This window comes from Bacillus methanolicus PB1, from assembly GCF_000262755.1.
Lineage (GTDB): Bacteria > Bacillota > Bacilli > Bacillales > Cytobacillaceae > Bacillus_Z > Bacillus_Z methanolicus.
Genome location: NZ_AFEU01000003.1, coordinates 1206612 through 1321954, shown reverse-complemented (window position 1 = coordinate 1321954; position 115343 = coordinate 1206612). Strand labels below are relative to the sequence as shown.

The window sequence follows — 115343 nt, the reverse complement described above, 5'->3', positions numbered from 1 at the left end:
TCCATGAAGGAAAGTCGCTTGAAATGTACCTAGTAAAAACACCACTGCTCATCGATTTAATTGAATCCTATGAGGAAACGGGATATACATGCATGAAAGATGTCGTATCGGACATACATCATTCTTATAAGATTTGCAGCTATGAATATAAAGGTTTTGCCGTAATGATTGATTCAATAGAAAAGTATTATTCAGCCAGTATGAGCATTCTCGAACCTTCAATTTGGAAACAGCTATTTCACAAAGGACGTCCAATTTATACTAAAGTGAAAGATGAACCCCCGACAAGGTATTTTAAGGGAACAATCGTAAAGAACTCTATGATCGCAAACGGTTGCTTAATAGAGGGCAATATAGAAAACAGTATTATTTTCAGAGGCGTTAAAATTGGAAAAAACTCAGTCATAAAAAATAGTATTATAATGCAAAAATGCCAGATTGGCGATAATTGTGTGTTAGATTCGGTTATCTTAGACAAAGATGTCAAGGTGGAAGACGGAACTGTTAAGGCGGCTAATGCTTCATCACCATATATAATTCGCAAAGGTACTGTACAAGGGGTGTTGATGAACTCGTGAAAGTCTTGTTTATTGTTTCCGAATGTGTTCCTTTTGTAAAATCGGGAGGGCTTGCCGATGTTGCGGGATCTTTGCCGAAGGAATTGAAAAAGCTAGGAACCGATGTCCGCGTCATTTTGCCGAAGTATGGAACAATATCAGAAAAGTGGAAAAATTATTTGCGGAAAATTGCTGAATTCAGGGTGCAGGTTGGCTGGAGGAACCAGTACTGCGGGATTGAACAACTTATTTTAGATGGCGCTACATTTTATTTTGTCGATAACGAATATTATTTTAACAGGGAGCGTTTATATGGCTTTTTCGATGATGGCGAACGATTTGCGTATCTTAACAGGGCTGTGCTCGAGAGTTTGGCCCATATAGATTTCAATCCTGATATATTGCATTGCCACGACTGGCATACGGGAATGATTCCGTTTCTGCTTAGGGCCGAATATTGTCATCGAAAAAAATACTCGCAAATGAAGACGGTGTTTACAATTCATAATTTACAGTTCCAGGGTATTTTTCCGAAAGAAATTCTTGGAGATTTGCTTAATTTAAACGAAAAATACTTTAACAGTGATCAACTCGAGTTTTACGGAAACGTCAATTTCATGAAAGGTGCACTTGTTGCTTCTGATAAAATTACTACGGTAAGTCCGACGTATATGCAGGAAATTCAGACTCCGTACTTTGGTGAAAGGTTAGACGGCCTATTAAGAAAGCGCAAAGAAGATTTGCAAGGAATTTTGAATGGAATTGATGAGCGGTATTATAATCCTGAAAAGGATCCTTTCATTTTTGCCCGATATCATAAAAATGATATAAGCAGGAAATCGGAAAATAAGAAACATATTCAAGATTTATTTGGGTTAAGAAAGGATGTGAATACGCCTATTATCGCGATGATAACAAGGCTGACTAAGCAAAAAGGATTAGATCTCGTTAAATGTGTTTTTCATGAATTAATGGCGGAAAATCTTCAGATGATCGTCCTTGGAACGGGTGAGGATGAGTTTGAAAACTTTTTCCGAGAAATGGCTTATCATTACCCGGAAAAATTCAAAGTGCACATCGGTTTTAATGAAGAACTTGCTCACCAAATATATGCAGGCTCCGATTTGTTTTTAATGCCATCGAAATTTGAACCGTGCGGTCTGGGACAGCTGATCGCCATGAAATATGGATCGATTCCAATTGTACGAGAAACCGGAGGATTAAATGATACGGTCATGTCCTATCGGGATGATAACGGTGAAGGGAATGGTTTTTCTTTTTCCAATTTTAATGCACACGATATGCTGTATACGATCAAGAGGGCGCTACAGTTTTATCAAGATGAAAACATTTGGAAGAAGCTTGTCCAGAGAGCTATGGGGTTAGATTACAGCTGGGCGCAATCCGCTTTTAAATATAACAGCCTCTATGCTGAACTGATCTCAAGGAGTGAAAGCCATGTTTACTAATAAGGAAGAATTTAAAAAAGTTTTTTTACAGAGGCTTGAGATGATGTTTGGCAAAAGCTTTCAGGATAGTACGAGACGGGAGCACTTTCAGACACTCGGCAACATGATTCGTGAATATATCAGCTCAGATTGGATAAAAACAAATGAAAAATACCGTTCTTCCGGTAAGAAGCAAGTTTATTACTTATCAATAGAGTTTTTATTAGGGCGATTGCTACGGAATAATTTAATAAACCTTGGAATTGAGAATATCGTTTATGAAGGTTTAAAAGAGCTTGGAATTGATTTGGCTGAAGTGGAAGAGGCCGAGGCAGATGCCGGCCTTGGAAACGGCGGGCTGGGCAGACTAGCAGCTTGCTTTCTCGATTCGCTTGCGACTTTAAATCTTCCCGGACATGGATTTGGAATTCGTTATAAACATGGCCTATTTGAGCAAAAAATCGTTGATGGATATCAGGTGGAACTCCCCGAGCATTGGCTTCGGCATGGGAATGTTTGGGAAGTGCGGAGAGCCGATTTAGCAATTGAAGTTCCGTTTTGGGGCAAAGTTGAGACTGTTTCAGAAGATGGATATTTACATTACCGCCATATCAATGCAGAAAAAGTTACGGCTGTACCGTACGATTTGCCGATAGTCGGCTATAAGACGAAGACTGTTAATACTTTAAGATTGTGGAGTGCGCAGCCTTCGCCGTATCCGGTAAATAAAGATGTTTTAAAATATAAACGGGAGACAGAGTCTATTTCTGAGTTTTTGTATCCTGATGATACTCATGATGAAGGAAAAATTCTTCGCTTAAAACAGCAATATTTTCTAGTTTCTGCCAGTATTCAATCAATCATTCGTTCCTACCTTTCCGAGCATAATAGTTTGCTGGATTTCCATAACCATGTCAGCATTCATATTAACGATACCCACCCGGTCCTTGCCATTCCTGAATTGATGAGAATTTTGCTTGATGAGGAAAAAATGGGCTGGGACGAAGCATGGAACATAACGAAAAATACAATTTCATATACGAACCATACAACTTTATCAGAAGCGCTTGAAAAGTGGCCGATTCGTATTTTTCAGCCATTGCTTCCGCGCATTTTTATGATTGTTAATGAGATAAATGAACGTTTTTGCAAGGAACTTTGGAACCGCTATCCTGGTGACTGGGAAAGAATAGAAAAGATGGCTGTTGTAGCTCATGGTGAAGTAAGAATGGCCCATTTAGCACTTGCCGGCTGTTACAGTGTAAATGGTGTCGCCAGACTTCATACGGATATTCTTAAAAAAAGAGAAATGAACCTTTTTTATGAGGTCTATCCCGATAAATTTAGTAACAAAACAAACGGAATCTCCCACAGAAGGTGGTTGTTAAAGTCAAATCCTGGCCTGTCAAAACTCATTACGGAAACGATCGGTACATCGTGGATCGAATCACCGAACCAATTGGAAAGACTAATAGAGTACCGCAATGATCGGGCGTTTTTGAAAAAGCTTTCTGAGATAAAAAAAGAGAACAAAAACAATTTGGCAGCAAAAATAAAGGAGAAGACAGGTGTTATTGTCGATCCAAGTTCGATTTTTGATGTCCATGTAAAAAGACTGCATGCTTACAAGCGCCAGCTTTTGAACATTCTTCATATTATGCATTTATACAACCGGATAAAAGAAGATTCAAGTTTCAGTATGTTCCCGAGGACGTTCATTTTTGGTGCAAAAGCGTCACCGGGGTATTATTATGCCAAAAAGATTATAAAGCTTATTAATTCAGCTGCCGATAAAATTAACACCGATCCTGATGTAAAGGATCAGTTAAAAGTCATTTTCCTTGAGAATTATCGTGTATCGCTTGCAGAAGAGATCTTTCCTGCCGCTGATATTAGCGAGCAAATTTCTACGGCAAGCAAAGAAGCTTCGGGAACGGGCAACATGAAGTTTATGATGAACGGAGCGATTACAGTTGGAACTTTAGATGGCGCAAACGTTGAGATTATGGAAAAAGTGGGAGAGGAAAACATTTTTATCTTTGGATTGACGGCCGATGAAGTTCTTCATTATTACCAGCATGGAGGCTACAATTCTAGAGACTACTATCACCACGATTATCGAATCCATCAAGTGCTTGATTCCTTAGTGAACGGATTTTTCCCGGATGCCGAAGGGGAATTTGAAGTAATATATGATTCATTGATCATGGAAAATGACCAGTATTTTGTACTTCGGGACTTTGCCTCGTATGTAGATATTCAAAAGAAGGCAGGCAAGGCCTTTGAAGATCAAGATAAATGGCTGGAGATGAGTTTGATAAACATCGCGAATTCAGGTTATTTTTCAAGTGATCGAACGATTTTGCAATATGCAAATGATATTTGGAAAATCAAAGCCATAAGGCCAATGATAAATCGGTAAAAAAATTAAGAGAGAATAAATTACGGGGCTGACTCAAAGGCAAATGGTCAGACCCCTCCAATACTATATATAGACAATCACTAATAAAACCATTCTATATTGTTAATGTTGGAGGGAGTCAGACTATTATGAGTCAGCCCCATAATGTTTCACTTTAAAGAATATAGCCTAAGAATAAGCCGATGGATAATAAAAGCCCGAAGATTGTATTTGTTTGTGCAGTCGCCTTCATGGCCGGCATCATCTGGACTGGAGCTGTTTTTCCAATAAACCCTTTTGTCGCCTTTATCGCTTTAGGTGCACTTAAAATGACAATAATTGTCCATATTGAAGCTTTCCCGGTAAAAATTAGTCCCAAAACCCATCCGTAGGAAAAAATGAACATTCCTGCGAGCAGGTAAATGGCTTTTTTCCGTCCAAGTAAAATAGCAAGTGTTTTACGGCCGAATTCTTTATCGCCATCCAAATCTCTTATATTATTAGCAAGCAATATAGCCCCGACGAGAATAGTAATCGGGATGGCTATAAGAACGCTTGTAACTGTAATTGTTCCGGTTTGTATATAAAAGGATATTAAAATAATCAATAACCCCATAAAAAATCCTGCTGCAATTTCTCCAAACGGTGTATAAGCGATTGGAAATGGGCCACCTGTATATAAATAGCCGGCAGCCATACAACTAAGGCCGACCACAGCAAGCCACCAGCTGCTGTTCATGCATATATAGACACCTATAAGCAATGAGATTCCATAAAGCCCTAAAGCAATGGCCATTACGGTGCCCGGATGGATTCCATGACGGACTATGGCTCCTCCAATTCCAACGGATTGCTCGTTATCCAGGCCCCTCTTAAAATCGTAATACTCATTAAACATATTTGTTGCTGTCTGGATCAAAAGGCTTGCCAAAAGCATTGCAAAAAACAAGCCAAAGTGGATGTCGGTTATTTGAAAAGCCAGCGCCGTTCCAAGTAAAACAGGAACAAAACCAGCGGTTAATGTATGCGGGCGCGTTAAGTGCCACCAAATTCTCCAGTTATGTTTTTCAATTGTTGGTGAAGAACTTGACTGCATTTGTGATTGCATAGTTCTGTCTCTCCCTTAGTATAGAAATTGATACAAATTGTTTCATTTTAGCGGAAAAAGACGTCAGTGTCAAAAAATGTGAATAAATTGTTACAATTTTAAGTGTAGGGTAACAAATAATAGGTGTCAATGACTTTTTTACGCTAATTCGGGCTTCACCTCCCAATAGGAAATAGTTTTGTTCTTCAAGTATGGCTGCTCTCATAGAAGTTTCTCCAACGTGGAGGACATTTTTATAGAATAGGGGAGAAATATAAAATAATAAGGAAAAAACTAGGTTTAAAATACCGCTTTTATTGACATGTGATTGTCTTGAGGTGTATCTTAGAAGAAGTTTAGAACGAAAGGATAACAGTCATTTAAGGCTGTTATTGGGGGGATTTTTTTGGTTACAATTCAAGATTCCGAACTAAAAGAAATGATAGAAAATGCAATTTCAAGAACCAGAGAATTAGGACGTCCCGTTTTGGTAAGCGAAGTCCAAAAAATCAGTAATATCAAACCCCTATCTTTATTCGCTGCTGGAAGAGATAAATTTTTAGGCGAACGTTTCTTTTGGAAAGATCCTGCTGGCCAAATGATCTTGGTTGGCTTTGGTATATGTAAACAAATTCAATCGGATGAGGCTTATGGCCGTTTTTTTCATGTTGAAACAGAGTGGAAGCGCTTTATTGATCATTCTGTCATACACAATGAGTACAATCAATCTGGCATAGGCCCAATAATGTTTGGGGGATTTTCGTTCGATCCTTTGAAGGAAAAAACGGAACTTTGGTCTAAATTTTCTCATTCACTTTTTCATATTCCAGTTTATATGGTGAGCATCATTAATGGACAAGCATTCTTTACTACTAATATTGTATGCACGCAACATGATCATCCATCAATAATAGAAAAAATTACTAAGGAACGAGATGAGATTTTAGCATCTATTCATATAGATTACGATTTTAGTCTGCCTGAAATACAAAATGAAAAAGAAAGCAATCCTGATGAATGGAAAGAAACTGTTGCGAAAGTGGTTGAGGATTTGAAAGGCGGGAAATTAAAAAAAGTTGTGCTCGCCAGGGACTTGAGGATTACATTCAATGAGGAAGTCAAAGTGGAAACCGTCTTGTCAAGGCTCTTAACTGAACAAAAGGAAAGCTTTGTTTATGCCTTTGAATCAAATGGCGACTGTTTTATAAGTGCATCTCCAGAAAGGCTCGTAAAGAAAAAAGGTAAAGATGTGTATTCAGCATGTGTTGCCGGTTCAATTGGAAGGGGAAAAACAGTCGAAGAAGATGAATTGCTTGGAAATGCGCTTTTAAACGATCAAAAAAATTTAATTGAGCATCAGTATGTAGTAGAAATGATTCGGGAAGCAATGAAGGAAATTTGTGATGAAGTTTTTTTGCCTGAAAAACCCAAATTGTTAAAAATAAGGGATATTCAACATCTTTACACACCAGTTGTCGGTAAAAATAATAATAACCAATCTCTTTTGCGGTTTGTCGAAAAGCTGCATCCAACACCTGCTTTGGGCGGCTTCCCGAAAGTAGAAGCAATGGCCAAAATAAGGGTAGCAGAGAATTTGGACAGGGGTTTTTACGCTGCTCCTCTTGGCTGGGTTGATTATAAGGACAACGGTGATTTTGCTGTCTCAATCCGCTCAGGTCTAATCCAAGGAAAGGAAGCTTCGCTCTTTGCCGGCTGCGGAGTAGTAGCAGATTCTGATGCAGAAAGCGAATACAGAGAAACAGCCATAAAGTTTCGGCCGATGCTTTCGGCTCTTGGGGGAAGAATATAGTGGAGCATCAAGAAAATTTAACTGCCTATGTTGCTGCTTTTGTTGCTGAGTTAGTAAACACAGGTGTTCGAGATGTTGTAATAAGTCCCGGTTCAAGGTCTACTCCTATAGCCATGGTGATGGCGGAGCACCCGGATCTTCGCGTCCATATTCATATAGATGAGCGGTCAGCTGCTTTTTTTGCACTTGGAATTGCAAAGTCGCTGCGAAAACCGGTCGCTGTATTATGTACATCCGGAACGGCTGCAGCAAATTATTATCCTGCCATTATTGAAGCATATTATTCAAGGGTCCCACTCATCGTTTTGACTGCCGATCGGCCGCATGAGCTTCGGGATGCAGGGGCTCCGCAAGCAATCGACCAAATTCATTTATTTGGAAAGCATGTGAAATGGTTTGTGGAAATGGCTCCGCCGGAAAAAACGGATGAAATGATCCGGTATGCCCGTTCAGTTTGTGCACGTGCTGCCGCAATTGCTTTACGCTCGCCATCTGGCCCGGTGCACTTAAATTTTCCATTTCGAGAGCCGCTTGTTCCCAATATAGGAAAGGAAGATTTATTTGATCTTAACGTACGGCCAGATGGCTACGTTTCTGTTGAAACGGGTAAGCTTGCTCTTTCGGAAGAAAAATATGAGGAATTGGCAGGAATACTCTCTCGATCTGATAAAGGCATCATTGTATGCGGTCCATTGGATGATGAGTTTTTTGCTGAAAATATAACGAAACTAGCAAGCGCATTAAATTTTCCGATTCTAGCTGATCCGCTGTCACAGTTAAGAAGCGGTAAACATTCTAAAGATTTTATTATTGACGCCTATGACACATTTTTACGAAATTCTGACTGTAAAAAAGCGCTAAAACCGGATATCATCATCAGGTTTGGAGCAATGCCAGTTTCTAAGGCGTTATCTAATTTTATAAAAGAAAATATAGATATTCCGCAGTTTGTGATTGATGGCGGTGCAGGCTGGAGAGACCCGGCAGCAGCAGCGTATATGATCCATTGCAATGAAACTGAATTCTGCAAATCGATTGCAAAGTATGTTGAGAAAAAGAATCAACATCCATTCTTAGATAAATGGCTTGAAATAAATGATCTGACTAAGACAAAGCTTTCAAAAATTAACGAAACAGAGGAATTAAGCGAAGGAAAGCTCATTTATCAGCTGTCGGATTTAATTCCTGACGGAGCCACGCTGTTTGTTGGAAACAGTATGCCTATAAGGGATTTGGATACATTTTTCCATGTTACCGATAAATCCATCCGAATCATGGCAAACAGAGGAGCAAATGGAATTGACGGAATTATTTCAACTGCGATTGGAGCTGCTTCCGTTTTGCAGCCGCTGTACTTAATAGTCGGAGATCTTACTTTTTTTCATGATTTAAATGGCCTGCTTGCTGTGAAACTATATAACATTAATATTAAAATATTGCTGGTAAATAATAATGGCGGGGGGATTTTTTCTTTTCTCCCTCAAGCAAGTGAGCCAAAAAACTTTGAATTATTATTTGGAACGCCGATTGATTTAAACTTTGAACATGCAGTTCGCATGTATAACGGAAAATTCGACAAAATCACTTCCTGGGATCAATTTAAGTCCTCTTTCTTGAAAAATATGGATAATTGTGGTTTATCCGTAATGGAAATTTCGACAGCTAGAGACAGAAACGTATTAGAGCATCGTGAATTGTGGAATTATGTTTCCCGGGAAATAAGCAATAAATTAAATGGTGTTTCATGATGAAATATGTCTTAAATGGTGTTCATTACCATGTCGACACATTCGGAGATGGGTTTCCGCTGATTTTGCTTCATGGATTCACTGGGGATTCTTCTACATGGAATCCGTTCTGTAAAAGCTGGAGCAGCCACTCCCGACTAATCATGATCGACATTATCGGTCACGGAAAGACGGAAAGCCCTGAAGAATCGAATCGTTATCATATTTTGTCTGCGGCTGATGACCTTCTTTCTTTAATTGAACAGTTAGGGATTGAAAAGGCAGATATTTTAGGATATTCGATGGGAGGAAGACTAGCTTTAACGTTTGCTGTACGGTATCCGCATCGGGTCCGAAAATTAATATTGGAAAGTTCATCCCCGGGTCTGATTCTTGAAGAAGAGAGACAAGAACGAAGAATTCAAGATGAGAAATTGTCTTCTTTTATTCTTGAAAAGGGGATAGAACCATTTATTTCCTACTGGGAGAATATCCCCCTTTTCCGATCACAGCAGACACTTCCAAAATCCGTTCGTGATCGTTTAAGAGAGCAAAGATTGAAAAATTCCAAAATTGGGCTGGCTAACAGCTTAATCGGTATGGGTACCGGATCCCAGCCTTCATGGTGGGATGAGCTTGAATATTTGCCGCACGAAACGTTATTGGTTACAGGTTCTTTTGATCAAAAGTTTTGTGGAATCGCCAAAAAGATGAAAATAAAAATCAAAAATTGTCGATGGATCAATATTAATGGATGTGGGCATGCAATACATGTGGAAGAACCTAAAAAATTTGATACAATAGTTAGTGAGTTTTTAACCCATTCAATCGGACAAAATTGAGCGGGTTCGACAAGTGGTAATATTATTATTAGATTGGTTTATCAAACTATCAGTGGAAATGCAGATAATACGATCATAATACAAGTATACTGCTGAAGAGTCGGCTTATCTAATACTAAAAAATGAGGAGGTTTTAAAATGGCAGTTGAATGGATCCCTGGCCGTCAGTATGAAGATATTATTTACGAAACATATAACGGCATAGCGAAGATTACAATTAACCGTCCTGAAGTACATAATGCTTTCCGTCCTAAAACAGTTGTGGAATTAATCGATGCGTTTGCTTATGCTCGCGATGATCAAAACATTGGAGTGATTATCTTAACCGGTGCTGGGGATAAGGCGTTTTGTTCCGGAGGGGACCAAAAGGTTCGCGGACATGGCGGCTATGTAGGAGAAGACGAAATTCCGCGCTTAAATGTTCTTGATCTGCAGCGCTTAATCCGTGTTATTCCAAAGCCTGTCATTGCAATGGTTAAAGGGTATGCAATCGGCGGCGGCCATGTGCTGCATGTTGTATGTGATTTAACGATTGCAGCGGATAATGCTATTTTTGGACAAACAGGACCGAAAGTCGGGAGCTTTGATGCAGGTTATGGCTCTGGATACCTTGCAAGAATTGTCGGACACAAAAAAGCTCGTGAAATTTGGTATTTATGCCGTCAATACAATGCACAGGAAGCACTCGAAATGGGGCTTGTCAATGCTGTCGTTCCACTTGAAAAAGTTGAAGAGGAAACCATTAAATGGTGCGAAGAAATTCTTGAAAAAAGCCCGACTGCGATTCGCTTCTTGAAAGCAGCATTTAATGCAGACACAGATGGTCTTGCGGGCCTTCAGCAATTTGCAGGGGATGCAACGCTTTTATACTATACAACAGATGAAGCGAAAGAAGGAAGAGATGCATTTAAGGAAAAACGCAAACCCGACTTCGGCAAGTTCCCTCGCTTTCCTTGATGTCATAAAACGAAGTGAGTTTGATATAGTTTTTTTCATCACAGCTTGATGGCCTTCCATCAGGCTGTTTTATTTTCGAATGAGGTGAGTATCAGTATGGTGGAACAAACAATACCAAATTGGCTGAAAAAACGCACGGACCTTACCCCCGATCGAATCGCCATTCACTTCCGCGATTCTTCCATCACGTTTCGGGAATTGTTTTATCTTGCTGTTAAAACAGCCGGCCAGCTTTCAGAAGTTGGTTTGAAAAAAGGACAGTTTGCCGGTGTGCTGCTTAGAAACCATCAGGATACCGTTTTTATTTTGCTTGCGCTGCAGATGCTTGGAATCAAAGCGGTAATCCTTAATAACCGATTAACGCCTGAGGAAATTATATGGCAGCTTAATGATTCACATTCATCCTTTTTAATAACAGAAGAGGCTTTTGACGGACATATAAATGAAATTACTGGAAAAATAAATGATCTTCCAATTATAACTAAGCAAAATCTTTTTCAAAAAAAAGGTTCATCCCCTGAGATTCTTGATGAATATCATATGAATGATGTTTGCACGGTCATGTATACTTCTGGTACAACCGGCCATCCGAAAGGAGTATTGCAAACATACGGCAACCATTGGTGGAGTGCAATAGGTTCTGCCCTGAATTTAGGATTATTTGAGACAGATACGTGGCTGTGTGCAGTGCCTTTGTTTCACATCAGCGGCTATTCAATCCTTGTCCGAAGCATGATTTACGGAATGACAATCGTCCTTCATGAATCATTTGATGAGCACGAAACAATAAAAGACATTCAAAAGTATAATGTTACGATAATGTCTGTCGTTAGCGTTATGCTAAAGCGGATGATCAATTCGCTCAGGGATAAAACATTTCCGGAAACCTTTCGCTGCATGTTATTAGGAGGAGGTCCTGCTCCGCTTTCGCTTCTTGAAAAATGTATTGAAAAAGGAATTCCAGTTTTTCAAACATACGGTATGACGGAAACAGCGTCACAAATAGTGACCCTCGCTCCTGAATACGCCTTGTCGAAACTTGGTTCCGCCGGAAAAGCATTATTCCCGTCCGAGGTGAAAATTGTGAATTCAACAGGGGAAAAAGCAGCACCTTTTGAAGAAGGAGAAATCTATGTTAAAGGCCCTAATGTAACAATCGGGTATTTAAATCAGGATCAGGGAACAAAGGATTCGATGCAAAATGGATGGCTTGCAACAGGAGATATTGGCTATATGGATGAAGAAGGGTTCCTATACGTCCTTGACCGCCGCCAAGACTTGATTATTTCTGGGGGGGAAAACATTTATCCTGCAGAAATTGAAGGAGTGCTGTTGTCTCATCCTGATATCATCGATGCAGGAGTAACCGGACTTCCTGATGAAAAATGGGGACAAATTCCAGCTGCCGTGATTGTAAGGAGCAGAAGATCGAAGCTTTCAGAAGAAGAGGTCATTAGTTTCTGTACAGAAAAGCTAGCGAAATACAAGGTTCCGAAGAAAATCATATTTGTTTCAGAACTTCCGCGAAATGCGGCTAAAAAGCTCTTAAGAAGAAAATTGCCTAACCTGTTTTAATTTGGAGCAAGAGGGTGTCGAGATGTATCAGATTAATGGCCTAACCTAAAAAGGTCTTGTAGGCTTATAAACCGGATTAAGGGCTGATAAATCAAAAAATTAACAAAATACGTCTGGATTCAGGCAAAAAAATACGAGAAAAAGGGTCTGACTATTTGCTCATGAGTCAGACCTGTTCATTATTCAATATTAGTGATGTGCAGGTTCAAATGTTTTGCAATCTGTCTCTTTACTGTCATCTGCCGTTTTTCCTTTATGGCTGACAACGTAAATTTGATCTGCATTGCATCGGTTACCTTGGGCCCAGTATGTGCAGTTGTTCACTTCGCAAAGTACATCTTTTGCCATCTTGTATCACCTCTTTAATGTTGATACAAGATTAGGCTTTTACTTAATCAGAAAGTTAATACATGACAGAAAAAGGAACCTTGAATGTTAAAGTTAAATATTTAAGCTCCCTTTTTCTATTAACGGAGGCTTTAAAAAAATTTTTCATTTAAAGCTTTTTTTAATGTTTCAATATTTTTTTTCATTAATGTAAAATATGTTTCGTTATTTTTAATATCTTCATCAGTCAATGTCGCTAAATTGTGAAGTGTCAGCGCATCCCCGCCGATTTCTCTCTGAACGATTCCACTTAGCTTTGAACTAAAGTTTTGCTCAACCAACACATATTTAAGATTATGTTCTTTGGCAACAGCTATAATCTTTTCCAATTCTTTTTGTGACGGCTCATTTGTAGTCGATAAACCAGAGATGCTAATTTGTTCGAGACCATATCGTTTTTCCCAATAACCATAGGCTGCATGGGAGACGATTATTTCATGGCGTTTCGCTGAGTGAATCGTTTTTTCGAATTGATGATGAAGATCATCCAATTCCTTTGCAAGTTCTTGATAATTTTCTTCAAATGTACTTTTTTGTTCAGGAAGTTTTTCAGACAGAGCATTTTTGATTTCTTCAGCTAATTGCTTAGCATACAACGGATCAAGCCAGACATGAGGGTCGATATCGCCATGGTGATGGCCATCATCGTGTCCTCCCTCATGTGAATGCCCTTCCTCATGCGAATGTTCGTCTTCATGGGAATGCTCTTCCTCCGTGGCACGCTCTTCACCGGCATGAGTATCTTCTTCTCCTTCAGCTGCTTTGGGCTCATCAAAAGTAATGTGCTCACCAGCCGCAACTAACGAAACATCTTCATTCTTTAAAATATCTTTCGCTTTATTAACAAAACCTTCAAGACCTAAGCCAATATAAATAAACAGATCGGCATCTGCTAATTTCATCATATCTTTTTGAGAAGGCTCGAATGTATGTTCATCGGCTCCTGCAGGATAAATCGAATCTGCGGATACGAAATCTCCGCCGATTCTTTCTGTAAAATAAGCAAGCGGATAAATAGTCGTATAAATCATTAATTTGCTATCATTTTTTTTTGCTGAATCAGCTTCATTTCCGCATGCAGATAAAAATAAACTGATTGGTAATAATAAAGAAATAAGTAAAATAAGCTTTTTCATGATGCTGCTCCTTTCTTGGCATAAACCGTATTTATTACGATTTGACTAAGAAAAAATATATTTGTACTTTTATAGATAATCCGTAATTGTTACGGTTTAGTACAAAAAGAATCATACAAAAGAAATAATGAAATTGCAAGGGAAAAAAATTGTCTACTTCATTTGTTTTTTGTATTCTTATAAGATGTAAACATATTATTTTCGGGGAAAGGAAGAATCACTTGAAACTGCTCGATGAAATTTTACAATACAATGAACAATTTGTAGCTGAGGAAAAATATAAAGAATTTGAAACAACGAAATTTCCGAATAAAAAATTGGTAATCTTAACATGTATGGATACAAGATTAATTGAGCTGCTTCCGAAAGCACTTAATGTAGGAAATGGTGATGTGAAGATAGTTAAAAATGCAGGTGCATTGGTTACGCATCCGTTTGGGAGCATTATGAGGAGCTTGCTTGTTGCAGTCTATCAATTGAAGGCAGAGGAAGTGCTTGTAATCGGCCATTATGATTGCGGAATGAGCGGAATGAGAGCGGATGATGTGATAAAAAATATGTATGAAAGAGGCATTAAAAAAGAAACAATTGATACATTAAACTATTCTGGAATAAAAGTAAATGAATGGCTGCAGGGTTTTGAAAATGTTCATGAAAGTGTATTACACAGCGTAAATGTGATAAAAAACCACCCGCTTTTGCCAAAAGATCTTCCCGTTCATGGATTGGTTATTGACCCGAAAACCGGGAAGCTCGACTTGATTGTAAATGGCTATGCAGATTAATGCTTCGGCTTTTTATCCGGAACAGGATCGAATCCTCCGGGATGGAACGGATGGCATTTGAGAATACGTCTGATGGTAAGCCAAACTCCTTTTAAAGGCCCAAAACGCCTGATTGCTTCGAGCCCATAATGGGAGCATGTAGGATAAAAACGGCAGGTCGGCGGTTTTAAAGGTGAAATCACAATTTGATAAAAGCGGATGATTCCAATCATCAGTTTGCTGATCATTGTTACAGCCTCCTTTTGCTAAAAGTAAAATATCATAATTTGTCCTTTTCGTCTAAATTTGTGAATTTCATTGTAAGTAGATGAAAAAAGTCGGAATTTACGTTATGATAGTATTAGATGAAAAAAAGGAGTGATATCAAATGCCTTCTGTAGAAAGCTTTGAATTAGATCATAATGCAGTAAAAGCCCCTTATGTAAGACATTGCGGTGTTCATAAAGTGGGAAGTGACGGTGTTGTCAATAAATTTGATATTCGTTTTTGCCAGCCAAATAAACAGGCAATGAAGCCTGATGCAATCCATACGCTGGAGCATTTGCTTGCATTTACGATCCGCAAACACGCGGAGAAATATGATCATTTTGATATTATCGATATTTCTCCTATGGGCTGCCAAACTGGATATTATCTCGTTGTGAGCGGGGAACCGACTGTAGACGAAATCATTGATCTTCTCAAAGATACAATGAAGGAAGCAGTTGAAGTAACAGAAGTGCCTGCTGCAAATGAAAGACAATGCGGTCAGGCCAAACTGCATGATCTTGAAGGAGCAAAACGATTAATGCGCTTCTGGCTCGAACAAAGCAAAGAAGACTTAAAGCAAGTATTTGCTTAAGTATTAAGAAATGACCTTTTTTAAATAATAATCATTTATGTTTGTTATGGAAACAAATTACTCAAAAAAAATAATCTTATTTAAAAGAGGCTGGCCCATAAGCAAAGGGTCAGCCCCCTCCAATATATATTGTCTTTGCCGGAGGGAGTCAGACCCTTTTTTCATTGTTAAACAAAAAAGCTTGAGTAAGTTTTTTGTATAAACTACATATTTTATATTAAAAAACCTTTTTCCGGTCCCTTTCTTCTTTTAATATTTCCACCGCTTCACGGAAACGCTGTGAATGGACGATTTCCCGTTCTCTTAAAAATCGCAAACTGTCATTTAAATCGGGATCATCAGACATATCGATAAGCCACTGATAAGTTGCTCTTGCTTTTTCTTCGGCTGCAATATCTTCGTAGAGATCAGCGATCGGGTCTCCTTTCGCTTGTAAATATGTAGCCGTAAAAGGGACACCTGCCGCGTTATGATAAAATAATGCTGAATCATTGTTGGCATAATGCTCGCCTAACCCCGCATCTCTTAATTGTTCCGGTGTTGCGTCTTTTGTTAGTTTATAAACCATCGTCGCAATCATTTCAAGATGTGCAAATTCTTCCGTCCCGATATCCGTCAGCAATCCTATTACTTTATCCGGGATCGTGTAGCGCTGGTTTAAATAACGGAGTGCCGCAGCTAATTCTCCGTCCGCTCCTCCATATTGCTCGATCAAATATTTGGCGAGCGTTGGATTGCAAGTACTGACTTTAACCGGGTATTGAAGCTTTTTTTCATAAATCCACATGGTTTCTCTCCTCCTTATCTATATTTGCCATGGCCAAGGGGTCGTTCCCCAACTCCATTTTGCATCCGAAAAACTGTTTCCGTATTGTTGAAGAGGACCAAACTTCGTTTCAAAAGCTTGCTTAAGTTGTTGGCTGTATTGCGCATACTGATTAAACTGCTGGATCGCTTGATAATCATCCGGATGTGTATCTAAATAAAGAGTTAATTCGACAAGAACAAAATCAATCGCCTGTATTTCTTCTAAACGTTGATAGTATTCCTGAGGCAGCTGATTCAATCTGTGTCCCTCCCTTTTGCTTCATACGGGTTTTCATAATAATCCCAAAATACAGGCCATAATGTTCCCTTTTTTAATGCCTCATGCGGTGAGAATTGTTGCAAATTCGGAGGCTGGAATCCCAAATAGAGGTTTGGAGGAGTGGAATAATATTTTACTCCAATTGGTCTGCACGGATCATATGGGCTATGATAGGGACGGTATGCCTTTAAACGTGTAAATGTTTTATTCCTTTGATCAGCCAATCGACACACCCCTTCTTTTAAAAAGATTTATTACAATTTTATTCATCGTTTGTTTGTCCTAATGACAACGAAAAAGAAGCGATGCCAAACTAATTGTGGACAAACAATACTGATGAATCAAAACGATCAAGGAATTTTCACCCAATTATTGATAAATCTAAAATTTTGTTCAAGAGTTGGTTGATTTAAAAATGTAATTAGATTACTATCAAATTAGATATAGGCTTAATCAGGAGGGTATATATTGCATTGTGATTAATGCAATAAAAATACTTCATAAAGAAAAAAAGTATGTAAGGTTATTTTTAGCGGGAATCGTAAATGGTATTGGAGACCGTTTTAGTCAAGTTGCTCTTTTGGCCTTGCTGCTAGAATTAACAGATTCGGGGTTTGCTGTTGGAATTGCATTAGCCATTCGAGTTGTTCCTTTTTTAATATTCGGCCCCTTTGGAGGATTTTTGGCTGACCGATTATCATGGTGATTACTGACTTATCAAGAATTGTTTTTGCTATCTCTTTTGTATTTGTAAATAACGTGTCTGCCATTTGGATTATTTATGTAAGCACATTTATATTAGCTACAGGGGAAGCGATTTATGCTCCTGCAAGAAAGTCAATTAACATGAGTCAATAATGTCAGTCCTGCATAACGTTAAAGTGTTAATCCGTTAATGCATTGAGGGACTGGCCCGCTGTGCTTTAAAGCGTTAAAGCTGGTAATTATCATGGGGCTGTCTCATGAGGGTCTGACCCTTAGGCCTTTGATACAGCCCCCGTTTTCACCGTTAGGTTTTTTTCTAATAGATGAGACGCGTATTCGAAGATCCCTACGAAAGGTTTTATGAGAGGGGTGTTCAGAAATGACGTCTCTTTCGATATGTAATCAAATTAATGTATATTACGCGGATAATAAGAATTTGTGCGGTTCTGCCCGAAATCTTCTTGTGCAAACTTTCCCTTTAAACTCTCGATTAAGTAAAGACCCATTATATCATACAGTTCTTGTTTATCCATTTCATGAATGATGTTTAGCAAATCTTCGTAGCTTGTCTCCTCGAGAAAGGCAAATGCCAGCATATCAATATCTTCTTCATCTCCGGTCAATTTATTGCGATACAGCTCATAAAGCTCGTCTACAAGTTTCAATTTCCCACCTCGCATTATTAATACGTAAACAATCCATCACTATACTTATTCAATACCCTTTTATGAAAAATATATTCCTTGTTCAAATCGATGATTTGAAAATTAGGAAGGATGAATAATTAAGACTTAAATGTGGGAAACGAATAGGAAAGAGGGAAAAGGGGCTGTGAAAATGGAACAAAAGAAAAAAACGTACTATATAGATCTCGGAAGCGGTGAAATTTCACAAAGTTCTACAGCATCTACTTGGAGTTATAAAATTCAGGCGAATGATGAGGAAATTACCTTATTAAGGGAATATTTTGATCAAAATTATTCAACTGAATGGCAAAACTTTTTTCGGGCTCATGTTCCTTATGTTCAATACCATTATGATAGGGAAAATGATGCGTATGATGAAACTATAAAAAAAATATATGCCTTGATCTATAAGCTTGGGGACGATGAGGCAAAACAGCATATTGAAAATATGGGAATTTTGCAGGAATAAATTGTAGGGGCTGACTTATAAGAGTGTGGATTCCTCCGGCAAGGACTATTTATTGAATGGTTTTAATAGTGTGCGTCACAATTTGAATTGGAGGGGTCTGACCCTTTACTATTGAATCAGCCCCTTTGATTGCCACGACCTTCGTTCTGCTACTAATTTTCTGATGAAGAAAGACGCTCTAATAGTGAGCAATTGATTTTTCTTATATAATATTAAGAAACGATGTTAACGAATGAGGTAGATTATGGAAGAGTTTCGTGACTTTAAAGGGCATGTTATCCAATTTAGCTATGAGCCCAATTATTTTACATTAACAAGTAAACATGTCTTTGTCATATGCGAATATAAAAATAAATGGCTTTTAACGAATCATAAGGTACGTGGTTTTGAGTTTCCCGGCGGAAAGGCTGAACAAGGCGAAACTCTCGAACAGGCTGCATGGAGAGAAGTTTATGAGGAGACGGGCGGAGTATTAAAAAGACTTCAATTTGTCGGAGAATATTATGTGTTAGATCCCGGTCAGCCATTTGTAAAAACGGTATTTTATGGCGAGGTGGAAAAGCTTGCAGAAAAGGATGACTACCTCGAAACAAACGGCCCAGTCCTATTTGATGGAAATCTTTTAGAAAGCCGGTTTGAAAAGAAATTCAGCTTTATAATGAAAGATGATGTTGTAAAAAAAAGTTTAGATAAAATCAGCGAAATAAGAAACTGTTTGGCAAAAAATAAAAACGACATGCACATGAATGCCTGCCGTTATCCTTCTTTATGAACTATTTTTGATCAATTTCTTTTCCAATAGTTCAACCAGCTGATACATAATGGTTGCAAACACCGCAATCACAAGCAGGGAAAGTAGTACAAGCGTAAAATTAAAAACTTGGAATCCATAAATAATCAAATAGCCGAGGCCTTGTTTCGAAACAAGAAACTCACCGACGATCACACCTACCCAGGACAATCCGACATTTACTTTTAACGTTGAAATAATGACAGGAAAGGAAGCAGGCAAAATCGCTTCTTTGAAAATTTGGAAACGGGATGCCCCAAAGGTTTGCAGCACTTTTAAATAGTTAGGGTCTACTTCTTTAAAGGATGTGTAGACAACAATTGTCGTGATGATGACGGAAATAATAGCTCCCATTGCGATGATGGAAGTTAATCCGGGACCAAGTGCAACAATTAGTATTGGTCCTAAAGCAACCTTCGGCATTGCGTTTAACACAACTAAATAAGGATCCAATACTTTTGAAACTATCGGAGACCACCATAAAAATGCCGCAAGCATTGTTCCAAGCAGTGTTCCTAAAATGAAACCAAAGACAGTTTCTGAAAGTGTAAACCCTATATGGGCAAAAAGAGAACCATCATTTACTTTTTTGATAAACAGTCCCCAAACCTTTGATGGAGAGCTAAAAATGAGCGGATCGATCCATTGCTGACGGCTGGAAACTTCCCACGCTGTGAAGAACAAAATAAAAATAGCCGCTTGATAAAATAAAACCCAGCGTTTTTCCTTTCTTAAAGATTGAATATACATTTCGTGAAGGAGTTTAATATTTTTCTGCCGGTCCAATTGATTCCAACTCCTCCCAAATTTCTTGAAATATCTGTAAAAAAACTTCGTGATTACGGGCGGCAAACGGTGATAGTTTCTTGAGTTCATCTGGAATGATAAAGGTTTTATGGAGACTCCCAGGTCGTGCTGTAAAAAGAAATACCCGATCACTCATAGCAATCGCTTCACCTATATCGTGCGTAACAAGGATCGCTGTTTTGCCAAACGTTTTTAATGTATTGGACACTAAATTTTCCAGTCTTAGTTTTGTTTGATAATCGAGAGCTGAAAATGGTTCGTCAAGCATCAAGAGCATCGGTTCGGTTGCCAATGTGCGGACAAGGGCGACCCTTTGCCTCATGCCTCCTGACAGCTGTTTTGGATATTGTTTTTCCACACCTTTTAATCCCATTTGCTCAAGTAATGTGAATGCGTAGTTTTTCGCAGATTCATTTAAGTTTTTTGAAAGCTTTAAGCCAATTAAAATATTTTCTTCAATTGTTTTCCAGGGGAATAAGTAGTCTTGCTGAAGCATGTATCCAATTGAACGGTCAGCTTTTTTTACAGGCTTTCCTTTTATTGTCACTGATCCTTCAGTAGGATTTATTAAACCGGCGATAATTGATAGCAATGTCGTTTTGCCGCAGCCGCTCGGACCGAGGAAGGATACAAATTCTCCTTCCTTTACTTCGAGCGAAACATCGGAGAGGGCCGTAGCAGCCGATGTTTTTGTGAAATATGTGTGATGAATTTTTTTTATTGTTAAAAAATCCATTTGCCGGCCTCCTCATTATCGTTAATCTCTTTTTACTTAACTTTGTTGGCTACTTCTGTATTTACTAGGATTTTGTGTTCAATCCGTTTTGGAAGCTCGCCTGCTTCCTCCATAATGTTCTGGAGATTATTCCATTCTTCTTCATCCAAAATAGGATCAGTTGCATAAGAACCTTGGCTTTTATATCGGTCAACAACTGTCTCAATAATTGAAAGGTCTGTATCTTCGAAATGTGGCTTGATCACTTCCGCAATTTCTTTCGCACTGTGAGATTCCACCCAAACTTGAGCTTTGTAGATTGCGCGTGTGAATTTTTCGATTACCTCTTTATTTTTTTTCATATAGCTTTGTTTTGCCATGAAAGTGGTATATGGAACATGGCCGGATTCCGTTCCAAATGAGGCAACGATGTAACCTTTTCCTTCTTTTTCAAAAACGCTTGCAGTTGGTTCGAAAAGTTGGACAAAATCTCCTGTTCCTGATGCAAATGCCGGAGCGATGTTTGCAAAGTCAACATTTTGAATTAAGTTCAAATCTGTTTTCGGGTCAATACCGTGCTTCTTTAACACAAATTCACCGACCATTTGCGGCATTCCGCCTTTGCGCTGGCCTAAAAAGGTACTTCCTTTCAATTGTTCCCATGAGAAATTTTCGATTTTATTGCGGGAAACGAGAAATGTTCCGTCAGTTTGTGTAAGCTGGGCAAAATTGATAACCGGATCGTTAGAGCCTTGAGCGTAAACATAAATCGAAGTTTCTGAGCCGACAAGGGCGATGTCAGCTCCGCCGGATAATAACGCAGTCATCGTTTTATCTCCGCCTGCCGTTGTTGTCAGATCGACCTTAAGACCTTCGTCTTCAAAAAAGCCTTTTTCAAGAGCAACATATTGCGGAGCATAAAAGATAGAATGAGTAACTTCCGCTACTTTCACATTGAGAACTTCTTCCTTATTACATGCTGCTAAAGGTATAATGAAGATGGCAATCAGCAAGAAGGAAAAACAAATTTTAATCCAATTTTTCATTCATGCAACCTCCCTTTGACGGATAAATTTTAGCTTTTTTTGATCTAACATATCGTATGAAGCAGCGAAAAATGTGTGAATGCCTATAGCCTATAAAATGAAACTTCCATTCGTTGGGGTTTACTGTTTTTTAATCGCGGAGAAAGTGAAATTAATGCAAGGATGAAAATTAAATCTGAAAAATGATAAGATAACGATAAGGATAATACAAAGGAGAGAGATTGATGGGAATGCCGTTGGAACTCAATACGGTCATTGTTACAAAGGGAAAAGAAATCCGGATAAAAGATAATTATTTTACACTGGAGAAAGAAGGATACCGGCTTTATCCTATGGATATTCCAGTTGATGTAAGAAAAACAGTTGATAGTGGTTCAAGCGGTATTGCAGTCATTAAAAAAGTAGAATGGCATGAAAACAGGACGGTTCTGACTTACCAGTTAATTTCGTTAAATACTATAAATTGAGCAAAGCACCTAACTAATGCACCTACGCAAAAAAGAGGCTGACTCATAAGGGTCTGACCTCATGTGCATTTATCAATATATAGCACATTTATCCAACATTTTGTCCTATATATTGTGTTATGGGGCCTGACCCTTAGGCTTTCGAGACAGCCTCTTTCAATTTACGCGATAGGACCGCCTTTTTCTTCAATTTCAGCAGGTACATTTTTAAACTTTTTGAAGTTCTCGCGGAATTTTTCAACAAGTTCTTTTGCTTTTGCATCATACGCTTCCGGGCTTTTCCATGTTTTGTTTGGCTGAAGGACTTCATCAGGAACGCCTGGAACATGTAAAGGAATTTCCAGTCCAAAGAATTTATCTTTAACGGTTTCCGCGTTGTCCAGTTCTCCTTCCAGGGCAGCTTGAACCATCGCGCGCGTATAAGCGAGCTTCATACGCGCGCCAGTGCCGTATTCGCCTCCGGTCCAGCCTGTATTGACTAAAAATACGTTTGCATTATGCTCATCGATTTTTTCTCCAAGCATTTCTGCATAGCGAGTTGCCGGAAGAGGGAGGAACGGAGATCCAAAGCAAGTTGAGAACGTTGCTTGCGGAGAAGTAATTCCTCTCTCCGTTCCGGCAAGCTTGGATGTATAGCCGCTTAAGAAGTGGTACATTGCCTGTTCCTTTGTTAGTTTTGCTATCGGCGGGAGTACTCCGAAAGCATCAGCTGTTAAGAAAATAATTGTGTTCGGATGGCCGGCAATGCTTGGATCAACGATATTGTCAATCGCTTGAATCGGATATGCTGCACGTGTATTTTCTGTTAACGTGCTGTCATCATAGTCGGGAACCCTTGTTTCTAAATTAATCACAACATTTTCTAAAACTGAACCGAAACGGATGGCATCAAAAATTTGCGGTTCTTTTTCCCGGGAAAGATTGATGCATTTCGCATAGCATCCACCCTCAATATTAAATACGCCATTTGGTGACCAGCCATGCTCATCATCACCGATAAGCCGGCGGTTTGGATCAGCTGACAATGTTGTTTTTCCAGTGCCTGAAAGGCCAAAGAATAAAGCAACATCTCCTTCACTGCCGACATTTGCAGAACAATGCATGGATAGAATCCCGTTTTCAGGCAGCATATAGTTCATTACAGAAAAAATTGATTTTTTCATTTCTCCCGCATATTCTGTTCCGCCAATTAATACGGTACGGCGCTCAAAAGAAATAATAATAAAGGTTTCAGATCTAGTACCATCAACCGCAGGATCTGCTTTGAAGTTTGGCGCGGAGATCACGGTGAATTCCGCTTGATGCTCCAACAATTCTTCTTCTGTAGGGCGGATAAATAATTGATGGGCAAACAGGTTGTGCCATGCATATTCATTTATTACTTGAATCGGCATGCGGTACTTTTTGTCAGCTCCCGCAAATCCTTTGAATACAAATATTTCTTCTTTTTCCTTTAAGTAGTTTATTACTTTATTATATAGTTTATTAAATGCTTCTTCGGATATTGGCTGGTTTACGGAGCCCCAATCGATTTTATCTTTCGCAGAAGCTTCTTCCACGATATATTTATCCTTAGGCGAACGCCCGGTGTATTTCCCTGTTGTTGCACGAACTGCTCCGGTTGATGTCAAAGCCCCTTCTTTACGGTATAACACTTTTTCCACTAATTGAGGGACGGACAATTGAATTTGAACATTATTTCCTTTTAACAAGTCAGTCAACTCGTTCGGAATCGTAACAGAATTCATCTGATGATTACCTTCCTTTTTCAATTGTATTTTTGTAAGTGGTTACATATCAATTAGTATAACACTTTTGAATAATTAGTCTATACTATATATAAAAGTTTCAATAATATTTTACAAAATGTACTTTTGAACCGTTTTTAAAATAGTATGTTAAAATAGACATAAATTATGATTTATCTGCTCAAGTCTTATATTCAGCAAAAAAATGGGAATGATCATTTTGAAAACCATTGCGTTATACGATAAAACATGCTTGTTATGCCAAGAAACGAAAAGATTATTCAATAAACTCGATTGGCTTGGCAAAGTTGAATGGATTCCCCTTCAAGAGTATGAGAAAAAACAAAGCCGCTTTGCGTTTCGAAAAGAAGATTTAAGGAAAGAAATTCATATTATTACTCCGTCCAATAAAATCTATAAAGGATTTTATGCAGTAAGGCGCTTGCTTGTTAATTTTCCTGCAACATTTCTCTTTGGGATTTTGATCCATGTTCCCTTCGCAGACAGGATCGGGAATCCTATTTACAAATGGTTGGCAAAAAACAGGCATAAATTTCTGCGGAAAAATTGTGACAGAGGAAGTTGCTCCATATAGAAAAACATAGGTCCAGCGCATAATTTGGGCAAAAAAACAATTGACATCGTTTAACACAATACGATATGATTTAACCTTGAACGGATACTCTCTTATCCCGAGATGGTGGAGGGACAGGCCCGATGAAACCCAGCAACCTGCTCCAAGATGAATTTACAAACGTCGAGAGCAAAGGTGCTAACCTGAGGCAAGGATAAAGTCCTTGAACGATAAGAGTGAAAGGCGCGAACCTGACGTTTTCAACCTTTCCTCATGTGCGGGAAGGTTTTTTATTTTGTTTATATCAAGGGCATGCAGTCTTTCGTTTTGACAAAAACAATCGATGGCTATGAATGCCGAAAAAATTCAGTCCGGCATTATAAATCTGCCATATTTATTTCATACTAATGGGAATGAGTACCGTATCAATTGAGGTTAGGAAGTGTGATTTGTGAGTTGTCCAGCTCGAGCGTCCAGGCCATCGGATCATAAGCCGCCCTGCTGCTAGGGCTGAAAAGCTGCCTCTTTGAAGGCCGTCTTATGCCTGTCCGGCTTGAGAGGAGAACTCCGTTTCTTTTGCAACCTCGCTCTATATTATGAAATAAGGAGGAAGTCAATTGTCAAAAAAACGTCGTTTGTTTACTTCTGAATCAGTAACTGAAGGACATCCCGATAAAATTTGCGACCAAATTTCGGATGCTATTTTAGATGCTATTCTAGCAAAGGATCCGAATGCTCGTGTTGCCGCTGAAACATCTGTCACTACTGGTTTGGTGTTGGTTACCGGAGAAATCACAACTTCTACGTATGTAGACATCCCCAAAATTGTTCGTGAAACAGTTGCAAATATCGGCTACACCCGTGCGAAATACGGTTTTGATGCTGAAACATGTGCGGTATTAACTTCTATTGATGAGCAGTCCCCTGATATTGCTATGGGTGTTGACAAGGCTCTGGAAGCTCGTGAAGGCCAAATGACAGATGAAGAAATCGAAGCGATCGGAGCAGGAGACCAGGGATTAATGTTCGGCTTTGCCTGCAACGAAACAAAAGAGCTTATGCCTTTGCCGATTTCTCTTGCCCATAAGCTTGCCCGCCGTTTAACAGAAGTGCGGAAAGAAGAGATTCTTCCTTACCTTCGTCCGGATGGTAAAACACAGGTAACTGTTGAGTATGATGAAAACGATAAGCCTGTACGCATCGATACAATCGTTATTTCAACTCAGCACCATCCTGAAGTTACACTTGAGCAAATTCAGCGTAATATTAAAGAATATGTCATTGACCCGGTTGTTCCAAAAGAATTAATTGATGAAAATACAAAATACTTCATCAACCCGACAGGCCGATTCGTTATCGGCGGTCCTCAAGGGGATGCCGGCCTAACAGGACGCAAAATTATCGTTGATACTTATGGCGGTTATGCGCGCCACGGCGGCGGTGCTTTCTCTGGCAAGGACCCTACAAAAGTTGACCGTTCAGCTGCTTATGCAGCACGCTATGTTGCGAAAAATATCGTAGCTGCAGGACTTGCAGAAAAAGTTGAGGTTCAGCTTGCATATGCGATCGGAGTTGCCAAGCCAGTATCAATTTCAATTGATACATTTGGTACAGGAAAAGTCAGTGAAGATGTTCTTGTTGACCTTGTCAACAAAAACTTTGACCTGCGTCCTGCAGGGATTATTAAGATGCTTGACCTTCGCCGTCCGATTTACAAACAGACTGCAGCATACGGCCATTTTGGACGCAATGATCTTGATCTTCCTTGGGAGCGTACTGATAAAGCAGAAGCTTTAAAGCGACAGGCACAAATTTAACATTCGACGAGGCTGTCTCAAAAGCCCAAGGGTCAGACCCCATAACACAATATATAGGACATAATAATGGATAAATGTGCTATATATTGATAAATGCGCATGGGGTCAGACCCTTATGAGACAGCCTCGTTTTATTTCTCCGTCTAATTTTTGAGAGAGCTGTCTACGGCGTTTACTTCGATGTAAATACGTGTAAACTTCAATTAATCCCTGATTTTTCCCGGCGATTTTTTTGTGTTCTAAGTGCATTTTTGGTGTGAATAGTGGTAGTATTAGAGAGTATGTTTTTCGTTGAATGACGAATGATTATAGGTAATAGTTTTTAATATTTTTTTCAAAAAAACGGAGAAGGTGACGTACATAATGTGTGGTTTTATTGGTTGTGTACATGAGAAAGCACAAGAATATCGCAACGAACAAAAACTATTGTTTAAGAATATGAATAACATTATTACCCATCGCGGCCCGGATGATGACGGCTATTTCTTTGATGACCATATTCAATTTGGTTTTCGTCGGTTGAGCATTATTGATCTGGAATCCGGCCACCAGCCTTTAAGTTATGAAAATGAACGCTATTGGATCATTTTTAACGGAGAAGTTTATAACTATGTTGAACTTCGCGAGGAGCTGGTTAAAGAAGGGCTTGCCTTTGCTACGGAATCTGATACAGAGGTAATTATTGCCCTTTACAGCCATTTGAAAGAAAAGGCGGTTGAAAAGCTTCGCGGCATGTTCGCGTTTGTGATCTGGGATAAACAGGAGAAAACCCTGTACGGTGCACGAGATCCTTTTGGAATTAAGCCTTTCTTCTATTTTGAAGATGGTGACAAAACGTTCTTTGCATCTGAAAAGAAAAGTATTCTATTAGCAATTGAGAACGATGTCCTAAACTACGAGTCATTGCAGCATTATTTAACGTATCAATTTGTGCCGGAACCTAATACGTTGTCTGAAGGAATAAAAAAACTTGAGCCTGGCCATTATTTTATCAAAAAAGTAGGCTCGCCAATGGAAATTAAGCGCTATTGGAAGGCTTCTTTCAATCCTGTTCATAAATCAGAAGATGAATTTATTAAAGAAATTAAAGATGTCTTATTTGATTCAGTAAAAATTCACATGCGAAGCGATGTGCCTGTCGGTTCATTCCTTTCAGGAGGAATCGATTCTTCTCTTATTGCTTCAATTGCAAAAGAGTTTCATCCTGCAATAAAGACCTTCTCAGTAGGGTTTGAACGCAACGGCTTCAGTGAAATTGATGTAGCGAAAGAGACGGCTGAAAAGCTTGGCGTTGAAAACATCAGCTATGTTATTTCGCCTGAAGAATATATGAACGAACTTCCGAAAATTATGTGGCATATGGATGATCCGCTTGCAGACCCTGCGTGCGTACCTTTATACTTTGTTGCTCGTGAAGCAAGAAAGCATGTTACGGTTGTTTTATCCGGTGAAGGAGCAGATGAATTATTCGGCGGCTATAACATTTACCGTGAACCGCAATCACTTGAAATGTTTGATAAAATCCCTAAAACCGGAAAATCGGTCTTAAAAGTCATTGCCAAAATGATGCCGGAGGGTATGAAAGGAAAGAGCTTCATTGAACGCGGCCTCACTCCGATGGAAGAGCGTTATATAGGCAACGCCAAAATGTTTACAGAAGAGGAAAAACGTGATCTTCTCAACGTTTATAAAGAAGGTCTAAACTATACAGATGTAACAAAGCTGTTGTATGAAGAAAGTGCCGGCTACGATCCTGTTGACCGTATGCAATACATCGACATCCATACATGGCTGCGCGGCGATATTTTGTTAAAAGCTGATAAAATGACAATGGCCCACTCATTAGAACTTCGTGTTCCGTTTTTGGATAAGGCTGTGTTCGAAATTGCTTCAAAAATTCCAACCAGCTTGAAAACGGCAAATGGAACAACGAAATATATTTTGCGCAAAGCTGCCGAAGGAATCGTGCCTGACCATGTACTGAACCGCAAAAAACTCGGGTTTCCGGTGCCGATCCGTTACTGGCTGAAGAACGAAATGAACGATTGGGCGAAAAAGATGATCCGAGAAAGCCACACCGATCATTTAATCAACAAAAACTATTTATTAAAGCTTTTTGACGACCATTGCCAAGATAAAGCCGATCACAGCCGGAAAATTTGGACGGTTCTCATGTTTATGATTTGGCATGCTGTTTATGTTGAAAAAAAGTACCCTTTCCAGAAAGAGTACGAAATGAAAAAGCATTTGCAAACGGCTGAAAATTAATTGGGAAGATAGGTGATCGCCTGCCTTCCCATTTGCACCCAGGAATCTTTAAATTCCTTTATGGGTGCTTTTTTATTTTTCTCGCCTGTAAGAGGGTCGTTAAAGTAAATAAAATGACGGTCGTACCCTGTGATAAGCACTGAATGCTCTTTAAAAGTTACTTTCACTTTTCCTGTCGGGGTATGCCATGTTTGGAACTGGCTGTCGGGAAGCTTTTTATATTGGCTGTTTATGATGACCCATACGGGCCTGCCATCAGAAAGGTGAATTTTCAGCTCCTGGAAGTCAGATCCGGTAAGATCGGTGATTCGGCCGGGCAGGTAGTGATCAGCTAGTTCTTTAATTGGCTTATGATAGACGCCAAGCCCGGGTTCTTTGTAATTGTCGATGCTTCCGACAAAACCGTCATTCGGATTGCCGAAAATTATTTTCCCGTTCGATGTGCTGAATGGGGTCGTGTCCTTCTTAATTTTTTTTGCAAGGGTTACTTTGTCTATATCGATTCCGGCATCTTGCAAAAGCATTGCCAAGCTTGTAACTTCACATCCCCTCGGCAGTTCGGGCATTTGGGATATAACCGGTGCATCGAGAAGAACCTTATCTTTGATTTTAATAATCGAAACATCGAAGTTTTTGTCGAGGTAAGTGTTTGTTTTCGGAACCGGTGCTTGAATCCAGCTCTTTATGGACTCAATTGCTTTGGCGGCATGTCCGGAATTTGTATTTTCAAGAACAAAAGCTCCGGCAATAACGGCCAACACAAATAAAAACATAACTGAAGATTTTACCATGCTTGTCCCTTTTAAAAACGTGATAACAAATGGGAGAAAAACTATCAAAAGGAGCACGATTACAATATATAAGCCATTCATGAAATATCACCCTAATTAACACTATCTACTCTCTATATCGGCCCCATTTTAGGATACGTTAAGTAAGTAAAAAGATACAGCTGGAATAAGTTTGTTGAAATATAGGCAAGCTATAAAAATATTGATGTTTTTAGTTCGGATTTTAATCTTTTTGTAAAGATTTATAATATTGGGCTTTCTCTGCGTATTCTCTGGAGATTCTTTTCATATCTTCAATGTCTTCGTCAGTTAATTCCCGGATGACTTTAGCAGGTCTTCCGAATGCAAGTGTATTTGGAGGGATTTTTTTTCCTTGGGGAACAAGGCTCCCGGCGCCAATAAATGCCCCTTCTCCAATTTCAGCTTGATCTAATATTATGGAACCCATGCCGATCAGCGCTTTTTTTCGGATGATGCAGCTGTGCAGAACAACCTGGTGGCCTACAGTTACTTCATCCTCGATGATAAGCGGATTGTTCGGGCTTTGATGGAGTACGGAATTGTCTTGTATGTTTACTCTGTTTCCGATAATAGTAGGGGCAACATCGCCTCTTATAACTGTATTAAACCATACGCTTGATTCCTCACCGATTTCAACATCGCCTGTTATGGTTACATAATCGGCGATATAGGCTGAATCTGCAATTTTAGGATACTTATAATTATAAGGGTAGATCATATGCAGCAACTCCTTTAAAACATTTTTTTATCTTGATTGTACTGAATGAGTGTATATGATTGTCAAAGCTTTTTTGCTTATAGTTAAATATAATTGTGGTATAGTTCTTTTATATTTCATTCATTAGATTGTCGCAGGAGGAACAATTATGTGGAAATGGGAAGCTGATGGGGATGCAAAAGCGGTTATTGTTATGGTCCATGGAGCAATGGAACACCATCGCCGATACGGCTGGCTCATTGAAATGTGGCGTTCATCCGGATTGCATGTAATTATGGGGGATTTACCCGGCCAGGGAATGACATCAAGATCAAGAAGGGGACATATTGAATCCTTTGATGAATATATTTTTGAAGTAAAAGATTGGGTGCAGGCTGCATATCGTTATGACTTGCCTGTATTTTTGCTCGGGCACAGCATGGGAGGGTTAATTTCAATCAGGTTGCTGCAAGAAGAAAGGTTGAACCTTGCCGGTGTGATATTATCTTCTCCGTGCCTAGGACTTGTGAAATACCCGTCAAAGCTTCTAAATATTATTTCGCATGGATTGAACCTTGTGATTCCGTCATTTCGAATTGAATCGGGAATTACCGTTGATATTGCGACACGGAACCCGGATGTCCGCGAGGCGGATCTTAATGATTCATTATACGTTACAAAGGTTTCTGTAAGATGGTATAGTGAACTAGTAAAAGCCATTAAGATTGCTTTTGAAAAAATGGAGGAAACACAAGATTTGCCTATGCTTGTCATGCAAGGCGGAGAAGATAAAATTGTCAACAAGGTGAATGTAAGAGACTGGTTTAATCAAGTGCCGCTTTCTGAAAAGCATTTCAAGGAATGGCCAAATTGCTACCATGAAATTTTTAATGAACCTGAACGTGATGATGTTTTTGAATATGCAAAGGATTTTGTGAACAGACAGTTAAAATCTCTTGGTTATCTGGTCTAAGGGTGGTGTGAATGTGTTCATCCCAAGCGAACCGATCAGTTTAATGGCAAAAGTGTACAGAAAAATTCTTCCGGAAGTTCACCGTGAATTGGACTATTGGAAAAAACGGGCGAAAGAAATCCCGGATCCTGAATTAAGAAAACAAGCTCTCTCGAGTTTAGAACATAAAACATTCCACTGTGAGGGAGGTGCTATTCTTGCCCTCGCAGCTAATGAACGGTATAAAGAAGCAATCCGGTTTATTGTTGCTTATCAAACAATCAGTGATTATTTGGATAATTTGTGCGATCGAAGCACATCTCTTGATCCATATGATTTTGCTGCGCTGCACGAGTCAATGGCAGATGCTTTAAGCTTAAATGCAGTCCAAAAAAACTATTATCGTTTTCGGGAAGAGCAAGATGACGGAAATTATTTGGCCGACCTGGCAGAAACATGCCGATCGGTTTTAATTGAAGTAACTAACTATCATGTAATCAGCCAGCATTTACTTGAATTATGTAGGTATTATTGTGAACTCCAAATTCATAAGCATGTGAATGCGGAGGAACGTATCCCAAGGCTCAGAAGCTGGTTTAATAACAATAAAGAAAAGATTCCGCATATGGAGTGGTACGAATTTTCAGCATGCTCCGGCTCTACTTTAGGAATATTTTGTTTAGTTTCCTATGCAATGAGAGACGACTTTCAGTTTGAGGATGCTGAAAATATTAAAAATGGATATTTTCCATACATACAAGGCTTGCATATTCTTTTGGATTATTTGATTGACCAAGAAGAAGACCGTGCAGGAGGAGATCTTAACTTCTGTTTTTATTACGAAAACCAGGAAAAAATGTTCAACAGACTGAAGCATTTTATCGAAGAAGCTGACAGGCATACGGAAAAACTCCCTAATAAACGTTTCCATCAGTTAATAAACCGCGGCCTCCTTGGTGTATACTTATCCGATGAAAAAGTTCGAAAACAAAAATGTATCAGGAGGCTTGCAAGAGAGCTTATCAAAAAAGGAGGAACAATAAGCTTGTTCTTTTACTTAAATGGGAGGGTATACCGTGCAATGCAAAAGTGGATCCCTCTTAGTCTTATGAAATAATTTGGCAGCCGGTGTTTCCGGCTGTTTTTATTTATGAATCAGTGATTTGCAAAATTACCTACTTTTTTTGCAAGAATATCGATCTTTTTTCCAAAATTAACAGTTAAATTTACAAAAATATCGGCCCTTTTTCCAAAATTAACAGCCTTATTTACAAAATCATGCTTTATTACGAAATATTTGTCAGCATTAGAAGGCAAAAAGCATAAAAACAGGCACCTTCATTTATGAAAGTGCCTGTTTTCTATCTTTTTTCAATAGCGATAATAAATGGCGGATTGTTTTTTTGATTAATAAACCTGTATTGCAGCACATGCACTGCGTTTTGATCAAGCTTTTCAACATAGCGAAGCAGATAATCCCGTTCGACTGCTCCTTCCGGGTGTCCATGGTAAATCACCAGCACAATGATCCCCTCCGGAGCCATTATTTCCAGCAATTGTTCAATTGCAGTGATTGTAGTCTTCGGTCTTGTTATAATCGATTTATCTCCGCCCGGCAGGTAGCCAAGGTTAAAGATCGCACCTGTTATGTTTCCGTAGTGAACCGGAGGAATGGATTCCAGGATGTGCTCATGACCTTTATGAAAAAAAGTGACCCGGTCAATAAGATTGTGCTCTGCTAGTCGCTGTTTACTGGCAGCCAATGCTTCCTCTTGTATATCAAAACCGTAAACCCTTCCGTTCTGACCGACAAGGTTTGCCAAAAATAATGTATCGTGCCCGTTTCCTAATGTGGCATCCACCGCAATATCTCCGGGGCTCACTGCTTTTTGCAGCAAAGTTCTTGCGAAGGGCAAAATTCTTTCAAGTTTCATGCTTTAAGCCCCGCTAAACTCTTTTTGTAATATTTGCCCTGCCAGCTGTTCCGGCGTTTCAGCTCATTATCAATCGCATTTAAAACTTCCCATTTGTTAACGCTCCACATCGGTCCAATCATTAAATCAATCGGTCCGTCCCCCGTAATTCGATGGATAATCATTTCCTGCGGTAAAATCTCCAACTGGTCACATACTAAGTTTACATAGTCGTCAAAAGAGAGAAATTCAAGCATTCCTTTTTCGTATTGTTTTACCATCGGAGTCCCTTTAAGCAGATGAAGCAAATGAATTTTGATTCCTTGAACATCCAGCTTGGCTACCTCGCGCGCTGTTTTCATCATCATTTCAGGAGTTTCAAGCGGAAGCCCGTTAATGATATGGGAACAAACACGGATTCCATGCTTTCGAAGTTTATTGACTCCATCCACATAACATTGATAGTCATGGGCCCGGTTAATTAAAAGAGCAGTGCGTTCATGGACCGTTTGCAGACCGAGTTCCACCCATAAATAAGTCCGTTTGTTAAGCTCAGCCAAGTATTCGACGACATCATCCGGCAAGCAGTCAGGTCTTGTTGCAATCGAAAGTCCGACAACTCCTTCTTGCTTTAATACTGTTTCATATTTTTCTTTTAATACTTCCACAGGTGCATGTGTATTTGTAAATGATTGGAAATAAGCGATATATTTGCCGTCCTTCCATTTTCGATGCATTTTTTCCTTAATTTTTAAGAACTGGGTTTCCAAGTCTTCTGCACGGTTACCCGCAAAATCACCGGATCCGGCAGCACTGCAGAATGTGCATCCGCCATGAGCTACAGTCCCGTCGCGATTAGGGCAATCAAATCCTCCATCTAACGCCACTTTAAAAACTTTATGGCCAAAGACTTGGCGCAAATGGTAATTCCATGTATGGTAACGTTTATCGTTATTTGCATATGGAAAAGGGCTATTCTGACTCAAATCAGACACCTCTCGCTTTCTTTAGTTGACATAAAAAGAATTTTAACATGAAGAAATTAATTATCCAAATGAAATTCTTGCAAGTGAATTGGCAGTAATTCTCGAAGTTGTTCAGTTTTAATAAGGGGAGAGTGGAACAAAATAAAAGATGAAGCATGTGCTTCAATATCATGATGGAATCATTTAGAGGGGGACTAATCATGGCTACGCGTGAATCCATGGAGAACTTTCTTCAGCAATGTGAGGATACAATCCGATTAGCCCAAAAACATTACGAAAATGGCCGGAAGCAGCAGCATTTTGACAAAGATGGATATACAGCTGCGCTGCAGCAGTTGGAAACAACTTATAATGACCTGGCACACCTTGCCCATAGCGCAAATGCCCAGCAGCGTGAACAGCTTCATCGGAAGAGGTTGCAGATTCAGCAATTGCAAAACGATATGATCCTGTTGAGAGAGGAGCAGTCGCTGAATGAAAAAACGTTCTAAACGAAATAATCCCGAACAGAAAACGAGAAATGGCTTTAACAATCAGGACATGGAACTTGGAAAAGATTTTGATCCGATAAAACAATCGAAGAAAAATTATGAAAAACGAGGCGGGCAACCCGTCAAATCAAAATTTCACCCTGAACCGGAACAGTCTTCCTAAAACGGCCCGCCTTTATGGCGGGCTTCAGTTGTGAAAGAAGTTTTTTTAAATACTAATATTAACAAGTTCCTATTTTCCCTTATTGTTTATAGTAAAAACGGCTGCTCATCCAAAATCCGCGAATAAAGATGACCGGGGTCCTTGAACCTGAATCTTTATAATACAGTTCAACATCATTTTCTAATTGTATAAATGGCATATGGCACTCCCTCCTTTTTCGTTTTCCTTAATGGTATAATATCCATTACAGGCTCTTTAATGATGGGCCCGCTTGCATCCTGAAGGGAAATTTATTACAATATCAATATCAATATAATTAATATTGAGAAAGACAGTGAAAAGGAGTAGTAGTGGTGGACTCGCCCGTTTAAGAGAGTTGGCGGCAGGTGCAAGCCAGCCGGGCACATCATGAACTCGCCTTTGAGTTGCAAGTGTGAAATGTTCAAGTAATGCTTGCCGTTTTCCGCGTTAAGGATAAATGAAGTGAGTGTGGTTGCACACTAATTTGGGTGGTACCGCGGGAGAACTTAACATAATCCTCTCGTCCCTTTTTGGGATGAGAGGTTTTTTATATTTAAAGGTCTTGTTAATGAGTATTGTTGATAAACAGCATTTTGCACCCCTTAAATAAAGCTTATTTAAAAGATCTCACTATAACGAAGTGATAGAACAATTTCAGTAAACAGGAGGAAAAACAATGAGCTTTAATCATCAGCAAATTGAAAAGAAATGGCAGAAATATTGGGAAGAAAATAAAACATTTAAAACAAATGAAGAAAAAGGCAAAAGGAAATTTTATGCCCTCGATATGTTTCCATATCCTTCAGGTGCAGGGCTTCACGTTGGCCATCCGGAAGGATATACCGCTACTGATATTTTGTCGCGCATGAAGCGGATGCAGGGTTATAATGTCCTTCACCCGATGGGGTGGGATGCATTCGGATTGCCTGCTGAGCAGTATGCCCTTGATACGGGAAACGATCCGGCAGAATTTACAAAACACAATATTGAAAATTTCCGGCGCCAAATTAAATCGCTAGGATTTTCTTATGATTGGGATCGAGAAATAAATACGACAGATCCTGATTATTATAAATGGACACAATGGATTTTCTTAAAGCTTTATGAAAAAGGACTTGCTTATATTGATGAAGTGCCTGTTAACTGGTGCCCTGCCCTTGGAACTGTTTTGGCAAATGAAGAAGTAATTGATGGGAAAAGCGAGCGCGGCGGCCATCCGGTCGAACGCCGTCCAATGAAACAGTGGATGCTGAAAATTACTGCCTATGCTGACCGCTTGCTGGAAGATTTAGAAGAATTGGATTGGCCGGAAAGCATTAAAGAAATGCAGCGCAATTGGATCGGCCGCTCTGAAGGTGCGGAAATTACGTTCAAAATCGAAGGCCATGACGGTACATTTACCGTATTTACAACCCGCCCTGATACTCTTTTTGGAGCAACCTATGCTGTACTTGCTCCCGAGCACTCATTAGTAAAACAAATTACAACTGATTCACAACGTGATGCAGTTGAAAAATACATTGATCAAATCAAAAGCAAAAGCGATCTTGAGCGGACAGATTTAGCAAAAGAAAAAACAGGCGTATTTACAGGCGCTTATGCGATAAATCCGGCTAACGGCGAGAAAATGCCGATCTGGATCGCCGATTATGTACTCGCCACCTATGGAACAGGTGCAATTATGGCAGTGCCGGCCCACGATGAGAGAGACTATGAATTTGCGAAAAAATTTGGTCTCCCTATTAAAGAAGTAGTTGCAGGCGGAAATATTGAGAAGGAAGCCTATACGGGAGACGGAGAGCATATAAACTCAGGATTTCTTAACGGGCTGACTAAGGAAGAAGCAATCAAGAAAATGATTAGCTGGCTTGAGGAAAAAGGAATCGGCATGAAGAAGGTAACATACCGCCTTCGTGATTGGCTGTTCAGCCGCCAGCGTTATTGGGGCGAGCCAATCCCTATCATTCATTGGGAAGACGATACAATGACGGCGGTTCCGGAAGAAGAGCTGCCTCTGACTCTTCCAAAAACAACAGAAATTAAACCGTCAGGCACAGGTGAGTCTCCTCTGGCTAATATCGAAGAATGGGTAAATGTTGTCGATCCAGTCACTGGAAAGAAAGGACGCCGCGAAACAAATACGATGCCGCAATGGGCGGGAAGCTGCTGGTACTATTTGCGCTATATTGATCCAAAAAACGAAAATGCGTTAGCAGATCCTGAAAAGCTGAAAGAATGGCTTCCGGTTGACATTTATATCGGCGGTGCAGAACACGCCGTCCTTCATCTGCTATATGCACGCTTCTGGCATAAATTCTTATATGATATTGGAGTTGTTCCAACAAAAGAGCCATTCCAAAAGCTGTATAACCAAGGGATGATTCTTGGTGAAAATAATGAAAAAATGAGCAAATCAAGAGGCAATGTTGTTAATCCGGATGATATTGTAAAAAGCCATGGGGCTGATACACTCCGTTTATATGAAATGTTCATGGGTCCGCTTGACGCTTCCAAAGCCTGGTCTACGAATGGGCTGGATGGTTCCCGCCGCTTCCTTGACCGTGTATGGCGCTTGTTTGTAGATGAAGACGGATCGCTCAATCCAAAAATTCAAGAAACCGACAATGCACAAGTCCTTGAAAAAGTTTACCATCAAACAGTTAAAAAAGTGACGGAAGACTTTGAAGGATTGCGCTTTAATACTGCGATTTCTCAATTAATGGTATTTATTAACGAAGCATACAAAGCTGACATTCTTCCGAAAGCTTTTATGGAAGGTTTTGTGAAATTGCTTTCTCCGATATGTCCACATATTGCTGAAGAGCTTTGGGAAAAGATTGGCCACAGCGGTACGATTGCTTATGAAGCTTGGCCGGCATATGATGAAGCAAAGCTTGTGGATGATGAAATCGAAATCGTTGTCCAAGTAAACGGAAAAGTAAAGGCAAAACTTTTCGTGCCTGCTGATGCAACGAAAGAAATATTAGAGCAAATTGCGATGGAAGATGATAAAATTAAAGAACAAATTGACGGAAAAACCGTTCGCAAAGTAATTGCCGTGCCAGGAAAACTCGTTAATATTGTCGCAAATTAAGATGTTCTTCCCCCGGTTTAACGGGGGAATTTATTCTATTTGGTGAATAAAATATTGGCAGTTTGCTTTTTTATTTATTTTGAAATTGGTATTATTGTTCATGAGTTTATGCCATATCACAGGTTTTCGTTTAGTCGAAAAAGTCCTTTTGAAAGGGTGATAAAAATCGAAAGAATAGAAACCATTACTCCGGAGGAACTGAAAAAGAAACTTGAAGCCGGAGAAAAATTAGAGATGGTCGATGTAAGGGAAGATTATGAAGTAGCTCAAGGGATAATTCCAGGTGCAAAGCATATTCGAATGGGCGATATTCCGGAAAGCCTGGACTATTTTGATAAAGAGAAAGAGTACATCATTATTTGCCGTGCCGCCCATCGCAGCGAAATTGTTTGCTATTATTTAAAAGATCAAGGGTTTAAGGTGCGGAATATGGTAGGCGGCATGATTGAATGGACAGGCGAACTGGAATATTAGTAAATTCTTTGAAAAGCGCAAGTGTTATATAATAAAAAATTTTTTTCTTATTTATCAAGACATAAATCGTAAAAAGTCGCAAAAATAAAGGGTGATACTATTAGTCATGTATAATATGTATCACCCTTTTTCTATTTGTTCTACAAACGCTCCCTTTATCGAAATAAGAACGACTATTTATTCTCTACTGATGACTATACTGCTGCCCATACAGCGCAGTATGATCCGCCACAGCGCCCAATCGATAGAGGAAGGCATCATTTCTAAAGCTTACCGGAAAGCGTCTCGTTATTGGGGCATCTTTGGGATTACAGCTACTTTATTACCTGTCGTAATTTTGTATCTTATGATTACAAAAGGTTTTTAATTTAAAGGGGAGAATACAAATGGCTGTTATTATTGTAAATTTCAAATATTAAGATTTTTAAAAACACATTTAGTATAAAATTCAAAATATTTGGATACAATCAACATTAATAAGGTTTAGAAAGGGAGAGTCCCCGTTGATTCAAGTGAAACTGTTTGATGAGGAGCACGAAGCGGATCTTGAAATTGAAATGAACAGCTTTCTGGAACAATTGGATGAGCATAAAATTGTAGATATTAAGTACAATATTGCCGCCATTAAAGAAGATGAAGAAGAGCAAATTTACTGTTTTACTGCAATGGTGATTTATCGGGCATGAGCCGGGAATACGAGGATCAATCCATCTAATGGTAATCTTGGAAAAAATCCAATTTATTTTGGAAAAATAACTGATAATCTTGCAAAAAAAGAATATAATTTTGCAATAAAACTATTTTATCTTGGAAAATCTGTAAACATTTTTGGGAAACATGCAAAAAAAGTTCTGTCAACGTTTTGACTCAAGTACTGGTAAGAACCGGCCAAATTTTTACGGCCGATTCTCGTTTAATGAATAAATGGCAGCATTCAGGCCGGCAAGCCTGCCGGTAACAAGTGCTGCTGTAATATTGTATCCGCCGGTGTATCCGTGAATATCAAGGATTTCCCCGCAAAAATAAAGTCCGGGCATCTTTTTTGAGGCCATCGTTTGCGGTTCGATCTCTTTAACGGAGACTCCGCCGCCGGTAACGAACGCTTTTTCAATCGAGAGAGTCCCGTTTACTTTAAATTGGAACTGTTTGCAGCTTCGGGCAAAACTTCGAAGTTTTTCGCGGGAGACAGCTGAACATTGTATAGATGGATCAATACTATTTTCTTCTAATAAAAATAAAAGGTATCTTTCCGGAAGGAGCCCTTTTAGTGTGTTCTTAACCGCTTTTTTCGGTTCCGCTTTAATAAGTTTAGCAATTTCTTGAAAAAGCTCTTCTTCCTTCTTATCTGGAATGGAGTCAAGGCTCATTGTTACTTCCGGCAGATTCCATTTGTCCATCGCTTTTACGACAAATTGGCTGCAGCGGAGAACTGCCGGGCCGCTGATTCCAAAATGCGTAAAGATCATATCCATTCGATGGGTGATCAGCGGTTTGCCTTTCGGATTTAAAACGCTTAATGAAATATCCCGCAATGAAAGACCTTGAAGCGTTTTATTTTGAATAAAAGGCTCAAATGATGTGACAGGTACTTCAGTGGGAAATAATTTTGTAATGGTATGCCCTGCTTTTTTAGCCCAGGCATAACCGTCTCCGGTTGATCCTGTTTGAGGCACTGACTTGCCTCCGACTGCAATGACAATCGAATACGCTTTTATTTTTTCTCCTGTTTTCAATTCCACAAATGATGTTTTTCCGTCGTCAAAGTGGATGTCTTTTACCGGTGAATTTGTTCTAATTTCAACTTTCAATTCGGCCAGTTTTTTCAGTAAAGCATCAATTACCGATTTTGCTTTATTACTGACCGGGAACATTCTGCCGTGGTCTTCTTCCTTTAACTTTACCCCGAGTCCTTCGAAAAAAGAAATGATATCTTCATTGCTGAAAATTGAAAATGCACTGTATAAAAAGCGCCCGTTTCCGGGTATATGCTTGATAATTTCTTCTACAGGAAGACGGTTTGTTACATTACAGCGCCCGCCGCCGGAAATTGCCAGCTTTCTGCCCAGCTTTTCCCCTTTATCAATCAAAAGCACCTTGGCACCCTGCTCACCTGCTGCAATCGCTGCCATTAACCCGGATGGGCCCCCGCCGATGACGATTACGTCAAAACTCATCGTTTCACCAACTTTTCTCTATTCGCTTTCAAACACGTTCATATTATAAAACATTTCCAAACAGGATGAAAACGAAACAGTTTTTGCCGGGAGGAAGATGGCAGGTAGTATATGGGGAAAAAGAAAGGTAAACTATTGATATGGCTATGTGAAGGAAATATGAAAATTCATGATAAGTTCAGCTTTCATTTAAGTTTATGATAAAATACATTGTCGGAGTTATTTTTTTTAGGAAGGGATTATATGTCATCAAAGCTTTTAAGAGGTACCTTCATATTGACACTGGGAACAATTATTTCGAAAGTTCTTGGCCTTTTTTATGTTATTCCGTTTTATGCGATTGTAAAAGACTATGGGACTGCGCTTTATCAATTTTCTTATGTACCATATACGATTTTTATCAGCGTTGCAACAGCTGGTGTTCCGCTTGCTGTTTCCAAATTTATATCAAAATATAATGCTCTTGGCGAGTATGCTGTAGGCAGAAAGCTTTTTAAATCCGGACTCATTGTCATGTTGGCGAGCGGAATAATATCATTTTTAATACTTTACTTTTCTGCACCTGTTCTTTCTGAAATCAGCATGTTAAATGAAAAAGGAAGTTCATCAAGTACTGATAAAATAAAAGTAGAAGATGTTACGACCGTAATAAGAGCCGTAAGTTTTGCATTAATCGTTGTTCCATTTATGAGTTTGATCCGCGGATTTTTCCAGGGACATCAATCGATGGGCCCGTCAGCTGTTTCACAGGTTGTTGAACAGATTGTCCGAATTGTTTTCCTATTGGCCGGAGCATACATTGTCCTAAATGTTTTCGATGGAAGCTTGGTAACTGCTGTCAGTGTGGCAACATTTGCCGCTTTTATCGGCGCAATCGGCAGCATGGTTGTTTTAGTTTGGTACTGGTTTAAACGAAAACCTCATTTGGACAAGCTGCTTGAGCAGGATAAGGGTACGATGGATATTTCTTTAAGAGAAATGTATAAAGAAATATTAACGTATGCCGCTCCGTTTGTTCTTGTCGGAATAGCCAATCCTTTGTTCCAGTTTATTGATCAGCTGACATTCACAAGGGCAATGCTGTCACTTGGAATTGATAAAAATCAAGCAGTGTCAGCATTTTCTGTTCTTAATTTCCAAACACACAAGCTTGTGATTATCCCTGTTTCGCTAGCAACTGCTTTTTCATTAACGTTGGTTCCAAGTGTTACAAAAGCATTTGTGGAAAAAGACTTGAGCAACCTGAATCATCAGCTTAATCAAACATTTCAAGTGCTTCTCTTTTTGACATTGCCCGCCGCTATCGGCCTTTCACTCCTGGCTGAGCCGGTTTACACTATTTTTTACGGTCATGCGGATATTGGAACAGAGGTGTTAAAATCGTATTCTCCGGTTGCGATATTATTTGCTCTTTATTCTGTTACCGCAGCGATTTTGCAAGGAATTAATGAGCAGCGCTTCACGGTGTTAAGTTTGCTTGTTGGTTTATTGATTAAATTAAGTTTAAATATTCCGCTTATAAAATTAATGGAGACACAGGGAGCTGTATTAGCAACGGCACTTGGCTATACCGGGGCCATTATCATTAATTTGTTTGTCATTAAATATTTTGCTCGTTATCCGTTTCGTTTTGTGGCCAGACGGAGTTTGCTTATTGCTATTTTTACCGCCATAATGTATATTGCTACAAAATTTGTCTATCGTTTCTCAGTATTGTTTTTGTCTCCGGAAACAAGATTTCAGTCTTTTATCATCGTTATGGTTTGTGCAGTATTTGGGGCAGGAATCGTCTTTTATTTAGGCCATCGATCGAAACTCATTTATTTATTATTTGGCAGCAGAATTGATAAGCTAAAGAGAAAACTTCGTCTGCCAATCTAAAAAGAAGAAGGGCCCCGCTTTAAGGCGAGATCACCTTCTTATGTTTTAGTAATTATAGTATTCTTCTTCCCTGATTCCGAGTCGGCGTTCGATCCGGTCAATGCGGCGGTTTAGCCGGTCTACTTGCTGGTCAAGCCTGTCAACCCTGCGGTCTAACCTGTCCAGGCGACGGTAGATATCCTGCCATCCTTGAAATCCCGGTTGGGGAAACCCAGTTCCTTGCTGCCGATAATAATAATCCATATAAGCACACACTCCTTATTATTTTCTTTGAAACTATGGTATCAGTCTATGGATTATACAATGAAAGGCAACGGACAGACGCCCAGATAAAATGAAACTTTATCCTCCGATGTAAGTTTTGTTATTACCGCTATAGAGGCGGGAGACTTATGGGTGATTTATTTTTCTGCGAGGTGGAGAATGAGAATCGATAAAATGTTGGCAAATTTAGGATTTGGCAGCAGAAAGGAAGTAAAAAAGATATTAAAGGAAGGGGCTGTCAGAGTAAACGGCCAAATTGTAAAAGATGCCAAACAGCATGTTGACCCTGAAAATGATGTCGTGACATTAAATGGTGAGACCGTTGAATATAAAGAGTTCATCTACTTAATGATGAACAAGCCGCCGGGTGTTGTGTCGGCAACAGAAGATCATCAAGATGAAACGGTTATTGACTTGTTGGGAATGGAAGATCTTGTCTTCGAGCCTTTTCCGGTCGGAAGGCTTGATAAGGATACGGAAGGGCTTTTATTAATAACGAATGATGGACAGCTTGCACATCGACTGTTATCGCCGAAAAAGCATGTTCCTAAAACATATTTTGCCGTAATCGACGGGGAGGTAACAGAACGGGATAGAGAGGCATTTAAAAACGGCGTCGCACTTGATGACGGGTATAAAACGAAACCCGGGGAATTAAAAATCTTAAAGTCCGGTTTAACTTCAGATATTGAATTAACGATTACGGAAGGAAAGTTTCATCAAGTTAAAAGAATGTTTCAGGCGGTTGGAAAAAGAGTCATTTATTTAAAGAGAATATCCATGGGCCCTTTAAAGCTGGATGAGACTCTTGAATTAGGGGAATACCGTGAGCTGACAGATGAGGAGCTGCAACAAATAAGGGAATATCAATCTTAATGGACGACATTGACTTTTAAGAGTTTATGATTCTTTGATTTGGTTAATAGGCTTTTGATCAGTTATGGGCCGTCAATTTGCCATAATCGTCCGAAAGTATCCTCTTTGAAGAAAATTTTTGATAAAACAAATAAGGAACTGGCCCACATGGTAAAAAAACGAATCTTTTGGGCAGTTCCTTCATATTTTCTATCATTATTTACATTTTACGAAGTCATTTTTACCTTCTTTTGCGTTGTTGTCCACTTGCCGCGGCTTGGACTTTTCACCAAGTCATTATAAACCAAGACATTCAAATCTCTTTGGATGGTACGAGGAGTTATACCAAATTCTTCTACAAGATCTTGAGTCGTTACAGTTCCATTGTTCTTAATATACAAGTAGACGGATTTGATACGGTTTAACATTCGGTTAGTTGAAGGTTTCAAAAAACCACTCCCTATCCTTTTTTCAAACCTTTGGCATATTCCTGCAACCGACTTTCCCATGAAGAAACATGTCTTCAAGCTATGTAGTTTGTTTTCTTTTCCTCAGACAACCCCTTTTCTTTACCATGTAGGGTAAATCTAATAAGACCATTCCTTTATTTTTATTGTAACCATATTTTCAGATAATTTCTACCGATAAGTACAAATTTACGAAATATTAATATCTTTTTTTCTATAGATCGAATCATGGGTTCCCCCTTTTTTGGGTGCATGCTATAACGTATGGGAGGCGACCGGCCATTATGATTATTGCTTCTGAAAAAAGTTTCCAGTTTTCGAAAATATTGAAATTGTATATCATTTACAGGTGATTTTATTTTCTATAATATTTTGAATGGATTGCTGTTGAAATAATGAATCAGTTGCGTAATAATCTTGTTTATCCAAAGGAAAATGTTTATTTTCCATAAAATGAAAAAAGTATGGGCTGCTTATGACGGACGTCGGCTATATGTTCTTTAAAATATCAAATGACGAAAGTGGCTTTCTCTGTTTCCTATAAAAAAATGATGACCAACGTTCCCCCATATTATAATCAGGACCTGCAAACTAGGGGCTGTCTCATAAGGGTCTGACCCTTAGGCTTTTTATACGGTGTCTTATCTAGAAGACTCATCTATCGCGGTGGCTGATATGCCATGGAGGTTTGAGACAGCCCCTTCTTTTTAAAAAGCATTTAAGCGGGAATATATTTATAATAATGAAATAATGGATTCACATTGCAATATATGGAACGCAGTAAGGAGGAAATAGTGTGGAAGCAATCAATTGGATGAAAGAAGTTGACAAAAGAAAAGACGAACTGATTCATGATACACAAAAGTTATTAAAAATTAAAAGTGTCTTAGATGAAGAAAATAGTACTCCGGATGCTCCGCTCGGTCAGGGGGTAAAGGAAGCATTATCCTTTATGCTCGATCTCGGAGAAAAAGACGGATTCAAGGCAAAAAATGTAGAAAATGTCGCAGGACACTTGGAATTCGGTGAAGGGGAAGAATTGGTAGGCATTCTTTGCCATGTTGATGTTGTACCTGAAGGGGATGGATGGACGAGCGACCCATTCGGCGCCGAAATCCGGGACGGGAAAATTTTTTCCCGCGGGGCGATTGATGATAAAGGTCCGACAATGGCCGCTTACTATGCGATGAAAATTGTAAAAGAACTCGGTTTTCCTTTAAAAAAGCGGGTCCGGATGATTATCGGAACAGATGAAGAGAGCAACTGGCGATGCGTGGATACATATTTTAAATATGAAGAAATGCCGTCAATGGGGTTTGCTCCTGATGCAGATTTCCCGATCATTTATGCGGAAAAAGGTATTTCTGATTTTGATATTGTCCAATCTTCCGAGGCAGATGCAAATCATGGTGATGATGTGAAAATTGAAGTAGCTCAATTTTCTTCGGGTAGAAGGTACAACATGGTTCCTGATTTCGCGAAAGCTGGGCTCTTCGTTCATGACCGGCAAACAGAAATAATCCAGCGGTTTAAAGAATTTCGTAAACAGCGTGAACTCGAAGGAAAGTGTTATGTGGATAGCGGAGAATTAATCATTGAATTGCAAGGTTTATCAGCCCATGGCATGGAACCGGACAATGGAGTGAATGCAGGATTTCTTCTGGCAGAATTTTTGTCCCAATGGAAAATCGATCGGAAAGCGCAGCACTTTTTTACTTTTGTTACAAAGTATTTTTCGAAAGAATCTCGCGGGCGAGAACTCGGCATTGCATATTCTGATGAGATTACAGGGGATTTAACGATTAATGTTGGAAAAATCAGCTATTTCAAGGAACGGGGAGGACAGCTTGGAATCAACTTGCGGTATCCGGTTACTGCTGATATGGAAGAAAAAAAGGATCAACTGGAACAGCTTCTTAAAAAAGAGGGCTTTAAAATTGATAATTTCTCTGATTCAAAGCCGCACCATGTTGATGAAACAGATTTTCTTGTCCAAACATTAAAGAAGGTATATGAGGAACAAACAGGTGAGAAGGCAGAGCTGCTTTCCATCGGGGGCGGAACGTACGCTCGTTCTTTAAAGTCAGGAGTTGCTTTTGGTCCGCTGTTTCCGGGAAGACCTGATGTTGCCCATCAAAAAGATGAGTACATTATTATTGATGATTTGTTAAAGGCAACCGCTATTTATGCACAGGCGATTTACGAATTAGCAGCTAAGTGAACTTTACCCTTGAAATGCGATGATATACCTATCAGAGAAGAATGAACCGTACTTCCATAAAATTGCTTTTTGTACGGCCAGACCCCTCTAATGCAACATAAAAAATTTTCTATATGTTGTCATTGAAGAAGGGGGTCTGACCCGATTTTACTTTTCTCAATCGAATTCGAATAAGTCACTGGATAAATATCGTTCGCCTGTGTCGCTAATGATGCACACAACGACATCTTCCGGTGAAAGCTGTTTTGCGGTTTCAATTGCGGCGAAACAGGCTGCACCTGATGAAGGGCCGACAAGAATTCCTTCTTCTTTCGCAAGGCGCCGTGTTATTTCATACGCCTCTTCATCTTTAATTAAATGAATTTTATCATACACATTTTGATTGAGAATGCCAGGAATAAATCCCGGGCTTGTGCCGACGAGCTTATGCTTGCCGGGCTTTCCGCCTGAAAGCACCGGAGAGCCTGCAGGTTCTACTACATGAACAGTTAGATCCGGGTAATACTCGCGAAGGACTTCCCCTGTTCCTGTAATAGTTCCGCCTGTTCCGGCAGCTGCAACAAAAGCTTTTAGCGGCTTCCCGATTTGTTTCATAGCTTCAATGATTTCAAGTGCTGTTGATTGTCGGTGGGCTTCCGGATTTGCTTCGTTTTCAAACTGCATAGGAATGTAACTGCCGGGAATTTCAGCAGCAAGCTCTTTTGCCTTTTTTATGGCTCCCGGCATTTTTTCATCCCCGGGAGTCAAAACGACTTCTGCGCCATACGCTTTCAAAATGTTTATCCTTTCTTGCGTCATCGTATCCGGCATTACGATAATCGCACGGTACCCCCTTGCGGCTGCATTCATGGCTAGTCCAATGCCGGTATTGCCGCTTGTTGGTTCAATGATCACTGAGCCCGGTTTCAATTTTCCTTCTTTTTCAGCTGTTGCAATCATATGATAAGCTGCCCGGTCTTTAACGCTCTTACTCGGATTGTAAAACTCAAGTTTTAAATAGACAGTTGCTCCATCTTTCGGGCAAAGCCGATTAAGTTTTACAAGCGGTGTTTTTCCAATTAGATTTGCAATATTTTCAACAACTTTCATTTTTTACCTTTCCTATTCTATTCAATATATGAGAATATAATTGTATTTTATTTTTTGAAAATGATATTCTTCATTTAATCTTATAAAAACAATGTAACTTATTCAATAAGTAGGATTGATCTCTTTCGTCTCTCATTTCTGCCAATTTGAAAAAAGATTTGCTAAAATAGGTAAAAAACGTGTTTTTGAAAGGGCGAATTCAACGAATGGAGAAAAACCCACACTATTTTTTAGCGGTTCGTTTGTCAAAAGAATCAAAAAAATTGTTGCATGAAAAAGCAGAGCAATTGAAGAGCGAGCTTAAGTTTGCGAGGTGGGTTCACCATGAAGACTATCATCTTACACTTGTATTTTTGGGCAATGCATCTGTCAGCCAATTAAATAAAACAAAAGAGCTGGTTCAAAAATACATTGATGGGACCCGTGCTTTTTCTTTGATTATTCAGCACTTTGGAACTTTTGGGAGAAAGGATTCACCGAGAATTCTCTGGGCAGGAGTTAATAAAGAAGAACGCCTTCATAAATTGAGGAATCTTGTATTTACCGCATGCGAAAAAGCAGGTTTTCAACTTGATACAAGGCCGTTTTCTCCCCATATTACGTTAGCCAGAAAATGGACCGGTTCTTCTCCTTTTTCTCCAGCCTTTTTATCAATAAATAATAGCATTGAAGAAAAGCCGATTACATTTGTAGCGAAAGATGTGGTCTTATACCGGACCCATTTCGAGAAAACTCCAAAATATGAACCAGTTGCCACATTTCCGCTTCTAATTGAATAAATTGGTATAAAAACTTCAAACATAAAAGAATTTAAAGGAAGGCAATGTCGATGGGACAGTTGATCAAACTTCAAGATTACGTTTCCAGATATGAACAAGATATCTTTTTATATCCTTCCCGATTTGTTCGTCTAAAAAGGCAGCAGTGGGAGCGATTGAAAAACATTTGGGAGAATGGTGATGTAAATAACCAAAACAGCCAAAAGGATTTGTCCTTTTTGTTGGAAGATGAAAAACAGCCGATTATAGATAAAATGAAATGGATTTTTCGTTTAAGAAAAAAAGAAAACGAGGAAAATGATGTAATTGTCTCAGATGAGGAAAATGAACAAGATGAGGATTTTGGACTTCAATTTACAGCTTCGCTTCCGATTCTCCCAAAATCCTTAGAAGAATTAAAGCAGCAATTCCTTGATCAGCTTTTCCGTTTTCAGATGAAGTGGGCCACCTCAACGCTGATTGAAAAATCAATGGTTGATCATAAATATTATTTTGATGAAAAGCTAAAATTTTTCCTTCAGCGCTTTCCGGACACATTTCTCGTTTTATACAAACCGATCTTTCGGTTAAAAGAGGCACCGGTTGAACTGGAAATTATCATGTTGACCCCTATTGACGTGTGGTGTATATCGTTTCTGGAAGAAGAAAATCACGCTGTATTTATTGGGTCAAAGAATCGGTTTTGGTCAAAGCGCTACGAAAATACAGAGAAAAAAATCTTAAACCCTCTTCTTGCTTTGAACCGGACGGAGAAAATCATTCAAAAGCTTTTCAGCTTGTATGAAATCGATCTTCCTGTTCGTAAAGCAGTTCTTTCAAGAAATGGATATATTGATTACCAAGAAGCACCTTATGACGTACGCCTTGTGGAAAAAAGGAATCTTGATGATTGGTTTACATCATTGAGAAGATTGCGTTCTCCTTTGAAGCATAAGCAATTAAAAGCAGCAAAAATACTTCTTGAGTATTGCCAGACGACGTCCATGCGAAGAATGGAATGGAAAATTTTTGATGAAGAAAAAAATATCGAATAGACGTCTGTAAAGACGGGCTTTTTGGAAAAGATATGTATTATCTTCTTGTCTATTCTGAAGGAGAAATCGCTGGCACTCTTCTTTACAAGTTGAAGTTCATAGGCGTTCTCTCAATCTAAATGAAAGAATATAAGATAGCGGAAGCAGAGGAAGGAAAGGAGATGACTCATTTTTGATTGCGATTGACAGGCAATTTTTTGCTTATCTTGATGACATACAAGTCATAACGATTTTACTCCCCAATTCCTATCACGGCGGCTCTTCTTCCTGTTTTCATTTAACGAATGAAGAAATAAACTGTGAACTTACCATAACCGAAACTGTGAAGCTGGATGAATCGATAAAATATATTTGCCATTCTGAAATACAACCGGAATTTGGAAAACAATATTGGATTTCAGATGAACACGGGGGAAAAACAGACCTTCAAATTGGTGCGGTCATTCGAACTGAGGCCTTTGATGAGCGTTTTTATTATGATGGAAACGACCTTGGGAACAACTATTCCAGAGAAAAAACAGTTTTTAAACTTTGGGCGCCGACAGCAGTGAAGGTGAGATTGAAGCTTCATGAGCCGGGAGGAAACGAATTGGAACCGATTCCAATGCAAAGAGGGGAATCCGGTGTTTGGTTTGCTGAAGTTCATCGGGATTTGGAATGTTACCAATATTCATACCTTGTTTGCGTAAATCTCGAATGGAAAGAAGCTGTTGACCCTTATGCAGTTGCTGTAACGGCTAACGGAAAAATGGGAGTTGTAGTTGATTTGGCAAAGACCAACCGGGAAAAACCTTCTTTACCGCCATTTCAACATGCGGTTGATGCGGTGATTTATGAAACGCATATTCGTGATTTTACTATTCATCCAAATAGCGGAGTGAAAAATAAGGGAAAGTATTCCGGAGCCGGAGAAACGGGTACAACAGGAAAAGACGGGTTGCCGACGTGCCTTTCTTACGTGAAAGACCTTGGTATTACTCATATTGAATTTCTTCCTTTCCACGATTTTGAAGGTGTAGATGAATTAAAACCGGCCAACAAATATAATTGGGGCTATAACCCCTTGCATTTTAATGTTCCCGACGGAAGCTATTCGACAGATCCGCATGATCCCTATAAAAGAATCAAGGAATTAAAGGAAATGATTTTTTCCATTCAAAAACAAGGGTTAAGGGTCATTATGGATGTTGTTTATAATCATGTGTATATTCGTGAACAGTCTTCATTTGAAAAAATTGTCCCTGGCTATTATTTTCGGCATGATGAGTTTGGAATGCCTTCAAACGGCACGGGAGTGGGAAATGATTTGGCAACCGAACGGCGGATGGTGAGAAAATTTATTATCGATTCTGTTCTTTTTTGGCTGAAAGAGTACCATGTCGATGGGTTTCGGTTTGATCTAATGGGAATCATTGATATTGAGACAATGAATGAGATAAGAAAAGAGGTTTCCAAAATTGATGAAACAGTCATCTTGATCGGTGAAGGATGGGACTTAAACACCCCAATTCCTCCTGAAAAAAAAGCAAATATTCGCAATCAAAAATATTTGCCGGGAATAGGGCAATTTAATGATTGGTTTCGGGATTCGATCAAGGGAAGCACCTTTAACTTGTACGACCGCGGCTATGCACTCGGCAATGAGTATTATTTCGAGTCTGCCAAGCAATTGCTTGTTGGCAGTATCGGTTTTGAAAAAATGGATAAAGGCATTTTTACTGAGCCGGTTCAGTCAGTCAATTATGTGGAATCACATGACAATCATACGATGTGGGATAAAATCAACATTTGTGAAAAAGAAACAGATGAAGAAATAATAAAAAAGCATCACAGATTGGCAACGGTGATGGTTTTATTATCACAAGGAATTCCATTTCTTCACAGTGGACAGGAATTTTTCCGAACGAAAAAAGGAGTTGGAAATAGTTACCGTTCCCCAGATGAAATCAACCAGCTTGATTGGGACCGTAAAACACAGTTTGCCGATAATGTTGAATATATTAAAGGGATCATTTCAATTAGAAAATCGCATCAGGCTTTTCGTTTTCACCGCGCAGATTTGATAAGAAAGCATATACGTTTTCTCCCTTATCCAAAGCCGGTAATAGGCTGCTTTTATGAAGATGTTCAAGAATTTGGGCAATGGAAAACGATCTTAGTGATTTTTAATCCTTCACGAAAGGTACAAAAAATTGATTTGCCTATGGAAGGAAAATGGGAAGTGCTGGCGAATCACGAAAACGCGAAAGCCAAGCCTTTCTTGTCAATCAGCCAAATGGAAATCGAGGTAAATCCTGTTAGTTTATATGTACTGGTAAAATAATTAAAAGCGTTTTCTGCTATTTTTTAGATCATGATTTACTTGACGATATAAGTCAATTGGAGATAATATTTATTAAGATAGCTATTGTTAGAGTTATTTTCAATAGCTGTCTTTTTTATCTTTTCGAGGATAAATACATTCAAAGATGATTCGGCTGTATTTGGCAAAGGAGCCAATTTCCGCTGTTGTCGAATAAATTGAAGGTGAACAATTTTGGAACATTTATTTGGACAAGATTGGGAGATTGTTCCCGCTGGCGGGAACACAGGAGAAGCATTTATTGCCAAGCATCAAGAACAAAAGTTGTTTTTAAAGCGTAATTCTTCTCCATTCCTGGCTGTTTTATCTGCTGAGGGAATTGTCCCAAAACTTGTTTGGACAAAGAGATTGGAAAACGGAGATGTGATCACTGCCCAGCAATGGTTGTACGGGCGGGAGTTAAAGCCTCCGGAGATGAACGATACCCGGGTGGCAAAGCTCCTCAGGAAAATTCATCAATCTAAGCCTTTGCTCGGTATGTTAACGAGGCTCGGAAAATCACCGCTTCAACCGGAAACCCTTCTTCACATAATTGAGAAAGAATTGGATACTGATCTGCTTGAATTTCCGGCTGTTAAAAAAGCGAGAGATTTTTTAGGAAAAGAAGTTGCCAACATTCGTTGCAATGAAAAAGTGGTTTGCCACTGCGATGTAAATCATAACAACTGGCTGCTTTCTGACGACAACCAGTTGTATTTAATCGATTGGGATAGTGCGATGATTGCTGATCCCGCGATAGATCTTGGCCTTCTTTTGTACTGGTATATCCCTGAGAATGAGTGGGAAAGCTGGTTAAATCGGTACGGAACGAAACTAACGGAAGATTTAAAACTGAGAATGAAGTGGTATGTTCATGCTCAAACATTAACTTCGATCCAATGGTATAAAAATAAAAAACGCTTTGACGAAATGGAAAAATGGATTCAATATTTGGACGTTATTTTATAAAGTTGTTAAGATAATTGATTCATATTATTTACCCATTGGGCTAACCGCTCTTGGTTTGATTCAATGTACCGGTCTAAATCAGATGATTGAATTCCGTGCCGGCTGTATTCATATATTTCTTGTAAAACTGTTTTTATATTTTCATTTACGTTGTTGTTATCCATTAATGACTTTACCAATCGTTCCAATTGTTCACATTCAGAAACAGATCCGCAGCAATCCAGCTGGTGATTGCTTAATATATCTGTTAATAAATTTACTTGATCTTGATGACTTAACGGCATTTCAAATCATCCTTTCAGTTTATGAAGGAATTCACTTATATGTTGTGAATTCCTTTTTGCATTTATACATTGGATTTTGTTTGATTTCATATATGCCTGGAATGACAATAAAAAGGTTGCGCTCCCATTATGGTGCATGGTATGGTTTGGACGATATTATTTTATAGAGGTGTCACAATGCGATTACGAAATAAGCCTTGGGCAAAGGATAAACTAAAGCAATATCCTCAATACGTTATCTTATCTCCACAGGATTATAAAGGAAAATGGACCGAAGCTTTTGAAAAGGACCTGCCGCTCCATATTGAAATTGGCACAGGAAAAGGCCGGTTTATCACTGAAATGGCCCGAAAGAATCCAAAAATAAATTACCTTGGAATTGAATTGCAGGAAAGTGTTTTAGTTTCTGCATTGGACAGGCTGATTGAAGCAGAGCTGCCAAATGTTAAGCTTTTAAACGTAAATGCGGCAAATTTGAAGGAATACTTTGCAAAAGGGGATGTTGAGAGGATTTATCTTAATTTTTCCGACCCATGGCCAAAAAAGCGCCATGAAAAGCGGAGACTAACATATAAATCCTTCCTTGATCTCTATAAAGATATTCTTGTCGATGAGGGGGAAATACATTTTAAAACAGACAATCAGGGGTTGTTTGAATACTCATTGGTCAGTTTTTCAGAATATGGATTATTGCTGAAGGATATCAGTTTGGATTTGCATAAAAGCAACTTTGAAGGCAATGTAATGACAGAGTATGAACAAAAATTTTCCGAAAAAGGAAATCGCATTTACCGTTGTGAGGTAAAATTCCAATAAATGTTTCAACAGGAAAAAATCCCTTCAATTCAGGGGATTTTTTTGCTGCGGAAAAATTTTCAAATATTATGATGTCTGATACACGTCGAGAATGGTTCCGGTAGATGCATCAGCAATGAATTCAATTTGCTCGTTTTTGCCATTTGCCATTCTGAATATTCCACCTTTGTATACGTTGTATTGCAGCAACTTCTTTTCGTATGGTTCAGTTTTCATCTGAATCCAGGAACCGCTGATCGGCCCTTGTTTTTTAAATTCGGATTTTACATGTTCTAAAACTTTTTCGGGGGAAATTGTTTTGTTTTGATCAAGAAGTTCTTTTGCTGCGTAACCGGCAATAAAACCTGCACCAACTCCCAACAAGAAAGTTTTCCAGTTCATATGTATACCTCCAATTGTAAAGGCTCAACATCCAGGGGAAATATAAGGTTTCATTTTCTCATCTTATCATACCAAAATTTTTTAATGCGAAACATAATTTAATCAAGATATTTTGAGAAAACTTGCATCACAATCGCCGCGTAAGAAGTGGTAGACCGTGTGAAAGTTCTGTAAAATAAACACTATACATATAAAGATAGCCTAGAAAATAGGTAAATAAAGGAGTCTAAGGACGATGAATGAACACACATTACAGCTTTTTAAAACATTAACGGAACTTCCCGGTGCCCCGGGCAATGAACATCAAGTCCGTAAATTTATGAGAGAACAGCTTGGCCAATACGCTGATGAAGTTGTCCAGGATGGACTTGGAAGCATCTTTGGAGTAAAACGTGGCGACGATAGAGGCCCTGTTATAATGGTCGCGGGCCATATGGATGAAGTAGGTTTTATGGTTACCTCCATCACGGACAATGGAATGATCCGATTCCAGACTCTTGGAGGATGGTGGAGCCAGGTTTTACTTGCGCAGCGGGTGCAAATTATTACGGAAAACGGTCCAGTTATCGGCGTAATTGGGTCAATCCCTCCGCATCTTTTAGATGATGCAAAACGCAATAAGCCAATGGAAATTAAAAATATGCTCATTGATATCGGGGCAGATGACAAGGAAGATGCGATAAAAATCGGGATTAAACCAGGGCAGCAAATCGTGCCGATCTGTCCGTTTACTCCGATGGCCAATAACAAAAAAATTTTAGCGAAAGCATGGGACAACAGGTACGGGTGCGGCCTTGCGATTGAGCTTCTTCAGGAAGTGCAAAACGAAAAACTGCCGAATATTTTATATTCCGGTGCGACAGTGCAGGAAGAAGTCGGGTTAAGAGGGGCGCAGACTGCTGCAAATATGATTAAGCCGGATCTTTTCTTTGCCCTTGACGCAAGCCCGGCCAATGATATGACAGGTGACAAAAAAGAATTCGGCCATATAGGAAAAGGAGTCTTGCTCCGCATTTTGGACCGTTCGATGGTAACGCATCGGGGAATGAAAGAATTTGTTCTTGATACGGCAGAAACACACGGAATTCCATATCAATACTTCGTTTCCCAGGGCGGAACAGACGCAGGCCGCGTTCATCTTTCGAACGAAGGTGTTCCAAGCGCAGTAATTGGAATTTGTGCGAGGTATATTCATACTCATGCATCGATCATTCATGTCGATGATTACGCGGCCGCAAAAGAGCTGCTTGTAAAACTTGTAAAAGCATGTGACCGTTCTACCGTTGACTCGATTAAACAAAATGGGTAATCGGGGGCCAGACCCTCATTGCGTTAATGCGTTAATGCATTGAGGGCCAGGCCCGCACTGCGTTAAAGTGTTAAAGCGCTGGGGACGCCGTTCGGGAGCTTTCTTTTACTTTTTACATGAAAGTGAGATGGAAGAATGAAGATAATAATTGGTACGAAAAATCCGGCAAAAGTTTCAGCGGTTAAGAGTGCGTTTTCCGGCTATGAAGCTGAATTTTTTTCAGTTGACGTTCCCTCAGGAGTAAGCGAGCAGCCTTTTAGTGATGAAGAAACGATAAAGGGAGCTGTAAACCGGGCTATTCAGGCACTAGAGACAGGTAAAGGAGATATTGGGATCGGCCTGGAGGGAGGCGTCCAGGAAACAAGCTATGGATTGTGTCTATGTAATTGGGGGGCGCTTATCACGCAAAATTCTATGCCGATTATTGCCGGGGGCGCCCGAATTTTGCTTCCTGAAGTGATAGCGGAACGGCTCCGGTCCGGTGAAGAATTAGGCCCGGTAATGGAAGACTATGCCCAAAAAGCAGACGTTCGTAAAAATGAAGGAGCAGTCGGAGTTTTTACAAAAGGGAGAATCGATCGTGCAAGTATGTTTTCTCATATCATGAACCTGCTCATCGGGCAATACGAATACCAGACAAAAAAAGGGGTCAATCCCTCACCGCGTTAATGCGTTAATTCAATGAGGGCCAGTCCCGCACCACGTTAATGCGTTAATATAATGAGGGCCAGACCCTCACTGCGTTAATGCGTTAATATCACAAAAATGGTTTGGAACGGAGGTATGGCTGAAGGCTGCTATTTTGCATTTTATTGGACCTGCGGCATTTTGGCTGCTATTATCGGAATATATGAGGAAAAAAGGCTGGATCGAGTCCGGTGACATATTGATTCATACAGGAGGAGAAAGAAAGTGAAAAACTTAGAATCAGTAGAGCAATTTGAGCAGTTTAAGAAAAACGGAAAACATCTTTTTGTTTTTTCGGCGGACTGGTGTCCGGATTGCCGGGCAATCGAACCGGCGCTTCCGGAAATTGAAGAAAAATTTACCGAATTTACATTTGTACATGTTGATCGCGATCAATTTATTGATTTATGCGGTCAATTGGATGTATTTGGAATCCCGAGTTTTATTGCGTTTGAAAATGGCCGCGAAATGGGACGCTTCGTCAGCAAAGATCGTAAAACCCAGGAAGAAGTTGAAACATTTATTTCAAATCTGAAATAATAGCATTCCCTCCGTCTCTTTTGAGATGGGGGGATTTTGTTGTACGATTGGAAAGGTAAAACAGTAAGTTAAAGGGTATTTTTATGAAAGGAGGAAAAAATGAACAGCAAAAAAATGAGGAAAGAACTTGAAAAACGGTTAAGCCGGCCGGATCGTACATTTTCTTTTGACCGTGAGAAAGACCAGCTCAGAATAGAGAACAAACAAACAGGCAAAGGAATTACTGTTTCGCTGCCCGGAATTATAGCAAAGTGGCAGCTTCAAAAAGAGAAAGCGATTGATGAAGTAGTGTATTATGTAGAGGAAGGCTTGAGGGCAATGGACCATGATGTTCAGCTTTCCGGAAAAGAAAAAAGCATTTTTCCTGTTATCCGTTCCACTTCATTTCCAACGGAAGCCGAAGAAGGAGTCCCGTTTTTTTATGATGACCATACAGCAGAAACGAGAATTTATTATGCTTTGGATCTGGGAAAAACGTACCGGCTTATTGATGAAAATTTGCTGAAAAAGGAACAATGGGACGCGGACAGGGTCAGGGAAACTGCTTTATTTAATGTCAGGACTCTCCCTGTAACCACGAAAGAAGATCAAGTGGCCGGCAATACTTTTTACTTTATAAATACAAATGACGGATATGATGCAAGCAGAATTTTAAATAAGTCGTTCTTAAAGGACATGGAGAAAAAAATCACCGGCAGGATGACGGTATCGGTCCCTCACCAGGATGTGTTGATTATCGGCGACATTCAAAATGATACCGGCTTCGATGTTCTTGCTCAGATGACGATGAGCTTTTTTGCAAGCGGCTATGTTCCGATAACTGCCTTATCGTTCTTTTATGAGAATGAAGAGCTTGAACCGATCTTTATTTTAGGAAAGAATCGAAAAAAGCCGTGATTTTTTTGGATACAGTTAAGAGGCTGTCTCATGCCTAAGGATGAGACCCCATAAACAATATATAGGACATAATGTTGCATAAATGTGCTATATATTGATAAATGCACATGGGGTCAGATCCTTATGAGGCAGCCTCTTCTTTTTTCTCCTTATTCATGCAAGAAATTTGAAATATTCGTTACCGCTTTGAAAAAAATAGTCCATCTTATGTTAATTGCTAAGAAAAAAGTAAGACTTTATTTTTGTAAAATTAACCAACTGCTCTTCATTAAGGCTCATTCTCGCAAATTTTCTCGATATTTTAAGATTTACTGATAAAATAGAAGTGATAGTGATAGTAGAAAGAGTGATTTTATTGAGTTGGATTAAGAAGCTTTTCCAAATGTTTAAAAATGATTATGAAGAATTTGAATATATTGATGAAGGAGACAGCTATCAAGCAAAAGAATCCAGCCGAGAGCAAAATTCCGGAAGCAAGGAAGTTGACGCAAAAATTGCCTATCAATATCCAAACGGTAAATTTCGTTTTCCTCTTATTCCTGATCAAAATGAAAGAATACAAAGAAGGGAAAGGGTAAGAAGACGAAACGAAAATGATCCAGGAGCATCTAAAATGCCAGCGGAAAAACCGGATAGGCCTGAATGGAAAGACAGAACGAGACCGGAACGGAACATTTCTGTTATGAGCGCTTCATCCGAACAAATCTTTGAGCCTGAATCGAAAGAAAGAAAAAGATTTGATCGGAACAAGCAGGAAGTAGCAATGAAAAACCGCCAGCCATTTAGACCGACGGAAATACCTTCTCCTATATACGGATACGGGCGGCGGAGCCGAAGCAAAGAAGAAATAGTGGAATACGAATTAACCGGGCTTGAAGGAATAGATCGCAACAAAACGGTTCATGATCAGAATCTTAAAGTTGTTCATTCCGATGTTCAAAAAGTTTCAACACATTCTGAGAACGAAGAGCTGAAAGATGAACGTCTGCATCGTCATGGTTTGACAGACATTGCATATACCGGGCATGGTGAGAAATCCGAATCCACGCACAGTAGTGCGGATTCGCACGACAATAAGACTGAACCAACCATGAACTACAAAGAAAATGAAAGCAACCTCGGTGAAAAGAGTGTTCTTTTCGATGCAAATGAATATCGGCATGTCCAAGATATAACCGAAACTGATAAAGCAAAAACTTCCGGGCAAATGGATCATAGTCAAGAGGATGATGTAATAGAAAATGAACCGTCTATTACACAGTCCGCTCAAGAGAAAGAACCGATAATGCGGGACATGCCCCCGGAAAGATCCGAACAAGCTGCGGTGCCAGAAAGAAGAAGGCCTCACATTCCTTTTAATGTGATAATGCTTAAAGACGACAAAAGAAAGCTTCAATTAAGGGAACAGGCAAAAAGAGAGCAAAATGAACGTTCTGCCGATCATATTAAATCATTCTTGCAAAAAAGTCCGGAGATTGAACATAATCAAAGCCAACCAAAGGAGTCTTTAAGTACGATAGGATCTGACCAAAAGAATTCTTATGAATACCCGCCTGTAAGCCTGCTTTCACCGCCTGTGGCCAGATCATCAAATACAGGCTGGCTGTTAGAACAGAAACATCTGTTGAATGAAACATTAGAAAACTTCAATGTCGGGGCGAAAGTGGTGAATGTGACACAGGGACCGTCAGTTACACGGTTTGAAGTTCAGCCCGATCCCGGCGTAAAAGTGAACAAAATTACAAATCTATCAGATGATATTAAACTCAGCCTCGCAGCCAGGGACATACGGATTGAAGCACCAATTCCGGGCAAACATACGATTGGAATCGAAGTACCGAATGAAACGAGCCGGCCTGTTTTAATAAGTGAAATTATTCAAAGCCGGGAATTTATTGAAAATCAATCCCCGTTAACAGCGGTCCTTGGATTGGACATTTCCGGAAAACCGATTGTAACCGACTTAAAAAAGATGCCGCATGGGCTTATTGCCGGGGCAACAGGTTCCGGGAAAAGTGTATGTATTAATTCAATACTTATAAGCCTGTTATATAAAGCGAATCCGCAAGATGTAAAGCTGCTTCTCATTGATCCGAAGATGGTGGAACTTGCACCATATAATCAAATACCGCATCTCGTAAGCCCTGTAATAACGGATGTGAAGGCAGCAACGGCTGCATTAAAGTGGGCTGTCGATGAAATGGAACGTCGATACGAGCTGTTTGCCCATACTGGAGTAAGAGATATTAATCGTTTTAATGAGCTTGCAATTGAGGAAAAACGCTATTCCGAAAAACTTCCATATATTGTAATTGTCATTGATGAGTTGGCCGACTTAATGATGATGTCTCCAGCCGATGTAGAAGAAGCAATTTGCCGAATTGCACAAAAAGCGCGGGCTTGCGGAATTCACTTGATTATCGCTACTCAGCGCCCGTCCGTTGATGTCATTACCGGTTTAATTAAGGCAAATGTACCGACAAGGATCGCTTTTTCCGTATCGTCGCAGATTGATTCACGAACGATTATCGATATAAGCGGAGCAGAGAAACTGCTCGGCCGGGGTGATATGCTATTTTTGGAAAACGGATCATCAAAGCCTGTGCGTTTGCAAGGAACATTTGTTTCCGATAAGGAGATTGATGCGGTCGTCGCTCATGTCCGCAAGCAGCAAAAACCACAGTATTTATTTGAACAGGGAGAATTGCTAAAGAAAGCCCAAGTGGATGATGAAGAGGACGAACTGTTTTATGAAGCTTGCGAGTTCGTTATTGAACAGGGCGCAGCTTCAACGTCAAGCCTTCAGCGCCGGTTTAAGATTGGATATAATCGCGCTGCCCGGTTAATTGATATGATGGAACAGCAAGGATTTATTTCAGAAGCACGGGGGAGCAAGCCGCGAGATGTCCTTATTACAGAAAGCGATCTTGAGTCAATACAAGATGCTAGTACAATAGATTAAGAAGTGTTATTCTTTATTTCCATGCAAATTACTGAAAAAAAACTTCAGCGCAGCATTTTAAGTATAATGAGGTGCTTTAAGATGTTTTCTTCGAGCAAAAGTTAATAAGAGCTATTTCACGGTTGTTAGTTTTTAATAAAAAAATGTTATAATAGTCTAATGTGAAATGCTTTTACAAATGTAAGCAATGAGCAAAATAAGATAAATGTCATATACTGTGTTACAGATAGACGTGGTTGGAGGTTCTTTATATGACTATTTACCATTTTGTAGGTATAAAGGGGTCTGGAATGAGTGCACTGGCACAAATACTCCATGACATGAATTACCATGTTCAAGGCTCCGATGTCGAAAAGCGTTTTTTTACCCAACAAGCCCTTGAACAATCTGGAATAAAGATCCTTCCGTTTCATAGGGATAATATTAAGCCTGGCATGACAGTGATTGCCGGAAATGCTTTTCCTGATACACATGAGGAAATTGAGGAGGCCATGAAACTTGGACTTCCAATTATTAGATATCATCGTTTTCTAGGTACCTTTATGGAAAATTTTACAAGTATTGCTGTCACAGGGGCACACGGAAAAACTTCAACAACCGGTTTGCTTGCTCACGTAATGAAGGGAGCGAAGCCAACTTCTTTCTTAATTGGAGACGGTACGGGCAAGGGAGACCGGGAGGCTGAATATTTTGTGTTTGAAGCATGTGAATATAGAAGGCATTTTCTCTCATATTTTCCTGATTATGCTATCATGACAAATATTGATTTTGATCACCCTGATTATTATGCCAATATTGAAGATGTTTTTTCTGCGTTTCAGGAAATGGCATGGCAAGTAAAAAAGGGCATTTTTGCATGGGGTGATGATGAATATCTTCAAAAAATACAAGCGAAAGTTCCGGTTTTATTTTACGGATTTGGAGAAGAAAACGATTTTCAGGCAAGGAATATTGTGAAAACTACCGAGGGCACTACTTTTGATGTTTTTGTCAGAAATACTTATTACAACACTTTTGAAATCCCTGTATTTGGCGATCATAATGTGTTAAACTCTTTGGCGGTCATTGCCATTTGCCATTACGAGGGGATTGAAGCGGAGATTATTGCTGATCAGCTTCAGACTTTTACCGGGGTCAAAAGAAGATTTTCGGAGAAAAAAGTCGGATCGCAAATTATCATAGATGATTATGCACATCATCCGACAGAAATAAAAGCAACGGTTGAAGCTGCAAGGCAGAAATACCCCTTCAAAGATATTATTGCTGTTTTTCAGCCACATACATTTACGAGAACGCAAACATTTTTGGATGAGTTTGCTGAAAGCTTAAATAAGGCTGATAAAGTCTATTTATGCGAGATTTTCGGTTCGGCAAGGGAAAACCATGGAAAACTGTCCATTGAAGATTTGCAGAAGAAAATTAACGGTTCGGAAATCATTACAGAGGAAGACACGGCTCCTTTAAAGAAACATGAAAACAGTGTAATTCTTTTCATGGGTGCCGGTGATATCCAGAAATTTCAATCAGCTTACGAACAGCAGCTGCAAGTATAAAAGTGAATCTATCATCAGTAGGGTTTTACTGTGCTGATAAATCATCCTTAGAGGCCAGGTGTGAATCAAGCACCTGGCTTTTCAGCTTTTATCAAAGGTTTAAAAGTAGATAACACTCTTTATTGATTTTGGTGCAGGAAATTGTCACTATTATATTGAAATATTTAATTGAGAAGATGGTTTATGACTTATTTATAAGGGTAAAAAATAGACTAACTTCAAACACTGGGGGTACATATAAGTGGAAATTCTTTTATATTTAAGTGCAATAGTTGCTGCGATATCATTTCTCTTTTTGGTTATTTTTCTTTCGATAACATTAAGATCACTGCGATCTACGCTAGACAATGTTTCCCGGACTTTATCCGGCTTAGAAAAACAGCTGGGCGGTGTAACGAGGGAGACAACGGAACTGCTGCATAAAACGAACTCCCTTGCGGATGATATCCAGAAAAAATCAGAAAGCTTAAATAGTGTTATTGAGGCTGTGAAGGATGTTGGCCATTCTGTTAAAAAGTTTAATCAATCGCTCCAAAACATTACTTTAACAGTGAATCAAAAGCTTGAACAAAATAAGGACAAGATATCACAGGTTGTACAATTGGGCAATGTATTGTTCGAGTTAAGGGATAAATGGAAGGCAAGAAAAACACAGAACAATTCCTATAAACGTGGTATCCATCCATCTGATAATGCGTTGAGAGAAAAGGAAAGGTCAAGATATTAAAGGAGGTAGAAAATATGGTAGAAAGAGATCGGAAATATAATGAAATGAATGAAAGAAACGATTGCAGTTCAGGTTCAAAGGAATTTATGATCGGTGCGATTATTGGCGGGGTGATAGGTGCAGCTGCTGCTCTGTTTTTTGCTCCAAAATCAGGGAAAGAATTGCGCAGCAATTTAAACAAACAGGTATTGGTTTTAAAAGATAAAACCGGCCATTTTCGTGATTCAGCTTTGACAAAAGGAAATTCCCTTGCGTCAGCGGCAAAAGAAAAAACAGTTCAGTTACGAGATCAAGCAATGACAAAAGGAAGCGAGCTGGCTTCTGTAGCGAAAGAAAAAACGAGCACGTTAACCGGAACAATTACACAGCATTCTGCTAATTTATTAAAAAAAGTGAAAAACATGAATACCGCAAAAAAAGATCAAGAAATACGAGAAGAAACCGCACAGGAAACTCCATCTAAGACAATAATTATCGATGCACCAAAAAGCCACGGCAACTGGTCTGATGCCGATATTCAGCAAAAGCTTGAAGAAACAAAAAAAGCGTTCGATGAAATGGAAAGAAAATTAAATCAATAATAGAAATTGCATTAGCTTTCAATGTTTCTCTTTCAAACGAGTTAAAAAATGGGGCTAAGGGTCAGACCCCTTTCCCCTTGCCGGCAGGGCTATTTTTTTCCTGTGCCAATGGCCAGACAATTTTTAATTCGTCGCCAGGGTGAATTTGATCGTAGAATGTCGCCGGAGTGTCGTTTTTAAGCAAAACAAATTTTCCGCCCGAATTTTTTGGCATCGTAATTTCAACATGTTTAAATAAATCATGGAAAAGAAATGGCTCCATTTTTTTCTGTTCGACTGTAATTTCGTCTCCATCAAACAGAACTGAATCTTCTGCAAGCTTTTTTCCATTTCTGTAAAAATCGGTTACAGTTTTTGATAAATAGATTTTTTCTCCATTATACGTTACTGGTATTATGTGTTTTAATTGGAAATGCTTCATCTCCGCCAGTTGTTTTACAGTCGGTGTTTTCTTTTGTTCAATTATTATTTCATCAAGATCATCAAAAGTGCTTTGAGGTTTAACGGCGATTCCATTACGAAATAGTTTCCCTGCAAGATTCGGAAGAAATGTCTCTCTGCCATTGATCTTCAATCGAAAAGGCCTTAGTTGTAATAGAAGGTCATGAAGTTGAAGCTCTTTCAGCAATTCTTCAATCGTCTCCAGGATTGTACAAACAATTTGATCCCGGTCTTCTACCTTTTTATCTGGCGTTGTTTTTTCGCCGTTGCATGTAAGAGTTGCAAAAATTTCATAGGTCTTGCCGTTAATCGTAATTTTCTTTTTTGGAATATGATCAAGCAAATCGGCTATTTTCACATCTGCAGCAAAGCCATCTTTTCCTTTTTCTACTGTTATTTTGTCGCCGTTCTTAATCTCATCGTCAAAAGAACATGGTTTCCCGTTTAATAATATGGTTGGGGCTTCGCCCAACTGGCCGGGGATCGTGATGTTTTGTCCATTAAGCTTAACAATTAATGCCATACCGGGTTTCCCGTAAAGCCTATTCATTTTTATTCCTGCCGCCAGTAGGCAATCCCCTACAGTTAATTTATTTATTTCAAATAAACGTACAGGTTGTTCATTGACATATACTGTACTATATTGCACCGGCGATCTTTGGGCAGCAATTGCGATTCCGATAGGGGTAACAAGTTCCGGCCCCTTTTGAATTTTTTCGGAAATGGTTAGGGAAGAAATAGCTTCTATTCCTCGGATCGCGACTCGGTTCTCAGGAAGATTTAATTTTTCAGCCAGCCTTTTTGGAAGCTCCGGTGTTAAGCTTCCGCCCCCGACAAGCATAACTGCTTTTGGCGGCTTTCCATTGTTTAGCTGAAGAATTTCATTACAAATTGATTCTGCAAGCTTGTCGAGAGCAGGAGAGATATGGGTGATGACTTCATCCTTCGAAACTTCTGTTTCAAAACCGAGTATATCAGTAATTGTAATCCGATCATTTGTATGTAATTCTCGTTTTGCTTTTTCAGCTAGAGGAAAGTCAAGCAAATATTGGTCACTGATCGCTTCTGTAATTTCATCACCGGCAATCGGCACCATCCCGTAAGCGATAATCGTGCCCATGTCCGTTATGGCTATATCAGAGGTTCCTGCCCCAATATCAACTAATGCAACATTCAACCTTCGCATAGAAGGAGGGATAAGAACATTAATTGCTGCAATCGGTTCTAATGTCAATGCTTCCATTTCCAAACCGGAGCGGTTGAGAGCAGAAATCAATGATTCCACGACTACTTTAGGGAGAAATGTTGCAATAATTTCAACAGAAGCTTCTTCACCCTGCTGGTCAATCAGATTTCCTATTTCTTCTCCGTCAAGTAGATAATAAAGAACTGAGTATCCGACACAGTAATAATAATAGCTTTTTTCAGCATTATTTTTTTCGGCAACTGATGCTTGCGCCTGCTGTACGGCACTTAATTCAAGATGAAGAATATCCTGTTTTTGAAGCAACGGTTTTCCTTTGATCGATACAGTGACTTTTGCCCGCTCCGTTTTTAAAGCACGGCCGGCAGCAGCAACCGACACCTTTTTTAAGCTTCCGTGACTTTTTTCCAACTGCTCCTTTATTTCAGTTATGATTTTTGAAACGGACAGGATATCATGAATTTGGCCATCCAGCATCGAACGTGTTTTGTGCTCTTTTGCAAGAATATCAATGACGAGATATTGGCCATCGTTTTCTTCCAAAATGATGCCGACAACGGAGCGTGTTCCGATATCGAGAGCAAATAGTTTCTTTTTTTCTTGCAAAATGAATACACCCTCTTTTAAAATCGTCATATAATACTTTAATACTTAAAAGCGTTTAATCATTAAAGAAATTTTTCGTGACAATCAAACTCATTTCATATATAATAAACCCTAATTATATAGAAAATGTATCATATTTTCATGGAGCGATAAAGAATATTCACAACTCTGTAAGCATGATTATTTGATTATAATTTTTTTGAAAGGACGGAAAGAAGATGAGCAATAAGGAACTTGATCAGTTGCGTCAACGTGTTGATGAATTAAATTTGGAGCTTTTATCATTAATTAATGAAAGGGCGCGGCTTGTTCAAGAAATTGGCCGCGTGAAAGAGACTCAAGGAGTTTTTCGATATGATCCAGTGCGTGAACGCAATATGCTTGATTTAATTAAGGAAAATAATAACGGGCCTTTCGAAAACTCAACAATTGAACATATATTTAAAGAAATTTTTAAAGCCGGCCTGGAATTGCAAAAAGATGATCATCGTAAAGCATTGCTTGTTTCCCGCAAGAAAAAACCGGAAAATACAGTGATCGACCTAAAGGGCAAGAAAATCGGCGACGGAAATCCGCACTTTGTTTTCGGTCCTTGTGCCGTTGAATCATATGAACAAGTAGCAACGGTTGCCGAATCAGTAAAAGAAAAAGGGTTGAAGCTTTTGCGCGGCGGGGCTTACAAACCGCGTACATCGCCTTATGACTTCCAAGGACTCGGATTAGAAGGATTAAAAATTTTAAAGCGGATTGCGGATGAATTTGATTTAGCCGTAATCAGCGAAATCACGAATCCGGCTGATATTGAAACGGCTGTTCAATATATTGATGTCATTCAAATAGGCGCCCGCAATATGCAGAACTTTGACTTGTTAAAGGCGGCAGGTGCTGTAAATAAACCTGTTCTATTAAAGAGAGGATTAGCGGCAACGATTGAGGAATTTATTAATGCAGCGGAATATATTATGGCTCATGGTAATGGACAAATTATTCTTTGTGAGCGCGGAATCCGCACATATGAACGGGCAACAAGAAATACTCTTGATATTTCAGCGGTGCCAATCTTAAAACAGGAAACCCACCTTCCAGTTTTTGTTGACGTTACACATTCTACCGGTAGAAGAGACTTGTTGCTCCCTGCGGCAAAAGCAGCGCTGGCGATTGGAGCAGATGGAGTAATGGCAGAAGTTCATCCTGACCCTGCAGTAGCTCTGTCAGATTCTGCTCAGCAAATGGACTTGAAGCAATTTGACGAATTCTACCGCGAAATTAAGAAATCTGTTTTTACAAGAGTATAAGAAATATTATTGGAATAATAGACTGACCCATTAGTGTCTGGCTCCCGTCTGAAGTTGCTAAATATTGTATAACATTGATTATGTTTTCAATATTTAGCAACTAAGGGTGCCTGGCAATTAGTTTAGGTCAGCCTTTTTTATGTTTTTTATCGAAATTTTTTCACATTTTTGTAACATTGTTGTTAAAATTATCGCCTTGTGATTGCGGCATTTTCCTTACTGTCGTATGATTAAAATACATAATTAGACTTGTTTAGCGCATCACAATCTTAGAGAAAAATGTTTAATACTCTTTGATTGCAGTAAAATAAAGAAAAAAGATGCGTGTGTATCAAACGAAGGAGTGGGTTGCATGAATGTAACAATATACGATGTTGCAAGAGAAGCAAATGTATCGATGGCAACAGTTTCACGGGTAGTCAACGGGAACCCGAATGTTAAACCTGCCACAAGAAAGAAAGTCATGGAAGTCATTGAACGGCTCGGTTATCGGCCAAATGCTGTGGCAAGGGGATTGGCAAGCAAAAAGACGACAACTGTCGGTGTTATTATCCCGGATATTTCAAGCACATTTTTTGCTGAGCTTACTAGGGGAATTGAAGATATTGCCACCATGTATAAATACAATATTATTTTGAGCAACTCTGACCAGAACAAAGAAAAGGAATTGCATTTGCTTAATACAATGCTTGGAAAACAGGTGGATGGAATTGTCTTTATGGGTGGAAATATCACTCCAGAGCATGTCGAAGAGTTTGAAAAATCCCCTGTCCCAATTGTATTGGCAGGTTCAATTGAAGAAACAGAAAAAATTCCATCAGTAAATATTGATTATGATCAAGCAGCTTATGATGTTGTTCAATCTCTTATTGAAAAAGGCCATAAGGAGATTGCTTTTGTCATCGGTCCTCTTCATGAGCCAATCAATAAGGAGAAAAAGCTGGCAGGATATAAGCGGGCACTTGAAAATTTCGGAATCCTATTTCGTGAAGAATTTATTATTGAGGGCGATTACACTTATGATTCGGGGATTGAAGCGATTGAGAAGTTGCTTGAAATGGATTCAAGACCGACTGCAATTTTTGTCGGTTCCGACGAAATGGCGCTTGGGGTTATTCACGGAGCTGAGGATAAAGGCTATAAAATCCCTGATGATTTCGAAGTGGTCAGTTCTGATAATACTAGATTAACCTTAATGGTACGGCCTCAGCTTACAACGATTGTCCAGCCATTGTATGATATTGGAGCGGTTGCAATGCGGCTTTTAACAAAGCTGATGAATAAAGAAGAGGTGTCAGAGCAAATTGTCATACTCCCGCATCGAATTGAATTCCGGAACTCAACTAAATAAGAAAAGTATAACTAAATAATTTTCGATCCGAAATATGATCAGGTTGACGTTACAAAAAGAGGCTGTCTCATAAGGGTCTGACCCCATGCGCATTTATCAATATATAGAACATTTATCCAATATTATGTCCTATATATTGTGTTATGGGGTCTGACCCTTGGGCTTTTGAGACAGCCTCTTTTCGTTATGATTCACTTCTTGTCTCAGATTTTTTTCTATTGCGGATAGGGTAAAGCGCATTTTCAAGCGTTTGAGCATTTTTTTCTGTAATTTCCGGTTTCCGGGGGATGGGAGGATACATATTTTCAGGGTCATCCCATTCGGACGGTAAAGAGACCGGCGATTTTTCCTGCCATGCTTTTATCCAATCCTCAGGCAAACTGCCGTAACAATTTGAGTTTTCTGTCATTTCCATCCAGATCAACGCCCAGGCTCTTGGAACAACTCTCCAAATATCATAGCCTCCGCCACCAACGGCGATCCATCGGCCGCTGCAATATTGATGGGCAATTTCATGTGCCAGTTTCGGAATTTCCCGGTAAATTTTCATAGTCGCTGATAAATGGGTAAGCGGATCATAATAATGCGAGTCTGCCCCATTTTGCGTCAGAAGTACATCAGGCTTAAAAAAATCTGCGACTTCACGGACAGCATTTGTGTAAGCATAAAGCCATGATTCGTCTTCTGTAAAAGCGTCCACCGGAATGTTGAAAGAGTACCCGTATCCTTTTCCTTGACCTCTTTCATTTACATTTCCGGTCCCGGGAAAGAGATAGCGCCCTGTTTCATGTATTGACAATGTACAGACATTTGGGTCATCATAAAATGACCATTGAACACCATCCCCATGGTGCGCATCTGTATCAATATAGAGAACCCGTGCATGATATTTTTTCTGCAAATATTTAATCGCAACGGAACTGTCATTATAAATGCAGAATCCCGAAGCTTTTCCCCTGAATCCATGATGGAGGCCTCCGCCAAGATGGAGTGCATGTGTTGCTTTTCCTTCCATAACGTAGTCGACTGCAGTTAACGCACCTCCTACAAGTAATGAACTTGCTTCATGCATATTTGGAAAGATTGGAGTATCTTCAGTGCCAAGTCCGTAATTCTCAGCGGTATTTTTGTCAAGCAGCCCCTTCCCTGCCATTTTTACAGCGTCGATATATTCGGGGGAGTGGAATAAGTAAAGTTCCTCTTCCGTTGCAGAACGGGGACGGACGATCTGATTTTCATCTATTGCATTGAGTTTTATTAATAAGTCTAATGTCAGCTTTAAGCGAAATTGATTAAAAGGGTGATGATTGCTGAATTTATAGTTCAGCAAGTCTTCAGAAAATACAAAGACCGCGTTGTCTCTCATGATTGGATCCCCGGAAAGTTGGGCCATAATACGAGGAGGCCTTCTTTTTTGAGATCGTTAATGATATTGATAGGATTCATTGTTTGCACCCTTATAACCAAAATTTTGTATCCTTCTTTTTTTTTATCAGGATAAACAAGAACGCTTTGAATGTTAGTGTTATGGCTGTGTATGACATTGGCAATTTTCCAAAGCATCCCTTCTTTGTTTGGAACCTTTACTTCGATTAGCGAGCCAGGCTGATGGGCCCCTGTTAATTCCACAAGAGTGTGAAACAGATCTGTTTCCGTAATAATGCCTACAAGCCTGTTGTCATTCATTATTGGCAGGCATCCGATTTTATGTTCATAAAACAGGGCAGCGACTTCTTCAACGAAATCGAGAGGATGACCTTTGATGATATCCTTTTTCATGATACTTTCCAATGGTTTTTCCATTATATCTTTCCGCTCTGCTGCTTCCAATATTGATGGAGCAGCTTCTTTAATATCCCTATCAGTAACTAAACCGACTAAATGATTTTGCTTATTAACGATCGGAATATGACGGATTTTCTTTTCACGCATAAGCGAAATTGCATCCGCAATCGTGTTATCAGGAAATAATGTTACTACATTTGTTTTCATAATTTCTTCAACAAGCATCTAATATCACCTCCATCTTTTATTGTTCAGCTTCAGCGGCAATCCCTTCGAGGTCATAAGTCAAATCACTCCTGCGTGATTCGTCTTATGCTTGTAGGGGCTGACCGAGCCGCTTCCGCTTTTCTTAATACATAAACCGATTTTTAAATCGCAGCCTGTCAAATTTTTGAATGGATTCAAAACCCACTCGTTTTCCAATTTTAGCCATTAAGCAATTTGCGGGGTGAGAGCAGATTTCAGGGTCGTCGGTCGCATAATATTGCAGGCCGCCGGCATTCATCATTTTTTCCATTACCTTTCTGTATTCCCAAACATTTAATCCTGTTCCTTTTAAATCCCAGTGCCAATAATATTCTGTTGTTATAATAATATAATCTTCCATTGCATCATCCATCATAGAGACTCTTAGAAGATTTTTTCCGACAGAATATCCTCTGAACTTCGGGATTACCTCAATTGCTCCGAGCTCGATCAGATTGTCCATATTCCCTTCCGACCATCGTTCTAACGGGTCAGGGTATAGATAGGTTACATATCCGACAATTGTTTCCCTGTGCCTTGCTATGATAATTCTGCCTTCGGGCAGTCCGGCAATCTCTATTAAAGCTTTATGCTGCTGTTGGGAAGGCCGAAAAGCAACAAGGTCTTTATGAAATTCATAGTCTGCCAGTTTTTCAGGAGTTATTGAGCCTTCTATGATTAAGTCGCCATGAGGAGTTTTCAGTTCCAAGGCGTTATAATTTTTTTTATGGTTCATTAAGTCACTCACCCGAAAAAACAAATATTGGTTAATAATATTATACATGAAAACTCTTATTTTTAAGCGTTTTCAATAAATATTCTTTAATTTGTTAAAATATCAGCATTAATTATTGATAGAGAATAATTAATTATTATACAAGGAATATTTTAAAAATTAGGAATTTGTAATATAATATAAGGACAAATTTATGATAAAGGGGGAAATGGCATGAAAGTCGAAACGTTGCCAGTGATAAAAGGGATCAATAACTTGGAAAATTATGAAGAAATGTATGAGCGGTTTGACTGGAAGGAAACAGAGAAACATTTTACATGGTATGAAACCGGCCGGGTAAATACGGCTTATGAAGCGATAGACCGCCATGCAGAGTCTTTTAGGAAAAATAAGATTGCTCTTTATTACCGGGACGGTTCCCGGAATGAGAAATATACGTTTAAAGAAATGAAAGAATTCTCAAATAAAGCAGGCAACATCCTTAAAACATACGGCGATGTTGAAAAAGGCGACAGGGTGTTTATTTTTATGCCTCGTTCTCCTGAACTATATTTTGCACTCCTTGGTGCAATTAAAATTGGCGCAATTGTCGGACCGCTTTTTGAAGCTTTCATGGAAGGTGCAGTCCGCGACCGCCTGGAAGACAGCGGAGCAAAAGTTCTTGTGACAACTCCTGAACTTCTAGGGAGAGTTCCTGTGAATGAACTTCCAGAACTAAAAACTATTTTCCTTGTCGGCAATAACATTGAAGAGCGGGGGCAATATATTGATTTTAATAAAAGGCTGGCCGAAGCTAGCAAAAAATTGGAAATTGAATGGGTCGACCGGACAGACGGGCTGATTCTCCACTATACTTCAGGTTCAACCGGGAAGCCAAAAGGCGTGCTGCATGTCCATAATGCAATGATTCAACATTATCAAACTGCAAAGTGGGTTCTTGATTTAAAAGAGGAGGATGTTTATTGGTGTACTGCTGACCCTGGCTGGGTAACGGGAACATCATACGGTATATTCGGTCCATGGCTTACTGGTACATCAAATGTGATTATCGGCGGCCGCTTTAACCCTGAAACGTGGTATAAAATGATTGAAGAATTTGGAGTGACTGTCTGGTACAGTGCACCGACTGCATTCAGAATGTTGATGGGTGCCGGCGATGAAATCGTTAAAAAGTTCGATTTGAGCAGTCTCCGCCACATTTTAAGCGTTGGAGAACCTCTTAATCCTGAAGTGATAAGATGGGGGATGAAAGTATTTAATCTTCGTATTCATGATACATGGTGGATGACAGAAACCGGTGCGCATCTGATTTGTAATTATCCATGCATGGAAATTAAGCCGGGTTCGATGGGTAAACCAATTCCTGGTGTAAAAGCTGCGATTGTTGATGATCAAGGCAACGAATTGCCGCCATACCGGATGGGAAATCTGGCAATTAAAAAAGGCTGGCCATCCATGATGCATACTATCTGGAATAATCTTCAAAAATATGAATCTTACTTTTTACCGGGAGACTGGTATATTTCCGGTGACTCTGCTTATATGGATGAAGACGGCTATTTCTGGTTCCAGGGACGTGTCGATGATGTCATTATGACATCCGGTGAACGTGTTGGCCCATTCGAAGTTGAAAGCAAGCTAGTTGAACATCCGGCTGTTGCCGAAGCAGGGGTAATCGGCATACCGGATCCTGTTCGCGGTGAAATTATAAAGGCGTTTGTTGCGTTGCGGACTGGATATGAAGCCACCGAAGAGCTGAAAGAGGATATCCGCCAATTTGTTAAAAATGGCCTGGCCGCACACGCTGCTCCAAGAGAAATTGAATTCCGCGATAAACTTCCAAAGACCCGAAGCGGAAAAATCATGCGCCGCGTCCTCAAAGCATGGGAGCTTAACTTGCCAACAGGAGATTTATCAACGATGGAAGATTAATTAAAAAGTTTCTTTATGTAAAAAAGAGGCTGTCTCAAAGCCTAAGGGTCAGACCCCATAACACAATATATAGGACATAATGTTGGATAAATGTGCTATATATTGATAATGCACATGGGGTCAGACCCTTATGAGACAGCCTCTTTTTGTATTCTATTGACCGGTTCCGGCACTCCCATGTTCACTTGAAGGCGGTTCACCGGTACTGCCGGCGTTTCTATTTCCATTGTTGTTTCCATTTCCAGGTGGAGTTTGGCCCTTTCCGCCGGAAGCACCGCCATTCCCTTTACCGTGATCTTTCCCTGCAGAGGGAACATCAGGATTCGGCTCAGGTATATTTCTGATTTCAACGATATTAGAAGGAGGAGATTCGTTTCCGGCTATATCGACTGCTGTAACATAATAACTGCCAACAGTTGCGTTAAAGGATAAAGAAGAGCCGGCTTTTATGCTTGCAGCTTTTGCTCCATTTTTATAGACACGGTAGCCGATGACATCATGATCCGGATGGTTTTGCCATACAATCGAGTTGCCTGTAATTTTTATATTTAAGGCTGCAGGTGTCCGTCCGTTTTCCGCAAGCTTATTTTCAGGAACTAAGACGTTTGACCAACGGTCTTTTTTTGGGATAAGCTGCTGTGGATCAGCCTTTATACCAAATATTTTCCCAATATAATCAGGATTCAGAATTAAACCTGATTCTGCAAATTCGGCGGGAGTTGAATCTAAAGCTAAATATTTTCTGGCGCCGATACGGATAAATTTGCCTTCTATTAAACTGTCATCAACTTTTGTCGGCACATATTTAGCATTAAATAAATCTGTTTCTACGAGGCCTGCTCTAACACAAGCATTGGATGGCAATAAACCGGATGTTGCACAGAATGACCGCCTCACAATACCCCCCGGCATCTTAAATGGTTCATCAGGATCCACGAGTTGCGGATTAACATCATAAGCAGCATTTATTAATTCAGCCCATAAATATAAGTTTCTTAAGCTGTAGCTTAATCCGCCGGTTTTTAAAGATTTTGGCGTATCATAACCGGTCCAGATTCCAAAAGTTACATTTGGATTGGTTGCAACAAACCAGGCATCATGGTATTCGTGTCCTGTTCCTGTCTTTCCTGCCCAATCGGATCTGAATTTTAATCTGCTGTTTAAGGAGGCTGCAGTACCGCTAGTAATGACGTCTCTCATCATATCAAGCGTTAAATAAGCAGTTTGTGGGCTGAAAACTTCTACCGGTTTCACTTCATGCTGGTAAATGACTTTCCCGTTTTTATCGATAATTTTATCAATCAAATAGGCATCGACGAACTTTCCGCCATTTGCAAATGTTCCAAAAGCATTTGTATTTTCTTCAACCGTTACTCCGTTTTCCAAAGAACCGATTGCTGTTGACAAATTTGTAAAATCCGGTTCTACGAGCGACGTAAAGCCCATCTTTTTTAAATATTCAGCAGGTCTATGCCCGATAATATCTTTGTACAATTTTACGGCAGGAACGTTATATGATTTTGCCAGAGCGTATCTTGCTGGTACTAAGCCGCTGTATCGTTTGTCGTAGTTCGTTGGCCATGGGCGATTCAAGGTTGGATTAAGATATAAAGGAACGTCGGGCAAAATCGTACCTGGAGCTGCTTTTCCAAGCTCAAATGCCGGTGCATAAACGAGCAAAGGCTTCATTGTTGAACCATTTTGACGGACAGCACTTGTTGCGTGATTTAATTTTTCTCGCTCATAATCGCGGCCTCCGACAAAACTGATAATTTTGCCTGTTTTGTTTTCAATCAAAATGGCTCCGACTTCTACTGGTTCCATAATCGTCTTTTTCCCGCCTGTTTCAGGATCGGTTATTTCTTGAGGTTTATCAGGGCCGTAATATGGATAATTATCTTTTACTTTTTGCATTGCGTCATAGACGTTTTTGTCGATTGTCGTATGAATCTCGTATCCGTTTTGGCGGAGATTCCGGTCGGCGAGAGCCATATATTCTTCCCGCAATTTTTGATCAGATTCAAGATCCAGTTCTTCGTATCCGTCTTTTTGAGCCAATATCTTTGCCAAAATTTCCGCGGACCGCTTTTCGATTTCAAACGTCAGCCAAGGGTATTCTTCTTGAGGGCTTGGAATGTATGGAGCAAAATCTTTTGTAATATCATAGGCAAGGGCTTCTTCGTACTGCTTATGATTAATTTTTCCGCTATCATACATCCTTTTTAAAACCGTTCTCATCCTCGTTAAGCCCGGTTCAAGGTTTTCTTTTATTTCCCCCTTATTCGTAAAAGGAGTGTATGCAAACGGGCTCTGGGGAAGTCCAGCTATAAATGCAGCCTGGGGCAGGTTTAAATCCTTTGCATTAACACCGAAAATACCTTTTGCTGCCGCTTGTACGCCGGCAATATTCCTTCCTGAAGAATTGCGTCCAAATGTTGCAACATTTAAATATGCTTCTAAAATTTCGTTTTTGTCGAAAAATTTCTCCAGTCGGAGAGCTAATATAATTTCTTTTGCTTTTCGTTCAAAGGAAATTTCATTTGTTAAAATCTGGTTTTTTATTAACTGTTGCGTCAAGGTGCTTCCGCCTGTTTGCGTGGACGAATTTGTCACTTCCTGCAAAATTGCTCGAAAGATTGCTTTCGGAACCACGCCGTCATGATCGTAGAAATACTCGTCTTCGGTTGCAATGACTGCATTAATTAAATGTTCGGAAACTTGGTCAAGCTTTACTCCTTCGCGGTCAAGATCACTCCGCAGCTTGCCTAAATAAACATTATTGTTAAAATATAGTTTCGAAGTTTCCTCGTAGTTGTATATTTCTTTTTTCAATTTTTCATAGGAGCGGATAGGCTCATCCTTTACAAGGGAAGCGAAATAGCCGGCACCGACTCCGCCGGAAAATGCACTTCCAAGCACAATCACAATTAAAAAAATAAGAAATAAATTCCATACAACCTGATAAGTGATTCGTGCTCCTTTAATCGTTTTTTTATTTGAAAGAAGACTAAGCCACGATCTAAATCGTTTCTTCCAAATTTGCTTATCAGTCATATGATCAGTCCCCCTAAAATTACATACATTATAGCATATCAAAGTTTCTAAGATGACAAGCTTTAACACTTTTCTAAAATTTCCTTTGTGAGATTGACAATTACATGGTAAATATGATAAAAATGCTTTATCGTAAATATATAACGAGTAAGCTATGACGGGAACAAGTAGTGGTTCTATCCCTGTTTCAGAAAGCCGGCGGCCGCTGTAAGCCGGTACAAATAGAAGCATGAATTACCTCCCTGAGCATTTGCTGTGAAAATGAAAGTAGCAGTAAACGGCTAAGCCGTTATCTTTTTTGAGCGGAGGGCAAAACTTGTCCTCAATTTGGGTGGTACCGCGCACGTATTGCGTCCCTGCATTTTGCAGGGACTTTTTGATTTTACGGCAATTATTTCGTTTAAGGAGGATGACAGTCATGAATTTGCTGGAAGATTTGCTATGGAGAGGAATTATTTATCAGCAAACCGATGAAGAAGGAATCAAGGACATCTTAAATAAGGAAAAAATTTCATTATATTGCGGTATTGACCCGACTGCAGACAGTATGCATATTGGCCATTTGCTGCCTTTTTTGACGCTGCGGCGTTTTCAAAATGAAGGCCACCGCCCGATTGTGCTTGTCGGCGGGGCAACGGGGCTAATCGGCGATCCGAGCGGAAAGAGCGAGGAAAGGAAGCTGCAATCGCTTGAAACGATTCAGCACAATGTGAAAGCAATTGAAATGCAGCTTCATAGAATTTTTGACTTTGATGGCGAATCTGGAGCGATCCTTGTAAATAACTATGATTGGATCGGTCCGATGGATGTTGTCACGTTCCTTCGTGACTACGGGAAACATGTGGGCGTTAATTACATGCTGGCAAAAGACACAATTGCTTCCCGCCTCGAAACAGGCATTTCTTTTACAGAGTTTACATATACGATTTTACAGGCGATGGACTTTTTGCATTTGTATAAACACCATAATTGCAAAATGCAAATTGGCGGAAGCGACCAGTGGGGCAATATTACGACAGGCCTTGAGCTTATCCGAAAAATGCAGCCGGAAGGTGCTAAAGCATATGGTTTAACGATACCGCTTGTAACAAAAGCAGACGGGACAAAGTTTGGGAAAACGGAAAGCGGAGCGGTTTGGCTGGATCCGGAGAAGACATCTCCTTATGAATTCTATCAATTCTGGATTAACACAGCTGATGCAGATGTTGTAAAATACTTGAAATACTTTACGTTCCTTTCCCGTAAAGAAATTGAGGAACTTAAAAAGTCTGTACAGGAAGAGGCTCACTTACGCAAAGCCCAAAAAGCGCTTGCAGAAGAGATGACCCGACTGATTCACGGGGAAGAAGCGCTTCAGCAAGCAATAAAGATTTCTGAAGCGCTGTTTAACGGCGAAGTGAAAAGTTTATCCGCGGCAGAAATTAAGCAGGGCTTTAAAGATGTGCCATCATATGAGCATACTTCAAGTGAGGAAATTGGTATTGTTGACTTGCTTGTGGCCGCAAAGATCTCCCCTTCAAAACGCCAGGCCCGTGAAGATGTTTCAAATGGAGCAATTTATGTAAATGGTGAGCGAATTACGGATGTGGGCTATGTATTAGGAGAAAAAGACAAGATCGAAGGGCAATTTACGGTTATCCGCCGCGGCAAAAAGAAATATTTCCTTATTAAATAATTAAATATTAGGGCTGACTCAAAAGCAAAGGGTCAGACCCCTCCAATACAATATATATAACTAATAAAACCCTTCTATACATTGTTATTGTTGGAGGGAGTCAGACCCTTATGAGTAAGCCTTAATGGTAATAATTGATCTTGCTGCAGTACTTTATCTTTGGTGATTTTTATTTTTTAAAACAGAAATTTTCGATATTTATGTTGAACTGACACCCATTTTGTCACTGTAAACTCTTCTACAATCCACGGATTTCCGAAACGGCCTAATCCACTTGCTTTAGTACCTCCAAATGGAGTATTCGATTGAAGATTAACGGTTTGATCATTCACATGTGTCATTCCGCTATCAATCTCTAAAGCTAGTTTCGTTCCCTTTTCCAAATCAGATGTAAATATAGCCGAGCTTAAACCATATTCGGTTTCATTCGCCATTTCAATCGCTTGTTCATCTGTTTGGGCTTTAATCATCATCGCAATTGGTCCAAACACTTCCGTTTGAGCTAATTTACTATCATTGATTTCCCGCTTTATCCTACATATTTTGGAATCCCATAATAAAAAAAACCAGCCAAAAATGGCTGGTTTTCGTGCTATTAACGAGAGTAGAACTCAACGATAAGAGCTTCGTTAATTTCAGCAGGAAGTTCAGAACGCTCCGGTAAGCGGGTGAATGTTCCTTCTAGTTTGTCAGCATCAAAAGTTAAGAAGTCAGGAACGAAGTTGTTTAATTCGATCGCTTCTTTAATGATGTCAAGGTTGCGTGATTTTTCACGAACGCTGATTGTTTGTCCAGGTGTTACACGGTAAGATGGGATATCTACGCGAGAACCATCTACTAAAATATGTCCGTGGTTTACAAGCTGGCGAGCTTGACGGCGAGTACGAGCTAAGCCTAAACGGTAAACAACGTTGTCCAAACGTGATTCAAGAAGAATCAAGAAGTTTTCACCGTGAATACCAGACATTTTTCCTGCTTTGTCAAAAAGATTGCGGAATTGGCGTTCGTTTACTCCGTACATATGACGAAGCTTTTGTTTTTCTTGCAATTGCATACCATATTCAGTTAGCTTTTTGCGTTGGTTTGGACCATGTTGTCCAGGAGCGTAAGGACGTTTTTCTAATTCTTTCCCAGTACCGCTCAAGGAAATTCCAAGACGCCGGGATATTTTCCAGCTTGGACCGGTGTAACGAGCCATAAATGACTCCTCCTTTATGTTTTTATTTAGGTAAAATAAAAACAGTTGTGAAACAACAATTGTGCACATTTTGTTTTCATGTACCTTCGCCCCAGCAGCAGGGGGTTACCCAATACACCATCGCAGAGACAGTCTCTTGCGAGGAACAAAATGATACACTAAGGTGTTCACACAGGCTGCAATATTTTACACAAAGAACATTATATAGTTTTTCAAAAAGTAAAGTCAAGGTTTTTTGCCAAATGCACCGTCGGATATACTAAATATTTTTTCATATTTGAGAAATGGTGAAAAAAGATATGATATAATAAAAATTACAGTTTTTGTGAATAAGCGTGATTAATTTGAAAAAAATGGTGTAAAATTGTAACATTTGTAAGGGAATAAACATTTTATTATAGGTAATTTTACTCATTTATATATATAATATAATAAGGGTTATAGGAAAAGAATTTTTGATTTTGATCATAATTTTTAACTCTGCAGAGATAATTAGGTGATGATGGAATGGATCTGCTTGAAAGCCATATGATTCTGAAATTAAAAAGCCGATTATTTGATATGATTGACCCCGACAAAGGCTTATTAAAATATGATAATTTAATTGAAGAAATGCTGGGTGCTATCAGATGTTTAATGAAGGCTTCTGAAGTGAATTTCTATTGCTGCAATGAATGGAATGAGAAGCTTGTCGTAGAGTCTTCAACGAACAGAAATTTCAAAAACACGTTTATTCCCCGGAAAATTTCATGTACAGAGTTTGAAAAATTGGCTCAGAAAAACTCGGTTTATCGTGATCATTTTCCGTTTCCGGGTTTTGAAACTGATGATTTGTTCTTATTCATTCACAGAGAAGGAAATTGTTTCGGCTTATTAACTTTAAAAGAAGACATTCCATCCAGCTTTGACCATTTTTCAGACGAATTTCTAAGAGAGTTAAGCGAGCAATGCGGGATTTTTCTCATTAAAATTCAATCACTAGCAAGAATTGTGATCGAAAAAAAAAGGTATAAGCAGCTTTTCCGAGTGACGGAGAAATTTCACTCTTCAATGAAAATAGATGATGTTTTAGGAGAGATTATTTACACACTGCAGGAAGTTTATCCAACATTTACTTATTATTTGCTCCTGTCCCATGATAATAACAGCCATGGAGACTTGCCGATTAAAGACCTTGAGTATGATAGTGAAAATATTGCTGCAATGCAGGCATATGTAACGGGTACAATCCAATTTGAAGATTCTTTGCAGGAGAAACGGTCCGTGCTTTATGCACCATTAAAAGGAAAGCAGGGTGTGTACGGTGTTTTGCAGGTTATTGCACCGAATTCTCTTGTCTTTCCCAAAAACGAGGTTGAATTTATTACACTACTTGCCAATACAGCCGGCGGAGCACTTGAAAATGCTCAGCTGTACCAGCAATCAAGAAAATTAATCGCCGACCTTCAACTGATTAATGAAACATCGCAGAGGCTTAATTCAAACCTAAGGCTGACTGAAATGATGACATTTATGTCTGAGCAGATCATTAGCTCTTTTGATGCACAGGAAGTCGGGTTTATTATTCTTCTCGAAGACAATGAGAAATATGATATTGTTAAAGGAAGCACTTCGTTTTTCTTTACGGAGCCGGCAAATTATTACATAAAATATATAAAAAATAAAATTCAGAAAGAAAAAGACTCTCTTTTTATCGGAGATTTGAATCTGCAGCTTGAAATCACAAGGGATCGGTTCAGGTCCATTATGGCTGTTCCGATGGTACAAAGCGAAAAATTGAAAGGGTTTACCCTTGTTATGCATAGTGATCCTTATCATTTTTCGTTTGAAACATTTAAATTGCTTCAATCGTTGATTCACCATTCAACATTGGCATTAACCAATTCGATGCTTCGGGAGGAGCTTGAAAGAATGGTTGTAACTGACCATCTGACGAAGCTATATTCCCGCAATTATTTGGATGAGCGCATTCATCTTTCTATGGCTGAGGATGATATGGGTACATTTATTTTAGTTGACATTGATAATTTTAAATTGATTAATGATACATATGGCCATCAAGTCGGGGACGAAATTCTTGTTCAGGTAGCGAATATGATTCTTGGAAATATTCGGGACACAGATATTGGCGCCAGATGGGGCGGTGAAGAGCTGGCCATTTATTTGCCGCGAGTTTCCATCGAGAAAGGTGCTTTAATTGCTGAAAGACTGGTCAAAAAGGTGTCCGAAAACACCAACCCGCCAATAACGATTTCCTGCGGTGTTTCATACTGGACATCCGGAAGTGATGATACTTTAAAAAGCTTATTCAAACGTGCAGACAAAGCACTTTATATTGCAAAGGGTACCGGTAAAAACAAGGTGGTTATACAAGAAGAAGACACCGGACTGAAGGTCTAAGATTTAGGATGTATGAATAGAATGACAATTCAGCTAAAGTGTTCAAAAAATTATAAAAAAAGCAGATCAATAGGAAAAATCAAATTCCTTTATATTATGATCCCTTTATCTCCGTTTATGAGCTGTTGTTCAATATATATGAGTTTTCGTTTCAATATAAAGACAAAAAGGAGGCTGTCTCAAAGCCTAAAGGTCAGACCCTTATGAGACAGCCTCTTTATTTATAAGTATTGTACGAGCACTTCCGTAAATTTTTCTAATTTCTCCTGATCCAATTCATCGAAACGATTTTTTTCCGGTGAATCGATGTCGAGGACTCCCAATAATTCTCCGTTTTTGATCAAAGGTACAACAATTTCCGATTGGGAGGCCGGGTCACATGCGATATGTCCAGGAAAAAGATGGACGTCTTCTACCCTGATTGTTTTCCTCAATTGAGCGGATGTACCGCAAACTCCTTTTCCAAGAGGAATGCGGACACATGCAGGAAGACCTTGGAACGGACCAAGAACGAGCTCTTCCCCATCCATCAAATAAAAACCTACCCAATTAGTACGGTCTAAAAATTGTTTTAATAAAGCTGAAGCATTGCTTAAATTTGCGATCCGATTAGTTTCTCCTTCGAGGAGAGACTTAAGCTGCCTAATAACAAGTTCATAGTTTTCTTCTTTAGATCCACGATATTTTTCGACTTGAAACACCGTTTTCACCTTGCTTTCAGTAATTTTATTATAAATTCTATCAAAAACAGCTGAAAAAGAGGATACTTTGTCGAGAATAAAATAAAGGAAAAGTTGCGAGAAATAAAGAATGGTAAAGTATGACTGAAAAAAGGCGGAGAGGAGGACAGCCGGATGCGAAAAAATTCAAAAGACGCAATTGTGAATGCAGCCATTGAATTGTTCAATACAAAGGGATACAACGGCACATCAGTGAGGGATATTGCAGATAAAGCGAATGTTAACCCTGCCAATATTGCTTATTATTTTAAAAATAAACACGGATTATTAGAGTACTGCTTTACGGCATTTTTCGAAAACTATCTGGCCGAAATCGAAAAAGGTTTTTCCCTTTTAGAAGCCGGTGCTGCGCATTGCCTGAAACAGATAGCCGCAAATGTGATTGAATTCCAGTGTAAAAACATCCATTTGACAAGGTTTATACTCAGGGAAATGTCAATCGATTCACAAGTTGTCCGGGAAATCATGTCTACCTATTATGTCAAAGAGCGCTACTTCTTCCATAAAATTATCGAAAAAGGAATGGAACAGAAGGAATTTAGAAGCCATTCTGTTCCTTATCTGATCTTGCAATTTAAAAGCCTATTATCTATGCCTTTTTTAAATACCCACTATGTAACAGAAGTCTTGCATGTTTTTCTAAATGAAAAATATTTTGCAAAAAAATATTTGCAGGAAATTTTCCTGTGGATCGACGGGGTTTTGTGTACGCATCCGTCAGAGTTAAAAGAAAAGGCTGTTATTAATTAAATGGGGCTGATTCATAAGGGTCTGACATTTCCAACAATGACAATATATAGAATGGTTTTAATAGTGATTGGTTATAAAGGGTCCGACCCTTTACTCTTGAGTCAGCCCCGTTTGAAGAAATTTCATTATTTCTCTGCCTTGGCCAAGTTCTTTTCGGTGATGGGCATCCGAGCCATAGACGAGCAGAATGCCCAATTGCATCGCTTTTTCCGCAGCCCAATCAGGCGGATAAGGTTCCCGGCAAAGAGGTTTCGATGTTCCTGCCCCGTTATAGTCAATTTCATAATTATATTTTTTAATCGTATTAAGCACATTTTCAACATCATTTTTAAATTCATGTGTGGCGGGAAATTTATGATGGAACTTCCTGATCAGTGTAATGTGGCCGATTCGTTTCGGTTTAAATGGCCCAAGATCCGAGGTTATTGAACGCATTAATGTTCCAAAGTATTTTTTATAAACTTCATCAACTCCCCCGTACCTTTTTGCTATTTTTTCAAATTCCTCCGGACTGTAGTCAATGCAATCATAACGATTATTAAATTTTAAAAAATGGACGGAGAGGATGGAATCATCAAGCCTTTCTCCGATAACATTCAAAAAATTTCGAATTTCTTCTTCGTAACCTTCAATATAATCAACTTCCAGCCCGATATTTATTTTTATACGCCCTTCGTATTTTGTCTTTAACCGGTCAAGATCATCGAAATAAGATTCTAATTGGTCCATGTCCATAGCACTGTCTTTTGTCGGGGTTGTATCGATAAAACCTTTTGGCAATGGTGCATGCTCGGTAAATGTGATTTCCTCAAACCCGAGCGAAACAGCTTTTTGAATATATTCCTCAAAAGAATCTTTTGATCCATGAGGGCAATATGGGGAATGTACATGCCCGTCTTTTTTCAACCTTGTTCCCCTCCTTTTGATAAAAATTCAATGTCGAAGCTTTTTGTCAAAAAAAAAGAAAATAATAGTCAAAAATTGTCGTTTACATGGTATCATAAAAACATTGAAATGAACATTCGTAAAACATTTATATAAAAGAAAAATTGCTCCAAATTCGGTGTTGAAACTGGAGGTTTATTATGGAATACATAATTAGTACACTCATCATTATTTTTTGTTTGTTTTTGACCGGTTTTTTTGTAAGAAAAACATATTATAAAGAAATAGACCGCCTTGAATCATGGAAAATCGACATAATGGACCGCCCTGTACTTGATGAAATGTCAAAAGTAAAGCAACTGAATATGACTGGCCAAACAGAGGAACTTTTTGAAAGATGGCGGCATGAATGGGATGAAATCGTTACAGCAGATTTGCCTGATGTTGAAGAGCTGTTGTTTGATGCTGAGGAATATATTGATAAATATAGATTCGGCAAGGCAAAGGAAATTATTGCGCTTATTGAGGAAAAGCTTTCAAAGACAGAAGAGAAGATACAATGCATTCTTTCCGAGCTGAATGATCTCGTCGGCAGCGAGGAAAAAAACAGAACTGAAATAGAAGAGTTAAAGGAACTTTATCGGGAGAGCAAGAAAACCCTGCTTGCACACCGTCACAATTTCGGGAGAGCTGAGAACGAGCTTGAACGCGAGCTTGATGAAATCATAGGCAAATTTCAAGAGTTTGATGAAAAAACAAAAAATGGGAATTACCTTGAGGCACGAGAAACCGTTCTGTTTATTAAGGAACGGCTTGAAAAGATTAAACAAAAAATGGATGACATTCCTAGATTACTGCTGGAATGCCAAACTAGCCTCCCTTCGCAAATAAAAGAATTAAAGGAAGGCTACCGGGAAATGGCCTCGCAAGGGTATGTTCTTGACCATATTCCATTAGAGAAAGAGACAGAACGATTTGAAAAACAGCTTGAAGTATATTTATCCTGGATTGAGAAACTTGAGATTGAGGAAGTTGAAAAAGGAATTGAAGAGTTGAAGGAAGGCATTGAGCTTTTACTCGACCTTCTTGAAAAAGAAGTACACGCAAAGCATTTTATCAGCCAGAATGTACAGGGAGCTAAGGAGATTCTTGATATTACTTTAGAAGAAAATGAAAAACTAATATTGGAATCTGAGCATGTCCAAGAAAGCTATCACTTGCCGGAAAAGGAACTGGAGGTACTAAAGCATTCTGAAAAACGTTTAACCCATTTAGAAAAAAGGTATGAGCTTCTTTTAGAGCGTCTCGAACAAAATGATACTGCACAAACCGTACTAAGTGAAGAATTACAGGAAATGAAAGCAATGCTGGATCAGGTTCGTGATGAGCAAAGGGCGTTTGAAGAAAAGCTGCTGGCCTTGCGAAAAGATGAAATGGAAGCACGAGAGCAAGTAAAGGACCTTTCAAAAAAAGTCGGAGAAATGATCCGCCTTGTTTCAAAAAGCAATATTCCTGGCTTATCGCGGGATTATCAATATTTATTGGAAGATGCAAAGGAAAGTATACAAAATGTGATAGACAGGCTTGAAGAAAAGCCGCTGGATATTAATTCTGTCCGTAAATACCTTGAGGTCGCCGTATTGACTGTCAATAAATTATGGGATTCAACAATTGAATTAGTCGAGAATGCAAAATTAGCGGAGAAGGTCATTCAATATGGCAACCGATATCGAAGCCGTTATCCATCAGTTGCAAAAGGTCTGCAAAATGCTGAAACAGCCTTTCGGAATTACGATTATCGGCTTGCCCTTGAACAAGCGGCTGCTTCAATCGAAGAAATAGAACCGGGTGCTCTAAGGAAAATTGAAGCCATGCTTTCAGAAGAATAAAAACAAGACAGGTTCGCAGTATGAACCTGTCTTTTATCATGCTTTTATTGTTAATATGGACGAATTTGACCACAATAATGAAAAAAATGAATTACGCCATTTTTTTGTTTAAAATAGAAAAATCCGTCATCAGCTTCGTAAAGCAGTATCATTTTCAACTGAAGGAGAATGTGATAAGATTATCAATTGCATTACCGTATTAGAAAGGGGAAGGACATGATCTATTTTGATAATAGCGCAACTACAAAACCATATGAAGAAGTAGTTGACTCGTTCGTTAAAGTTTCAACAGAATATTTTGGCAATCCATCTTCCCTGCATAATATTGGCGGAAAGGCTGAGCAATTGTTAACACAAGCAAGGTCCCAGGTGGCCAGGCTTTTAAATGTAAAAGATAGTGAAATATATTTTACATCCGGTGGAACGGAAAGCAACAATCTTGCAATTAAAGGAACTGCGCTCATGTATAGAGGGAGAGGACGCCATATTATTTCCACAACAATTGAGCACCCTTCTGTCACGGAGGCCATTAATCAGCTGGAACAACTCGGATTCGAAGTAACTTTTGTTCCGGTTGATTCGGACGGAAGAGTGGATGCGAAAGAAATAGAGAAGGCGATTCGCCACGATACGATTCTTGTATCTGTTATGCATATCAATAATGAGGTTGGAACAATCCAGCCAATTAAAGAGATTGGAACGATGTTAAAAGAGTATCCAAAAATCCTTTTTCATGTTGACCATGTTCAAGGAGCTGGAAAAGTTCCAATTAATTTTTATGATTGCGGGATTGATTTATGTACAATTTCCGGACATAAATTCCATGGCTTGAAAGGCACGGGAGCGCTGTTTATTCGGGATGGAATAAGGATATCTCCTCTCTTGTCGGGCGGAAACCAGGAGTTGAATACACGGAGCGGTACAGAAAATGTCGCCGGAATAGTTGCCATGGCGAAAGCTTTGCGTTTAACGATTCAAAAAAGGGAGACCGGCATACATCAAATGGAAGTGATAAAGGATATATTAAGAGATGAACTAGAAAAAATTGATGGCGTTAAGGTTCATACACCGAAGGAAGGGTCAGCCCCTTACATTCTTAATTTTTCCGTCCGAGGTTTTAGAGCTGAAGTGTTCGTTCATGCCCTTGAAGAACAAGATATATACGTTTCAACGACCAGTGCCTGTTCTTCCAAAAAGAAATCTCCGAGTAAAACATTAATTGCAATGGGTTTGCCTGAAGAAGAGGCAAATAGTGCAATCCGTATTAGCTTGTCATTTGAAAATACAATGGAAGAAGCAGTGTATGCGGCAGACAAAATAAAACAGACAATAAAACAACTAGGAGAGGTAATGAACTGATATGAACTATGACCGAATTCTAATCCGCTACGGGGAAATGTCGACAAAGGGTAGAAACCGGAACAAGTTTGTTGAAAAATTAAAAAATAACATGAAAAGAGTATTGAAAGATTTTCCAAATGCGAAAGTAGAAGCAAGCCGGGATAGAATGCATGTTTTATTAAATGGAGAAAACAGCGAAGAAATTATTTCCCGATTAAAAGGCGTGTTTGGCATCCAGTCTTTTAGCCCCGCTGTCAAGGTTGAAAAAGATATTGATGTAATGAAAGAAGCGGTTCTTGACTTGTTTAAGAGTTTGTATAAACCGGGAAATACTTTTAAAATTACTGGAAAAAGAGCAGACAAAACATTCCTATTAACTACAGATGAAATCAACCATACTTTCGGAGCCCATCTTTTAAAAAATATTAAGGGGCTGAGGGTAGATGTAAAAAATCCTGATATTAATATGCAGATTGAGATTCGAAAAGAAGCTGCATATTTGACTTGCGAGAATATTCGCGGTGCAGGCGGACTCCCTGTCGGGTCAAGCGGCAAAGCGATGCTTATGCTTTCAGGAGGCATTGACAGCCCTGTCGCCGGATATTTGTCAATGAAAAGAGGCCTGGAAGTGGAAGCTGTCCATTTTCACAGTCCTCCATTTACAAGCGAGCGTTCAAAACAAAAGGTGATTGATCTTGCTGAAAAACTTTCCGAAGTAAGCGGCTTTATGACTCTCTATGTTGTTCCTTTTGCAGAGATCCAGCAATTGATCCAAAAGCAAGTGCCTAATAATTATTCGATGACAGTTACAAGGCGATTGATGCTCCGAATTACTGATGAAATTCGCAGGAAACATAACGGTCTTGCAATAATTACAGGAGAAAGCCTTGGCCAAGTTGCGAGCCAAACACTTGAGAGCATGTTTGCTATCAACGAAGTTACGAATACACCTGTGCTGCGCCCGATCATTGCTATGGATAAAACAGAAATCATTGAAATTTCACGAGAAATTGGAACTCATGATATTTCGATTCGTCCGTATGAAGACTGCTGCACCGTTTTTGTTCCTTCATCGCCAAAAACAAGACCGCGAAGAGATAAGGTTCAATATTATGAAAGTTATATTGATTTTGATCCATATATTTCTAAAGCTGTAAACGAAACAGAAATCATTCATATAAAACCTAAATCGAAACAAGCTGAAGAAACATTTGAGAATCTTTTTTAACATATCAATGTCATTGCTATTTTGTGAAACAATTACCAATCTTTCAATTGAATGAAGCCATGTGATTATACACACTCTATACACAAAGGAGGTGATATCACATGGCACGAAACAACAGTTCAAATCAATTACTTGTTCCCGGAGTTCAACAAGCTCTAGACCAAATGAAATACGAAATCGCAACTGAATTTGGTGTTAACCTAGGTGCAGATACTACTTCTCGCGCTAACGGTTCAGTTGGAGGAGAAATCACTAAGCGTTTAGTTCAGATGGCTGAACAACAATTAGGCGGAGGTTTCTCTAAATAATAAAAAATAAAATACAATGGCTACAAGGAGCGGGTTTAAATGCCTGCTCCTTATTTAATTGTCCAATTAGCAACAAAGCCGGTATTTTATCCTTGAATAGGCATCTATAAATATTTCTCGCTCCCTTGTTTCAAAATTCCTTTTCTAAAAAAGAACCGTAATTTCAATCAAGTTGGCAGAGAAAATGATAATCAGAAATTTTGAAGGGTCTGACCCTTTTAAGTGGTTCCAAATCCGAATAAAAAATGTTGGCGGAATTCTTTCTTTCGATTTATAATAAAATTATTTCGAGACTAGAAAGAATTGAGGAACAACACAATGATAAAAAAAGAAAAACAGATGGGAGTTTTCTATGCCGCTTTTTCCTATTTTCTTTGGGGAATCCTTCCGATTTACTGGAAACTGCTTGGTCATGTGAAGGCACATGAAATATTGGCAAACAGGGTATTTTGGTCCTTTGTTTTTATGCTTGCTGTTCTGCTTGTTACGAACAAATGGAATGCATTTACCGCTACAGTTTATGCACTATCGGCAAATAAAAAACAATTTTTGGCACTTGGTACAGCTTCCCTTCTTATAAGCGTCAACTGGTTTCTCTATATTTGGGCAGTTAACAATGGCCAAATGATTGAAACGAGTTTAGGGTATTACATTAATCCGCTTGTCAGTGTACTGCTTGGGATGATTGTATTAAAGGAACGTCTGACTATCGCTCAATATTTTTCATTTTTCCTTGCTTTAATCGGAGTTCTTATTATGACATTATCTTACGGCCGTTTTCCGTGGATTGCCCTCATGCTTGCAGTTACTTTCGGCCTGTATGGTCTTGCAAAAAAGTTAATTAAAGTGGATTCGGCAATCGGTCTTACTTTAGAAACAATGGCTGTCACTCCTCTCGCTCTTGTATATATCGGAATTTTGTTTATTCAGGGAGAAAGCTCATTATTGAATGGATCGCTTCCTACTGATCTTCTCTTAATTGGAGCGGGCGCTGCGACGGCCATACCATTACTTTATTTTGCAAAGGGAGCACAAAAGATACAATTGTCGATGCTTGGTTTCATTCAATATATTGCGCCTACTATCACATTGATATTAGGGATCTTTGTGTACGGCGAACAGTTCACAAAACTGCATTTGCTGTCTTTCACTTTTATTTGGGCAGCACTAACCATCTATTCTTTGTCTCGGACAAAACTGGCCACCGCTTTAGAATTAAGACTGAAAAGAGGAAAAGGGATGGAAATATAATAAGGGTCCCCGGCTCCCTCCGACAATGACAATATAGAGAATCATTCTTAGTGTTTGACTATATGGATTGGAGGGGTCTAGCCCTTTGTATTTACAAAAATGTTCTTTTAACTTTTTCCCAAAATGAATTGTCTTTAAGCTTTACAGTTTTAATGACCCTGTTACTTAATTTCACTTCAATCTTTCTTACATGCTTAATGCTTAATGCTTCATTATCCATTGCCATTGTCGGATGTTCGTTTCCATCCTGGACAACCATCAAGGTTAATGTTCTGTCTCCGCTCAAGATAAAAGACGATCCGAGAGTTCGGTAGCTGTTATTGTTCATGGAAGCAATTTCACTCACTTGCATGCACGGAAGCAAAGGATCAACGACCGACCCGTTTACTGATTTATTATAAGCAGTGCTTCCGGTCGGCGTGGCAACAATCAATCCGTCGCCGCGGAAAGTTTCAAAATAAAGCTCGTCAATGTAAATATCCATTGCAAATGTTCTAATAATGGAAGAGCGAATGCTGAATTCATTCAAGCAAAGGAAATTTGATTCACCGTCAACAGTTACTTCAATCGTCGGGTATTTTCTGACTTTAATTTGTTCATTTGCCATTGCTTCAACCATTTTGGAAGTATCGTTAATATAAAAATCGCAATACATGCTTAAATGTTCGGTAATTGAAATGCCCGCATATAAACAATCTTCCCTAAATCCTGTTTTGCGAACAGCCTGCAAGAAAGTTCCATCCCCGCCGATGCTGACAATAACGTTCGCATCCCGAAAATCTTTAACAACGGTGAAATTGTATTTTCTCGCTAAGTCAAAAAGGGGGAGTAATTTTTCCTGTAACTCTTCATCCCTTCTATAGAAAAAATACAAGTTGCGGCGATTAGGCATTGTATATACCTCCAAATAATTGTTTCGTATCTTTCCAAATATTACCCATTTTGATAAAATATTAACCTAAAAGTTAGTGTAACATTTATTGAAACATTTTGATATTTGAATCGTAACAGTACTGTGAACAATATAAGGGAGGTATTAACAGCATGAATGGAAAACGCTGGGCAGCACTTGGAATTGCTGCTGGATTATTTTTTGTTTCGGTAATCATTAATTTTTTATCAGTATTTGCATTTAAAGAATTTGAAACTTCATTGAAGGAATTGTTCCCAATGAATGATGAAATGTTTTTAGAAGAAGTGATCGAAGAAGGCGACGAATTTAAGAAAATCGCGGTACTGAATGTAAATGGAGTCATTCAGGATACTGGTGAGGCTTTGACATTATTTGAAAACGGTATGTACAACCATCAAGCTTTTATGAAACAGCTTGATCATGTAAAAGAAGATAAAACTGTTAAGGCGATCATTATAAAGGTTAATTCTCCCGGCGGCGGAGTAGTTGAAAGTGCGGAAATTCATCATAAAATTGTAGAAATCCAAAAAGAAACGAAGAAACCTGTATATATTTCAATGGGGTCGATGGCAGCATCAGGAGGGTATTACATTTCTGCAGCTGCTGATAAGATTTACGCCAGCCCAGAAACATTAACAGGTTCTCTCGGAGTCATTATGCAAGGAGTGAACTATGCCGGCCTTGCGAAAAAGTATGGCGTGGACTTTGTTACGATTAAAAGCGGACCATATAAAGACATTATGAGCCCAACTAGAAAAATGACGGACGAAGAGCGTAAAATTTTGCAATCGATGATTGAAAATTCTTATGAGGGATTTGTTAAAGTAATTTCTGAAGGACGCGGAATCCCGGTCGAAGAAGTAAAGAAAATTGCCGACGGAAGAATTTATGACGGCCGCCAAGCAAAAAATTTGAACTTAATTGATGGTTTTGGCTATTTTGATGATGTTGTTGAGAATTTGAAAAAAGACCATAAACTAAAAGGTGCTCAAGTTGTCGGTTATTCAGAAAATCTTGGATTTGGCTCGTTATTCAGCATGGGTGCCCGTAAATTAATGGGAGAAGAAATGGAAATGTCCGGTATTATGAAAATACTTTCACAGCCGAATTCTCCTAGACTGATGTATCTATATGCTGAATAAGGGGGAACAGGAAATGAATTTTAACGATTCTGTACATCAAGATCATATTGATTCTGAACAAAATAAACCGGGAGCACCATATCAATCAGAGCAATTGTTTTTCCGTTATGCAGGATTTTGGATGCGGTTTTGGGCATACCTTCTTGATCTTCTTGTCATCGGAAGTATTGATCGAATTATTGTCAACCCGTTATTCAGGCTTTTTGATTTGCCGCTAAATGAATTTAGCATGTTTGCACCAATTTCGATCGCGACAGCAATTACATTCTATGGATACTTTTTATTAATGACCAAGTTTTTTGGCCAGACACTGGGCAAGATGGTTTTTGGACTGAAAGTCGTTGATCTTGATGGCGGCAAATTAAGCTGGGGAACGGTCCTGTTCAGAGAATGGATCGGGCGATTTATCTCCGCAACCGTTGTTGTCGGTTATGTAATTATTGCCTTTCTTCCGAAAAAACAAGGGCTTCATGATTTGTTCGCAGACACGACAGTTATACACGAAAGATAATGAATGAAACCTGCCAAAATTTACTGATGGCAGGTTTATTTTTTTTGTTTAAGACGATACTAGCAGGCTGAAAGGTTGTGAGCATAGTGAAGTGGCTGGTCATTGCCTTAGCGGTTCTGCTTTTATTATTGATAATTGTTTTTGTAACAAAGCTAACAATATATGTGAATTATGATCACGTTCAGGATAACGACCATTTAAAATTGGAGTTTAGAGCGTGGCTTGGCCTTATTAGATACAAGCTGAAAATCCCGCTTATTAAAATAGATGAGAATTCCCCTACGGTTGTATTGAAAGAAGAAAAACAGATGGGAAATGAGAAGAAGCCGAGTAAAGAAGAGGCGAAGCAATATTCAGCAGAAGATTTGCTCAACAGTTTAAAAGACACAAAAGAGATTCTTACACATGTTATTGGACTTCATAAGATAATCCGCAAATTTTTGAAAAAGGTAACGATCAAACAATTCGAATGGTTCTCTGTTGCCGGCATCGGTGATGCAGCTTACACCGGCATACTGATAGGAGCGCTCTGGGCGGTAAAGGGAAGTATTGTGGGTATTATCAGTCACAATATGAAATTGAAAGTAATCCCGAAAATCATTATTACGCCAAACTTTCAAAGAGCAATTTCCAAAACGACGCTCAGATGTATGTTTCAATTTCGAATCGGGCATGCTATGTTAGCAGGAATAAAACTGGTTAAATATTGGAAAGGCGGAAAGCCGAAATTTCGATCGAAGGCGCTGTCCGTCTTTTCTGATGATAAAACAAAATCCGTCTAGAAAAGGAGGATGCAGAAATGTCCGATCATCCTATTCAAGGATTAATGACAACTGCTTTGGAAAGTTTGAAAGAAATGATTGATGTAAATACGATAATTGGTGATCCTGTTGAAACCCCTGATGGAAGTGTAATATTAACTGTTTCAAAAGTAGGTTTTGGCTTTGCGGCAGGCGGAAGCGAATTTGTCTTAGACGGATCAGGAACAGTGTCCTCACAGGGACAGGCGCCGGGACAAGGCCAATCTAAACATCCTTTTGGAGGAGGAAGCGGCGGCGGCGTCTCTATTACGCCAATCGCATTCTTGATCGTCAATTCGCAAGGTGTAAAAATGCTCCATCTTGATGAAAGTACACACCTTTATGAAAAAATATTGGATCTTGCACCGCAGGCAGTAGAGAAAATACGGCAAATGTTTGATAAGAAAAATGATAATTTGAATAAAACCCATTATCAAGAGCATCAGCAAAACCCTTATAACGGACCAAAACAAGATTTGGAGTTTTAAGATTTGATTAAAGAAGCTGACTCATAAGGGCCTGGCCCCCTCCAATAAAGATAATATATAAAATGGTTTTCATAGTGTTTTTTATTTGTATTGGAAGGGTCTGACACTTTGCTTATGAGTCAGTCTCTTTTTTTTTATGAAAAAATAGCCTTTTAATTGCAAAAAAGATTCTGAAAAGATATGATTTACACTGTACAAATGTTGTTTTTAAGGAGGATGTGTTCAAATGGCATCAATCACTTTTAAAGGAAACCCTGTCACTTTGTTAGGAAATGAAGTAAAGGTTGGAGACAAAGCACCTGATTTTAAAGTATTAGCTAACGATTTGTCTGAAGTAACTTTAGCTGATACAAAAGGACAGGTTCGCTTAATCAGCGTTGTTCCTTCTCTTGACACTGGAGTATGTGATGCACAAACACGACGTTTTAATGAAGAAGCATCGAAGCTTGGTAACGTGAAAGTATTAACTATCAGCGTTGATCTGCCTTTTGCCCAAAAGCGCTGGTGTGGAGCAAACGGCATTGAAAACGTCCAAACACTTTCTGACCACCGCGATCTTTCTTTCGGTGAAGCGTACGGAGTAGCGATTAAAGAACTTCGGTTGCTTGCCCGCGCTGTGTTTGTTATTGATTCCAATGACACAGTCACTTATGTTGAATATGTGAGTGAAGCAACGAACCATCCGAATTATGAAGCTGCAATCGAAGCTGTTAAACAAGCGAAGTAATTCAAAGTATTGAAGGCCCCGTGTGTTGAACGGGGTTTTTATATTCATTCGTCAAACTTGTAACACATAAAAAAGCCCGTTACAATAAAAAAATAGAAATTGAGCGGGAGGAATTGTTTTGAGTATCTCTGCCATAGAGAAATTGTTTACCGTTTTTAACGAAACAGCACAAATACTGCAGGAAGAATTATCGATTACATATTTGGATGCTTTGGCTGAGACCGGGGAAAATCTGTTTCAGGACACAGTTCTGCAAGAAGAATTAAGTGAAATTACGGTCAAAAGACTTGAAAAAAGTTATAAACAAATTTATTTAGAAAAATATAACAATGAAGAAATCCGGAAAGCGTACCAATTAGCAATCTTAAAAGGGATGAAAGAAAATGTGCAGCCGAACCATCAAATGACACCAGATGCAGTTGGGATGCTTTTTGCTTATTTAGTGAACAAGTTTATAAAAGCACCTTCTTTCAAAATACTGGATCCGGCAGTCGGCTCCGGAAACCTTTTAACAACAGTTCTTAACTTGCAGCCAAATAAAACAATTCATGCGACAGGAATTGATATCGACGATCTGTTAATAAGATTGGCATTTGTTAATGCAAATCTTCAATCCCATCCGATTCAGTTTTTCAACCAGGACAGCCTTCAGCCGTTATTTATTGATCCGCAAGATGCCGTTATTTGTGATCTGCCTGTTGGATATTATCCGGATGATGTGCGGGCTGCCGAATACGAAATAAAGGCAAAGTCCGGGCACTCATATGCCCATCATTTGTTTATTGAACAAAGTACGCGGTATTTAAAACCTGGCGGATATATGTTCCTCTTAATCCCAAACGGACTTTTTGAAAGTGATCAGGCTTCACAGCTCCATGATTTTATAAAGAAGCATTTGTTCGTCCAAGGTGTTCTTCAACTTCCGTTGTCGATGTTCAAGAACAAAAATTCTGCAAAAAGTATTTTTATCCTTCAGAAAAAAGGAGAGGATTTAAAACCTCCAAAGAAGGCATTGCTTGCAGATTTGCCGGCACTAACAAATTCAGCAGCCCTTAATAACATTTTTCGTAAAATTGAAACTTGGATAAATGAGAATAAATAAATGTTTTATGAGCCCTGCGAGATGCAGGGCTTATTATTATTTATTGTAAAGTTCCTACAAAAAATGAGAACAGCAGATAATTCCGAATATAGACAAAATAATTCTATTAAATTTACAAATGATTTAGTAAATTTGTTCATATCAGAATATATTTACTTTGTTCAGTAAATCACATTTACCTTGAAAAGTATAAACTTTAATGATTAAATGTGATGTTGGAAGATATAATTGATGTCTAATGTACAAACTAACATGTACCAAGATGGGCATCGTATTACAGATGTTGTTTTATTAAAGGAGCGTTAGTAAATGTCAAAAGTTATTGCTATTAATGCCGGCAGTTCCTCTTTAAAATTTCAATTATTTGAAATGCCGAGTGAAAATGTCATCACAAAGGGTCTTATTGAACGTATTGGTTTAAATGATGGGATTTTTAATATAACCGTTAACGGTGAAAAAATAAAAGAAGTAAGAGATATTCCTGACCACGAAATAGCTGTTAAGCTGTTGCTTGATAAACTTACTACTCTTGGAATCATTAAATCGCTGGATGAAATTGAAGGTATTGGACACCGTGTTGTACATGGCGGTGAAGTATTCGATGATTCTGTTTTAATTACTGAAGAAGTTTTGAAAAAAATTGAGGCATTATCAGAACTCGCACCTCTTCATAATCCTGCTAATGTAACCGGTATCAAAGCGTTCAAGCAAGTGCTTCCAAATGTTCCTGCTGTTGCGGTATTTGATACAGCATTCCACCAAACAATGCCGGAAAGCTCATTCTTATACAGCTTACCTTATGAGTATTATGAAAAATATGGCATCCGCAAGTACGGATTCCATGGAACATCTCATAAGTTTGTTTCTCAGCGAGCAGCTGAAATGCTTGGACGCCCGATCGAGCAATTGCGCCTTATCTCATGTCACCTAGGAAATGGAGCAAGTATTGCAGCTATTGAAGGCGGAAAATCAATTGATACATCTATGGGATTCACACCACTTGCAGGGATAACGATGGGAACACGTTCCGGAAACATTGACCCGGCCCTTATTCCATACATTATGGAGAAAACAGGAAAAACAGCTGATGAAGTTCTCGAAATTTTAAACAAAAAGAGCGGTTTGCTCGGTCTTTCCGGATTTTCAAGCGACCTTCGCGATATTGAAGCTAAAGCTGCCGAAGGAAATGACCGTGCTGAGCTTGCACTTGAAGTATTCGCGAGCCGCATTCATAAGTATATCGGATTGTACGCAGCGCGCATGAACGGGGTAGATGCAATCATCTTTACAGCCGGAATTGGTGAAAACAGCGATGTTATCCGTGGAAAAGTGTTAAGAGGTCTTGAATTTATGGGTGTATACTGGGATCCTTCTCTGAATAAGGTTCGCGGAAAAGAAGCATTCATCAACTATCCGCATTCTCCGGTAAAAGTTATGGTGATTCCTACAAATGAGGAAGTTATGATTGCCAGGGATGTTGTACGTCTGGCAAAATAGTGATTTATAAAAAAGACAAGAGGCATTGCCTTTTGTCTTTTTTTCTATTTTTAAGACCTGAGGAAAATAACACCAATGATATGCTATACTTAAGTAAATATGCTGTAAATAGGGGGCTTTTTTCCATGGCATTAACAGAACGGGAAAAAGAAGTTCTAAATGAAATAAGAGGTTGGGAAAGCAAGCTTTACAGTTATGAGAGAAACGATTTAGAGGCAACTTATGAAAAATTTTTAGAGCGGTCGTTTGATTTGCTTCCGGATGAAGCACAAAATCAAATCTTTTCCGTAATGGACAATTGGCTTTTTCATCTTCACGCTCTTATCCAGGGATCTCGGTTGCAAAACGATGCAAAGGAACGAATCCTTACGGCAGGCCGGGTTTTCCAGGAAGATATTCATACAATATCAGATTTGAAAAAATTACATATAGACCAGCTTCGTTACATAGCTCAGCAGCAAATTTCACGTCATCGGCTATATTCGTTAGTGCAAGGAAGTTTATCAGGAACGGGAAGTGTTCTTTTGCTTGGAACCGATCTTCCGGCAATGGCTGTCATTAACCTTCGGGCTGTTCAGCTGATTTCGATGACTTATAGTTTTGAAGTCAATTCGCCTTTTGAAATGATGACGTCTCTAAAAATTTTTCATGCGGCAACTTTGCCTGCCAGGCTGCAGGGGAAGGCATGGGAAGAATTAATGGCGGATTTGGAAAATGTTAATGATTATTACTTCTATGAAGGAAAAGAAGAGTTGACAGATGTTACATGGCTTGAACATCCTCTTAAGCAGGTTTTAAAGGGAATTCTGATTTTATTATTTAAAAACCGTTCTGTTCAAGGCATCCCTTTTATCAGCATGACAATCGGGGCCGGAGTAAATTATCAATTAACAAGAAAAGTCACTGATTTTGCCCAAAAATATTATCAAATGAGATATTTATTAGAAAAAAGCGGAGGTTTTCAATGAGCACAACGGAACATAAGAAAGAGGCGCCGAGAAAAGTCAGATGTAAAGTGATCACGGTAAGTGATACACGAGATAAGCGAACAGACAAAAGCGGAAAATTGATGATTGAGCTTCTTGAAGGAGCCGGCCACTCGATCATCGATTACGTTATTGTAAAAGACGAGGAGATTGCGATCAGGGAAGAAGTGTTGAAAGGCTGTCAAAATCCGGACATTGACGTGATCCTGACAAACGGGGGAACTGGCATTGCCAAACGGGATGTAACGATTGAAACAGTCAGCAGCCTGATTGACAAAGAAATCACCGGTTTTGGCGAGCTGTTCCGGATGATTAGTTACCAGGAGGACATCGGCTCAGCTGCAATTTTATCCCGGGCAGCTGCAGGTGTAATCAAAGATAAGGCTGTGTTTTCAACTCCCGGTTCAACCGGTGCCGTGCGGCTTGCAATGAACAAATTAATCCTGCCTGAACTTGGACATGTCGTCAGGGAATTGAGAAAAGACTTATAGAAAATAAAATAGCTGACTTCCAATAGCTAGGGGAAAGTCCCGGCTATTGGTGCACCTTTTGTGTAATATCTTGATCAGTCCTGTACCAAAGCCATAAGTCATTAATAATTGAAGCCAGGTCGGCTATTTCACTATTTAGTTGGCACGATCGTTTAAAATCACTTTCGTCCGATAATTCTGCTTGTTTTTTATTAATGATGCTCTCAAGTTCGGCAATACGATCGGGAATTCTGCCGCGAATTTTTTCCCAATGGAAAAGGATCGATTGCTGTGTTTCCCGGCTGTATTCGTCCCAATCTTTTGAAAGATCAGGAACAGGAATCCCAAGCCTCTTATCTTCTGTAAAGTATTCCACCGTGTTAAGCCCCCATGTTGATTTGTTATCTCTATTTTATTACATATGAATGAATGCATCTATTGGTTGTTCTATTTTTGCTGAAAAAATTGCTGAGACTGTCCTTTTGGAATGCTTAGCGCCATGATGTCACCTCCTTTTTACTTGTTTATTTGTTATCAATTCTGAAAATTCTTGTATATAAATTAATTTCTTACATTTTGTAGAATAACTATTGAAATTTTTCGTAAAAGTTGTTAAAGTAAATACCAATTAGTGAATAAAAATATACATAGTTGTATATTTATTCGTATAATGAGGAGGAATCATCGTGTCTAAACCAAAAGTTGTTCTCGCATATTCTGGCGGTCTTGATACTTCGGTAGCAATTAAATGGCTGGAAGAGCAGGGGTATGCGGTTGTAGCCTGCTGCTTGGATGTAGGTGAAGGAAAGGATCTTGAATTTGTTCAACAAAAGGCGCTAAAAGTTGGAGCCGTTCAATCATATGTTATAGATGCCAAAGAGGAATTTGCAAATGAATATGCTTTAATGGCGCTGCAGGCGCATGCTTTATATGAAGGAAAATATCCGCTTGTATCGGCATTGTCCCGTCCGCTTATTGCAAAAAAACTTGTTGAAGTTGCCGAAAAAGAAGGAGCAGTTGCAGTAGCGCACGGATGTACAGGTAAAGGGAATGACCAGGTGAGATTTGAAGTGTCTATAAATGCATTAAATCCTGATCTTCAAGTGCTTGCTCCTGTACGTGAATGGAGCTGGTCACGCGAAGAGGAGATTGAATACGCTAAGAAACATGGAATTCCAATCCCTATTGATCTTGACAGTCCATTTTCAATTGATCAGAATTTGTGGGGCCGCAGCAATGAATGCGGAGTTTTAGAGGACCCATGGGCTGCGCCACCCGAAGAAGCATATGAATTAACCGCAAGCCTTGAAACAACACCTGATGTTCCGGATATTATTGAAATCGGATTTGAAGAAGGGGTCCCTGTTACGTTAAATGGGAAACATTATTCTTTAGCACAATTAATTTTAGAACTGAACATCTTAGCCGGAAAACATGGCGTAGGCCGCATTGACCATGTTGAAAACCGCCTTGTCGGAATAAAATCCCGTGAAGTATACGAGTGTCCCGGAGCGATGACATTGATTAAGGCGCATAAAGAACTTGAAGATTTGACGCTTGTCAAAGAAGTTGCCCACTTTAAGCCAATCATTGAAAAGAAAATTTCCGAAATTATTTATGAAGGTTTGTGGTTCTCTCCATTAAAGGACGCTCTCTCTGCATTTTTAAAAGAAACGCAAAAATATGTAACGGGAATTGTTAGAGTCAAGCTTTTTAAAGGCCATGCCATTATTGAAGGAAGAAAATCACCGTACTCGCTTTATGATGAAAAGCTTGCTACTTATACATCTGATGATGCGTTTGACCATAGCGCAGCTGTCGGTTTTATTAAACTGTGGGGTCTTCCGACAAAAGTGCAAAGCATCGTAAACAACAAGAAGGTGACAGTGTGAAAAAACTATGGGGTGGAAGGTTTACGAAATCTGCCGAGGAATGGGTAGATGAGTTCGGAGCTTCCATTACGTTTGATAAGGAATTAGTAATCGAAGACATTGAAGGAAGCAAAGCACATGCAGCGATGCTGTCGAAATGCGGCATTCTTACAAAAGATGAAGGCAAGCTTATAATTGAAGGATTAAATAGATTAAAGGAAAAGGCATTAAAAGAAGAGCTCTCTTTTTCTATTAAACTAGAAGACATTCATCTAAATCTGGAAAGCATGCTGACTGAGGAAATCGGGCCTGTTGGCGGCAAACTGCATACAGCAAGAAGCCGAAATGACCAGGTTGCTGTTGATATGCATTTATATTTGCGGAAACAAGTGTTAATCATCATTGATTTAATCAGCGAGTTTCAGGAGGTTTTACTTGAAAAAGCTGAAGAAAATGTTGAAACAATTATGCCTGGTTATACCCATCTTCAACGGGCTCAGCCGATTTCGTTTGCCCATCATTTAATGGCCTATTTCTGGATGCTGGAACGAGATAAACAGCGCTTTTCAGAAAGTCTGAAACGAATTAATAGATCGCCGCTTGGAGCAGGTGCGCTTGCAGGAACGACTTTTCCGATCGACCGGGAGTACAGTGCAGAGATGCTCGGTTTTGATGGCATCTATGAAAACAGTTTGGACGCAGTAAGCGACCGCGATTTTATCCTTGAATTTTTATCGGACAGTTCGATTCTAATGATGCATCTATCAAGATTCAGTGAAGAGATCATTTTATGGGCAAGCCAGGAATTTCGCTTTATTGAACTGGATGATAGTTTTTCAACCGGAAGCAGCATTATGCCGCAAAAGAAAAACCCGGATATGGCGGAGCTTATTCGCGGGAAAACGGGAAGGGTTTACGGCAATCTTATCGGGTTGTTAACAGTCTTAAAAGGGCTGCCTCTTGCTTATAACAAAGATATGCAAGAAGACAAGGAAGGAATGTTTGATACGGTCAAAACCGTAACAGGCTCATTGAAGATTTTTGCCGGAATGATCCGCACAATGAAGGTTAATAAAGAACAGATGGAGAAATCGGTAAAGAATGATTTTTCAAATGCAACAGAGCTTGCTGATTATCTTGCGGATAAAGGGGTTCCTTTCCGTGAAGCACATGAAATTGTAGGAAAGCTTGTGCTTTCATGTGTCCAAAAAGGCTGCTTTTTAGCTGATTTAACATTAGAGGAATTTAAAGCATCAAGCCCTTTATTTGAAGAAGACATTTACGATGCGCTGAACCCGTACAATGCTGTTAAACGGCGCAATAGTGCAGGAGGAACAGGCTTTGCCGAAGTCTACAAGGCCATCGGCAAAGCAAAGAAATGTCTTGGAACTGAAAAGCACGCAAACCAGTAATGGAATGCGTGCTTCCAGTTGGACAAATAGTTTCATTATTGAAAACGTGCATGACTTTTTTATACTCCTAACCCCTAATATGGGAATAGGTTTCATTATAAAACAGAACCAACTTAATAAGGCGGTGTGAGCGAAGCCGAGATCTAAATATTTACAAAGTTAAACAAGTATCTTGCTATAGATAATTTGCCAATTCTATTTTTGTTAGCGTAGCTCCGCCCCTTTTCCATAGAAAAAGTTAAAAGAGCTCTTTTACATATAAAAGAGGCCGACTCACGGTCTTTATTTTCAGAAAATTCAATTTACTAAAAATTCATTTAATTAATTAGTAGAAGGAGGTTTGATCAGATGAGATCTGGAAATAACGCCGCGATGAAGAAAGTAGCAGTATTGCATCCATCTCGTCCTAATTATTTGGCTAAAATGAAGGGGAAGGGAAGAAGTCCTTTAAAAGTAAATATAAAGGATGCAATGACTGGACTAATTGGAGGATTTATTACTATTTTAGTTTTGGCAGTTTTAACAAAGATCACGCCGGCAACTTGGTTAATGGCCCCATTTGGAGCAAGTTGCGTGTTGGCATTTGGTGTATGGGACGCTCCTTTATCTCAGCCGAGGAATATTATAGGCGGACACTTCATTTCTTCGCTAGTAGGTTTAATGGTTTACCATTTTTTAGGTAATGAACCATGGACTATCGCTTTAGGTGTAGGATTAGCTATAGCATTCATGATGATGACAAAAACGACTCATCCGCCAGCGGGGGCAGACCCAATTGTTGTGATACTTGGATCGTATAAATGGAGTTATTTAATTATCCCTGTATTAATTGGCTCCATAGTCATTGTTCTACTAGCGGTATTAATCAATAATTTGCGCGAAAATAGAGAATATCCGACATTCTGGATATAAAACCTTCATAGACATTACTACTAACTAGTAAATTCTTTTTCTTGCCTTTTACCCCAACGTACATGATACTTTCCCTTTATCTATTACCCTTTATTTATATATGCAGCAAAGAACGCTGTCTTGAACAAGGCAGCTTTTTTTGATGTTGAATGATAATTTTTAATATAGATTCATAATTAATTATATAATCTGACTTTTTCTGAAAGAGGTTGAAGATATGAATCAGCTTTTGGTAAAATGTAAGAGCTTTCATTGATGAAAAAGTTTAGAAAATTTTTCTTAAATTTTTTTCGAGAAAGGTGTTATATTATAATTGGTTTTTGTTTTATTTTTAAGGGGGTTATAAAATATGCGAATTGGGGTGCCTGCAGAAATAAAGAACAACGAAAACCGTGTGGCAATGACTCCTGCAGGTGTTGTTAACTTAGTTCATTTCGGCCATGAAGTGCATATTGAAAAAGGAGCTGGAATCGGTTCTGGTTTTACAGATGAAGATTATGTTTCGGCCGGGGCAAAAATTGTAGAAACGGCTGAAGAAGCATGGTCAATGGATATGATTATGAAAGTAAAAGAACCCCTTCCAAGCGAATACCGCTATTTTCGTGAAGGCTTAATTTTATTTACATACTTGCATTTAGCTCCGGAACCTGAATTAACAAAAGCCTTGATTGAAAAGAAAGTAGTTGGCATTGCATATGAAACTGTACAATTGCCAAACGGAGCTCTTCCTTTATTGACACCAATGAGTGAAGTCGCCGGACGGATGGCCCCGCAAATCGGCGCGCAATTCCTTGAAAAAGTTAATGGAGGAAAAGGAATTTTGTTATCCGGCGTCCCAGGTGTGCAGAGAGCAAAAGTAACAATTATCGGCGGCGGCGTGGCCGGAACAAATGCTGCTAAAGTGGCGATCGGGCTTGGTGCAAAAGTAACGATTATTGATTTAAATCCTGATCGGCTTCGCCAGCTTGATGATATTTTTGGAACAGATGTAACGACGCTTATGTCAAATCCATATAATATCCGGGAAGCAGTTAAGGAATCTGATCTTGTCATCGGTGCTGTTTTGATTCCTGGTGCAAAAGCGCCTAAACTTGTCACGGAGGATATGGTCAAATCGATGACACCAGGATCTGTTGTTGTCGATATTGCGGTCGATCAGGGCGGAATTTTCGCAACGACTGACCGGATTACAACTCATGACAGCCCTACTTATGTAAAGCATGGAGTAGTCCACTATGCAGTTGCTAATATTCCAGGTGCCGTACCTCGCACATCTACTATTGCTTTAACGAACGTAACTGTGCCACATGCCATTCAAATCGCAAATAAAGGCTATAAGCAAGCATGCCTGGATAATGAGGCCCTTCTGAAAGGGATTAACACGCTTGATGGCAATGTTACGTACAAAGCGGTTGCGGAAGCGCATAATCTTGAATATGCTGATACAAAAACAATTCTTGAACATATGTAAAAAGAGCAAAAAATCCGGTGGCATGCTTGCCCCGGATCTTTTTTGATGACACGAATTCGATATAATTGCGATTTTTTTAAAAATAACAGCGATTTTTTCGATATAATTGCGATTTTTTTTGGAGAACAGCGATAATTTTCATATAACAGCTATTTTTTAAAAATACCACGAATTTAAATCGTGCCGTACGTCTTACTATATGTTCATGATTAGAGAATAGCAAATAGTCAACATGAAAATAAACTTTTACATCAGTGCCATATTGGGTATAGAGAGAAGTGAAAAGAACGAGTTGAATTTTTATTGTATATAATGTTAAGCAACTTTGAAAGGAGAGGGTACAAAATGAAGGTTTCTTACCACGGCCATTCTGTTGTAAAAATTGAAACGAAAGGAAAAACAATTTTCATCGACCCTTTTATTTCCGGAAATGATTTAACTGATTTAAAGGCAGATGATGTCAAGCCTGATGTAATTATTATCACCCATGCCCACGGCGATCATGTTGGAGATACAATCGAACTTGCAAAGAAAAATAGCTCTCTTGTCATCGCAAATTTTGAATTAGCTACATATTTAAGCTGGAAAGGATTGAATACTCATGCAATGCATATTGGGGGAGCATACGAATTTGATTTTGGAAAATTAAAGTTAACACCGGCTTTCCATGGCACCGGGATCATTACGGAAAATAACGAAATTATTTATGGTGGAATGCCTGCCGGCGTTCTTTTTATGGCTGAAGGCAAGACGGTATACCATGCAGGAGATACGGCCCTGTTTTCAGATATGAAGCTGATTGGAGAACGGCATCCGATTGATCTCGCATTTTTGCCAATCGGCGACAATTTTACTATGGGGCCTGAGGATGCGGCGTATGCGGCAAAATTGCTCAATGCAAAAACAGTGGTTCCGATTCATTATAATACGTTTCCACTGATTAAGCAGGATCCGAAAAAGTTTATTGACATGCTGGAAGGTGTAAGCGGAAAAATCCTTCGTCCAGGGGAAGCAATTGAACTCTAGTTAGGTAAAAAGAGGCTGTCTTAAAAGCCTAAGGGTCAGACCCCATAACACAATATATAGGACATAATGTTGGATAAATGTGCTGTATATTGATAAATGCCATGGGGTCAGACCCTTATGAGACAGCCTCTTTTTATATTCTGGACCTTAATTGCTGCGGACAATGGGACTACTTTTTTCCTTTCCCTTCGCATAAAAATACTATACGAGGAGCATTCCTGTAATGAAGAAATTTGAGGTTTGAAACAAAAAGAGCCCTCTTGGTATAGTACAGGGTGTCAATGCATTGACCCCGAATTAATAAGTTACCAAGGAGGACTCGATATGAATTATACGCAAAATCAAAAAATCTCGCAAATCACACCATCAACATTAATTATCGGCATTGATATTGCAAAAGACAAGCACGTTGCACGAGCACAAGATGATCGAGGAATTGAATTTGGAAAACGCTTGATCTTTGAAAACCGCATACATGGTTTCCAAATGCTTTTAGATTGGGTGAAGCGACACCAAAAAGAAAATGATAAGAATCATGTGATTTTTGGGGTTGAACCAACCGGGCCTTACTGGTTAAATCTCGCTTATTTTCTTACCGCAAAGGGCTACGACTTTGTATTAGTCAATCCAATGCATGTAAAGAAAAGCAAAGAGTTTGATGACAATTCTCCAACAAAAAACGATACAAAAGACGCCAGAGTGATTGCACAGCTGATTAAAGACGGCCGATACTCCGTACCAAATCTCTTAGACGGCATTTACGCGGAACTAAGAGAAGGCGTCAAAATAAGAGATCAGCTCACTCAACAGCTTGCCATCACAGAAGGGCGTATTCAGAATTTGATTCAACGTTATTTTCCGGAGTTTTTCGATGTTTTCGGGGATTGGGAAGGAAAAGCAGCTCTTTGCACGCTAAAACTGTTTCCATTTCCTTCTCAAATTAAAGAAATGACACCTGAAGAGGTTCTCTCAAAGTGGAAGCCATTTGTACAACGAGCAGTTGGAATAAAGCGAGCAACGAAACTAGTAGAAACGGCCAAAAAGAGCATTGGAATTCAAATCGGGATTCAGTTTGCCAAACGTGAAATGGAATATCTGATTGACCAATATGAGCTTTATCAAACGCAGTTGGAAGAGTTGGATCAGGAGCTAGAAGCTCTTGTAGAAACGATCCCAGGTGCTAAGCAAATGATGAATATTCCTGGGTTAGGTGTTACAACAGTCGCTCTATTCTTCGCTGAAGTGGGTGATCTCACAAAGTACAGTCACCCTCAGCAATTAGTTAATCTGGCAGGCCTTTCATTACGTGAGCATAGTTCTGGAAAATTTAAAGGACAAACCAGAATAACGAAACGGGGACGAAGTAGGCTGCGTAAAGCTCTGTACTTAGCGATTCGGCCACTCGTTGCCCATAATCCAACTTTTAAAGCTTTACATCAATACTATACAAAACGATCTGAAAGGCCTTTAAAAAAGCAACAGTCCCTCATCGCCCTGTGTTGTAAGCTATTACGTGTCTTATTTGTCATTGGTCAAAAACAGTGTGAATTTGATGGTTCAAAATTATTGCGAGGATTGCCTCAAATTACATTACAAGCTGCTTAAACCGATTTATTAACCAACTTATTAACCAAATTACTATCGAATACTTCAAGTATTTCTAAAGACAAACACCAATAGTGCCGAGTCGGAGTTTATTTTTACCATACGGGCTTATGACCCAGCCGAGGAGCTTATCCGACCTCCACCTCATGGATACGCAGGACGAAGGAATGTATGGATCCCAATCCGGTGATACATGGGAGGGTTAGCGACCGTGAGATGAGTGGAGATTTTGCGCACGGTCATAACTGTTATTACCAAACAATACCAGTTTGGTTGATAGGATGGCCCCCCATCTGTAAGGAATTTAAAGAAATTCAATTTATAACCATGATTTTCGGTGGATCAACTATTAGGTGTTAATGAAATTTAGAGAAAACGGGAGTATTCGGGAGAAAATTAAAGTATATAGAGGGAGGGAAAAGGATGAAGAATCGGTATTTGCTTTGTTTGCTAATTTGTGCACTTCTGTTTTATTATGCTGTTCCGAATTTATCTGTTTTTGCTGAAGGGATTGAGGGGATTTTTGCACTGGTCTGGCTGGCTTTTGCTCTTTTAGTCATTTCCGGAAATTTGACAGCTTTATTATATTTGCCTAAAACGGCAAAGAGGGGTAAGCGGATGATTCATCGAAGACCGTCAAGAAAGAAAGCCCGTTCTTATAACGATTAGATAAATGATACTTATAATGCTAAAATAAAATCGAAGATATGAGAATAAAAGTTTACCATAGTATTGACATTCTCTTTTATTGGGTATTTGGGCTTGCAAACCACAAATTTCACCAAATGAGGTAGAATGTCCTTTTTTATTTTAAGGATTCAACAATTGTTCTTATCATAAAAGATTCCTAGACAAATTTAGATGACAAATTTTTGCAACAGTCAAGTGTTAACTCGTTACTTATCTATGTAGGATTAATAATTATATTTATTAATTTATTTTTAAGTTTAAATTAAGATTCAGATGTTAAATTAAGAATAAATGGTCATGGGATAAATAACTGGATCAACTAATATGATATTTTTACGTCATTGAGTAAATAATTTGGCAGAAGCTTATGTTTGTTGTTGAGTAACAAAAAGATTGAAAATTAGAAATATGGGTAAGAGGTGCTCCAGTTCTATATTCATTTTCCATTGTTCTTTTAATACAATTTGATAAAAAGGAGTAAAGAAATGATTGGGTGGTTAATTATAGCTTGTGAAATTGGATTTTGGATTTTAATTTTTACGGGCTTGTATTTGAGGTATGCATTAAAACTAAAAAGAATTGGAGCTTTCTTTTTGTGGTGTACACCACTTATCGACCTAATATTAATCATAGCTACGATGATCGATTTAAAGCATGGTGAAAATGCAAATTTCTTCCATGGTTTGGCTGCTTATTATATAGGGATGACAGCAGCTTTCGGAAAGCGTTTAATGAAATGGGCAGACGAACGTTTTGTAAATAAAAATTCAACAAGTTCTAAACCAATTCAAAAGGAAAAATACGGTATTGAACATGCCAAAATTCAAAGACAAAGTTGGTATCGACATTTATTAGGCTGGGGAATTGGAAATGCATTATTAATTGGTTTCATTGTATTTGTGGGAGATCCAGATAGGACCAAAGAACTTTATAATGTGATGAAACTCTGGTTTTTTGTACTTTTTATTGATTTTTCTATTAGTTTTAGCTATACCATATTTCCAAAGGAAGAGACCGGGTCTAGAAAGAAGTATCGAAATATATGGTAATTGAATTAAAAGGGGAAAAACTTTTTGCTGCAAATCAAGTTGATTAGAAAGGGTATTTAATTATTTATTAATTTTAATTTGAATAGTTAATTAAAATGAAAATGAATTATCTTGTTATGTAAGAAAAATACTTTTAAACTATTCAATACATTGAAAAATTATAGAAGAATAAGATTTTTAAATTTAATTATTTTTCAAAAAACAAGGATGGAATTTCACATGGTTACACGTTTTAAAAAAAATATATTTCCTATAGAAGAAGGTTATCTTCCATATATTTATCTGGCAAATCTTTGTATTCCGTTCTACTTTTTGCTTCAGGAACCGCCTCATAAGCTTTTTCCAGGCCTTTTTTTACTGGTAATTCTTCTAATTATTTATAGACAAGTTTTTTGGAGTCCGCACCTTTCGTTATTTTTAATTTCAGCTGAAATAGCATTGACTCTTGTACTTGGATATTTGTACAATCCGATGTATTTTTACATCATTTTTATCTTTACGTTTCATTTAGTTCGCTTGCCTCTTCGATGGATGTATGTGCTTTGCGGAAGCTTTACTTTATTCAGTTTATATCTTGTTTATAAGACAGGAATTGTTGAACACATATATTTGCTTATCAGCATGATTCCTCCTTTGTTCGGTGGGAGTATACTTCCATTTATCATGAAGTCTTCCTTACGATATAAAGAAATGAGTGAAAATCTTAAACGTGCGGCTGAAGAACTAGAAATTAAAAATCAAGAAAAAACACTTATTGAGGAAAGTAAGAAAAGAATGCTGGCAGATATCTCACATGATCTTAAAACACCAATGACTACGATTCAAGGATATTCGAAAGCTTTATACGAAGGAATTGTAGACGATCAAGAACAGGCCAAGAAATATATCAAATACATTTATGATAAGTCGATGAGAGTTACCACATTAATTGATGAACTTTTTATGTTTTCAAAATTAGATAGTCCAGATTATCCAATTAATAGAGAGGAAAAAGATATTTGTGAGTTTTATCGAGAAGTCATTGTAGGATATTATGATTTGTTTGCAGAAAAGGAAATGCAATTATCCATAGACATTCCAACAGATAAAATATTATATCCTTTTGATCAAAAGTTGCTTTATAGAGCTATCTCAAATATATTGGAAAATACAATAAAATACAATCCAGAAAAAACCATTGTTTTTATTAGATTGAGGAAACTAAAAGATTACTTAACTATAGAAATTGGAGATAACGGAATAGGAATTCGCGATGAAATTGCCAACAATCTATTTGAACCTTTTGTAAGAGGAGACAAAAGCAGAATTAACGATGGGGGTTCTGGTTTAGGACTAGCAATTACGAAAAAAATCGTAGAGCTGCATCTTGGAAAATTATATCTGGATACAAAACCGATTAGAGGTAAAACGAATTTTATTATTCAATTGCCTCGCAATATCACCGTGTAAATAAGTTATTATGCTGTTGATCCTAAGCGGTGTAATACAGCGGCGATTAGGCTGGATTCGTGACACCGGTTTTCAGTATTTTTAATCACACCACTTTTATTTGCTCTAATTCATGCTGCGTAGGGGATCCTGTTCAGTTGAGATTGCACGGTCGTTTTTATAAAACGAAAGGAGAGCAGGGATGGATAAGACTTTATTGATTGTGGATGATGAACCCGAAATCGTAGAGTTATTAAGATTATATTTAGAAAATGAAGGATATAAAATCCAGGAGGCATATGACGGAGCTCAGGCATTAGATATCATTACAAAGAATCAAAATATTGATTTAGTTTTAGTGGACTTAATGATGCCAAATATTGACGGTTTTCAATTAATAAAAAAATTAAGAAATGATTTTCACCTTCCAATTATTATTCTTTCAGCAAAAAGTGAAGATTCCGATAAAATATTGGGTTTGGGACTAGGAGCAGATGATTATATTCCAAAGCCCTTCAACCCTCTTGAAGTAGTAGCAAGAGTTCGGGCACAATTAAGAAGAAGCTATATTTTTAATAATGCTTTTCATAAAGAAATTAAAGAAAAAGAATCTACTAGAGTTGTAGTTGGTGATCTTCAACTTGACCTGGACTCCTTTTCAATTATTATAGCAGGCAATCCAAAAGCCCTTACAAAAACGGAATACAAAATATTAGAATTATTAATGTCCTCTCCTGGTAGAGTTTACACAAAACAGCAAATATTCGAAAAAGTATGGAATGATTACTACCTCGGGGGTGGGGAAGAGGATAATACCATTAATGTACATATCTCAAAAATTAGAGAAAAAATCGAAGAAAACCCCAAATTACCTAAGTATTTAAAAACTATTCGGGGGTTAGGGTACAAATTTGAGAAGGAAGTGTAAAATATGTAAGTAAGGATACCTGGAACACCAGTCAAAAAAAATATAATTTTCCTTCATGGCTGGAATCATAGCCGAGGTCAAACCATTTTTTACCTTTTCCCGATCAGGTAACAAAGTTTGTTTCAGATGACCAAGATTATAAAAATATGTATCAACACGTTTAATTTTAAATAGAATTATGAGTTGGTCCAATGAACTATTGTTCATTGGGCCTTATTATTTAGGTTTTTTCTAAGCTCAATTTAAGTTCGATTTAAGATTCATTTAATTTTAGCGATCTATACTAATTTTAAGGATTAACAAAGGAGGAAGATGGATTGAAAAACATTCCAATTGTTCAGTTGAATAATGTCAAAAAAAGAATAAATGGAAAATGGATTATCAAGGGAATAAACCTTGATGTTTTTTCAGGTGAAGTCCTTGGTTTATTAGGTCCGAATGGTGCTGGAAAAACGACTACTATCAGGATGATTGTTGGGCTGAGCTCCATGACGGAAGGTGAAATCAAAATAAATGGGGTAAGCATTTCACGTAGCTTTGAACAAGCTATTTCTTTTGTTGGTGCAATTATAGAAAATCCGGAGATGTATAAGTTTATGTCTGGATATCAAAACTTAGAGTTTTTTGCAAAAATGTCAAAGGGGGTTACGAAAGACAGAATTCAGGAAGTCGTAAAGTTAGTTGGTCTTGAGAATGCCATCCACAATAAGGCGAAGACATATTCTCTTGGGATGAGGCAACGATTAGGTATTGCTCAAGCGTTACTTCATAAGCCAAAGCTGTTAATACTTGATGAACCGACAAATGGCCTTGATCCTGCAGGAATAAGGGAGATTAGGGATTATTTAAGAAAATTAGCGAGAGAAGAAAACTTGGCCGTTATCGTATCGAGTCATTTATTAGCAGAGATGGAATTAATGGCTGACAGAATTGCTATCATTCAACAAGGAGAACTATTAGACGTACAGCGGATAAATGATTTTATTGAAACATCGGAAACAAATTATATATTGCAGACTGAACCTAAAAATGAAGCTTTAAATTTAATTAATATGTATTTTAATAGCAAAAAAGCGAAGATTAAGGATCACGATATTGTCTTGAATTTAAACAAAGAAGACATCCCAGCCTTAATCGGTTATTTAATCGATAATGATATAAAAGTTTATGGTGTCGTTCCAGCTACGAAATCATTGGAAGAGAGATTTTTGGAAGTGACAGGAGGGAACAATATTGTTTAGTTTAGTCATGAATGAAAGAAAGAAATTAAATAGGCAAAAAGGTCCGCTGGTGATGAGAATACTGCTCTTACTCCTTATCTTAGGAACTGCTTTAATAGGAAAATATGATGCAGACAAAAAAGGAGATATGAATGATTGGAAAACAGTGGCAAATCAAAAGATCAAAGAAAATCAAAAATTGTTAGCAGATGAAAAGCTTCCTGCCAGTCTAAAGTATGATATTCAAAAAGAAATTGATATGAATAACTACAGACTGGAAAAAAATCTGGCTCCAAGCCGCCTTTGGTCTTTTGTAAATATCACAAGCTTTGCTGTTGATATAATAACGATTTTTGCCATAATTCTGGCTGCCGGAAGCATTGCGAATGAATTTTCATGGGGAACTATAAAATTACTCATGATCAGACCTGTAAGTAGATCAAAAATATTGCTGTCTAAATACTTATCTACTTTTACCTTCGTCCTGGAACTGCTCTTTCTGTTGTTTGCCGCATCATTTATAATAGGAGGACTATTTTTTGGCTTCGATCACATTACGTCAAATTACTTAACATATTCTGAAGGCAAAGTAATTGAAGTAAACCCTGTAATCTATATTTTTAAGAGTTACGGATTGAATTGTATCTCTCTGTTGATTATGACTACGTTCGCTTTCTTAATCTCAACTCTGTTTAGATCATCAGCAATTTCGATCGGAATCAGCATTTTTTTCGTTTTGATGGGAACTACAATAACGAATTTATTAATCAAATATGATTGGGGGAAATACATTCTTTTTGCTAATACAAATCTCAGCCAATATATCAATGGTTCACCAATAAAAGAGGGGATGTCCTTAAATTTCTCGCTCACCGTTCTCGCGGTTTATTATCTAGTCTTTTTGTTATTAACCTGGGTTCCATTTAACAAGCGTGATATTGCGGGATAAGAGACACTGATTGTGGGATTGATGAAAAGATACCAAAAAATATATTATCTTCAAATTATAGCGAAAGAAAAAAATCGAAAAAGAAGGGTCAGGGTAATGACAATCAATAAAAAAAATGGTTTTGAATATGACTTTAACGAAATATACCATTCGAATTATAATAGGCTTTATAAAATTGCTTATTTTATAATAAGAGATTCATATCTTTCTGAAGATATCCTGCAAGAATCGTTTCTTAAAGCATATAAGAAGCAAGATACAATAAAGAACATTGATACATTAGGTTCATGGTTAGCTTCAATCGTAAAAAGAACAGCCATCGATTTTTTAAGGGAGGAAAAGAGAAATAGTTGTGTTATTTCTAATGATATTACCCTTTGTAATGAGCAGCTGATAAATATGAAGGAGAATGTGGAAAGTAGAGTAGAACTAATGTTGCTCAAGCAAGATATTCAGCAATTTTTAAAAGAGTTTTCACCACAAGAACGACAGTTACTTTTATTAAAAACTCAATACGGCCTTAAAGAAAAAGAAATTGCAAAAATATTAAAATTAACTGTGGGCACTGTAAAATCTCGTATTTTTCATATAAGAAGGAAGCTGAAAAAGGCAGTTATTTGAGTCTTAATCAGTATTTTGAAAATTCATAGAAACTACTCCAAGGACCTCTTATAAAATAATGATAGAGCTCTCATGGAGGGTTTCTTGAAAAAAGTAAAGTTCAGAATTGAGATGAAATGAAAAGGAGAGATGATTAGTTGGAAGTGAGTCGTGCGAAACTGGATTTGATGAAAAGAACAAAAAAAGGGGTTGCAATGTTTTATGTAGGAGCACTATATTGGTTAATTTTTTGGACCGCAAGTTTTGCAGATCTTGATATTAAAATTATGGGGTTATTTTTATTAATTGGAGCTGGATTGCTTTTTCCTATAGGTATATTAGTTTCTAAGACTCTTAACATAGATTTCTTTGCAAAAGGAAATCCTTTATCAAATCTGGCTGGAGCAATGGGTGGGATGCAAATCCTATTTGCACCGATCCTCGTCTTGATTTATATGGAACGGATTCAATGGCTTCCCTTTATTATCGCTATCTTAACGGGTGCTCACTTTTTTCCTTTTGTTACTTTGTATAAAAGCAAAGGATACTTTTTTCATACATTTGCCGTCATAATTTATACATCCGTTGTCGGCTTTTTATTTATGGATCAAATCTATACGATTTTACCACTTGGCCTTTTCATTATCTATTTTCTTACGAGTTTGTTTCTAAATATTGAAAATAAAAGAATTTTTTTCTAATTAAAAAAATTTTTCTGTAGGAATGATGGAAAAATCAATAATCGTTTCCTAAAAACCACGAAGTATCGAATTGAATTCAGATAGACATTCACCTTATAATTAACTTAAAGAAATGTCGAAAACTTAAATAAAGGGTGAAGGTCTTGGCAACGAAGCATGAACAAATTTTGCGATATATTGATGAACTTCCGGTAGGGGAAAAAATATCTGTCCGCCAGATCGCCAAGGCGCTTAACGTAAGTGAAGGAACGGCGTACAGAGCAATTAAAGACGCGGAAATTAAAGGGTATGTCAGCACGATTGAACGGGTCGGAACAATTCGTATCGAACGAAAGAAAAAAGAAAATATTGAAAAGCTGACCTTTGCGGAAGTAGTAAACATTGTCGACGGTCAGGTTTTGGGCGGCAAGGCCGGTTTGCATAAAACTCTAAACAAATTTGTTATCGGTGCGATGAAGCTGGAAGCAATGATGAGGTATACAGGGGCAGGAAACTTGTTAATTGTCGGAAACAGGACAAAAGCCCATGAGCTTGCCCTTAAAGCCGGAGCTGCCGTTCTTATAACAGGCGGATTTGATACGGAAGAAGACGTAAAAAAACTGGCAGATGAGCTTCAGCTTCCGATTATTTCAACGAGCTATGACACGTTTACCGTTGCAACGATGATTAACCGCGCTATTTACGACCAACTGATCAAAAAAGAAATTGTCCTCGTAGAAGATATCCTTACACCGCTTTCGGAGACGATATATTTAAAAATGAATGATCATGTGTCAGATTGGTATAAATATAACAATGAAACCATGCACAGCCGGTTTCCTGTCGTTGATCAAAATATGAAGGTTCAAGGAATGGTAACATCAAAGGATATTATCGGTCATCCGCCGGAAACGCCGATTGAGAAAATCATGACAAAAAACCCGATAACAGTCAGCGGAAAAACGAGTGTTGCTTCTTCATCACATATCATGGTCTGGGAAGGAATTGAAGTATTACCTGTTGTAGATGACAGCAATAAGCTTGAAGGGATTATTAGCAGGCAGGATGTTCTAAAAGCGCTGCAAATGATACAACGGCAGCCACAGGTTGGAGAAACGCTCGATGATATTGTCACAAGCCAATTAACTGTAATCGAGGGTAATACGAAAGGCGAAAATGCCTTCCGATGTGAAGTAACACCGCAAATGACGAACCATCTTGGTTCACTTTCATACGGAGTATTCACCACAATTGTTACGGAAGCAGCTAACCGGGTGCTTAGAAGCTATAAAAAAGGCGATCTAGTAGTAGAGAATATGACGACCTATTTTATTAAACCAGTGCAAATCGAAAGCAAGCTAGAGGTATATCCGAGGGTTCTCGAAGTAGGACGGAAATTCGGGAA

General features: G+C 38.8%; 107 protein-coding genes, 2 pseudogenes, 1 riboswitch and 2 other annotated features (2 of these 112 cut by a window edge). Of the genes and pseudogenes, 76 read left to right on the top strand and 33 right to left on the bottom strand.

What is annotated here, in order from left to right:
* The 3 genes in view from PB1_RS16280 to PB1_RS16270 are tightly spaced (each overlapping or abutting the next) and all read left to right on the top strand, a layout consistent with a single transcriptional unit that may run on beyond the window.
* Positions 1-578, top strand: partial view of a GlgC family sugar phosphate nucleotidyltransferase gene (locus tag PB1_RS16280; RefSeq protein ID WP_004439154.1) — the 3' portion only. The gene continues 451 nt to the left of window position 1, outside the view; only the last 578 of its 1029 coding nucleotides appear in the window; its start codon lies beyond the left edge, outside the window; its stop codon occupies positions 576-578.
* Positions 575-2026 carry a glycogen synthase GlgA gene (gene glgA, locus PB1_RS16275; RefSeq protein WP_004439150.1) on the top strand — a complete coding sequence of 484 codons (1452 nt, stop codon included), beginning with the start codon at positions 575-577 and terminating at the stop codon, positions 2024-2026. Before PB1_RS16280 ends, glgA begins: the two co-directional genes overlap by 4 nt.
* Positions 2016-4427: a glycogen/starch/alpha-glucan phosphorylase gene (locus PB1_RS16270; RefSeq protein ID WP_004439146.1), complete on the top strand. Its 2412-nt coding sequence runs from the start codon at positions 2016-2018 to the stop codon at positions 4425-4427. Before glgA ends, PB1_RS16270 begins: the two co-directional genes overlap by 11 nt.
* Before the next feature lie 154 nt (positions 4428-4581).
* On the opposite strand, the gene PB1_RS16265 is transcribed toward PB1_RS16270, so the two are convergent.
* The gene (locus PB1_RS16265; protein WP_004439143.1) at positions 4582-5514 is read right to left on the bottom strand and encodes a 1,4-dihydroxy-2-naphthoate polyprenyltransferase; all 933 of its coding nucleotides are present in this window, start codon (positions 5512-5514) and stop codon (positions 4582-4584) included.
* Positions 5515-5899: 385 nt separating this feature from the next.
* Between PB1_RS16265 and PB1_RS16260 the strand changes: the two genes are divergently transcribed.
* The 5 genes from PB1_RS16260 (at position 5900) to PB1_RS16240 (ending at position 12404) form a co-directional block, all read left to right on the top strand.
* Complete coding sequence (locus PB1_RS16260) at positions 5900-7303, top strand: isochorismate synthase (protein WP_004439139.1); 1404 nt, start codon at positions 5900-5902, stop codon at positions 7301-7303.
* Positions 7303-9051 carry a 2-succinyl-5-enolpyruvyl-6-hydroxy-3-cyclohexene-1-carboxylic-acid synthase gene (gene menD, locus PB1_RS16255; protein ID WP_004439138.1) on the top strand — a complete coding sequence of 583 codons (1749 nt, stop codon included), beginning with the start codon at positions 7303-7305 and terminating at the stop codon, positions 9049-9051. Before PB1_RS16260 ends, menD begins: the two co-directional genes overlap by 1 nt.
* Positions 9051-9872, top strand: coding sequence for a 2-succinyl-6-hydroxy-2,4-cyclohexadiene-1-carboxylate synthase (gene menH / locus PB1_RS16250; RefSeq protein WP_004439136.1), 822 nt, complete (start codon positions 9051-9053; stop codon positions 9870-9872). Before menD ends, menH begins: the two co-directional genes overlap by 1 nt.
* A gap of 138 nt (positions 9873-10010) precedes the next feature.
* Positions 10011-10829 (top strand): 1,4-dihydroxy-2-naphthoyl-CoA synthase, encoded by an 819-nt coding sequence (gene menB / locus PB1_RS16245; protein ID WP_004439135.1) that lies wholly within the window; start codon positions 10011-10013, stop codon positions 10827-10829.
* A 96-nt stretch (positions 10830-10925) separates the two neighbouring features.
* Positions 10926-12404, top strand: coding sequence for an o-succinylbenzoate--CoA ligase (locus PB1_RS16240; RefSeq protein ID WP_004439133.1), 1479 nt, complete (start codon positions 10926-10928; stop codon positions 12402-12404).
* Positions 12405-12593: 189 nt separating this feature from the next.
* Here PB1_RS16240 and PB1_RS17235 read toward each other — a convergent pair whose 3' ends face one another.
* Complete coding sequence (locus PB1_RS17235) at positions 12594-12752, bottom strand: DUF1540 domain-containing protein (RefSeq protein WP_004439131.1); 159 nt, start codon at positions 12750-12752, stop codon at positions 12594-12596.
* Between the two features lie 131 nt (positions 12753-12883).
* Entirely contained in the window at positions 12884-13927 is a 1044-nt protein-coding gene (locus PB1_RS16235) for a metal ABC transporter solute-binding protein, Zn/Mn family (protein ID WP_004439128.1), read from the bottom strand.
* 221 nt (positions 13928-14148) lie between these two features.
* Between PB1_RS16235 and PB1_RS16230 the strand changes: the two genes are divergently transcribed.
* Positions 14149-14712 (top strand): beta-class carbonic anhydrase, encoded by a 564-nt coding sequence (locus PB1_RS16230; protein WP_004439125.1) that lies wholly within the window; start codon positions 14149-14151, stop codon positions 14710-14712.
* On the opposite strand, the gene yidD is transcribed toward PB1_RS16230, so the two are convergent.
* A complete protein-coding gene (gene yidD, locus PB1_RS16225) occupies positions 14709-14939 on the bottom strand; it encodes a membrane protein insertion efficiency factor YidD (protein ID WP_004439122.1) in 231 nt (76 codons plus the stop codon). The genes PB1_RS16230 and yidD overlap by 4 nt on opposite strands.
* Before the next feature lie 140 nt (positions 14940-15079).
* Between yidD and PB1_RS16220 the strand changes: the two genes are divergently transcribed.
* Positions 15080-15553: an S-ribosylhomocysteine lyase gene (locus PB1_RS16220; RefSeq protein WP_004439119.1), complete on the top strand. Its 474-nt coding sequence runs from the start codon at positions 15080-15082 to the stop codon at positions 15551-15553.
* A gap of 217 nt (positions 15554-15770) precedes the next feature.
* Here the strand turns inward: PB1_RS16220 and cotJC are convergent, their stop codons facing one another.
* The 3 genes from cotJC to PB1_RS16205 are packed head-to-tail and all read right to left on the bottom strand — an operon-like array spanning position 15771 to position 16864.
* Entirely contained in the window at positions 15771-16340 is a 570-nt protein-coding gene (cotJC, locus tag PB1_RS16215; RefSeq protein ID WP_004439117.1) for a spore coat protein CotJC, read from the bottom strand.
* Positions 16341-16358: 18 nt separating this feature from the next.
* The gene (locus PB1_RS16210; RefSeq protein ID WP_004439115.1) at positions 16359-16619 is read right to left on the bottom strand and encodes a spore coat protein CotJB; all 261 of its coding nucleotides are present in this window, start codon (positions 16617-16619) and stop codon (positions 16359-16361) included.
* Positions 16616-16864, bottom strand: coding sequence for a spore coat associated protein CotJA (locus PB1_RS16205; RefSeq protein WP_004439114.1), 249 nt, complete (start codon positions 16862-16864; stop codon positions 16616-16618). Before PB1_RS16205 ends, PB1_RS16210 begins: the two co-directional genes overlap by 4 nt.
* A gap of 251 nt (positions 16865-17115) precedes the next feature.
* On the opposite strand from PB1_RS16205, the gene PB1_RS18240 reads away from it, so the two are divergent.
* Complete coding sequence (locus PB1_RS18240; RefSeq protein WP_004439112.1) at positions 17116-17346, top strand: hypothetical protein; 231 nt, start codon at positions 17116-17118, stop codon at positions 17344-17346.
* 406 nt (positions 17347-17752) lie between these two features.
* On the opposite strand, the gene PB1_RS16195 is transcribed toward PB1_RS18240, so the two are convergent.
* A complete protein-coding gene (locus PB1_RS16195) occupies positions 17753-18010 on the bottom strand; it encodes a DUF6154 family protein (RefSeq protein WP_004439109.1) in 258 nt (85 codons plus the stop codon).
* Positions 18011-18182: 172 nt separating this feature from the next.
* Here PB1_RS16195 and PB1_RS16190 point away from each other — a divergent pair, with 172 nt between their 5' ends.
* Entirely contained in the window at positions 18183-18500 is a 318-nt protein-coding gene (locus PB1_RS16190; protein WP_004439107.1) for a hypothetical protein, read from the top strand.
* A gap of 244 nt (positions 18501-18744) precedes the next feature.
* Entirely contained in the window at positions 18745-19272 is a 528-nt protein-coding gene (ytkD, locus tag PB1_RS16185; RefSeq protein ID WP_004439105.1) for an RNA deprotection pyrophosphohydrolase, read from the top strand.
* On the opposite strand, the gene PB1_RS16180 is transcribed toward ytkD, so the two are convergent.
* The 3 genes from PB1_RS16180 to PB1_RS16170 are packed head-to-tail and all read right to left on the bottom strand — an operon-like array spanning position 19267 to position 21858.
* The gene (locus tag PB1_RS16180) at positions 19267-20040 is read right to left on the bottom strand and encodes an ABC transporter permease (RefSeq protein ID WP_050979114.1); all 774 of its coding nucleotides are present in this window, start codon (positions 20038-20040) and stop codon (positions 19267-19269) included. The genes ytkD and PB1_RS16180 overlap by 6 nt on opposite strands.
* 13 nt (positions 20041-20053) lie before the next feature.
* Positions 20054-20833, bottom strand: coding sequence for an ABC transporter ATP-binding protein (locus PB1_RS16175; protein ID WP_004439099.1), 780 nt, complete (start codon positions 20831-20833; stop codon positions 20054-20056).
* A 32-nt stretch (positions 20834-20865) separates the two neighbouring features.
* Positions 20866-21858: an ABC transporter substrate-binding protein gene (locus tag PB1_RS16170; protein WP_004439094.1), complete on the bottom strand. Its 993-nt coding sequence runs from the start codon at positions 21856-21858 to the stop codon at positions 20866-20868.
* A gap of 224 nt (positions 21859-22082) precedes the next feature.
* Here PB1_RS16170 and PB1_RS16165 point away from each other — a divergent pair, with 224 nt between their 5' ends.
* Entirely contained in the window at positions 22083-22325 is a 243-nt protein-coding gene (locus tag PB1_RS16165) for a DUF2584 domain-containing protein (protein WP_004439091.1), read from the top strand.
* A gap of 161 nt (positions 22326-22486) precedes the next feature.
* On the opposite strand, the gene pckA is transcribed toward PB1_RS16165, so the two are convergent.
* Positions 22487-24073, bottom strand: a complete 1587-nt coding sequence (gene pckA / locus PB1_RS16160) for a phosphoenolpyruvate carboxykinase (ATP) (protein ID WP_004439089.1) — start codon at positions 24071-24073, stop codon at positions 22487-22489.
* Between the two features lie 211 nt (positions 24074-24284).
* Between pckA and PB1_RS16155 the strand changes: the two genes are divergently transcribed.
* The 3 genes from PB1_RS16155 to asnB all read left to right on the top strand — a co-directional run bounded on the left by PB1_RS16155 (position 24285) and on the right by asnB (position 28732).
* Positions 24285-24668 carry a thiol-disulfide oxidoreductase DCC family protein gene (locus tag PB1_RS16155; RefSeq protein WP_004439087.1) on the top strand — a complete coding sequence of 128 codons (384 nt, stop codon included), beginning with the start codon at positions 24285-24287 and terminating at the stop codon, positions 24666-24668.
* Between the two features lie 89 nt (positions 24669-24757).
* Positions 24758-24884: riboswitch (SAM riboswitch) on the top strand.
* A 380-nt stretch (positions 24885-25264) separates the two neighbouring features.
* Positions 25265-26464, top strand: a complete 1200-nt coding sequence (gene metK, locus PB1_RS16150; protein ID WP_004439085.1) for a methionine adenosyltransferase — start codon at positions 25265-25267, stop codon at positions 26462-26464.
* Positions 26465-26827: 363 nt separating this feature from the next.
* Entirely contained in the window at positions 26828-28732 is a 1905-nt protein-coding gene (gene asnB / locus PB1_RS16145) for an asparagine synthase (glutamine-hydrolyzing) (RefSeq protein ID WP_004439082.1), read from the top strand.
* Here the strand turns inward: asnB and PB1_RS16140 are convergent.
* Together PB1_RS16140 and PB1_RS16135 are read right to left on the bottom strand one after the other, a co-directional pair.
* Positions 28729-29604, bottom strand: coding sequence for a C39 family peptidase (locus PB1_RS16140; protein ID WP_004439080.1), 876 nt, complete (start codon positions 29602-29604; stop codon positions 28729-28731). The genes asnB and PB1_RS16140 overlap by 4 nt on opposite strands.
* 142 nt (positions 29605-29746) lie before the next feature.
* Positions 29747-30262 (bottom strand): gamma carbonic anhydrase, encoded by a 516-nt coding sequence (locus PB1_RS16135; RefSeq protein ID WP_004439078.1) that lies wholly within the window; start codon positions 30260-30262, stop codon positions 29747-29749.
* 148 nt (positions 30263-30410) lie between these two features.
* On the opposite strand from PB1_RS16135, the gene PB1_RS16130 reads away from it, so the two are divergent.
* Positions 30411-31214 (top strand): alpha/beta hydrolase, encoded by an 804-nt coding sequence (locus tag PB1_RS16130; RefSeq protein WP_004439075.1) that lies wholly within the window; start codon positions 30411-30413, stop codon positions 31212-31214.
* A 13-nt stretch (positions 31215-31227) separates the two neighbouring features.
* Positions 31228-32310: a tetraprenyl-beta-curcumene synthase family protein gene (locus PB1_RS16125; RefSeq protein WP_004439072.1), complete on the top strand. Its 1083-nt coding sequence runs from the start codon at positions 31228-31230 to the stop codon at positions 32308-32310.
* A 244-nt stretch (positions 32311-32554) separates the two neighbouring features.
* On the opposite strand, the gene mnmM is transcribed toward PB1_RS16125, so the two are convergent.
* The gene (mnmM, locus tag PB1_RS16120; protein WP_004439067.1) at positions 32555-33127 is read right to left on the bottom strand and encodes a tRNA 5-(aminomethyl)-2-thiouridylate-methyltransferase MnmM; all 573 of its coding nucleotides are present in this window, start codon (positions 33125-33127) and stop codon (positions 32555-32557) included.
* Positions 33124-34092: a tRNA modification radical SAM protein MnmL/YtqA gene (gene mnmL, locus PB1_RS16115; protein WP_004439065.1), complete on the bottom strand. Its 969-nt coding sequence runs from the start codon at positions 34090-34092 to the stop codon at positions 33124-33126. The genes mnmM and mnmL overlap by 4 nt, the downstream gene beginning before the upstream one ends.
* Positions 34093-34292: 200 nt before the next feature.
* On the opposite strand from mnmL, the gene PB1_RS16110 reads away from it, so the two are divergent.
* The 5 genes from PB1_RS16110 (at position 34293) to PB1_RS16090 (ending at position 39021) form a co-directional block, all read left to right on the top strand.
* Positions 34293-34583 (top strand): YtzC family protein, encoded by a 291-nt coding sequence (locus PB1_RS16110; RefSeq protein WP_004439063.1) that lies wholly within the window; start codon positions 34293-34295, stop codon positions 34581-34583.
* Positions 34567-34746 carry a hypothetical protein gene (locus PB1_RS16105; protein WP_004439060.1) on the top strand — a complete coding sequence of 60 codons (180 nt, stop codon included), beginning with the start codon at positions 34567-34569 and terminating at the stop codon, positions 34744-34746. The genes PB1_RS16110 and PB1_RS16105 overlap by 17 nt, the downstream gene beginning before the upstream one ends.
* Positions 34747-35071: 325 nt before the next feature.
* Positions 35072-35298: a binding site (T-box leader), on the top strand.
* 145 nt (positions 35299-35443) lie between these two features.
* Positions 35444-37861 carry a leucine--tRNA ligase gene (leuS, locus tag PB1_RS16100; RefSeq protein ID WP_004439054.1) on the top strand — a complete coding sequence of 806 codons (2418 nt, stop codon included), beginning with the start codon at positions 35444-35446 and terminating at the stop codon, positions 37859-37861.
* A 165-nt stretch (positions 37862-38026) separates the two neighbouring features.
* Positions 38027-38335, top strand: coding sequence for a rhodanese-like domain-containing protein (locus PB1_RS16095; RefSeq protein WP_034645725.1), 309 nt, complete (start codon positions 38027-38029; stop codon positions 38333-38335).
* A gap of 503 nt (positions 38336-38838) precedes the next feature.
* Positions 38839-39021 carry a sporulation protein Cse60 gene (locus PB1_RS16090; RefSeq protein ID WP_004439049.1) on the top strand — a complete coding sequence of 61 codons (183 nt, stop codon included), beginning with the start codon at positions 38839-38841 and terminating at the stop codon, positions 39019-39021.
* 210 nt (positions 39022-39231) lie between these two features.
* Here PB1_RS16090 and PB1_RS16085 read toward each other — a convergent pair whose 3' ends face one another.
* Complete coding sequence (locus tag PB1_RS16085) at positions 39232-40509, bottom strand: BaiN/RdsA family NAD(P)/FAD-dependent oxidoreductase (protein WP_004439046.1); 1278 nt, start codon at positions 40507-40509, stop codon at positions 39232-39234.
* A gap of 243 nt (positions 40510-40752) precedes the next feature.
* Between PB1_RS16085 and PB1_RS16080 the strand changes: the two genes are divergently transcribed.
* A complete protein-coding gene (locus tag PB1_RS16080) occupies positions 40753-42390 on the top strand; it encodes a putative polysaccharide biosynthesis protein (RefSeq protein WP_004439043.1) in 1638 nt (545 codons plus the stop codon).
* A 45-nt stretch (positions 42391-42435) separates the two neighbouring features.
* Here PB1_RS16080 and PB1_RS16075 read toward each other — a convergent pair whose 3' ends face one another.
* Positions 42436-42633 carry a hypothetical protein gene (locus PB1_RS16075; protein WP_004439038.1) on the bottom strand — a complete coding sequence of 66 codons (198 nt, stop codon included), beginning with the start codon at positions 42631-42633 and terminating at the stop codon, positions 42436-42438.
* A 180-nt stretch (positions 42634-42813) separates the two neighbouring features.
* Between PB1_RS16075 and PB1_RS16070 the strand changes: the two genes are divergently transcribed.
* Positions 42814-43530 (top strand): pseudouridine synthase, encoded by a 717-nt coding sequence (locus PB1_RS16070; protein ID WP_034645723.1) that lies wholly within the window; start codon positions 42814-42816, stop codon positions 43528-43530.
* 206 nt (positions 43531-43736) lie between these two features.
* Here PB1_RS16070 and PB1_RS16065 read toward each other — a convergent pair whose 3' ends face one another.
* The gene (locus PB1_RS16065; protein WP_004439032.1) at positions 43737-43958 is read right to left on the bottom strand and encodes a DeoR family transcriptional regulator; all 222 of its coding nucleotides are present in this window, start codon (positions 43956-43958) and stop codon (positions 43737-43739) included.
* Between the two features lie 814 nt (positions 43959-44772).
* On the opposite strand from PB1_RS16065, the gene pepV reads away from it, so the two are divergent.
* The gene (gene pepV, locus PB1_RS16060; protein ID WP_004439029.1) at positions 44773-46197 is read left to right on the top strand and encodes a dipeptidase PepV; all 1425 of its coding nucleotides are present in this window, start codon (positions 44773-44775) and stop codon (positions 46195-46197) included.
* A gap of 156 nt (positions 46198-46353) precedes the next feature.
* On the opposite strand, the gene cysK is transcribed toward pepV, so the two are convergent.
* Positions 46354-47286 (bottom strand): cysteine synthase A, encoded by a 933-nt coding sequence (gene cysK, locus PB1_RS16055; protein WP_004439027.1) that lies wholly within the window; start codon positions 47284-47286, stop codon positions 46354-46356.
* 206 nt (positions 47287-47492) lie between these two features.
* On the opposite strand from cysK, the gene thpR reads away from it, so the two are divergent.
* The 4 genes from thpR (at position 47493) to PB1_RS16035 (ending at position 52409) form a co-directional block, all read left to right on the top strand.
* Positions 47493-48065, top strand: coding sequence for an RNA 2',3'-cyclic phosphodiesterase (gene thpR / locus PB1_RS16050; protein WP_004439023.1), 573 nt, complete (start codon positions 47493-47495; stop codon positions 48063-48065).
* 50 nt (positions 48066-48115) lie between these two features.
* Positions 48116-49099, top strand: a complete 984-nt coding sequence (locus tag PB1_RS16045; RefSeq protein ID WP_004439019.1) for an NERD domain-containing protein — start codon at positions 48116-48118, stop codon at positions 49097-49099.
* 172 nt (positions 49100-49271) lie between these two features.
* A complete protein-coding gene (gene pulA / locus PB1_RS16040) occupies positions 49272-51422 on the top strand; it encodes a type I pullulanase (RefSeq protein WP_004439017.1) in 2151 nt (716 codons plus the stop codon).
* Between the two features lie 213 nt (positions 51423-51635).
* Positions 51636-52409, top strand: a complete 774-nt coding sequence (locus PB1_RS16035) for a phosphotransferase family protein (protein ID WP_004439014.1) — start codon at positions 51636-51638, stop codon at positions 52407-52409.
* A gap of 5 nt (positions 52410-52414) precedes the next feature.
* Here the strand turns inward: PB1_RS16035 and PB1_RS16030 are convergent, their stop codons facing one another.
* Positions 52415-52693 carry a YtzH-like family protein gene (locus PB1_RS16030; RefSeq protein WP_004439012.1) on the bottom strand — a complete coding sequence of 93 codons (279 nt, stop codon included), beginning with the start codon at positions 52691-52693 and terminating at the stop codon, positions 52415-52417.
* Positions 52694-52870: 177 nt separating this feature from the next.
* On the opposite strand from PB1_RS16030, the gene trmB reads away from it, so the two are divergent.
* Positions 52871-53509 (top strand): tRNA (guanosine(46)-N7)-methyltransferase TrmB, encoded by a 639-nt coding sequence (gene trmB, locus PB1_RS16025; RefSeq protein ID WP_004439009.1) that lies wholly within the window; start codon positions 52871-52873, stop codon positions 53507-53509.
* 66 nt (positions 53510-53575) lie between these two features.
* Here the strand turns inward: trmB and PB1_RS16020 are convergent, their stop codons facing one another.
* Positions 53576-53890 carry a PepSY domain-containing protein gene (locus PB1_RS16020; protein WP_004439007.1) on the bottom strand — a complete coding sequence of 105 codons (315 nt, stop codon included), beginning with the start codon at positions 53888-53890 and terminating at the stop codon, positions 53576-53578.
* 235 nt (positions 53891-54125) lie between these two features.
* On the opposite strand from PB1_RS16020, the gene PB1_RS16015 reads away from it, so the two are divergent.
* From PB1_RS16015 to PB1_RS15975, 8 genes are all read left to right on the top strand, one after another.
* Positions 54126-55199: a M42 family metallopeptidase gene (locus PB1_RS16015; protein WP_004439005.1), complete on the top strand. Its 1074-nt coding sequence runs from the start codon at positions 54126-54128 to the stop codon at positions 55197-55199.
* 135 nt (positions 55200-55334) lie between these two features.
* Positions 55335-55868: a DUF84 family protein gene (locus tag PB1_RS16010; protein ID WP_004439003.1), complete on the top strand. Its 534-nt coding sequence runs from the start codon at positions 55335-55337 to the stop codon at positions 55866-55868.
* 243 nt (positions 55869-56111) lie between these two features.
* A complete protein-coding gene (locus PB1_RS16005) occupies positions 56112-56426 on the top strand; it encodes a thioredoxin family protein (protein ID WP_004438999.1) in 315 nt (104 codons plus the stop codon).
* A gap of 99 nt (positions 56427-56525) precedes the next feature.
* Entirely contained in the window at positions 56526-57323 is a 798-nt protein-coding gene (locus PB1_RS16000) for a DUF1444 domain-containing protein (protein WP_004438997.1), read from the top strand.
* 355 nt (positions 57324-57678) lie between these two features.
* Positions 57679-60285 carry a DNA translocase FtsK gene (locus PB1_RS15990; RefSeq protein WP_034645491.1) on the top strand — a complete coding sequence of 869 codons (2607 nt, stop codon included), beginning with the start codon at positions 57679-57681 and terminating at the stop codon, positions 60283-60285.
* 251 nt (positions 60286-60536) lie between these two features.
* The gene (gene murC / locus PB1_RS15985; protein ID WP_004438993.1) at positions 60537-61838 is read left to right on the top strand and encodes a UDP-N-acetylmuramate--L-alanine ligase; all 1302 of its coding nucleotides are present in this window, start codon (positions 60537-60539) and stop codon (positions 61836-61838) included.
* Between the two features lie 241 nt (positions 61839-62079).
* The gene (locus tag PB1_RS15980; RefSeq protein ID WP_004438989.1) at positions 62080-62565 is read left to right on the top strand and encodes a DUF948 domain-containing protein; all 486 of its coding nucleotides are present in this window, start codon (positions 62080-62082) and stop codon (positions 62563-62565) included.
* Between the two features lie 14 nt (positions 62566-62579).
* The gene (locus tag PB1_RS15975; protein ID WP_004438984.1) at positions 62580-63146 is read left to right on the top strand and encodes a YtxH domain-containing protein; all 567 of its coding nucleotides are present in this window, start codon (positions 62580-62582) and stop codon (positions 63144-63146) included.
* A 61-nt stretch (positions 63147-63207) separates the two neighbouring features.
* Here the strand turns inward: PB1_RS15975 and pilM are convergent, their stop codons facing one another.
* On the bottom strand, positions 63208-65397 hold the full coding sequence (gene pilM / locus PB1_RS15970) for a cell division protein FtsA (RefSeq protein WP_004438979.1): 2190 nt from the start codon (positions 65395-65397) through the stop codon (positions 63208-63210).
* A gap of 218 nt (positions 65398-65615) precedes the next feature.
* Between pilM and PB1_RS15965 the strand changes: the two genes are divergently transcribed.
* Entirely contained in the window at positions 65616-66692 is a 1077-nt protein-coding gene (locus tag PB1_RS15965; RefSeq protein WP_004438978.1) for a bifunctional 3-deoxy-7-phosphoheptulonate synthase/chorismate mutase, read from the top strand.
* Positions 66693-67044: 352 nt separating this feature from the next.
* Entirely contained in the window at positions 67045-68043 is a 999-nt protein-coding gene (ccpA, locus tag PB1_RS15960) for a catabolite control protein A (RefSeq protein ID WP_004438976.1), read from the top strand.
* A gap of 184 nt (positions 68044-68227) precedes the next feature.
* Here the strand turns inward: ccpA and PB1_RS15955 are convergent, their stop codons facing one another.
* From PB1_RS15955 to PB1_RS15945, 3 genes are all read right to left on the bottom strand, one after another.
* A complete protein-coding gene (locus tag PB1_RS15955; RefSeq protein ID WP_004438970.1) occupies positions 68228-69409 on the bottom strand; it encodes an acetoin utilization protein AcuC in 1182 nt (393 codons plus the stop codon).
* Positions 69406-70053 (bottom strand): acetoin utilization AcuB family protein, encoded by a 648-nt coding sequence (locus PB1_RS15950; protein WP_004438968.1) that lies wholly within the window; start codon positions 70051-70053, stop codon positions 69406-69408. The genes PB1_RS15955 and PB1_RS15950 overlap by 4 nt, the downstream gene beginning before the upstream one ends.
* 124 nt (positions 70054-70177) lie before the next feature.
* Positions 70178-70810, bottom strand: a complete 633-nt coding sequence (locus PB1_RS15945) for a GNAT family N-acetyltransferase (protein WP_004438965.1) — start codon at positions 70808-70810, stop codon at positions 70178-70180.
* 213 nt (positions 70811-71023) lie between these two features.
* On the opposite strand from PB1_RS15945, the gene acsA reads away from it, so the two are divergent.
* Positions 71024-72742, top strand: a complete 1719-nt coding sequence (gene acsA / locus PB1_RS15940) for an acetate--CoA ligase (RefSeq protein WP_004438963.1) — start codon at positions 71024-71026, stop codon at positions 72740-72742.
* A gap of 153 nt (positions 72743-72895) precedes the next feature.
* On the opposite strand, the gene PB1_RS15935 is transcribed toward acsA, so the two are convergent.
* Positions 72896-75796 (bottom strand): transglycosylase domain-containing protein, encoded by a 2901-nt coding sequence (locus PB1_RS15935; RefSeq protein WP_034645486.1) that lies wholly within the window; start codon positions 75794-75796, stop codon positions 72896-72898.
* Positions 75797-75941: 145 nt separating this feature from the next.
* Positions 75942-76157 (top strand) — a binding site (T-box leader).
* A gap of 57 nt (positions 76158-76214) precedes the next feature.
* On the opposite strand from PB1_RS15935, the gene tyrS reads away from it, so the two are divergent.
* A complete protein-coding gene (gene tyrS / locus PB1_RS15930; protein ID WP_004438958.1) occupies positions 76215-77471 on the top strand; it encodes a tyrosine--tRNA ligase in 1257 nt (418 codons plus the stop codon).
* A gap of 176 nt (positions 77472-77647) precedes the next feature.
* Here tyrS and PB1_RS15925 read toward each other — a convergent pair.
* Together PB1_RS15925 and rpsD are read right to left on the bottom strand one after the other, a co-directional pair.
* Positions 77648-77989 (bottom strand): annotated as a pseudogene (locus PB1_RS15925) (aldehyde dehydrogenase family protein); the annotation flags it as partial.
* Positions 77990-78066: 77 nt separating this feature from the next.
* Positions 78067-78669, bottom strand: a complete 603-nt coding sequence (rpsD, locus tag PB1_RS15920; RefSeq protein ID WP_004438953.1) for a 30S ribosomal protein S4 — start codon at positions 78667-78669, stop codon at positions 78067-78069.
* Positions 78670-79176: 507 nt separating this feature from the next.
* Between rpsD and PB1_RS15915 the strand changes: the two genes are divergently transcribed.
* The gene (locus PB1_RS15915) at positions 79177-81069 is read left to right on the top strand and encodes a sensor domain-containing diguanylate cyclase (RefSeq protein WP_004438949.1); all 1893 of its coding nucleotides are present in this window, start codon (positions 79177-79179) and stop codon (positions 81067-81069) included.
* A 221-nt stretch (positions 81070-81290) separates the two neighbouring features.
* Here the strand turns inward: PB1_RS15915 and PB1_RS15910 are convergent, their stop codons facing one another.
* Positions 81291-81770, bottom strand: a complete 480-nt coding sequence (locus PB1_RS15910; RefSeq protein ID WP_004438946.1) for a GAF domain-containing protein — start codon at positions 81768-81770, stop codon at positions 81291-81293.
* 153 nt (positions 81771-81923) lie between these two features.
* Between PB1_RS15910 and refZ the strand changes: the two genes are divergently transcribed.
* Positions 81924-82559 carry a forespore capture DNA-binding protein RefZ gene (refZ, locus tag PB1_RS15905; protein WP_004438943.1) on the top strand — a complete coding sequence of 212 codons (636 nt, stop codon included), beginning with the start codon at positions 81924-81926 and terminating at the stop codon, positions 82557-82559.
* A 90-nt stretch (positions 82560-82649) separates the two neighbouring features.
* Here refZ and hisJ read toward each other — a convergent pair whose 3' ends face one another.
* Positions 82650-83465: a histidinol-phosphatase HisJ gene (gene hisJ / locus PB1_RS15900; protein ID WP_004438940.1), complete on the bottom strand. Its 816-nt coding sequence runs from the start codon at positions 83463-83465 to the stop codon at positions 82650-82652.
* A gap of 179 nt (positions 83466-83644) precedes the next feature.
* On the opposite strand from hisJ, the gene ezrA reads away from it, so the two are divergent.
* The 5 genes from ezrA to rarD all read left to right on the top strand — a co-directional run bounded on the left by ezrA (position 83645) and on the right by rarD (position 89461).
* Positions 83645-85333: a septation ring formation regulator EzrA gene (ezrA, locus tag PB1_RS15895; RefSeq protein ID WP_004438937.1), complete on the top strand. Its 1689-nt coding sequence runs from the start codon at positions 83645-83647 to the stop codon at positions 85331-85333.
* A gap of 216 nt (positions 85334-85549) precedes the next feature.
* A complete protein-coding gene (locus PB1_RS15890) occupies positions 85550-86692 on the top strand; it encodes a cysteine desulfurase family protein (RefSeq protein ID WP_004438935.1) in 1143 nt (380 codons plus the stop codon).
* A 1-nt stretch (position 86693) separates the two neighbouring features.
* The gene (thiI, locus tag PB1_RS15885; protein WP_004438932.1) at positions 86694-87902 is read left to right on the top strand and encodes a tRNA uracil 4-sulfurtransferase ThiI; all 1209 of its coding nucleotides are present in this window, start codon (positions 86694-86696) and stop codon (positions 87900-87902) included.
* A 101-nt stretch (positions 87903-88003) separates the two neighbouring features.
* Positions 88004-88210 (top strand): alpha/beta-type small acid-soluble spore protein, encoded by a 207-nt coding sequence (locus PB1_RS15880; protein WP_004438929.1) that lies wholly within the window; start codon positions 88004-88006, stop codon positions 88208-88210.
* A 318-nt stretch (positions 88211-88528) separates the two neighbouring features.
* Positions 88529-89461 (top strand): EamA family transporter RarD, encoded by a 933-nt coding sequence (gene rarD, locus PB1_RS15875; RefSeq protein ID WP_004438927.1) that lies wholly within the window; start codon positions 88529-88531, stop codon positions 89459-89461.
* Positions 89462-89552: 91 nt separating this feature from the next.
* On the opposite strand, the gene PB1_RS15870 is transcribed toward rarD, so the two are convergent.
* The gene (locus PB1_RS15870) at positions 89553-90353 is read right to left on the bottom strand and encodes an NAD kinase (protein ID WP_004438924.1); all 801 of its coding nucleotides are present in this window, start codon (positions 90351-90353) and stop codon (positions 89553-89555) included.
* A 152-nt stretch (positions 90354-90505) separates the two neighbouring features.
* Between PB1_RS15870 and sppA the strand changes: the two genes are divergently transcribed.
* The 9 genes from sppA to PB1_RS15825 all read left to right on the top strand — a co-directional run bounded on the left by sppA (position 90506) and on the right by PB1_RS15825 (position 98118).
* Positions 90506-91516 (top strand): signal peptide peptidase SppA, encoded by a 1011-nt coding sequence (gene sppA / locus PB1_RS15865; protein ID WP_004438921.1) that lies wholly within the window; start codon positions 90506-90508, stop codon positions 91514-91516.
* A 13-nt stretch (positions 91517-91529) separates the two neighbouring features.
* A complete protein-coding gene (locus tag PB1_RS15860) occupies positions 91530-92027 on the top strand; it encodes an RDD family protein (protein ID WP_004438918.1) in 498 nt (165 codons plus the stop codon).
* Between the two features lie 86 nt (positions 92028-92113).
* Entirely contained in the window at positions 92114-92809 is a 696-nt protein-coding gene (locus PB1_RS15855; RefSeq protein WP_004438915.1) for a DUF2953 domain-containing protein, read from the top strand.
* 17 nt (positions 92810-92826) lie between these two features.
* Positions 92827-93315 (top strand): GerW family sporulation protein, encoded by a 489-nt coding sequence (gene ytfJ / locus PB1_RS15850; RefSeq protein ID WP_004438914.1) that lies wholly within the window; start codon positions 92827-92829, stop codon positions 93313-93315.
* A 226-nt stretch (positions 93316-93541) separates the two neighbouring features.
* On the top strand, positions 93542-94042 hold the full coding sequence (tpx, locus tag PB1_RS15845; protein ID WP_004438911.1) for a thiol peroxidase: 501 nt from the start codon (positions 93542-93544) through the stop codon (positions 94040-94042).
* Positions 94043-94160: 118 nt separating this feature from the next.
* Positions 94161-95144: a class I SAM-dependent methyltransferase gene (locus tag PB1_RS15840; protein ID WP_004438908.1), complete on the top strand. Its 984-nt coding sequence runs from the start codon at positions 94161-94163 to the stop codon at positions 95142-95144.
* A gap of 309 nt (positions 95145-95453) precedes the next feature.
* Complete coding sequence (locus PB1_RS15835) at positions 95454-96641, top strand: acetate kinase (RefSeq protein ID WP_004438903.1); 1188 nt, start codon at positions 95454-95456, stop codon at positions 96639-96641.
* A gap of 125 nt (positions 96642-96766) precedes the next feature.
* A complete protein-coding gene (locus PB1_RS15830; protein ID WP_004438901.1) occupies positions 96767-97609 on the top strand; it encodes an EcsC family protein in 843 nt (280 codons plus the stop codon).
* Positions 97606-98118 carry a MogA/MoaB family molybdenum cofactor biosynthesis protein gene (locus PB1_RS15825; protein WP_004438899.1) on the top strand — a complete coding sequence of 171 codons (513 nt, stop codon included), beginning with the start codon at positions 97606-97608 and terminating at the stop codon, positions 98116-98118. The genes PB1_RS15830 and PB1_RS15825 overlap by 4 nt, the downstream gene beginning before the upstream one ends.
* Positions 98119-98161: 43 nt before the next feature.
* On the opposite strand, the gene PB1_RS15820 is transcribed toward PB1_RS15825, so the two are convergent.
* Positions 98162-98473 (bottom strand): hypothetical protein, encoded by a 312-nt coding sequence (locus PB1_RS15820; RefSeq protein ID WP_004438897.1) that lies wholly within the window; start codon positions 98471-98473, stop codon positions 98162-98164.
* 310 nt (positions 98474-98783) lie between these two features.
* Between PB1_RS15820 and PB1_RS15815 the strand changes: the two genes are divergently transcribed.
* The 16 genes and pseudogenes from PB1_RS15815 to PB1_RS15745 form a co-directional block, all read left to right on the top strand.
* Positions 98784-99989 carry an argininosuccinate synthase gene (locus PB1_RS15815; protein WP_004438894.1) on the top strand — a complete coding sequence of 402 codons (1206 nt, stop codon included), beginning with the start codon at positions 98784-98786 and terminating at the stop codon, positions 99987-99989.
* Positions 99986-101380 carry an argininosuccinate lyase gene (gene argH, locus PB1_RS15810; protein WP_004438892.1) on the top strand — a complete coding sequence of 465 codons (1395 nt, stop codon included), beginning with the start codon at positions 99986-99988 and terminating at the stop codon, positions 101378-101380. Before PB1_RS15815 ends, argH begins: the two co-directional genes overlap by 4 nt.
* A gap of 372 nt (positions 101381-101752) precedes the next feature.
* Positions 101753-102292 carry an HPP family protein gene (locus PB1_RS15805; RefSeq protein ID WP_050979113.1) on the top strand — a complete coding sequence of 180 codons (540 nt, stop codon included), beginning with the start codon at positions 101753-101755 and terminating at the stop codon, positions 102290-102292.
* A 349-nt stretch (positions 102293-102641) separates the two neighbouring features.
* Positions 102642-103763, top strand: a complete 1122-nt coding sequence (gene ald, locus PB1_RS15800; protein WP_004438885.1) for an alanine dehydrogenase — start codon at positions 102642-102644, stop codon at positions 103761-103763.
* A 345-nt stretch (positions 103764-104108) separates the two neighbouring features.
* Positions 104109-104789: a metal-dependent hydrolase gene (locus tag PB1_RS15795; RefSeq protein WP_004438883.1), complete on the top strand. Its 681-nt coding sequence runs from the start codon at positions 104109-104111 to the stop codon at positions 104787-104789.
* Positions 104790-105113: 324 nt separating this feature from the next.
* Positions 105114-106394: an IS110 family RNA-guided transposase gene (locus tag PB1_RS15790; RefSeq protein ID WP_003349981.1), complete on the top strand. Its 1281-nt coding sequence runs from the start codon at positions 105114-105116 to the stop codon at positions 106392-106394.
* 423 nt (positions 106395-106817) lie between these two features.
* Positions 106818-107063, top strand: a complete 246-nt coding sequence (locus tag PB1_RS15785) for a hypothetical protein (RefSeq protein ID WP_004438876.1) — start codon at positions 106818-106820, stop codon at positions 107061-107063.
* A gap of 506 nt (positions 107064-107569) precedes the next feature.
* On the top strand, positions 107570-108133 hold the full coding sequence (locus PB1_RS15780; RefSeq protein ID WP_004438873.1) for a hypothetical protein: 564 nt from the start codon (positions 107570-107572) through the stop codon (positions 108131-108133).
* Positions 108134-108340: 207 nt separating this feature from the next.
* Positions 108341-108700 (top strand): annotated as a pseudogene (locus PB1_RS18645) (sensor histidine kinase); the annotation flags it as partial.
* A gap of 123 nt (positions 108701-108823) precedes the next feature.
* A complete protein-coding gene (locus PB1_RS18230) occupies positions 108824-109582 on the top strand; it encodes a sensor histidine kinase (protein WP_238533138.1) in 759 nt (252 codons plus the stop codon).
* Between the two features lie 181 nt (positions 109583-109763).
* Positions 109764-110489, top strand: a complete 726-nt coding sequence (locus PB1_RS15770) for a response regulator transcription factor (protein WP_004438870.1) — start codon at positions 109764-109766, stop codon at positions 110487-110489.
* Positions 110490-110806: 317 nt separating this feature from the next.
* Complete coding sequence (locus PB1_RS15765) at positions 110807-111730, top strand: ABC transporter ATP-binding protein (RefSeq protein ID WP_004438867.1); 924 nt, start codon at positions 110807-110809, stop codon at positions 111728-111730.
* A complete protein-coding gene (locus PB1_RS15760) occupies positions 111723-112658 on the top strand; it encodes an ABC transporter permease (protein ID WP_004438865.1) in 936 nt (311 codons plus the stop codon). The genes PB1_RS15765 and PB1_RS15760 overlap by 8 nt, the downstream gene beginning before the upstream one ends.
* A gap of 21 nt (positions 112659-112679) precedes the next feature.
* Positions 112680-113279 carry an RNA polymerase sigma factor gene (locus PB1_RS15755; RefSeq protein ID WP_238533148.1) on the top strand — a complete coding sequence of 200 codons (600 nt, stop codon included), beginning with the start codon at positions 112680-112682 and terminating at the stop codon, positions 113277-113279.
* 143 nt (positions 113280-113422) lie between these two features.
* Entirely contained in the window at positions 113423-113959 is a 537-nt protein-coding gene (locus PB1_RS15750; protein ID WP_420796302.1) for a DUF7010 family protein, read from the top strand.
* Between the two features lie 143 nt (positions 113960-114102).
* Positions 114103-115343: the 5' portion of a CBS domain-containing protein gene (locus PB1_RS15745; RefSeq protein WP_004438859.1), read on the top strand. It continues 79 nt past the right edge of the window; only the first 1241 of its 1320 coding nucleotides appear in the window; its start codon is at positions 114103-114105; its stop codon lies beyond the right edge, outside the window.

Coding starts and splice junctions, on each gene's coding strand:
- refZ (WP_004438943.1), top strand. CDS start 81,924: ATGCGAAAAAATTCAAAAGACGCAATTGTGAATGCAGCCATTGAATTG.
- thiI (WP_004438932.1), top strand. CDS start 86,694: ATGAACTATGACCGAATTCTAATCCGCTACGGGGAAATGTCGACAAAG.
- yidD (WP_004439122.1), bottom strand. CDS start 14,939: ATGATCAGCAAACTGATGATTGGAATCATCCGCTTTTATCAAATTGTG.
- tpx (WP_004438911.1), top strand. CDS start 93,542: ATGGCATCAATCACTTTTAAAGGAAACCCTGTCACTTTGTTAGGAAAT.
- PB1_RS15880 (WP_004438929.1), top strand. CDS start 88,004: ATGGCACGAAACAACAGTTCAAATCAATTACTTGTTCCCGGAGTTCAA.
- leuS (WP_004439054.1), top strand. CDS start 35,444: ATGAGCTTTAATCATCAGCAAATTGAAAAGAAATGGCAGAAATATTGG.
- PB1_RS15935 (WP_034645486.1), bottom strand. CDS start 75,796: ATGACTGATAAGCAAATTTGGAAGAAACGATTTAGATCGTGGCTTAGT.
- PB1_RS15915 (WP_004438949.1), top strand. CDS start 79,177: ATGGATCTGCTTGAAAGCCATATGATTCTGAAATTAAAAAGCCGATTA.
- PB1_RS16075 (WP_004439038.1), bottom strand. CDS start 42,633: ATGGATTATTATTATCGGCAGCAAGGAACTGGGTTTCCCCAACCGGGA.
- menB (WP_004439135.1), top strand. CDS start 10,011: ATGGCAGTTGAATGGATCCCTGGCCGTCAGTATGAAGATATTATTTAC.
- PB1_RS16130 (WP_004439075.1), top strand. CDS start 30,411: ATGTGGAAATGGGAAGCTGATGGGGATGCAAAAGCGGTTATTGTTATG.
- PB1_RS16270 (WP_004439146.1), top strand. CDS start 2,016: ATGTTTACTAATAAGGAAGAATTTAAAAAAGTTTTTTTACAGAGGCTT.
- murC (WP_004438993.1), top strand. CDS start 60,537: ATGACTATTTACCATTTTGTAGGTATAAAGGGGTCTGGAATGAGTGCA.
- PB1_RS15830 (WP_004438901.1), top strand. CDS start 96,767: ATGGCATTAACAGAACGGGAAAAAGAAGTTCTAAATGAAATAAGAGGT.
- PB1_RS16105 (WP_004439060.1), top strand. CDS start 34,567: ATGAAAAAACGTTCTAAACGAAATAATCCCGAACAGAAAACGAGAAAT.
- PB1_RS16190 (WP_004439107.1), top strand. CDS start 18,183: ATGGAACAAAAGAAAAAAACGTACTATATAGATCTCGGAAGCGGTGAA.
- PB1_RS16015 (WP_004439005.1), top strand. CDS start 54,126: ATGAATGAACACACATTACAGCTTTTTAAAACATTAACGGAACTTCCC.
- PB1_RS15795 (WP_004438883.1), top strand. CDS start 104,109: ATGAAGGTTTCTTACCACGGCCATTCTGTTGTAAAAATTGAAACGAAA.
- cotJC (WP_004439117.1), bottom strand. CDS start 16,340: ATGTGGATTTATGAAAAAAAGCTTCAATACCCGGTTAAAGTCAGTACT.
- PB1_RS15950 (WP_004438968.1), bottom strand. CDS start 70,053: ATGCTTGTTGAAGAAATTATGAAAACAAATGTAGTAACATTATTTCCT.
- PB1_RS16080 (WP_004439043.1), top strand. CDS start 40,753: ATGTCATCAAAGCTTTTAAGAGGTACCTTCATATTGACACTGGGAACA.
- PB1_RS17235 (WP_004439131.1), bottom strand. CDS start 12,752: ATGGCAAAAGATGTACTTTGCGAAGTGAACAACTGCACATACTGGGCC.
- PB1_RS15975 (WP_004438984.1), top strand. CDS start 62,580: ATGGTAGAAAGAGATCGGAAATATAATGAAATGAATGAAAGAAACGAT.
- PB1_RS15890 (WP_004438935.1), top strand. CDS start 85,550: ATGATCTATTTTGATAATAGCGCAACTACAAAACCATATGAAGAAGTA.
- sppA (WP_004438921.1), top strand. CDS start 90,506: ATGAATGGAAAACGCTGGGCAGCACTTGGAATTGCTGCTGGATTATTT.
- PB1_RS16045 (WP_004439019.1), top strand. CDS start 48,116: ATGGGACAGTTGATCAAACTTCAAGATTACGTTTCCAGATATGAACAA.
- PB1_RS16110 (WP_004439063.1), top strand. CDS start 34,293: ATGGCTACGCGTGAATCCATGGAGAACTTTCTTCAGCAATGTGAGGAT.
- ytfJ (WP_004438914.1), top strand. CDS start 92,827: ATGTCCGATCATCCTATTCAAGGATTAATGACAACTGCTTTGGAAAGT.
- PB1_RS15955 (WP_004438970.1), bottom strand. CDS start 69,409: ATGAGAGACAACGCGGTCTTTGTATTTTCTGAAGACTTGCTGAACTAT.
- ald (WP_004438885.1), top strand. CDS start 102,642: ATGCGAATTGGGGTGCCTGCAGAAATAAAGAACAACGAAAACCGTGTG.
- PB1_RS16220 (WP_004439119.1), top strand. CDS start 15,080: ATGCCTTCTGTAGAAAGCTTTGAATTAGATCATAATGCAGTAAAAGCC.
- thpR (WP_004439023.1), top strand. CDS start 47,493: ATGGAGAAAAACCCACACTATTTTTTAGCGGTTCGTTTGTCAAAAGAA.
- PB1_RS16070 (WP_034645723.1), top strand. CDS start 42,814: ATGAGAATCGATAAAATGTTGGCAAATTTAGGATTTGGCAGCAGAAAG.
- PB1_RS18230 (WP_238533138.1), top strand. CDS start 108,824: ATGAGTGAAAATCTTAAACGTGCGGCTGAAGAACTAGAAATTAAAAAT.
- ezrA (WP_004438937.1), top strand. CDS start 83,645: ATGGAATACATAATTAGTACACTCATCATTATTTTTTGTTTGTTTTTG.
- PB1_RS16235 (WP_004439128.1), bottom strand. CDS start 13,927: ATGAAAAAGCTTATTTTACTTATTTCTTTATTATTACCAATCAGTTTA.
- mnmM (WP_004439067.1), bottom strand. CDS start 33,127: ATGAAACTTGAAAGAATTTTGCCCTTCGCAAGAACTTTGCTGCAAAAA.
- PB1_RS15805 (WP_050979113.1), top strand. CDS start 101,753: ATGAAGAAAGTAGCAGTATTGCATCCATCTCGTCCTAATTATTTGGCT.
- PB1_RS16155 (WP_004439087.1), top strand. CDS start 24,285: ATGATCATTTTGAAAACCATTGCGTTATACGATAAAACATGCTTGTTA.
- cysK (WP_004439027.1), bottom strand. CDS start 47,286: ATGAAAGTTGTTGAAAATATTGCAAATCTAATTGGAAAAACACCGCTT.
- asnB (WP_004439082.1), top strand. CDS start 26,828: ATGTGTGGTTTTATTGGTTGTGTACATGAGAAAGCACAAGAATATCGC.
- PB1_RS15860 (WP_004438918.1), top strand. CDS start 91,530: ATGAATTTTAACGATTCTGTACATCAAGATCATATTGATTCTGAACAA.
- PB1_RS16180 (WP_050979114.1), bottom strand. CDS start 20,040: ATGTATATTCAATCTTTAAGAAAGGAAAAACGCTGGGTTTTATTTTAT.
- PB1_RS15755 (WP_238533148.1), top strand. CDS start 112,680: ATGAAAAGATACCAAAAAATATATTATCTTCAAATTATAGCGAAAGAA.
- PB1_RS16010 (WP_004439003.1), top strand. CDS start 55,335: ATGAAGATAATAATTGGTACGAAAAATCCGGCAAAAGTTTCAGCGGTT.
- PB1_RS15790 (WP_003349981.1), top strand. CDS start 105,114: ATGAATTATACGCAAAATCAAAAAATCTCGCAAATCACACCATCAACA.
- rpsD (WP_004438953.1), bottom strand. CDS start 78,669: ATGGCTCGTTACACCGGTCCAAGCTGGAAAATATCCCGGCGTCTTGGA.
- acsA (WP_004438963.1), top strand. CDS start 71,024: ATGAAAGTCGAAACGTTGCCAGTGATAAAAGGGATCAATAACTTGGAA.
- PB1_RS16265 (WP_004439143.1), bottom strand. CDS start 5,514: ATGCAATCACAAATGCAGTCAAGTTCTTCACCAACAATTGAAAAACAT.
- PB1_RS15780 (WP_004438873.1), top strand. CDS start 107,570: ATGATTGGGTGGTTAATTATAGCTTGTGAAATTGGATTTTGGATTTTA.
- PB1_RS16240 (WP_004439133.1), top strand. CDS start 10,926: ATGGTGGAACAAACAATACCAAATTGGCTGAAAAAACGCACGGACCTT.
- PB1_RS16000 (WP_004438997.1), top strand. CDS start 56,526: ATGAACAGCAAAAAAATGAGGAAAGAACTTGAAAAACGGTTAAGCCGG.
- PB1_RS15825 (WP_004438899.1), top strand. CDS start 97,606: ATGAGCACAACGGAACATAAGAAAGAGGCGCCGAGAAAAGTCAGATGT.
- pckA (WP_004439089.1), bottom strand. CDS start 24,073: ATGAATTCTGTTACGATTCCGAACGAGTTGACTGACTTGTTAAAAGGA.
- PB1_RS16030 (WP_004439012.1), bottom strand. CDS start 52,693: ATGCCGTTAAGTCATCAAGATCAAGTAAATTTATTAACAGATATATTA.
- PB1_RS15785 (WP_004438876.1), top strand. CDS start 106,818: ATGAAGAATCGGTATTTGCTTTGTTTGCTAATTTGTGCACTTCTGTTT.
- PB1_RS15870 (WP_004438924.1), bottom strand. CDS start 90,353: ATGCCTAATCGCCGCAACTTGTATTTTTTCTATAGAAGGGATGAAGAG.
- trmB (WP_004439009.1), top strand. CDS start 52,871: ATGCGATTACGAAATAAGCCTTGGGCAAAGGATAAACTAAAGCAATAT.
- PB1_RS15770 (WP_004438870.1), top strand. CDS start 109,764: ATGGATAAGACTTTATTGATTGTGGATGATGAACCCGAAATCGTAGAG.
- PB1_RS15945 (WP_004438965.1), bottom strand. CDS start 70,810: ATGAACCATAAAAAAAATTATAACGCCTTGGAACTGAAAACTCCTCAT.
- PB1_RS16165 (WP_004439091.1), top strand. CDS start 22,083: ATGGGAATGCCGTTGGAACTCAATACGGTCATTGTTACAAAGGGAAAA.
- PB1_RS15835 (WP_004438903.1), top strand. CDS start 95,454: ATGTCAAAAGTTATTGCTATTAATGCCGGCAGTTCCTCTTTAAAATTT.
- PB1_RS15965 (WP_004438978.1), top strand. CDS start 65,616: ATGAGCAATAAGGAACTTGATCAGTTGCGTCAACGTGTTGATGAATTA.
- menH (WP_004439136.1), top strand. CDS start 9,051: ATGAAATATGTCTTAAATGGTGTTCATTACCATGTCGACACATTCGGA.
- PB1_RS16085 (WP_004439046.1), bottom strand. CDS start 40,509: ATGAGTTTTGACGTAATCGTCATCGGCGGGGGCCCATCCGGGTTAATG.
- PB1_RS16020 (WP_004439007.1), bottom strand. CDS start 53,890: ATGAACTGGAAAACTTTCTTGTTGGGAGTTGGTGCAGGTTTTATTGCC.
- PB1_RS16175 (WP_004439099.1), bottom strand. CDS start 20,833: ATGGATTTTTTAACAATAAAAAAAATTCATCACACATATTTCACAAAA.
- tyrS (WP_004438958.1), top strand. CDS start 76,215: ATGAATTTGCTGGAAGATTTGCTATGGAGAGGAATTATTTATCAGCAA.
- rarD (WP_004438927.1), top strand. CDS start 88,529: ATGATAAAAAAAGAAAAACAGATGGGAGTTTTCTATGCCGCTTTTTCC.
- ytkD (WP_004439105.1), top strand. CDS start 18,745: ATGGAAGAGTTTCGTGACTTTAAAGGGCATGTTATCCAATTTAGCTAT.
- ccpA (WP_004438976.1), top strand. CDS start 67,045: ATGAATGTAACAATATACGATGTTGCAAGAGAAGCAAATGTATCGATG.
- PB1_RS16140 (WP_004439080.1), bottom strand. CDS start 29,604: ATGAATGGCTTATATATTGTAATCGTGCTCCTTTTGATAGTTTTTCTC.
- PB1_RS16135 (WP_004439078.1), bottom strand. CDS start 30,262: ATGATCTACCCTTATAATTATAAGTATCCTAAAATTGCAGATTCAGCC.
- PB1_RS16170 (WP_004439094.1), bottom strand. CDS start 21,858: ATGAAAAATTGGATTAAAATTTGTTTTTCCTTCTTGCTGATTGCCATC.